This window comes from Ensifer sp. 2TAB8, assembly GCF_052115125.1.
Taxonomy (GTDB): Bacteria; Pseudomonadota; Alphaproteobacteria; order Rhizobiales; family Rhizobiaceae; genus Ensifer.
Window position 1 is genome coordinate 1 of the sequence record NZ_JBFRGB010000003.1, and the last position, 114,612, is coordinate 114,612.

A 114,612-nucleotide genomic window follows, 5' to 3' on the forward strand; every position below is an offset into this window, starting at 1 on the left:
TGGGTGTCGATGCCGCGCTTCTGGCCGTTGCCGAGATCGATGATCTCCTTCGGTTCGCCGAAATAGACGCCACCGGTCAGTTCGCGCACGATCAGGATGTCGAGGCCCTCGACCAGTTCCGGTTTCAGCGAGGAAGCGGCGGCCAGCGCTGGGTAGCAGATCGCCGGGCGCAGGTTGGCGAAGAGTTCGAGATCCTTGCGCAGACGCAGCAGACCGGCTTCCGGGCGAACCTCATAAGGCACCGCATCCCACTTCGGACCACCGACAGCGCCGAACAGCACCGCATCGGCGGCCAGCGCCTTCTTCATGTCCTCTTCCGAGATCGCCTGGCCGTGGGCGTCATAGGCCGAACCGCCGACCAGGCCCTCGTCCGTCACGAAGCCGGCTGAAAGCTCGGCATTCATATAGGCGATGATTTTGCGGACTTCCGCCATGGCTTCCGGGCCGATGCCGTCGCCGGGCAGAAGGAAGAGGTTGCGCACAGTCATGGATAGTCCTTCTCGCGGGGAAAACCGGCTGCATGTCTCCTGAAATCGCAGTCGATTTAAGGAAACATGCAGCCCTTTGAACTTCTGCAGCGGCCCTGATGCGTCTGAACAGGCGCACGGGCGCTGCCGGGCGCGTTCTTAGCGCAACTTCGTGTCGAGGGAAATCATTCCGACGAAAGATTTGTGCGTCCGCGTTGGCCGTGCGTTCCCGGAGAAACAGGCGGTTGCGCGGGCAGATGGAATGCTGCCGGTGCGAGCGTGCCCGAGGGCAGGCTCACCCACCGGGAGAGGAGCGCAATCATGCGGAAATTCATCCGCGCCGTAACGGCGATAATGCAGGCGACCATCGATGCCCTGACCTTTGTCGGCCGCGGTCGCGGACGGTGACCGCCTAGCGGTCGGCAGCGCAAGGAGGATGCAAGGAATGGGGCGAGCCACCGCCCCATTCCGCCAGTGCCACGGCCGGCATCGAAAGCCTTGCTTTTCTCTTGACGGAATCGGTGCTGCGGGATCGAATGCCGACGATACAATCAGGAATATGCCATGTCCGAGACGCTGCTGATCGGAGCCTTTCTCGCCGCCCTCTCCTACACGCTCATTCCGGGCCCCGCCTTCCTGGCCCTGCTCGGTATCGGCGCCGGCCAGGGGCGCAAGGCGGGCGCCTTGTTCATGGGCGGACATCTTGCCGGTGACATTCTCTGGTCGACGCTGGCGCTGGTCGCGATTGTCGGCGCGCGTTCGGTCGGTAGCACGATCTTTGATATTCTCGGCCTCTTCTGCGGTGTCTATCTCGGCTGGATCGGCTGGACGGCGCTGCGGGCACGGCCCGCCGGCGAGAACCGGGCGTTGCTGACGGTCGAGCGCCCCTTGCGGCGTGGGCTGATCTTCGGGCTCACCAATCCCAAAGGCTATCCGGTCGCGCTCGCCACCTTTACGGCGCTGCTTGCCGGTTCCGCCAACGCGCTCGATTTCGATGCGCTTCCGGCGCTGCTTGGCGTTTCGCTCATCGGCTTTCTCGTCGCCGACCTGATCCTCATCGTCATCATCGGCGCTTCGGTGGTGCGGCGCTTCTATCGCCGCCACGAACTGGCGATCGTCAGGCTCTCCGGTCTCCTTTTCATGGGCTTCGCCCTCCAGGCCATCTGGCACGCCGCCCCTGGCCTTCTCGGTCTGCGTAAACCTTGACGGTAATCCCGCCGACAACCACCTTCATTTTCGCCGCTTCCTGATGTCATGGGTCGGCGGCCCCCTCCCCGGTCATAAGCCGGATCGCATGCGAAAGGATTTCAGATGACCACCAGCACCCCGCTCAATCCCGCGCTCACGTCATGGACCGGCCATGAGGGCCTGCCGCGCTTCGATCTGGTCAAGGACGAGGATTTCGCCCCGGCTTTCGAAGCCGCTTTCAGGGAACATGAAGCGGAGATCGACGCGATTGCCGGAAACCCTGCGGCGCCCACCTTCGAGAATACCATCGTTGCGCTGGAAATCGCCGGCGACGGACTTTCGCGCGTATCCTCGATCTTCTGGAACAAGGCCGGCGCCGACACCAACGAGACAATCCAGGCGCTGGAACGCGACATCGCCCCGAAGATGTCGCGGCACTACTCGAAGATCGGCATGAACGCAGCGCTGTTCAAGCGCATCGACACGCTGTGGGAAGGGCGCGCAGGGCTTGGCCTCGATCTTGAAGCGACGCGCGTGCTCGAACGGCATTGGAAGGGTTTCGTCAAGTCCGGCGCGAAGCTCGCAAAGCCCGAGCAGGAGCGGCTGGCAGCGATCAACGAGAAACTCGCCGGTATCGGCGCCAGGTTCGGCCAGAACGTGCTGGCCGACGAGAAGAACTGGGTCCTGTTCCTCGAGAGCGAGGATCAGCTCGCCGGCGTGCCGGACTTCCTGCGCGACGCCATGGCGGCGGTCGCCGAAGATCGCGGACAGAAGGGGAAATACGCGGTCACCTTGTCGCGCTCGATCATCGAGCCGTTCCTGACCTTCTCCGACAATCGCGAGCTTCGTGAGCAAGCCTTCCGCGCCTGGATCGCGCGCGGTGAAAACGGCGGCGACACCGACAATCGCGGGCTGATCGCCGAGATGCTGGCGCTGCGGGCCGAAAAGGCGAAGCTGCTCGGTTATGAAAACTTCGCATCGCTGAAGCTCGACGACACCATGGCGAAGACACCCGCCGCCGTGAACGGCCTCTTGATGCAGGTCTGGGAAAAGGCCGTTGCCCGCGCTCGCGAGGAAGAGGCTGAGCTCGCCCGGCTCGTTGCCGACGAAGGGCGCAATCACGACGTCATGCCGTGGGACTGGCGCCACTACGCCGAGAAGCTCCGGGCCGAGAAGTTCAATTTCTCCGAAGGCGAACTCAAGCCCTATCTGCAGCTGGAAAAGATCATCGAGGCCTGCTTCGACGTTGCCACACGCCTGTTCGGCATTACAGCCACGGAGAAGAAGGGCATTGCCGCCTACCATCCCGACGTGCGTGTCTTCGAGATCAAGGACGCATCCGGCAAGCTGGTGGCACTGTTTCTCGGCGACTATTTCGCCCGGTCATCGAAGCGTTCCGGCGCCTGGATGAGTTCGTTCCAGTCCCAGCACAAGCTCAAGCTGAAGAACGGCGCGGAAGGCGAGCTGCCGATCATCTACAACGTCTGCAATTTCGCCAAGCCCGCCGAAGGCAAGCCGGCGCTGTTGTCGCTCGATGATGCCCGCACGCTCTTCCACGAGTTCGGACACGCATTGCATGGCATGCTATCCAACGTCACCTATCCTTCGGTTTCCGGCACGGGCGTCTCGCGCGACTTCGTCGAGCTGCCGTCGCAGCTTTACGAACACTGGCTGACGGTGCCGGAGATCCTCAAGCGTTACGCGGTGCATTACCAGACCGGTGAGCCGATGCCGCAGACGCTGCTCGACAAGGTGTTGGCGGCACGAACCTTCAACTCCGGCTTTGCAACGGTCGAGTTCACCTCGTCCGCGCTGGTCGACATGGCCTATCACACGGCTGAAGTGACGACGGAACCGATGGCGCTCGAAGCCAAGAAGCTCGACGAGATCGGCATGCCGAAATCCATCGTCATGCGTCACCGCAGCCCACACTTCCTGCACGTCTTCTCGGGCGACGGCTACTCGGCCGGCTACTATTCCTACATGTGGTCGGAAGTGCTCGACGCCGACGCCTTCGCGGCCTTCGAGGAAACCGGCAACGCCTTCGATCCGGCCGTGGCCGCTCGCCTCAAAGACAACATCTATTCGGTCGGCGGCTCGATCGATCCGGAAGATGCCTACAAGGCCTTCCGCGGCAAGCTGCCGAGCCCGGATGCGATGYTGGCCAAGAAAGGTCTGGCCGCCTGAGCGGCGCCAATCTCCGATCACGCCATCCGGCGTGATCGGTTGTTCCAAAGTCCCCGCGCCGTCTCGCAAGCTGCCTCGAAGTCGTCATGATTGCGGAGACTGATGAGGGCGGCAGCCGCCGTTGTGATGATGATCGTTTCGGCGCGTTCGTCGCGGGCAGCACCGGTCCAGACTGCCTGCCAGTATTCGCGACTGCTGAGACCCGTGCGCGGCTCGGCCCGCGGTGCAATCCCCGCCGGAATGATGAGGTCGGAGACTTCTCCGCCGACAAGGCGGAATAGCGGCGTCTGGCGATAGGGCGTGAACTCGGCGTGGTCGCGGGTGTTACCGAGGATCGTCAGCTCTCTCGTGCCGAGCAGCATGGCGATGTCGCGGCTAAGCGTGCGGCTCGAGGGATTGGCGACGCCGAGCAGGCTTGCCCGCCCGCCCATCGGATTGATGAGGTGAATGGCGGCGTTCAACGGCATGCGCATCTCCATCAGCCGATAGAGCCCCAGCAAGCGATAGATTTGCGGCGCAAACGCAGACAGCGGCAGATAGGCGATACCTGTCGATGCAAGCGCTGACTTTGTCGCCGCGATCGATGCGCAGATCGGGATTCCGGCCGCGGAAGCGGCGATCTCGAGCTTGTGCCGTTCCTCGTTGTCCTCACCATAGTTCCCGTGCAGCACGATGCGATGACCGGCTTCAGCGACAAGGCGCGCCGCATGCAGGAACCAGGGTGCAGTCTTTAGTTTCGGCGAGAGGTAGCAGGGCCAGTCGAGATCGGCGACGCCGCTACCCGGCTCGATCGCGCCGATATGGTGGCGCATGGCGCGCACGAAACCAGCCACTTCGACCGCTGTCGGCCCGCGATAGTGCAGTACCGTCATCAGCGCGCCGATCTGTACCGGGTCCGCCTCGCCGGCAAGGATGACCGCCAGCGCATCTTCAGCTTCACTTTCACTTAGCGGCCGGCTGCGGCCTGCGCCGGTTCCGACGGTCGCTATGCAGCGGGCAAGGCGCCGCTCAGGGGTGGCGTCATCGCCAATCTCCGCTAGTTTTGCGGCGAATTGTTCAGGCGCTGGCTCACCCTCAAGCAGACGGCTCGGACGGACGGCCAGTGGAGGCGCATCGGTTAGGGCCCGCCGTCCCCAGCCGGTATGGCTCGTCTGTACCGGGGCGGATGCGGCGTCATCGGGCTGGGCGGCAAGCAGGGCTTCGGCTTCTGCGGCAAGAGCGCGCACGCGCAGCCGCAGCGACTCGGCAAGCGGTGTCGGGCGCAGGCCATGACCGGTGCGCAGGAACAGAGGATCGGCATAGTCCTCACGCAATTGACCGAGCAAGCGGCTCATTGCCGAGGGCTGAAGACCGACGCTTGAAGCGGCACGGCTGACGCTGTTTTCCCGAAGCAGCGCATCGAGCGCCACGAGCAGCCGCAGCTTGCCCAGATCGGTCTGGCGTTCGTTCGGGGCCGACCCGCCTCCTGTCACGCTTGCTGCTGCTTTCGCCATGGTTCCGTCCTGCCTTTCAGTCCCATCCGGCATATTCGCGGGCGCTGTTTTGCGTCGTTTCGTATTTGGAACGGTTCCAAAACAGCGTCATTGACCGTCTGCTTCGCCAATAACTAAGTGGAGTGTATTACTCAAGATATATGTGGGGCGAAGATGATGAAGCGGATGGGGCTTGCAACGGAAACTGATCGTCGGGGACGAGGAACCCGCCGGAACCGGTGCGGCTCGGCCGGATGGTCACGTCGCTTCGTCGGCGCCTGCCTTGCCGGCACGGCGCTGACGATGCCGGTGGAGGCGCTGGCGCAGAAGGCCAAGGAAAAGGACAGGGAGAAGGCGACCGAGCTCGAGCAGATCGTCGTTACAGCGACCGGGTTCGAGCAGAACGTCAAGGATGCACCTGCGAGTATCACGGTGATCACGGGCGAGGACTTACAGAAGCGGTCGTTCCGCGATCTCACCGATGCGCTTCGCGACGCGCAAGGGGTGGCGGTGACAGGTGTCGCCAACGAGCGCGACATCTTCATCCGCGGCCTGCCCGGCTCCTACACGCTGATTCTCGTCGACGGAAAGCGCCAGAGCACACGCGACGCCCGCACCAACGGCAATTCCGGTTTCGAGCAGAGCTTCATCCCGCCGGCCGCCGCCATCGAGCGCATCGAGATCGTCCGTGGCCCGATGTCGTCGCTCTATGGTTCCGATGCCATGGGCGGGGTCATCAACGTCATCACCCGCAAGGTCTCGGATAGCTGGACCGGCTCGGTCACCACCGACGGCACGATGCAGCAGCACAGGCAGTTCGGCAATTCGGGGCAACTGTCGTTCTATACCAGCGGTCCGATCCTGAAAGACACACTCGGCGTGCAGATCTGGGGCCGCGGCCTGAAGCGCAGCGAGGACAGGTTCCTTTCCGGCATTACCGGGTCGAAGGAGCACGACCTGACGGCCCGGCTTGCCTACACGCCGAACGAGGACCACGACTTCTTCCTCGAAGGTGGGACAGCGCGGCTTCGCCGCGATGCGAATATCGGCAGGACGATCGAGCCCGGACCGCGCGCGGTCAGCACCTACAACGACAACGACCGCGATCACTGGTCGTTCTCCCACATCGGACGTTGGGGCCCGACGACGTCTGACTTCTCGATCCTTCAGGAATGGGCGGAGCGGCGGAACTATAACTACAGCCAGGCGGATGGCCGTTTCGTCAAGCAGCCACGCGCGCCCGAAGTGCGCAACACCGTCGTCGACGGCAAGTTTACAACCCCCTTCGATCTCGGCGGCAGCCACACGCTGGTGACCGGCGGGCAATATTTCGAGGCGCGGCTCTCCGACCAGAACCCGGGCCGGCGAACMGGACTGAACGAGACTTTCTCGGCGACGCAATGGGCGCTTTTTGCCGAGGATGAATGGCGCATGGTCGATAATTTTGCGCTGACCACGGGCCTGCGTCTCGATCACCATCAGGAGTATGGCTACCACCTCAGCCCGCGCATTTACGGCGTCTGGAACGCGACCGACATGCTGACGGTGAAGGGCGGCGTCTCCACCGGCTTCCGCGCGCCCGATATCCGCAGCATCGCCCCGGGCTATGCCTACACCACCGGCGGTGGCGGTTGCTCCTACGGTCCGACCGGCACCTGCGGCGTGATCATCGCCGACCCGAACCTCAAGGCCGAATCGAGCACCAGCTATGAAATCGGCGCCGTGTGGGACAATGGCGACGTCATCCTCGGCGGCACCTACTTCTACACGGATTTCAGGGACAAGATTTCCAACTCGATGGTGCTGGATTCGGCCGGAAATCCGGTGCGCTGGAGCGAGGATCCGAACTACCGCCTCTGGTACAACTACAACATCGACGATGCGATCATTCAGGGCGTGGAACTGACGGCGACCTGGAATGCGACGGCCGATCTGACGCTACGCGCCAGCTACACCTATACGCAGTCGGAACAAAAGACCGGCACCTTTGCCGGCTTCCCGCTGGCGCGCACACCGGAGCACATGGCCAATCTCAGGGCCGATTGGTACACGCCGGTGGAGGGGCTCGAAGCCTGGGCCTCGGTCAACTATCACGGCGAGGAGATCGCCGCCGGCCCGCGCATCGGCACCAACGGCAAGCCGGTAACCATCAACGGCCAGCAGGGGCGCAGATACGACGCCTACACGACCGTCGATATCGGTACGAAATACGATGTCGGCGAGGGCCTGACGCTGAACGCCGCCGTCTACAATCTCTTCGACAAGGAGGTCGAGGAGACCGACTTCAACACGGTCATGGAAGGCCGTCGCTTCTGGATGAGCCTGACGGCGACATTCTGATCCGGTGGCCGGTCCCTGCCGGCTTCCGATCGAGAACAGACGGCGCCTTCCCGGGCGCCGTCCGTCTATTCTCAAGCGCCCCTCTCTCTCAAGCGCTTTGGTCCACGCCGAGGGTCGATAGCAGGCTTTTCATTCTCTCTGCCGCCAGTTCCGGCCGGTCGAGCACATTGGCTCGGTCGGCGAGGCGGAAGATGTCCGAGTAGTGCAGCACCCCGCGTGCGGACTGCATGCCCGCGGGCATGGTGAAGTGGCGCTGGTGGCCGTTCAGCCAGGCCAGCAAAACGACGCCGGCCTTGTAATACTGTGTCGGCGCCTCGAAGATCTTGCGGGACAGAGGCACGGTCGGCTCGATCACGCCGCGGAAGGTCGCGAGATCACCCTTGGCCAGCGCCGCCAAGGCCTTGGAGGCAGATGGCGCCACCGCATCGAAGATGCCGAGCAGCGCGTGGCTATACTTCGTGCCGTCGCCTTCGATCAGTTCGGCATAGTTGAAGTCGTCGCCGGTGAAGCAGAGCACCCCTTCGGGCAGGCGATTGCGCAGTGCCACTTCCTTGGTGTTGTCGAGCAGCGAGATCTTGATGCCCTCAACCTTGTCGCGGTTGACCTCGATGATCGACAGCACCGTATCGAGCGCCTGGTCGAAATTCTCCGAACCCCAGTAGCCCCGAAGCTGCGGATCGAACATGTCGCCGAGCCAGTGCAGCACCACCTTGTGCCTGGTCTGGCCGAGGATGCGGCCATAGACATGGCGATAGTCGTCGGCGGAACGGGCGACGCGGGCCAGCGCCCGGCTTGCCATCATGATCGCCCTGCCCCCCTCGTCTTCGACGAAACCGACCTGTTCCTCGTAGGCGGCGATCACGTCGTCCAGCGATCGTGCATCGGTCGGGGCCAGATGATCGGTGCCGGCGCCGCAGGCAAGATCGGCGCCCGGCACCTGCCGCGCTTCGGTAAGAGAGCGGCGGATCAACTGCTGCGCGCCTGCCCAGGGCAGCCCCATGCCGCGCTGGGCAGTGTCCATCGCCTCGGCGATCTTGAAGCCCAGGCCCCAGAGGTGATGGCGAAACGCCATGGTCGCGTCCCAGTCGATCGCCGGATTGCCCCAGGGATCAAGATCCCGGAGCGGATCCGAGACCACATGGGCGGCCGCATAGGCGATGCGGTTGAAGGTCGGTGGAGTCCCGGGCCGCTCGATCGGCGTTCCGGTCAGGCGATACTGTTCAAGCGAGCCGTCTTGGCGCGGCAGCGTCAGGCTTGTCATTGGGGTCGGTTCCTCCGCGGAAGTTTGCCTTGAAATACTTTGGATCGTTCCAAATGGCAAGCGGCAATGTTTTTCGGATGAGGCGGCGTGCTTCTTCGGCGATCGGTATTACGACGTTATAATATTGTTTTTAATATTATTTATTGACGAAGACGCTCAAGGAAACGTCGCCTCTGGGCGTCATGGCTTCGCGATCTTCGTCCCCGGGAGAGAAAAAAGTGATCGGCCAACTCTTGACTGAATTGGAACGTTCCAATTATGAAAGAGGAAAGCAGGCAAGAGAATTCGGGAGGATGCTGTGGTTAAGGAGAGGGTAACGGTCATCGATATTGCGCGCGCCGCCGGCGTGTCGAAGTCGACCGTGTCGCTCGTTCTCCAGGGCAGTTCGCTCGTCAACGAGGCGACGCGCGCCAAGGTGAATGCCGCCATCCGTGATCTCGGCTATGTCTATAACCGCAGCGCCGCCAATCTTCGCCAGGCGAAGTCCAAGATCATCGGCATCGTCGTCAACGACCTGACCAACAGCTTCTTTGCGGAATTGGCTGTCGGCGTCGATACCGTCGTGCAATCGGCCGGCTTCGTTCAGTTCCTCGCCAACACGGGTGAAAAGATCGAGCGGCAGCGCGAAGTGGTGGCCTCGATGCGCGAACACGGCGTTTCCGGGCTAATCGTCTCGCCGGCGCGCGGCACGGAAGCGGCCGACCTTGCGCCGCTGGTTGCGAGCGGCATGCCGGTCGTGCTGGTCGTTCGCGACATTGCCGGCGCCCAAGTTTCTTCACTGACTTCCGACAATCACGCCGGCGCCATGGCTGCCGTCAGGCATTTGATCGAACGCGGCCACCAGCGCATCGCCTTCCTCGGCGGTTTTCCGGATACCGCCGTCTTCGAGGCGCGCATGCGCGGCTATCGCGACGCCCTTATCGAGGCCGGCATTGCGGTTTCCGACGCGCTGATCATCGGTTCGGCGCCGTCGCGTGCCGGCGGTGTGACGGCGGTGGAGCAGGCGATGATGCTCGCCGACCGGCCGACGGCCGCACTTTGCTTCAATGATGCGGTCGCTTTCGGCGTCTGTGATGGCCTGAGGGCCCGGCGCCTAGAGCCGGGTGCCGATTTCGCCGTCATCGGCTTCGACGACGTGATTGAGGCGAAAACCGCCGTGCCGGCACTGACGACGGTTTCCGTCGACCCGCAAGGCATGGGCCAGCGCGCTGCCGAATTGCTTTTGAAGCAGATCAAGGCCGGGAAGGCCGAGCCCGAGGCAATCGTCGGTTCTGTCCGTCTCGTCGTCCGCCAGAGCTGCGGTGCTGCGGTTGAAAGAAAAAGGGAGGCATTGGCATGACGCGGTGGGGTCTGATCGGCGCAAGCACGATTGCGCGTGAATGGGTGATCGGCGCAATCCGCGCCGCTGGAGGCGAGGTTGTCTCCGTCATGAGCACCAGCACCGAGCGCGGTGTGGCTTACGCCGAAGAGAACGGCATCGCCAAGTCGGTGACCTTGGTCGCCGATCTGGTCGGCGATCCCGACGTCGATGCCGTCTATGTCTCGACCACCAACGAGTTGCATCGCGAGCAGACGCTGGCGGCGATTGCCGCCGGCAAGCATGTGCTCTGCGAAAAGCCGCTGGCGATGACGCTCGAGGATGCGCGCGAGATGGTGACGGCGGCGCAGGAGGCGGGCGTCGTGCTTGCCACCAATCACCACCTGCGCAACGCCGCCACCCATCGCGCCATGCGTGATGCGATCGCCGAGGGCAAAATTGGGCGGCCGATTGCCGCGCGCGTTTTCCACGCGGTCTATCTGCCGCCGCATCTGCAGGGCTGGCGACTGGAGCGGCCGGATGCCGGCGGCGGCGTCATCCTCGACATCACAGTGCACGATGCCGATACGCTGCGCTTCATTCTCAATGATGACCCGATCGAAGCGGTTGCCATCAGCCACAGCGCCGGCATGGGCAAGGAAGGCCTGGAAGACGGGGTCATGGGCGTGCTCCACTTCCGCTCTGGCGTCATCGCCCAGTTCCACGATGCCTTTACCGTGCGCTTTGCTGATACGGGTCTCGAAGTGCATGGCACCGAGGGGTCGCTGATCGGCCGCAAGGTCATGACCCAGCGGCCGGTCGGAACCGTGACGCTGCGCAATGCCGATGGCGAGACCGAGCTGTCGCTCGACCATCGCAATCTCTACGAAACCGCGCTTTCCGCCTTCCATGCCGCCGTCAGAGGCGAAGGCCGTCCTTCGGCGACAGGCGAAGACGGCGTCTGGTCGTTGGCAACGGGTCTTGCGGTCGTCAAGGCCGCTGCTACCGGCCAGGCCGTGGCGATCGAAACGGGACTTTGAACTGATGTCGATGAACAAGCATATCTCGCCGGCCGAAGCGGCGGCCCTGATCCCGGATGGCGCGGTGGTTTCGGTCTCCTCGTCCAGTGGCCTCGGCTGCCCCGACCTGATGCTGAAGGCGATCGGCGAGCGCTTCGAGACGACCGGCCATCCGCGCGATCTGACGACGCTGCACCCGATTGCCGCCGGCGACATGAGCGGCATCAGGGGCGTTGACTACATCGCCAGGAAAGGCCTGCTGAAAAAAATCATCGGCGGTTCCTATCCTTCCGGCCCGTCGAGTGCAGAGCCGCCGCTGATCTGGCAGATGATCGGCGCTGACGAAGTGGCTGCCTACAACGTGCCCTCCGGCATCCTGTTCGACATGCACCGCGAGGCCGCAGCCAAGCGGCCGGGGGTGATGACCAAGGTCGGTCTCGACACCTTCGTCGATCCGTCGCGTGAAGGCTGCGCCATGAATGCTTCGGCTGCGGCCGAACCCGTGGTGAAGAAGGTCTCGTTCGAGGGTGAGGACTGGCTCTACTTCAAGGCGATTGCGCCGCAGGTGGCAATCATCCGCGCGACGACCGCGGACGAGCGCGGCAACCTCACCTATGAGCACGAGGGCGCCTATCTCGGCGGCCTCGACCAGGCGCTCGCGGCCCGCAACAATGGCGGCATCGTCATTGCCCAGGTCAAGCGCATCACCAAGGAAGGTTCGCTGAAGCCGCACGACGTGCGGGTGCCGGGCGTGCTGGTGGATTACGTCGTCGTCGATCCCGACCAGAAGCAGACAACCCAGACGCTCTATGATCCGGCGATTTCAGGCGAGATCTTCCGACCGCTCGAGAGCTTCCGCGTGCCGGAATTCAACATCCAGAAGGTCATTGCCCGTCGTGTGGCGCAGGAACTCGAGGCCGGCAGCGCGGTCAATCTCGGTTTCGGCATTTCGGCCAATGTGCCACGTATCCTGCTCGAAGAAGGCCTGCACGGTGCCGTTACCTGGGTGATAGAGCAGGGTGCCGTCGGCGGCGTGCCGTTGCTCGATTTCGCCTTCGGCTGCGCTTCCAACGCCGATGCCTTCATGCCCTCGCCCTACCAGTTCACCTATTTCCAGGGCGCTGGCTTCGATGCCTCGCTGCTTTCCTTCCTCGAGATCGACCGCAGCGGCTCGGTCAACGTGTCAAAACTCTCCTTCCGTCCGCATGTGACGGCCGGCGCCGGCGGTTTCGTCGACATCACCGCGCGGGCAAAGAAGATCGTCTTCTCCGGCATGTTCAATGCCGGTGCCAAGCTTTCGATCGCCTATGGCAAGCTGGTGATCGAGAAGGAAGGCAAGCTCAAGAAGCTGGTCAACGAAGTCGAGCACGTCACCTTCTCGGGCCGTCGCGGCATCGAGCAGGGCCAGGACATCACGTATGTGACCGAACGCTGCGTGATGAAGCTGACGCCTGAGGGCGTCATGCTCACGGAGATCGCGCCCGGCGTCGATCTTCAGGCCCATGTTCTCGACCAGTCGGAATTCCCGCTGATCGTTTCCGACAGGCTGAAGACCATGGACGCGACGCTTTTTGCGGAAGCGCTGATCGGATTGGAACTGCCGAAGAAGCCGGCGCGCCGGATTGGGGGAGGCGACCGTGGCTGAAGGCCGTATCCGCATCGAGGTCGATGGATCGATCGCGACCATGACGGTTGCCCGTTCGGACAAGCTCAATGCCTTTGACATCGACATGCTGAAGGCGCTGGCATCCGCTTGCGATGCGGTCGAGGCCGATCGCAATATACGCGTTGTCATCCTGACCGGCGAGGGCAAGGCGTTTTCGGCCGGCGGCGACATCAAGGCCTGGGGCGGCATGGATCCGCCTGCCTTCGGGCATGACTGGGTGCGCTTCGGTCATCGTGTGTTCGAGCGCCTGGCGACGCTGCGAATGCCTGTCATCGCGGCCCTCAACGGCCACGCGCTTGGCGGCGGGCTGGAGCTAGCGGCGGCCGCCGATATCCGTTTGGCGGAAGTGCAGATCAAGATCGGCCTGCCGGAGACGAGCCTCGGCATGGTGCCCGGCTGGTCGGGCACGCAGCGTCTCGTCTCTCGCTTTGGCGCCCAGATTATCAGGCGCATGGTGCTTGGCGGCGAGATGTTCACCGCCGAGGCGGCTCTCAGGGAAGGCCTGGTCGATGCCGTCGTCGAGACCGGCACGGTGCTGACCGCTGCCCGTGACTATGCGGCGCGCGTCGCCAAGCGCGGACCTGCGGCGCTCGAAATTTCGAAACTGATGCTCGCTTCGGCAAATGGCGAAGACAACGGATCCGCGGTCGAAGCGCTCGGCTCGATCCTCGTCGCCAAGACCGGTGACCTCAAGGAAGGTGTCGCCGCGTTCTCGCAGAAGCGTGAAGCCCAATTCAAGGGAGAATGGTAATGACCGTGCTCGTGAAACCCAAGGCGCTCGGCGATCATAAGGTCCGCGCCTTCCAGATGCTGATCGACGGCAAATGGGTGGACAGTGCCGAAGGGCGCACGATCGAGCGTGTGGCGCCCGGTCATGGCGTCGTCGTCAGCCGCTATCAGGCGGGCACCAAGGCCGACGCCAAAAAGGCGATTGCTGCGGCCCGCCGCGCTTTCGATGAAGGCACCTGGCCGCGCATGACCGCATCGCAGCGCTCGCTGGTGCTGCTGCGCGCCGCTGACATCATTGCCGAGCGTGCTGATGAACTCGCCTATCTCGATGCGATCGAATCCGGCAAGCCGATCAGCCAAGCCAAGGGCGAACTCGGCGGTGCCGCCGATATCTGGCGTTACGCCGCAGCTCTCGCCCGCGATCTGCATGGCGAAAGCTACAACACGCTCGGTGACGGCACGCTTGGCGTCGTGCTGCGCGAGGCGATCGGTGTCGTCTCGATCATCACGCCCTGGAACTTCCCGTTCCTGATCGTCAGCCAGAAGTTTCCTTTTGCGCTTGCGGCGGGCTGCACCACTGTCGTCAAGCCGTCGGAACTGACCTCGGCCTCGACTCTGCTGCTCGGTGAAATCCTGGAAGCAGCCGGTGTGCCCGCCGGTGTCGTCAACATCATCACCGGCACGGGGCCGGAGGTCGGTGCGCCGATGACGACGCATCCGGATGTCGACATGGTGTCCTTTACCGGCTCGACCGGCGTCGGCCGCCTGACCATGGCCAATGCCGCCCAAACCCTGAAGAAGGTGTCGCTCGAACTCGGCGGCAAGAACCCGCAGATCGTCTTCCCGGACGCCAATCTCGACGAATTCATCGATGCCGCCGTGTTTGGCGCCTATTTCAATGCCGGCGAATGCTGCAATGCCGGCTCGCGGCTGATCCTGCATCGCGATATCGCCGACGAGGTCACGCGCCGCATCGCCGAGCTCTCGGCCAAGGTGAAGGTCGGCGATCCGCTCGACCCGGAAACACAGGTCGGCGCGATCATCACGCCGCAGCATCTGGAAAAGATCGCCGGCTATGTTTCTGCCGCTTCCAAGGACGGTGCAGCGGTCGCCCATGGCGGCACGGCGCTCGATCTGGGCATGGGCCAGTTCATGGAGCCGACGATCCTTTCGGCCGTGCGACCGGACATGGCGGTGGCGCGCGAGGAAGTCTTTGGTCCGGTTCTTTCGGTGTTGACCTTCGAAACGACCGAGGAGGCGATCCGCATCGCCAATGCGATCGACTACGGCCTTTCGGCCGGCGTCTGGAGCCGCGACTTCGACACCTGCCTGACGATCGGCCGCCGTGTGCGCGCCGGGACCATCTGGATGAACACCTTCATGGACGGTGCGTCCGAACTGCCCTTCGGCGGTTATCGCCAGTCCGGCCTCGGCCGTGAACTCGGCCGGCATTCGGTCGAGGATTACACCGAGACCAAGACGCTCAACATGCATATGGGGCCGCGCACCGGCTGGTGGATGCCGCGCCAAGGCTGAAACAGGGGAGGAGAGGACATGCGGACGATGGGGGGAGCAATAGGGCAGGAGGCAGCGTCACGCGACGCCGCCTTGCGTGCCGTGTTCGCCCGCTCAGCCGGCCGTGCCGAAGCTCGATGGGATTTGCGGACAGAGAAGCAGTTGCAGCTTGCTGACGTCGCTCTCGCCGCCGATCTTCTGCAGGAGCACCCGGCCCATGTCTTCGCCGGTCACCGTCAGGTCTTCGTAGATCGTCTCGACCTGCGGCTGAATGGCGCTCAACAGATGCGAGGTCTGTTTGGCGATGATGTCGTACTCACGTCCGAGTGTCAGCCCGCAGTCACTCATGCCGGTGATGGTCGCCAGCGCGCAGACTTCGCCGCCGCACATGAAACTGTCAGGCGGATCGGGCTCGGCATAGCGCTGGCGGATACGGTCGCGGATAGCGCCGGCGGGGCTGTCGAGGTCGATGCCGGTGAGGATCTCGTAGGCGCAGCCGGCCTCGCGCACGGCGGTCATGAAGCCGTGCTGCAGATGGCCGGCAAAGGTGAAATCGGTGGGGCCGCTGATCAGCGCGGGCTTGCGCCTGCCCTTGGCGATCAGGCGCTTCGTCGCCTGGTAGGAGAAGGTGAAGTTGTCGTAGTCGACATAGGGATGTGGGGTGGAAAGCTCCGTGCGCCCATGCGTGACGAAGGGAAAGCCGAGATCGGACAGCAGCCGGACGCGGGGGTCGAGCGGTTCCGTGCGCGAGAAGATCAGCCCATCGGCCATCGCGTTGCGGGTGATGTAATTGACCGCTTCGACATTGGTCGAGTTCAGGAAGTTCGGCATGACGATCAGGTGGTAGGCGGTGCCCTGCAGCGCTTTGGCGATGCCGCTCATGATCGACGTGCCGTAGCCGAGGATTTCTTCGTGCGGATCGAGCAACACACCGATGACATTGGTGCGGCCGGTCTTCAGGCGCTGGGCGGCTCGGTCGGGCGAATAGCCGATCTCGTCGGCGACCTCACGCACCCGCTTGCGGGTTTCGATGGAGATCTGCGGCGCTTCGGAGAGCGCGCGCGAAACGGTGGTGACCGCAAGGCCGGTGATTTCCGCGATCGTGCGAAGGGTCGGCTTGCCGCGCTTGGCGGTGGAGCCACCGTCTTCGTGGTGGGCGGGCTTGGAGGGATCGGCCAATGCTAGTCATCCTGAGAGCGGGTGAGAGCGGGTTTTGTAACGTGGTGCGAACGCTTAGGCAATCGAATCATGAAAACGTTTTAAATCTCGCATTGCGGCATGATTTGCTGCACTGCAAAAGCTAACGTGTGCTATATAATTCAGTAAATTCAAACGGTTCCGAAGGTGCTAAAATACAAAATGGCGGAATGCTTGACTTGCTGAATTTATAACGTTTTAAATGGCCAGCCGCTGGCTAGAGCGGCGCGAATTCCGGGGTGGAAGGAGGTTCCACTTCGAAAACTTGCAAACGGGAGGATAACGATGCGCAAGTTGATGACGACGACGGCCGTTGTGGCGCTGATGATGGCGGCCACCGCCGCGCGCGCAGCCGAAAACGTGGAAGTTCTGCACTGGTGGACGTCCGGTGGCGAAGCAGCCGCGCTCGACGTTCTGAAGAAGGACCTGGAAAGCAAGGGCATCACCTGGACCGACATGCCGGTCGCCGGCGGTGGCGGTACGGAAGCCATGACCGTGCTTCGCGCTCGCGTCACCGCGGGTAACGCTCCGACCGCCGTGCAGATGCTCGGCTTCGACATTCTCGACTGGGCCAAGGAAGGCGCACTCGGCAACCTCGACGAGACCGCTTCCAAGGAGGGCTGGGACAAGGTGATCCCGACGGCCCTGCAGCAGTTCTCGAAGTATGACGGCCACTGGATCGCAGCGCCGGTCAACGTGCACTCGACCAACTGGGTCTGGATCAACAAGGCAGCGCTCGACAAGGCTGGCGGCAAGGAGCCGACCAACTGGGACGAACTGGTTGCCCTGCTCGATAACTTCAAGGCTCAAGGGATCACCCCGATCGCCCATGGCGGCCAGCCGTGGCAGGATGCGACGATCTTCGACGCTGTGGTGCTTTCGCTCGGCACGGACTTCTACAAGCAGGCATTCATCGACCTCGACCCGGCAGCGCTCGGTGGCGACAAGATGAAGGAAGCCTTCGATCGCATGACGAAGCTGCGCTCCTATGTCGACGACAACTTCTCCGGTCGTGACTGGAACCTCGCTTCCGCCATGGTCATCGAGAACAAGGCCGGCCTGCAGTTCATGGGCGACTGGGCGAAGGGCGAATTCCTGAAGGCCAAGAAGGTGCCGGGCACCGACTTCGTCTGCATGCGCTTCCCGGGCACGCAAGGGTCCGTCACCTTCAACTCCGACCAGTTTGCGATGTTCAAGGTCGCCGACGACAAGGTTCCGGCCCAGCTCGCCATGGCTTCGGCGATCGAAAGCCCGACGTTCCAGTCGGCATTCAACGTCGTCAAGGGCTCGGTCCCGGCCCGCACCGACGTTCCTGACACGGCCTTCGACGCTTGCGGCAAGAAGGGCATCAAGGACTTGGCCGAAGCCAACAGCAACGGCAAACTCTTCGGCTCCATGGCCCATGGCCATGCAAACCCGGCTGCCGTCAAGAACGCGATCTACGACGTCGTGACGCGTGAGTTCAACGGCGAACTGACGTCCGAAGAGGCCGTCAAGGAACTGGTCTCGGCCGTCGAGGCCGCGAAGTAACGGGCCCGTTCCGGGGCGCGTACTGCATAATTCCTTAAATCCGCATTGGATTTGAGGACAAAATTATGCAGCAACTTAAGTGTTGCAGCGACCTTAGCGCGTCTTGAGAGACGCGTGGCGCTGCCAGGCGCCCCGGACACCCATTCCGACATGCAAGCGCCGTCGAACCACCGTGGCCAATGGGACGCGGGGAAGGGCGCTTTGATACCCAGAACCTCGCGCGAATGCCGATATCAGGGATTTCCCGACGGCCGCGCCAGAAGTGGTGAACGTTCATGGATAGCCGCAGTCGCCTGCAGGACCTGATACCGAAGCTGGTGCTTGCCCCGAGCTTCCTCATCGTCCTGATCTTTGTCTATGGCTTTATTGCCTATACCGGCTTTCTGTCGATGACGGACAGCAAGATGCTGCCGTCCTACAATTTCGTCGGGTTAAGCAATTATTCGAAGCTGTGGGCGCTGCCGCACTGGTGGCGGGCGGTGAGCAACCTGGCGATCTTCGCCGCGCTCTATATCGCCATCTGCTCCGTGCTCGGCCTTGGGCTGGCAATCCTGCTCGACCAGAAGATCCGCGCGGAAGGTTTCCTGCGGCCGATCTATCTCTATCCGATGGCGCTTTCCTTCATCGTTACGGGTACGGCCTGGAAATGGTTCCTCGATCCCGGCATCGGGCTTGAGAACACCATGCACCTCTGGGGCTGGGAGAGCTTCTCGTTCAACTGGATCAAGGACCGCAACTACGCGATCTATTGCGTCGTCATCGCCGCCGTCTGGCAATCGACCGGCTTCATCATGGCGATGTTCCTGGCCGGCCTTCGCGGTGTCGACAACGAGATCATCAAGGCAGCCCAGATCGACGGCGCCAAGACCTCGACGATTTATCGCCGGATCATCATTCCCTTGATGCGACCGGTGTTCCTATCGGCCTTCGTGGTGCTCGCGCATCTGGCGATCAAGGCCTACGACCTGATCATCGCGCTGACGGGGGGCGGACCGGGGCAGGCGACCGAGCTGCCAGCGACCTTCATGTATTCCTACACCTTCACCCGCAACCAGATGGGCATCGGCGCGTCCTCGGCGATCATCATGCTGGTGATGATCTTCTCGATCATCGTTCCCTATCTCTATTCCGAAATCCGGGGAGCAAAACGCTGATGAGCGCTCCGAGCCCAGACAACATCATCTCGCACAACCGCCTCACCCGCGCGTTGATCTATACCGCGCTGATCCTCTTTGCGCTCTATTCGCTGCTGCCGCTCTACGTGATGCTGGTGAACTCGGTGAAGCCGCTCGACGAGATCCGCCAGGGGGGCATGCTCAACCTGCCGCAGACCTTTACGCTCGAACCGTGGCTTCAGGCCTGGTCGACGGCACAGATCGGCGTGCAGCCGACGGGCCTGAAACCCTTCTTCATCAACTCGATCCTGATGGTCGTGCCCGCCGTGGCGATCTCGACGATCATCGGTGCGCTGAACGGCTACGTGCTGACGAAGTGGCGCTTTCCCGGTGCCAACATCTTCTTCGCCATGCTGCTTTTGTCCTGCTTCATCCCGTTCCAGATCGTGCTGATCCCGATGGCGCGCATCCTCGGCATCCTGGGGCTTGCCGGTTCAATCTGGGGCCTGATCTTTGTCCATGTGATCTACGGCCTTGGCTTTACGACGCTCTATTTCCGCAACTACTACGAGGCTTTCCCGACCGAATTGGTGCGTGCGGCGCAGATCGACGGCGCCAGCTTCTTCCAGATCTTCTGGCGCATCCTTCTGCCGTCCTCCGGCCCGATCATAGTCGTCTCGGTCATCTGGCAGTTCACCAATATCTGGAACGACTTCCTGTTCGGTGCGTCCTTCTCCGGCCCCTATTCGACGCCGATGACGGTCGCGCTCAACAACCTCGTTTCGTCCTCGACAGGCGTCAAGGAATACAACGTTCACTTCGCGGGCGCGATCCTCGCCGCCCTGCCAACGCTCATCGTCTACATCGTGTCCGGCCGCTACTTCGTTCGCGGGCTGATGTCGGGCGCCGTGAAAGGATAAGCTCATGTCTTTCTTGAAAATCAGCAACCTGCGCAAATCCTATGGCTCGCTCGAGATCCTGAAGGACATCAACCTGGAGATCGAAAAGGGCGGCTTCCTGGTTCTCGTCGGCCCGTCCGGTTGCGGCAAGTCCACGCTTCTGAACACGATAGCCGGGCTTGAGCCGATCACTTCGGGCGAGATCGCCATCAACGGCCGCTCGGTTGCCGATCTGCATCCGTCGAAGCGCGACATCGCCATGGTGTTCCAATCCTATGCGCTCTATCCCAACATGACGGTTGCCGGAAACATCGCCTTCGGCATGGAAATCCGCGGCGTGCCGAAGGAAGAGCGCGAGAAGGCGATCAAGCAAGTGGCGGACATGCTGCAGATCGGCCACCTGCTCGACCGCAAGCCGAGCCAGCTCTCCGGCGGCCAGCGCCAGCGTGTCGCCATGGGCCGCGCACTGGTGCGCAACCCGCAGGTCTTCCTGTTCGACGAGCCGCTTTCCAACCTCGATGCCAAGCTGCGCGTCGACATGCGCACCGAGATCAAGCGGCTGCACAACCGCATGAAGACGACGATCGTCTACGTCACCCACGACCAGATCGAGGCGATGACGCTGGCGACCAAGATCGCCGTCCTGAAGGATGGCGTGCTGCAGCAGTTCGGAACACCTGCCGAGATCTACAACAACCCAGCCAACATGTTCGTCGCCGACTTCATGGGATCGCCGGCCATGAACCTTCTGACTGCACGGATCGAAAAGAGTGGCGCTGACATTGCCGTCACGCTGGCACGCCCCAATTCCGAACCGCTGAAGCTTGCGGTGCCGCAGGCCAATGGCGCGCTTTCGGCCTATGCCGGCAAGGACGTGATCTTCGGCATCCGTCCGGAAGCGCTGACCGATCCTGACGGCGCCGACCGCAATGCGAAGGTGGTCGCCGAGGGCGAATGCCTGATCGAGGTGGTGGAGCCGGCAGGTTCCGACACCTTCGCAGTCACCCGTCTCGGCGGCAAGGAAATCGTTGCCCGGCTCAGGGCCGATGCCCGTATCTCAGCCGGCCAGACGTCGCGGCTTGCCTTCAACCTCGACAAGGCGGTGTTCTTCGACCCGCAGAGCCAGCAGCGGATCGCGTAGCTAATCATGCAGGAGCAGCCGGACATCGTCATCATCGGGTCGGGGATCGGCGGCTCCACGCTTGCGGCGGGGCTCGCCGGCTCCGGTGCCCGCATCGCCATCCTTGAGCGCGGCGAGCGCCTGCCCGATACGCCGGAGGCGCGCAGCTACAGTTCGATCTTCGTCAAGGGCCATTTCCGGCCGAGGGAGATGTGGCGCGAGCCTGACGGGACCGAGTTCAACCCGGGAAACTTCTATTTCGTCGGCGGCAATTCCAAGCTCTTCGGTGCGGTGCTCCTGCGCTACCGTGCCGAGGACTTCACCGAGATGCAGCATCTCGGCGGCGTTTCACCGGCGTGGCCTTTCCCTTACGAAGAGCTGGAGCCATGGTACGGCAAGGCCGAGCAGCTGTTCGAGGTGCGCGGCGAGCTGGGCGACGACCCGACCGAGCCGTTCCACAGCTCGCCCTATTCTTACGGCCCGGTGCCGGACGAGCCGGCGATTGCGCGAGCCCGTGCAGAGCTGAAGGCGCAGGGGCTCAATCCGGCAACGCTTCCGCTCGGCGTCGACATCGACACCTGGCTTGCCGGCGGGCGCACGCCCTGGGACGGGTTTCCGAATACCGGCAACGGCAAGAGGGATGCCGAGACCGCATCGCTCGCTTCCGCGCTGACGGACCCCAATATCGAGCTCATCACCTCGGCGCATGTCGACACGCTGGAGGCGGGACCCGGCGGCCGGATCGAGGCGATCCACTACACCCACAGGGGCGAGAAGAAGAAGCTGTCGCCGAAGCTGGTGATCCTGTCGGCGGGCGCGATCAACTCGGCCGCGATCCTTTTGCGCTCCGGTGACGGCAAGGGGCTTGCCAACGCCTCCGACCAGGTCGGTCGCAACTTCATGAACCACAATTGCAGTGCAATGCTGGCGATCAATCCGTTCAAGCGCAATGACAGCGTCTACCAGAAGACGCTGATGCTGAACGATTATTACCTGACCGGCGGCCGGGACGGCCTGCCGCTCGGCAATGTGCAACTGCTCGGCAAGATCAATGCTGACATTCTGAAGGCCAATGCTCCTGTCTGGGCGCCACGCTTAGCCTTCGACTTCATGGCCGGTCATGCGGTCGACTGGTACATGATGACGGAGGACCTGCCCAACCCGGAAAGCCGCATCATGGTCGACGGCAAGGGCATCATCATGCAGTGGCGGCGCTCCAACATGGAGGCGCTATCCGGGCTCGAAGCGAAAATGCGCGCGCATTTCAAGGCTGCCGGCTACCCGATCGTGCTCTCTCAGCCCTTCGATAAGCGCACGCCGTCACACCAGTGCGGAACCGTGCGGATGGGCAAAGACCCGAAGGACGCGCCGCTCGATGTTTACTGCCGCGCCTTCGACCACCCGAACCTTTTCGTCGTCGACGCCGGCTTCCTGCCGACATCCGCCGCCGTCAATCCGGCGCTGACAATCGCCGCCCAGGCGCTCAGGGTCGCCGATCATATCGCCACTGGGGAGTTCCGATCATGACGCCATCGAAGCGTCCCGTCGCCATCGTCACCGGCGGCCGCCGCGGCATCGGCCTCGGCGTTGCCCGCGCGCTCGCCCGTGAAGGCTTCGACATCGCGATCACCGGCCTCGGGACGGCAGATGCGACGACCACCCAGACGCTATCGGAACTTTCCGGCGACCACGGACGGGTTATCTACATCGAGGCGAATCTGGCCGATGTCAGCGGCCATGCGGCGACCGTCGAGCGTGTCCGCGCCGAGCTCGGCCCAATCCGCTGCCTTGTCAATAACGCCGGCATCGCCTCGGTGGTGCGGGGCGATTTCCTCGACCTGCTGCCGGAGAATTTCGACACGATCGTCGCCACCAACCTGCGCGGCACGGTGTTCTTTACCCAGGCCGTACTCGTCTCGATGCTGACCGATCCGGCCGATGCGGCGCCGCGGTCGATCATCAACATCACCTCGGTTTCTGCGACGATGACCTCGCCCGAGCGTCTCGACTATTGCATGACCAAGGCCGGCCTTGCCGCCTTCAGCCAGGGGCTCGCGCTGCGGCTCGCCAATACCGGCATTTCGGTGTTCGAGATCCGGCCGGGCATCATCCGTTCCGACATGACCGCCGGCGTCTCGGCGAAATACGATGCTTTGATCGATGGCGGGCTGGTGCCGATGCGACGCTGGGGCGAGCCTGAGGATATCGGCAACATGGTGGCCGGTCTCGCCGGTGGCAAATTCGGTTTTGCGACGGGCTCGGTCATCCAGGCGGATGGCGGCCTTTCGATCGGCCGGCTCTAGGAATACCGCGAAGGAAATTACGGCGCGCCGAAACGAGCAAGTTTGAATTGAACACGTCGAAAATTTGGAACGTTCCAAATGGCGGCGGCGGAGGAAAGACAGGGAATGAGCTACGACTACATCATCACCGGCGCCGGCCCGGCCGGCTGCGTTCTCGCCAATCGCCTCTCCGAGGATTCATCGGTTCGCGTCCTGTTGCTGGAAGCCGGCGGCGGCGACTGGAACCCGCTGTTTCACATGCCGGCGGGCTTTGCCAAGATGACCAAGGGTGTCGCAAGCTGGGGCTGGCACACGGTGCCGCAGAAGCACATGAAGGGCAGGGTGCTGCGCTATACCCAGGCCAAGGTGATCGGCGGCGGCTCGTCGATCAATGCGCAGCTCTATACCCGCGGCAATGCTGCCGACTACGACCTCTGGGCTTCCGAGGATGGCTGCAGCGGTTGGGACTATCGCAGTGTGCTTCCCTATTTCAAACGCTCGGAAGACAACCAGCGCTTTGCCGATGACTACCACGCCTATGGCGGGCCGCTCGGCGTCTCGATGCCCACGGCGGCGCTGCCGATCTGCGACGCCTATATCCGCGCGGGGCAGGAGCTTGGCATTCCATACAACCACGATTTCAACGGCCGCCAGCAGGCGGGCGTCGGCTTCTACCAGTTGACCCAGCGCAACCGCCGACGGTCGAGCGCGTCGCTTGCCTATCTCTCGCCGATCAAGGACCGCCGTAATCTGACGGTTCGCACCGGCGCGCGTGTGGCGCGGATCGTGCTTGAGGGCACGCGCGCCGTCGGCGTCGAAGTCGTCACGGCCACGGGCAGCGAGATCATCCGGGCGGATCGCGAAGTGCTCGTAACCTCGGGCGCCATCGGTTCGCCGAAGCTGCTTTTGCAATCCGGCATCGGCCCTGCCGATCACCTGAAATCGGTGGGCGTTTCGGTGAAACACGACTTGCCCGGCGTCGGTGGCAATTTGCAGGATCATCTCGACCTCTTCGTCATTTCCGAATGCACCGGCGACCACACCTATGACGGTGTGGCGAAACTTCATCGTACGCTATGGGCCGGCCTGCAATATGTGCTCTTCCGCTCGGGCCCGGTGGCGTCGTCACTGTTTGAGACCGGCGGCTTCTGGTATGCCGATCCGAACGCCCGCTCGCCGGATATCCAGTTCCATCTCGGTCTCGGCTCCGGCATCGAGGCGGGTGTCGAAAAGCTGAAAAATGCCGGCGTGACGCTGAATTCCGCCTATCTGCACCCCCGCTCGCGCGGAACCGTGCGGCTTTCCTCGTCCGATCCGGCGGCGGCGCCGCTGATCGACCCGAACTACTGGGACGATCCGCACGACCGCACGATGTCGATCGAGGGCTTGAAGATCGCCCGCGAGATCATGCAGCAGGCCGCACTCAAGCCTTTCGTGATGGCCGAACGTTTGCCAGGCAATTCGGTCATGAGCGACGAGCAGTTCTTCGAATACGGCTGCGCCAACGCCAAGACCGATCATCACCCTGTCGGTACCTGCAAGATGGGCACGGATTCCGCGGCGGTCGTTGGCCTCGATCTCAAGGTGCACGGCCTCGAAGGCCTGCGCGTCTGCGACAGCTCGGTGATGCCACGTGTTCCCTCTTGCAACACCAATGGGCCGACGATCATGATGGGGGAAAAGGGCGCCGACATCATCCGCGGGCTGCAACCGCTGCCGCCGGCGATCTTCGCCCACGAACGTAACGACAGCCGCCCGCGCGCCCGCGCCGATATCCGTTGAGGTTCCCCATGATCCGCCATTGCGTCTTCATCCGCTTCCGCCCCGAAGTCTCCAGCGAGGAGAAGGCGGTAATCTTCGGGGAGATTGCCGCGCTGAAGTCCCGGCTGCCGGGATTCCTTGCCGCCCATATCGGCGCCAATGTCAGCCCGGAGGAGGGCATGGACAAGGGGTTTGCCGAAGGCTTCATCGTCGACTTCACCGACGCGGCGGCGCGCGACGCCTATCTGGAGGACGAGGAGCATCGCAAGACTGGCGCCAAGATCGTCGCGGCAGCCGAAGGCGGCATCGCTGGCATTTTCGTCTACGACATCGAAATTGCTGGCTGAGTGGCAGTGATGATCGAAGCGCACCCCTTCCTGACAGAGCTCTTCGCGGCTGCCGTGCGGGCGGCCGATCCCTATGAGGCGATCAAGGCGCATCTGCCCGAGCCGCCGAAGGGGCGGACCGTGGTTGTCGGCGCCGGCAAGGCGGCAAGCCAGATGGCGGTCGCCTTCGAGCAGCTCTGGAAGCATCCCTTCAGCGGTACGGTCGTGGCCCGGCACGGACCGGTCGAACAGTGTGAGACAATCACTGTGCTGCAATCGGCCCATCCGGTTCCGGATGAAGCGGGACTTGCCGCATCGGATGCCTTGCTGAAGGCCGTGGCCGATTTGACGGCGGACGATCTGATCATCGCGCTGATTTCCGGTGGCGGCTCGGCCCTGCTGCCCGCACCGCCCGAGGGCCTGACGCTCGCCGACGAGATCGCCGTCAACAGGGCGCTGCTTGCCTCGGGCGCGCCGATCTCGGCAATGAACGTCATTCGCAAGCACGTGTCGCGGATCAAGGGTGGGCGGCTCGCTGCAGCGGCTGCACCAGCCCGCGTCGTCAGCCTCGTGGTGTCCGACGTGCCGGGTGACAATCCCGCCTTCGTCGCCTCCGGGCCGACCGTTCCGGATCGCAGTACGGCGGCGGAGGCGCTCGAAATTGTCGATCGCTACCGCATGGAATTGCCGGATGGTGTGATTGCCCATCTACGCTCGGAGGCGGCTGCGGCACCTGCTCCAGACGATCCTCGATTTGCCGGGCATGAGTGCCACGTCATTGCATCGGCCAGCGTCTCATTGGAGGCTGCCGCGGCCAAGGCGCGGGAACTGGGCATCGAGGCGCGCATCCTCTCGGATGCGATCGAAGGCGAGGCGCGCGACATCGGCCGCATGCATGCGGCGTTGGCGCGCGAAGTGGCACTCAAGAACCGGCCCTTCGGCAAGCCGGTGGTGCTGCTTTCCGGCGGCGAGACGACCGTGACGATCTCCGGCAAGGACTATGGCAAGGGCGGGCGCAACAGCGAATTCCTGTTGTCGCTGGCACTCGACATCGATGGCGTTGCGGGTATCGATGCTCTTGCCGCCGATACGGATGGCATCGATGGTTCGGAAGACAATGCGGGGGCCTTTGCCGATGGCGAGAGCATTGCCCGCATCCGGGCGGCTGGTATCGATCCGCGTTTGCATCTCGCCCGTCACGATGCCTGGACGGCCTTTGACGCGAGCGGGGATCTCTTCGTGCCGGGTCCAACCGGAACCAACGTCAATGATTTCCGGGCGCTGCTGATCCGTTAGCACGCCGGTTGCCCTCGCAGGGACCTTAGCCGGATTCGGCTCCGCGCTCGACATGCAATCGCCGCCGCCGAGATCTTCGGCGACGGCGTCGTTTTTGACAGTGTCTCTTGGACCTACTTGGCGCGCTTCAGTGCGTCGCCGAGGATCGAGACGATCTCGCCGAAATGCTTCTCTTCGGCGATCAGCGGCGGCGAGAAGGCGATGATGTCGCCGGTGACGCGGATCAGCAGGCCCTTCTCGAAGCAATCGACGAAGACGTCATAGGCGCGGGCGCCGATTGCGCCGTCGCGCGACTGCAGCTCGATGCCGGCGATCAGGCCGATCGTGCGGATGTCGATGACGTTGGGCAGGCCCTTCAGCGAATGCATGGCGTCGTGCCAGGCATCCTGCAGTTCGACGGCGCGGGTCATCAGGCCCTCATCGCGGTAGATGTCGAGCGTCGCGATACCGGCGGCGCAGGCGGCCGGGTGGCCGGAATAGGTGTAGCCGTGGAAGAGCTCGATGGCGTTTTCGGGCCCATGCATCAGAGCATCGTGGACCTTGCGGCTGGCAAAGACCGCGCCCATCGGGATGGCACCGTTGGTCAGGCCCTTGGCGGTCGTGACCAGGTCCGGCGTAACGCCGAAGAAGTCGGTGGCGAAGGCCGCGCCCAGACGGCCGAAGCCGGTGATGACTTCATCGAAGATCAGCAGAATGCCGTGCTTGTCGCAGATGGCGCGCAGGCGCTCCAGATATCCCTTCGGCGGAATCAGCACACCGGTCGAGCCGGCGACCGGCTCGACGATGCAGGCGGCAATGGTTTCGGCGCCATGCAGCGCCACCAGCCGCTCGAGATCGTCGGCAAGCTCGGCACCGTGCTCCGGCTGGCCCTTGACGAAGGCGTTCTTGGCGGGGTCGTGCGTGTGGCGCAGATGGTCGGAGCCGGGAAGCTGCGGGAAGACGCGGCGGTTGTTGAGGATGCCGCCGACCGAAATGCCGCCGAAGCCGACGCCGTGATAGCCGCGCTCGCGGCCGATGAGGCGCGTGCGGGTGCCCTGGCCGATCGCGCGCTGATAGGCGATAGCCATTTTCAGGGCGGTGTCGACCGATTCCGAGCCGGAGCCGGTGAAGAAGACGCGGTCGAGCTTCTGTCCCTCCGGGCCTGGCGCGATTTCGGCGAGGCGTTCGGCGAAGTCGAAGGCGATCGGATGGCCCATCTGGAAGGAGGGGGCGAAATCCATCGTCGAAAGCTGGCGCTCGACGGCGGCCGCGATCTGGCGGCGGCCATGGCCGGCGTTTACGCACCAGAGCCCGGCGGTGCCGTCGAGGATCGTGCGGCCATCGGTGCTCGTGTAGTGCATACCCTCGGCCGAGGCGAGCAGGCGCGGCGCCTGCTTGAACTGCCGGTTGGCGGTAAACGGCATCCAATAGCTATCGAGAACGGGGGCGTTGGGTTTGGTGTGCTGGTTCATGGCATCCTCCTGAGTTCGGCGATTGACGCCATGATTTGATTTGCCAAACAAGTCCTTTTCTGCTGTCAGTTAAGCCATTGAAATTTATTGTACCGTTGTAGCGTGTTTGCGCTATTTCGAACAACCTGAACACCAAGGTTCGGATCACATGACCGTCGATATCGGAAACCGGCTTCGTCATCTCCGCCTGATGCACAATCTGTCGCAACGGGAACTCGCCAAGCGCGCCGGCGTCACCAATTCGACGATCTCGCTGATCGAGTCGAACGCCTCCAATCCTTCCGTCGGTGCGCTGAAGCGTATTCTCGACGGCATTCCGATCGGGCTTGCGGAATTCTTCTCCTTCGAGCCGGAACGACCGCGCAAGGCGTTCTATGCGGCGGAGGAGCTGGTGGAGATCGGCAAGGGGCCGATTTCCTATCGCCAGATCGGCGAAAACCTCTTCGGCCGCAGCCTGCAGATCCTCAAGGAATGTTACCAGCCGGGTGCCGACACAGGGAAGGTACCGCTGGTGCATGACGGCGAGGAGGGCGGCATCGTGTTGTCGGGCCGTATCGAGGTGACCGTTGACGATGAGCGTCGCATTCTCGGGCCGGGGGATGCCTATTATTTCGAAAGCCGTAGGCCGCATCGCTTCCGATGTGTGGGGCCGGTGCCTTGCGAAGTGATCAGCGCCTGTACACCGCCGACGTTTTGAGAGCGCGGAGTTCCGGGCTGCCCCTCGTCCCGCTGCCGCGACCTTCTCCCGCAGGCGGGGCGAAGGGACGACATGCGGCCCGCTCCTCAATTCCTCTCAAGACCTGAGGGGATGCTGAGCTGCGCCGTTTCGTCCGAGGGCTCGGTCAGAAGACTTCTCTTTGAAGATGGAAAAGGGGTCTCTGCGTCGATCTCGACGGCGTCCCCTCTCCCCGCAAGCGGGGAGAGGGCTAGGGTGAAGGGCACTTCCGAGTTCAGAGTGCCCGACAACTACTTGATTACGAAAGCCGCGCGCAGGCGTCGGCGATGCGCGTGAGCGCTTCCTTCAGTTCCGATTCCGACGTTGCGTAGGAGATGCGGAAGAACGGCGAGAGACCGAAAGCCGAGCCCGGAACGACGGCGACATGGGCGTCGTCGAGCAGGTAGGCGCAGAAGTCCGTGTCTGTCTCGATCCTCTTGCCCGAAGGCGTGACCTTGCCGAGCATGCCGGCGCAACCGGAGAAGGTGTAGAAAGCGCCTTCCGGGACGCGGCAATCGAGACCGTCGATGGCGTTGAGACCATTGACGACGAGATCGCGGCGGCGCTGGAAGCTGGCGGTCCGTTCCTTCAGGAATTCCTGCGGGCCGGTCAGCGCGGCGACCGAAGCGGCCTGGCTGACGGAGGACGGGCAGGAGGTTGCCTGGCTCTGGACGACGGCCATCGCCTTGATCAGATCCCGCGGGCCGCCGGCATAGCCGATGCGCCAGCCGGTCATGGCATAGGCCTTGGAGACGCCGTTGACCGTCAGCGTACGATCCTTGAGGCGGGGCTCGAGCTGGGCCGGGGTGACGAAGCGGAAGCCGTCATAGACGATGTGCTCGTACATGTCGTCGACCAGCAGCCACACATGCGGATGCTTGAGGAGCACGTCAAGCAGCGGCCGGTAGTCGGCAGCGCTGTAGGCGGCACCCGAAGGGTTCGACGGCGAGTTCAAGAGCACCCAGCGCGTCTTCGGTGTGATCGCCGCCTCGAGCTTGTCGGCGGTCAGCCGGAAGCCGGAGGATGCATCGCAAGGGATCAGGACCGGCTTGCCTTCGCAGATCTGGACGATATCCGAATAGGAGGTCCAGTAGGGCGTCGGGATGACCACTTCGTCGCCGGGGTTGATCGACGCCATCATGGCGTTGAACAGGATCTGCTTGGCGCCGGTCGAAACCGTGATCTCGTCCTGCTCGTAGGCGAGGCCGTTTTCGCGCTGGAACTTTTCGCGGATCGCCTTCTTGAGCTCCGGCGTGCCGTCGAGGGCGGTGTACTTTGTGTCACCGCGCTTGATCGCCTCGCAGGCGGCGTCCTTGACGAAGTCGGGCGTGTCGAAATCCGGCTCGCCCGCACCGAGGATGATCACCGGCTTGCCTTCGCGCTTCATGGCTTGCGCGCGGGCGCCGATCTTCAGGATTTCGGACACCCCGATCGAGGAGATCCGCGAGGCGGGCTCAAAGCCCGCCTCCTTGACCGTTGCGTTGATGGTCATGGTCTCTACCTACCTGGTGCGCCGATTATTCGATGTCGAACGACACGCCCTGCGCCAGCGGCAGAGCCTTCGAATAGTTCACCGTGTTGGTGGCACGGCGCATGTAGGCCTTCCACGAGTCCGAACCGGATTCGCGACCGCCGCCGGTTTCCTTTTCGCCACCGAAGGCGCCACCGATTTCGGCGCCCGAGGTGCCGATGTTGACGTTGGCGATACCGCAATCCGAACCGTCGACGGCGAGGAAGCGTTCGGATTCCTGCATGTCGCGGGTGAAGATCGACGACGACAGGCCGGCTGCGACCGCATTGTGATCGGCAACGACGGCGTCGAAGTCACTGTACTTCATGACGTAGAGGATCGGCGCGAAGGTTTCTTCGAGAACCGGGCCGGCCTGGACAGGCATTTCGACGAGAGCCGGCTTGGCGTAGTAGCCGTTGTCGTAGCCGAGCTCGACGCGCTCGCCACCGGTGACGGTGCCGCCATGCGACTTGGCTTCAGCGATTGCCTTCTGCATGCCGTCGAAGGCAGCCTTATCGACGAGCGGGCCGACGAGGGCCGTCGTTTCCAGCGGGTTGCCGACCGAGACCGAGCCGTAGGCCTTCTTCAGGCGCGGAACGAGCTGGTCGTAGACGCTTTCATGCACGAACAGGCGGCGCATGGTGGTGCAACGCTGGCCGGCGGTGCCCATGGCGCCGAAGGCGATAGCGCGCAGGGCCATGTCGAGATCGGCCGACGGGCAGACGATGCCGGCATTGTTGCCGCCGAGTTCGAGGATGGCACGGGCAAAGCGCTTGGCAAGGCGCGGGCCGACGTCGCGACCCATGCGGGTCGAGCCGGTGGCCGAAACAAGCGGAACCTTGGGGTTGTCGACGAGGACTTCACCGACGGTGCGGTCACCGATCAGGACCTGCGACAGGCCTTCCGGGGCATCGCCGAAGCGGGCGAGCGCGCGCTCGAAGATCGCCTGCGAGGCAAGCGCCGTAAGCGGGGTCTTTTCCGACGGCTTCCAGACGACGGAGTTGCCGCAGACGAGCGCCAGTGCCGTGTTCCACGACCAGACGGCGACCGGGAAGTTGAAGGCGGAGATGACGCCGACGACGCCGAGCGGATGCCAGGTTTCCATCATGCGGTGGCCGGGACGCTCGGTGGCGATCGTCAGGCCGTAGAGCTGGCGGGAAAGGCCGACGGCGAAATCGCAGATGTCGATCATTTCCTGGACTTCGCCGAGGCCTTCGGAAGTGATCTTGCCGGCTTCGATCGAAACCAGACGGCCGAGGTCGGCCTTGAAGGCGCGCAGTTCTTCGCCGAGCAGGCGGATCAGTTCGCCGCGCTTAGGAGCCGGAACCAGGCGCCAGGCCTTGAAGGCTTCATGAGCCTGGTCGATCTTGGCGGCGGCTTCAGCGGCCGAAACCGTCTTGAGGGCCGCGATCTTCTCGCCGGTGACCGGGCTGAAGGACGGCATGTCGCCGCCGGTGTAGAGTTCCTTGGCGACGCCCATCTTTTCGAGAAGCGCTGCGGCTTCCTTGGTCACGTCGACTTTCTTGGTTGCGATGTTCATGGTCTGACTCCCGTTTTCCTGGCTTGACCTATCCGAAGCGCACGCTGCCGAGCTTTCCCGGCGAGGTGAGCGTCTTCAGGCCCGCGGCCATGTCCTTGAGTTTGTCTGGTGTATAAAAGTCGTAATAGGCCTGGTTGCGGCGGCCGATCGCATGTTCCGCGCTGAAGCTGCCGTGATACTCCTCTACGGCGACGGCGAAAACCCATTCGCGAAGCCGGGGTTCGAAGGTCTCGTCCTTGAGAAGGTCGCTGTCCTTCGGAACGACGAGGTTGAAGTGCACGCCACCGTCGCCGATATGGCCGAAATCGCAGACGGTCACATCAGGGAATTTCGCCGGCATTTCGGCCTTCATATGGCCGCAGAACGCCATGATGTCACCCCTGCGGAAGGAGACGTCGAAGGCGATCAGCTTGCCGAGATGCTTGACGCCCTCGGAGAGTGCGTGGCGCAGCGCCCAGATTTCGTGCGGCGGACCGACGAAGGCGTCGGCGAGCGGGGCCGATTCCATCTCCCAGATCTCGGCCAGCGCCGATTCCAGTACGGCGTCGAGCGACTGTTCGCCTTCGCGTGGTGCCCAGGTGCGGCTGATCTCGGCGAGGATGACATAGTCAGGGACTTGGCCAGCTTGGAAGGGGTTCTTCAGCGACGGCACATGGGCGAAGGCGGCCTTCACGGCATTGCTCGACATGCCCTCGAAGGCCGAGAGATAGGCGCCGAGGCGCTCTTCCATGGCGCGCAGCAGCGGCATCACGGCAGCGCCGCTGGCGGGAACCAGCAGTGCCGTTGCCGTCTGCTGCGGCAGGCGTTCGAGGTTCAGGACGCATTCGGTGACGATGCCGAAGGCGCCCGAAGTGCCGAAGAAGATCTGTTTCCAGTCGATGCCGGTGTTGTTTTTGCGCAGGTCGCATTGCAGGTCGAGAACGGTGCCGTCCTCATCCGCCAGCACGACCTTGAGGCCGAGCGTGTTGCGGCGCACGTCGCCGTACTTCAGGAAGCGCGATCCGCCGGTGTTGGTGGCGATCATGCCGCCGATGCGCGGATCGGCGCCGAGATCGATCGGGAAGAACAGGCCGTGCTCTTCCAGTCGCCGGTTGAGATCGGACAGCCTGAAACCGGCGTCGAGCCGAACCGAGCGGTTGTCGAGGTCGAGCTCGAAGCGCTTGGTCAGTCGGTCGAGGCTGAGAATGGCTTCGTCACCCGATTGATCCGGCGTCGAGCCGGAGACAAGGCCGGTATTGCCGGATTGCGGGATCAGCGCGATGCCGTTCGCAACACAATAGGCGACAGCCGCCGAGACCTCCTCGGTCGTCGCTGGGCGCAGAACGAGCGAGGTCCGGCCGCGATCGTAGCGCGCGCCGGTCTCGTAGGCTTCCAGGTCTTCTGGACGCGTCACGACACCCTTGTCTCCAAGGATGTTGTTGAGTGCGTCTATGTGCCGTTTGTCGATCATCGGACCAGTATCATTCCGCAGCGATCGCGCCGGTCAAGGCCCTGATGCAGCTTTCGATCGATGCCTGCTCGATACCGGCATAGTGGTCGAACTCGTTGAGCACGGTCGCGCCGAGATCGCTCTCGAAGCGCTTCTGGTTCGGGCTCGCGACGAAATCCTGCTGGGCGCCGTCTCCGAGGTTCGACTGGAAGATGCCCGCGGCGCTGACCGGCAGGAAGTCTTCGTAGACGATGGCATCGAACTGGACGAGGCCGGCGGCGATCAGCGCTTCGATGTCACGCGCCGGGGAAACGCCTGCCTTGCGGCCCTTCTCCGTCAGCGAGTAGCTGAAATAGCCGAGGCCCGCCTCGCGGATGCCTGCCCAGGTGTCAGGGAAGGGCCCGAAAGCCTTGGCAAGTGCCGCTTCGTATTCGCGAGCGTTGGAGCCATCGGCCGCCGGGCGGACGATTTTGCGTGAGGCGTCGAGCAGTTCGTCATAGAGAGCGCGACCCTTCGGCGTCAGCGCGATGCCGCGCTGCTCGATCTCGCCGAAGCGGGCCGTGTGCGAGCCGGCCTTCCAGGTGCCGTCGGCATCCTGGAAGGAAACCGGCTCTTCGAGCGCCTTGAACGAGGTCTGGCGCAAAAGGATCGGGCACTTGCGCGTCGGCGGACCCTCGACGACGGCCTTCGGCGCGATCGCATATTCCGGCATCTGCGCCTGCACCTTGTCGATGTCGAGCGTGCGCGGGGTCAGGTGGTTGATGTGCGGGCCCTTGAAGGAAACGACGTCTGCGATCAGGCGATGGGCGTCATGCAGGCGCTTGTACATGTCGGCGCTGACATTGGCCTTGTCGTGCCAACGAAAGGTTTCGAGCACTTCTGAGACGAAGCGCTTGGCGTCGGCCTTGTCGAGGCCGCCTTCGCGCTCGGCCTTTTCCGTGAGCTCCACGGCGCCGGCGGTGAAGATCTGGCGTGCGGCCAGAATGACTTCGGCTTCGGCGCGTAGCGCTTCATCGGCGATGAGGTCGAGACGCAGCAGCGAGGTGAAGACGCGGAACGGGTTGCGCTTCAGCGCCGTTTCGCCGACCGGGCGGAAGGCGGTCGAATGAACGGGGACGCCTGCCGTCGACAGGTCGTAGTAGCCGACCGGGTACATGCCCATGACGGCAAAGACGCGGCGCATCATTGCGAGTTCGGCCGGGGTGCCGAGCCGGATCGCGCCGTGGCGCTCCTCGGAGATGCGGTCGAGCGAATCCGTGGCGTCAAGGCGCTCCTTGAGAAGCGGGTCGGCGGCGAGCGTGTCGTCGTTGACCTTGGCGACCAGTTCCATCAGCGTGCCGTAGGCGGGCACCTCTTCGCGGTACATGACCGACATGGCTGCGGAAAAGGCCGAACGAATGTCGTCGGCCGATACGAAACTATTCTCTTTCACTGGGGCTCGCCTCGCGCTATGGGTGAAGGACAAGGTCATTCTCATTTCGGATCATATCCGATCGAACTGGCCATTGATCGCGTTGCTTCTGACTATGTTGATGCGAGGCTGGAATGAAGTTAAGCCGCAGGCTGGTTCCCGACGTGACGACGCTGCAGGCGTTCGAATGCGCGGCGCGACACGGCAGCTTCACGCAGGCCGCTGCGGAGCTGAACCTTACGCAAAGCGCCGTCAGCCGTCAGATCAAAGACCTCGAAAATCAGCTCGGCGTGCTCCTGTTCGAGCGCGTCCGCCAGCGGGTGATCCTGTCAGACGCCGGCCAGAAGTTCCTGCCGGAGGTTCGCCGACTTCTCAATCAGACCGAGGAGCTGATGGTGCGGGCGATGGCCTCGGCCCGGGCGGACTCGACGCTCTCGATCGCTTCGCTCCCGACCTTCGGCAGCCGTTGGCTCGTGCCGCGCCTTCCCGACTTCCTCAAGCGCCATCCAGACACGGTGCTGAACATCGCCTCGCGTTCGGCTCCCTTCGATTTCGACGAGCAGAACTTCGATCTCGCCATTCATTACGGCCAGCCCGTATGGGCGCGTGCCACCTGCAGCTATCTCTGCAGCGAGATCATCGTGCCGGCTGCGAGCCCTTCGCTGTTGGCAAACCACCCGATCGAGACGCCCGAGGATCTGGTCGCCGGCCCGTTGCTGCACCTCGCCACACGGCCTAAGCTCTGGGCGCAATGGTTCGAGGCGAACGATATGGACGGTCGCGGCGCCTATCGCGGCAATCGTTTCGACCAATTCTCCATGGTGATCGAGGCGGCAACGGCCGGGCTCGGCTTCGCGCTGCTGCCACGTTATCTGATCGAGCAGGAAATTGCCGCCGGCACGCTGCGCATCGTGCTCGACCGGCCGATGCAGACCGAAAACAGCTATTATCTCGCCGTACCCGAGGGCAAGCTCGAAAACCCCATCAGCCTGGCTTTCCGCGAGTGGATCACCGAGCAGGTAGGCTGACGATCGAGGCTTTTCTTCAAATCGAGGGAACCTTCCTCGCCGCTTCACGTTTCGCCTCGTCTGCCATCCGCGATGAAGCTTGAGAAGAGGGCATTTGAGAGAGCTGTATCGAAGTGCCATTGGGGGCGCGCGCAGCGGCCGGTTTCGGCCTGAATCGTCTGTGCGCAATTCGTCCAATCTTGTATGAGCAATCCTTGCAAGCTGTTGGCACCACGGCTAAAAAATGCCATTTTCATGCATCACGCGGCCTTGAAAACCAATGCGCCGCCGGCTTTGCGATCTCCGATGCCCAGTCGAGGGCGGTGCCTGTTACCGCCAGTTCCCCACATGTGGGAATTGACGGTGGATGGGAGGACACATGACCGTGTCTAGCAATGCGCCGGCTCAGCCTGAGTTCTCAGGACCGCAGCCAACCCGGAACCCCCACGAGGACCGGGCCGATCAACCCCGGTTGGATTCAGAACCCGCACCCATGCAGCTTCAAACTACGCCGCCCACCTCTCCGCGCGAACCGGAAGCAAAGCAGATCGATTACAACGATTCGATCCGCGCCACCTTCTTCTCGATGGACGACCTCCGGCAATGCGGCGAGGACCTCGCATTGAAGGGGGTTTCCTCGCTGCCGGGTTTCTTTCCGTTCGAGTTCCGTCCGCGGCATCGTGAAAACGAGAACGAGATCCTGCGCGTCTACCGGGCGACGGCTGCAGACGTGGAAGCCGGGGCGACGATCACGCCGGCCGCCGAATGGTTGCTCGACAACCATCACGTGGTCGAAGAGGCGATCCAGGAAGTCCGGCGCGACTTCCCGCGCCGATTCTATCGCCAGCTGCCGACGCTTTCTGTTTCGGGCACGGTGATCCCGCGCACCATGGCGCTGGCCTGGCTCTATGTGGCCCACACCCACAGCACGGTGACGCGCGAAAGCATCACGGCGATGGTCGAGGGCTTCCAGAAGCACGAGACCTTCAAGATCGGCGAACTCTGGGCGCTGCCGTCGATCCTGCGCTTTGCGCTGATCGAGAACCTGCGCCGGATCGCCATCCGCGTCGAACGCTCGCGCGGCATGCGCCGCAAGGCAAACGATATCGCCGACCAGATCATCCGTCTGAATGACCCGGAGAAATGTCGGGCGCTGCTTGCGGAGTCGGAGACGCTGGCTGCCGACAACACCTTCGTCGCGCAACTGCTCTACCGCATGCGCGATGGCTCGCAGACATCGGGTGCCGTCATCGGCTGGATCGAGGAACAGCTCGAGAAGCGTGGCAGCGACGTCGAAAATGCGCTGGTCGCCGAGCAGAACCGCCTGTCGTCCGGCAACGCGACGATGAGCAACATCATCCGCAGCCTGCGCGAAATCGACGACACCGACTGGGCCGTCTGGTTCGAAAGCGTCAGCAAGATCGACGCTGCTCTTCGTGACGGCTCCGACTATGCGGCGCTCGATTTCGGCTCGCGCAACAAGTATCGCGATACGATCGAAAAGCTGGCGCGTCGCTCCGGCCACAGCGAATACGAGGTAACGCAGATCGCCATCGAGATGGTGCGCGAGGCGGAAACCGCAGCTGAGACCGAAGCGCCGCTGCAGCAGCCGAACGTCGGATCGTTCCTCGTCGGCAAGCAGCGCAAGATGCTCGAAAAGAAGATCGGCTACCGGCCGTCGCTGCTGCAGACCATTATCCGCATCGGGCGCAAGCTCGACTGGTTTGCAATCGCCGGACCGAACATTCTTTTGACGATCCTGGCGATGATCGCCGTCTACTCCTTCGTCAGCCCGATGGACATCCCGAACGGCGCGAAGCTGATCATGCTGCTCCTCTTCGCGTTGCCGGCTTCCGAAGGCGCGATGGGTCTGTTCAACACGCTGGTGACGCTGTTCGTCAAACCGTCGCGTCTGGTCGGCTATGAGTTCCTCGACGGGATTCCGGAGGACGCCCGAACGCTGGTCGCGGTGCCGTGCCTGATTTCCAAGCGCGACCATGTCGATGAGCTCGTGCGCAATCTCGAGGTGCACTATCTCGCCAATCCGCGCGGCGAAATCTACTTCGCGCTGGTCAGCGACTGGGCCGACAGCAAGGACGAGGAATCGAGTTCCGACGCCGACGTGCTCGATTATGCCAAGCGCGAGATCGCCCAGCTTTCGGCGCGCTATGCCTATGACGGAAAGACCCGCTTCTACCTGCTGCACCGCCGCCGCCTGTTCAACGAACAGGAAGGCGTGTGGATGGGCTGGGAGCGCAAGCGCGGCAAGCTGCACGAGCTGAACATGCTGCTCCGCGGCGACCGCGACACCTCGTTCCTGCAGGGTGCCAACACGGTGCCGGACAATGTGCAGTACGTGATGACGCTCGATTCCGACACGCGCCTGATGCGCGATGCGGTAACGAAGCTCGTCGGCAAGATGTACCATCCGATCAACCGCCCGGTGGTCGATCCCAAGACGCAGAATGTGATCGCCGGTTACAGCCTGCTGCAGCCGCGGGTAACGCCGTCGCTGACGACGGGAAGCGACGCCTCTGCCTTCCAGCGCATCTTCTCGTCCAACCGCGGTATCGACCCCTATGTCTTCACCGTGTCCGACGTCTACCAGGACATCGCCGGCGAAGGCAGCTTCACCGGCAAGGGCCTCTACCATGTCGACGCCTTCGAGGCGGCGCTCAAGGGACGAATCCAGGAAAACGCCGTTCTCAGCCACGATCTGCTCGAAGGTTCCTATGTGCGCTGCGCGCTGGTGACCGACGTCGAGCTCGTGGAGGACTTCCCGACCCGCTACGAGGTCGAGATGTCGCGCCAGCATCGCTGGGCGCGGGGCGATTGGCAGCTTCTGCCCTACATCTTCAACTTCTCGAACGGGCTGCCGATGCTCGGGCGCTGGAAGATGTACGACAATCTGCGTCGTTCGCTGATTCCGCTTGCCTGGCTCGTCGCCTCGGTCATGGGCTGGTACTACATGGAGCCGACCGAAGCGCTGATCTGGCAGATCGTGCTGATCTTCAGCTTGTTCGTGGCGCCGACCCTGTCGCTGATCAACGGCCTCCTGCCGCGTCGCAACGACATTGTCGCGCGCGCTCACCTTCACGCGGTGCTTACCGAAGTCCGCGCCGCCAATGCGCAAGTTGCGCTCCGCATCGTCTTCATCGCCCATAATGCGGCGATGATGGGCGACGCGATCGTGCGCTCGCTCTACCGCACCTTCGTGAGCGGCAAGCTGATGCTGGAATGGCGCACGGCCGCGCAGGTGCAGAGTGCCGGCCACGGCTCGATCGGCGATTACTATCGGGCCATGTGGATCGCACCGGCGCTTTCGGCGATTTCGCTGGCGCTTGCAGCGATTTCCGACACCGGTCTGCCGTTCATCGGCATTCCCTTTGCGCTGCTCTGGGCGCTGTCGCCTGCCGTCGCCTGGTTCGTCAGCCAGTCGGCCGAAACCGAGGACCAGCTCGTCGTCTCCGACGAGGCGATCGACGAGATGCGTCTGATCGCCCGCCGCACCTGGCGCTATTTCGAGACGTTCGTGACCGCCGAGCAGCACTTCCTGCCGCCGGACAACTTCCAGGAAACGCCGCAGCCGGTTCTGGCCGAGCGGACCTCGCCGACCAATATCGGCGTCTACCTGTTGTCGGTCATGTCGGCGCGAGATTTCGGCTGGATCGGCTTCGAAGAGACGATTACCCGCCTGGAGCAGACGATCGCCACCGTCGACCGCCTGCCGAAGTATCGCGGCCACCTGTTCAACTGGTATCGGACCAACACGCTCGACACCATGGAACCGCGCTACATCTCGTCGGTCGACAGCGGCAACCTTGCCGGCCACCTGATCGCCGTATCGTCGATGTGCCGTGACTGGGCCGAGGCGCCGTCGGCGCACGTCCAGGGCAGTCTGGACGGCATCGGCGACGTCGTGGCGATCCTTCAGGAGGTGCTGCGTGACCTGCCCGACGACCGCAAGACGGTCCGGCCACTGCGTCGTCTGATCGAGGAACGCATCGTCGGCTTCCAGAACGCGCTTGCCGCGGTCAAGCGTGAGCGCGAGTTCGCGTCGATCCGCGTGATCAACCTCGCGGTTCTGGCGCGCGACATGCACAAGCTCACCGTCAACCTCGACCACGAGGTGCGCACGCCGCAAAGCAATGAGGTGACGAAGTGGGCGAACACGCTCGTCAGCACCTGTGAAGCCCATATCGCCGATGGTGTCTTCGATCTCGGCGCCATCGAATCCCTGCGCCAGCGTCTGCTGGTGCTGAAGGACCGTGCGCGCGACATCGCCTTCTCGATGGATTTCGGCTTCCTGTTCCGGCCGGAACGGCGCCTGCTGTCGATCGGCTTCCGGGTCAACGCCAACGAGCTCGACGAGGCCTGCTACGACCTTCTGGCCTCGGAAGCGCGTCTCACCAGCTTGTTTGCCATCGCCAAGGGCGATCTGCCGACGGAACATTGGTACAAGCTCGGCCGTCCGATCGTGCCGATCGGTGCACGCGGTGCGCTGATCTCCTGGTCGGGCTCGATGTTCGAATATCTGATGCCGCCGCTGGTCATGCAGGAGCGGCAGGGCGGTATCCTCAACCAGACCAACAACCTGGTGGTGAAGGAGCAGATCAACCACGGCCGCCGCCTGGGCACGCCGTGGGGCATTTCCGAAGCCGCCTTCAATGCGCGCGACCACGAACTCACCTACCAGTACACCAACTTCGGTGTGCCGACGCTCGGGCTCAAGCGCGGTCTCGGCCAGAACGCGGTCATTGCGCCCTACGCCTCGATCCTCGCCTGCATGTACGACCCGAAGTCGGCGCTCGCCAACCTGGCGCGCCTTCGCGAGGTCGGCGCGCTCGGCGCGTATGGCTACCACGATGCCGTCGACTTCACGCCGACGCGCGTGCCTGAGGGCCAGAAGTGCGCGGTCGTGCGCAACTACTATGCGCACCACCATGGCATGTCGATTGCGGCTGTCGCCAACGTCGTCTTCAACGGCCGCCTGCGCGAGTGGTTCCACGCCGATCCGGTGATCGAAGCTGCCGAACTGCTGCTGCAGGAAAAGGCGCCGCGCGACATTCCGATCATGAATGCCAAGCGCGAGCCGGAATCGGTCGGCAAGGGCCAGGACGACCTGCTGCGCCCTGAGGTCCGCATCATCGAGAACCCGCTTTCGCAGGACCGCGAGACCGTGTTTCTCTCCAACGGCCACTACTCGGTGATGCTGACGGCCAACGGCGCCGGTTACGCCCGCTGGAACGGCCAGTCCGTCACCCGCTGGAAGCCGGATCCGGTGGAGGACCGCAGCGGTACCTTCATCTTCCTGCGCGACACGACGACCGGCGACTGGTGGTCGGCGACCGCGGAGCCGCGGCGCGCCGCGGGTGAAAAGATGCTGACCCGCTTCGGCGACGACAAGGCGGAATTCGTCAAGACCGTCGGCGATCTCACCAGCGAGGTCGAGTGCATCGTCGCCACCGAACACGATGCCGAAGGCCGTCGTGTCATCCTGCTCAATACCGGCACGCAGGATCGCTTCATCGAAGTGACCTCCTATGCCGAGCCTGTGCTTTCGACCGATGAGGCCGACAGCGCCCACCCGGCCTTCTCGAAGATGTTCGTGCGCACGGAAATCAGCCGCCGCGGCGACGTCATCCGCGTCAGCCGCAACAAGCGCAGTTCCAGCGATCCGGACATGGAAGTGGCGCATCTCGTTACCGACAATGCCGGCAGCGACCGCCACACGGAGGCGGAGACGGATCGTCGCCGCTTCATCGGCCCGGGCCGGACGCTTGCCGAAGCGGCCGCCTTCGACACGGATGCGGTGCTTTCGGGAACCGATGGGTTCACGCTCGATCCGATCATGTCGCTGCGCCGCGTCGTGCGCGTGCCCGCCGGCAAGAAGGTTAGTGTCGTCTTCTGGACGATCGCCGCGCCGAGCCGCGAGGAGGTCGATCGGGCGATCGACCGCTATCGCCATCCGGAGACCTTCAACCAGGAGCTCATCCACGCCTGGACCCGCAGCCAGGTGCAGATGCGCCACGTCGGCGTCACGTCGCAGGAGGCTGCGAGCTTCCAGATGCTTGGCCGTTACCTCGTCTATCCGGACATGCACCTGCGTGCCGATACGGCGACGGTGCAGGCCGGCCTCGACTCCCAGTCGAAGCTCTGGCCGCTGGCGATCTCGGGCGACTACCCGATCTTCTGCCTGCGCATCAACGACGACGGTGATCTCGGCATTGCCCGCGAAGCGCTGCGCGCCCAGGAATACCTGCGCGCCCGTGGCATCACCGCCGATCTCGTGATCATCAACGAACGGGCCTCGTCCTATGCGCAGGACATGCAGCATGCGCTCGATTCCATGTGCGAGAACCTGAGGCTTCGCGGCCTTTCGGATGGTCCGCGTCAGCACATCTTCTCGGTGCGGCGTGACCTGATGGAGGCGGAAACGTGGTCGACCCTGCTGTCGGCCTCGCGCGCCGTCTTCCATGCCCGCAACGGCACGATCTCCGACCAGATCGCCCGCGCCAACTCGCTCTATTCGCCGGCACCGGTGAAGGGGGCCGAGAAGAGCGGTGAGTTTGTCGGGCCGCTGCTGGCGGCGCCGCAGGAGAAGGCGGACGTTGCCCCGGCGGAAATCAAGGGTGATGGCCTGTCATTCTGGAACGGCTTCGGCGGCTTTGCCGAAGGCGGCCGCGAATATGTCGTGCGCCTGCGTGGCGGCGAAGCGACGCCGCAGCCCTGGATCAACGTCATCTCCAACGAGCAGTTCGGCTTCCACGTTTCGGCGGAAGGTGCTGCGTTCTCCTGGAGCCGCAACTCGCGTGATTACCAGCTGACGCCGTGGACCAACGACACGGTCATCAACCGTCCGGGCGAGGCGATCTTCATCCGCGACATGGAGAGCGGTTCTGTGTCGACGCCCTATGCGTCGCTCTCGCGTCGCCGCTCGGTCGTGTTCGAAACGGCGCACGGGCTCGGCTATTCGAGCTTCCGCAGCACCCAGGACGATCTCGAGATCGAGGCGACCCATACGGTGCACCGGAGCCTGCCGGCAAAGCTTATCCGCGTCTCGATCCGCAACCGTGCGGCGACGGCGCGGCGGCTGAGGCTCTACGGCTACAACGAGTGGGTGCTCGGCAACAACCGCGCCCGCTCGGCGCCTTTCATCCTCTCGAAGTGGGATGAGGAGACAACGGCGCTGGTTGCGACCAACCCCTACAGCATCGACTATGCCGGCCGCTCGGCGTTCTTCACGGTCGATGGTGGACAGGCTGCCGGCTACACTGCGAGCCGGCGGGAATTCCTGGGCTCACTTGGCGGCATCCTCGTGCCGCAGGCGGTGCTATCGGGCACCGAACTCTCGGGCTCCGTCGAGGTCGACGGTGATCCCTGCGCCGTCATCGCGTCCGATCTGACCATCGAACCCGGTGCCGAGCAGCAGATCGTCTTCATTCTCGGTGATGCCGACAATGAAGATCAGCTTCGTGCCGTGATCGGCGAACTGCGCGAGACCGCATTCGACACGGTCCTTCAGTCCGCAAAGACGTTCTGGCGCGATTTCACCAATATCGTGAAGGTGGAAACGCCGGATCCGGCCTTCGACGCCATGATCAACAACTGGCTGCCCTACCAGAGCCTCGGTTGCCGTATCATGGCGCGCTCCGCCTTCTATCAGGCAAGTGGTGCCTTCGGCTTCCGTGACCAGCTGCAGGACACGCTGGCCTTCCTGATCCACCGGCCGGAGCTTGCCCGAGCGCAGATCCTGAACGCCGCGGCCCGCCAGTTCGTCGAGGGTGACGTACAGCATTGGTGGCTGCCGGGAACCGGCGCCGGCGTGCGCACGATGATCTCCGACGACGTCGTCTGGCTCGCCCATGCCGTAACGCATTACTGCTCGGTGACCGGGACCTCCGACATCCTGGGTGAGCAGATCGCTTTCATCAGCGGTCCGGCGCTCGAAGAGGGCCAGCACGATGCCTTCTACAAGCCGGAAATCTCCGAGGAGGTCGCCGACGTCTACGAGCATTGCACTCGCGCGCTCGATCTCGCGATCAAGCGGACCGGCGAGAACGGCCTGCCGCTGATCCTCGGCGGTGACTGGAACGATGGCATGAACCGTGTCGGTGCTGCCGGCAAGGGCACCAGCACCTGGCTTGGCTGGTTCCTTGCGGGCACCCTGCGAGGCTTCCTGCCCTACGCTCGCGAGCGTAAGGACCAGTCCCGCGTCACCCGCTGGGAGGCTCATCTCGAAGCCCTGAAGAAGGCGCTCGACACCGCAGGCTGGGACGGCGACTACTACCGCCGTGGCTACTACGACGACGGCACGCCGCTCGGCACGAGCGAGGCGCTGGAGTGCCGGATCGATTCGATCGGCCAGTCCTGGAGCGTCTTGTCAGGTGAAGGCGACGAGCAGCGCTCGTTGAAGGCTATGGACGCAGTGATGGCCGAACTGGTCGATCCGGACCAGCACATCGTGCGGCTGTTCACGCCGCCGCTCGAACGGACGTCGCAGGATCCGGGCTACATCAAGGCCTATCCGCCGGGCGTGCGCGAGAATGGCGGGCAATATACCCATGCGGCCACCTGGGTGGCGCTGGCCTTTGCCGAACAGGGCAGGGCAGAAGAGGCCTGGCGCGTTTTCCAGATGCTGAACCCCGTCTCGCATGCCGAAAGCCGCGAGGCGGCGGAGCACTACCGCGTCGAGCCCTATGTCGTCGCCGCCGATATCTACGGCGAAGGCGATCTGTCGGGACGCGGTGGCTGGACCTGGTACACCGGTTCGGCTGGCTGGCTCTACCGCGTCGGCGTCGAAGGCATTCTCGGAATCCGCAGACAGGGCGACAAGCTGGTCATCCGGCCGGTCCTGCCGGCGGCCTGGGATGGCTATTCTGCCGAAGTGACCCTCAACGGCGCGCGGCACAAGATTTCGGTGAAGCGCGACCAGAAAAGTGGCGAGCCGATCGTCAGCATAAACAATAGTGTCACAAAAAACGCGCATGAAGGCATTTTGCTGTAACGGCCGGCATTGAAGACAGGATGAAACCGGCTTTGTTCCCGCAAGGGCAAAGCCGGTTTTTCTTTGCGGAGACGCCGGCGGCACGACCTCGACGGCTGAGCGTCGTGTCTCGGAGTGCCGTGTGCTCAGATCTGCGCACCAGCTGCTCTAACACTTTGAAGCCAGAGCATCTTATCCGCTTCCAGTGACTTCACTTGAAGGCGGGGTGCTCTAAATCACCGGAGCGGGATGCGGGCGGAGAGCCGCAACATATTCCTCATCCCACTTCAGTTCATGGTGCCGGCTATCCCGCGTTTGAAAGACTGTGCGGGTTGTCGATGCCCGTTTCAACAGGGATGGGGCAGGGGCGCCAAATCCTGGAAAACGGACCGCATGCTGCAAAAGACTTTTCAGGGTGGTGTCAACCCGACGTCCGCTCGAATGGTTCCCAAGGAGCGTGACACACGCCTGGACGTGTTCAGGGCGCTGTGTCTGTTGACGATCTTCGTCAACCACGTTCCGGGACAATATCTCGAATATCTGACGCACAAGAACTTCGGCTTCTCCGATTCCGCAGAAGCCTTCGTGCTGATTTCCGGCCTCTCGGTCGGGATTGCCTATGGCGGCAAGTTCGCTGCCGGCGGACGGCTGGCGATGACGCTGAAGATCTGGCGCCGGGCGCTGGCGCTCTATATCGCCCACATCATGACCAGCATCGTGACGCTGGCGATCTTTGCGGCCGGTGCGATCTATTTCGGCCGGCAGGATCTGATCAGCGAGATCAACATTCGTCCGATGGTGGAACGAACGGAACAGGGCATCGTCGCCATGGTGCTGCTCGGGCATCAGCTCGGCTATAACAACATCCTGTCGATGTATGCGGCGCTGTTCCTGATGTTGCCGGGCATTCTCTGGCTGAACGGCGTCAGCAAGAAATTGCTGCTCTTGCTCTCGGCCGCGCTGTGGCTGACCGCAGGCATCTTCAAATTCGTGCCGTCGAACTTCCTCGACGAGGGCTATTGGTTCCTCAATCCCTGGTCCTGGCAGTTTCTGTTCGTCATCGGCATCGTCCTGATGACCTATGTTCGCAATGGCGGACAGCTGCCACGATGGCCCTGGCTGATCGTCCTGTCGGGCGCCTATCTCGCGGTTTCCGCCGTCTGGGTGCTCTTCTCCCTCTGGAGCATCGACCTCTCCTTCGGTCTTCCAGCGGTCCTGACCGGCTTCGACAAGACCTTCCTGTCGGGGCCCCGGCTGCTGCACGTGCTGGCGCTCGCCTATATCATTTCAGTGACGCCCCGGCTCAGCAACCTCGCCAAACTCGACAGCGATCATCCGCTCTCCGTCGTCGGGCGTCACTCCCTGCCGATCTTCATATTCGGCACGATCCTGGCGATGTCCGGCCAGGTATTGCTGTTCGTCACCGGGCGAAATCCGATCTTCGGCAGCCTCTTCGTGCTCGCCGGCATAGGACTGCATTTCGCCTACGCCTATTATCTCGAATGGCTGCGCGGCATCGCTACGGCAAAGCCACTGCGGGCGGCGTAAGAATACGCCGCCCTTGCCGGTCCTCTAGTTCCTGGCGCCAAGGGCAAGCCGGCAGGCAAGCGCCGTGAATACGGTGGCGAGAAGGTATTGCGGCAGCTTCGGGAAACGCCGGAAGCCAGAAAGCCGCGCGCGCAGATGACTGCCGACCAGGATCACCGAGCCGTTCACCAGGAGGCCGATCCCGTTCAACACGGTCGCCAGCAGAAGCATCTGCGCGGCCATCGACACACTCTTCGGGTCCACGAACTGTGGGAACAGCGCCAATACGAAGAGCGCCATCTTCGGATTGAGCAGGTTGGTCATCAACCCCTCCCCGAAGATCCGCCTGTTGGAAAGCCGCTTGAGCGTCGAAAGCGGTGATGCGCTCGACGCATCCGACCGGATGGTCTTGTAGGCGAGATAGAGCAAATAGGCGCAGCCCGCCCAGCGCACGATCTCATAGGCAACAGGCACGGTTACGAAAAGCTGGGAAAGGCCGAGTGCTGCGGCCAGCGCGTGGCAATAGGTGCCCGCTGCGATACCTGCATAGGTCAGGAACCCGGCTGCACGCCCCTGGCTCACGCTGCGAGAAGCGATGAGCAGCATGTCGGGGCCGGGCGTGGCGGTCAGCACGAGGCTTGCCGCGGCGAAAACTGCGAGAGTGGAGATATCCGGCATGATGATTCCTTTGGAATTGAAGCCGGAATTCCCGTCTATCAGCAATCCTCAGAATGACAAGCCCACCTGATGGGACGTTGTCGGAATGCCGAAAACAAAAACCACCCGCAGTTGGCTGCGGGTGGTCTGAAGCTCGTTCGCTTGGCTTGACGCGAGCGTCTTAAGCTGCCGTGTGGCTCGCGCGGACGTCCTCGTCCGTCAGGATGCCGCTGGCACGGAGCAGGGCTGCGAAGCGGCCGTTGCTCTGGCTGAGTTCGTTGAAGCCGCCCATTTCGACGACCCGGCCCTGATCCATGAAGATCACCAGGTCGGCCTCGCGCACCGTCGACAGGCGGTGGGCGATGATGAAGGTCGTGCGGTTCTTGCGCAGCGCGTCGATCGCATCCTTCACGCGGGCCTCGGTTTCGACGTCGAGCGCGCTGGTCGCCTCGTCGAGCACCAGGATCGGTGCGTTCTTGAGGATGGCGCGGGCGATGGCCACACGCTGGCGTTCGCCGCCCGACAGGCGGTTGCCGCGTTCCCCGACCACAGTGTCGTAACCGGTCGTGCGGCCCTCGATGAAGTCGCAGGCGGCGGCAGCTTCCGCGGCGGCCATGACTTCCTCGATCGTCGCATCGTCACGGCCGAGGCGGATGTTGTCCGAGATCGAGCGGTTCATCAGGCCCGCATCCTGGAAGACGGTGGCGATCGAGCGGCGCAGCGACTTGCGCGTCACCTTCGCGATATCGTTGCCGTCGATCAGGATCTGGCCGTCACGCGGGTCGTGGACGCGCTGCAGCAGGTTGACGAGCGTCGTCTTGCCGGCACCCGTCGGGCCGACGATGGCGATCGTCTGGCCGGCCTTTGCCGTGAACGAGACGTTGTGCACGCCCTGGTTCGTGTTGGCAAAGTCGAAGGAGACATTGCGGAACTCGACTTCGCCGGCAACGGTCGGCAGTTCGGTCGCACCTGCCGGCTCATCCCGCTCGCGGACGGCATCCTCGAGCTGGAAGAAGTCCTCAAGCTTGGCACGGGCTTCGAAGATCTGCGTCACGAAGGCCTTCATCTGGTCGAGGCGGCCGATCAACAGGTTGGCAAAACCGATGAAGGCGATGACTTCGCCGACGCCGAGTTCGCCGCGCTGTACCAGTACGGTGCCGATGACGAGGATCGCCATCATCGAAATGGTGGAGGCGACGCGGTTCAGCCCGCTTGCCAGCGCCCACCAGTCGAGTACCGGGAACTGGGCGGAGATCAGGCGTTCGGTGAACTTCTTCAGCTCGCGGGTTTCAGCCTCGATGCGGTTGTAGCTGTGCACCACCGAAACGTTGCTGATGGCGTCGGAAACGTGCGAGAAAACCGTGTGGTAGTGGTTCTCGACCGAAGCCTGCCCTTCCTTGGTGCGGCTCATCACCACCTTGCTGATCAGCACATAGAGCGCGCCGAGCACGACGAGAACGAGCGACAGGCGCACATCCATGGCGAAGGCGGTTGGCACGAGCAGCATGAGGGCGACGGCCGTCGCCAGGTGCTGACGCATGAATTCGAGCCAGAGGCCGAAGAGAGTTTCGCAGGCGCGCAGCAGCGTGTGCAGCGCGTTCGACGTGCCGCGCTGGCTATGCCAGGCGAGCGGCATGGAAACGATACGGCCGAAGGCTTCCGTCAGGAGCGTTGCGCGGCGGCCATGCGCCAGCCTGTCCGCCTCGCGGGCGACAAGCACGAAAGCGACGGTGTTGAAGACGCCGAGGCCGGCCCACATGAGCAGCATCGGCGTGACTTCGCCCTTCGACGAAATGGCGTCGATGATGCGACCGAACAGGATCGGTTCGGCAATCGTGATGGCTGCCAGAACGACGTTGGCAAGAACGATCGCCGAGACACGGAACTTGTGAACCGCAAGATACTGGAGCGCTCTTGCATACACCTGGAACAATGACACTGTCTCACCCCTTCCGGGTATCGGATTTGACGCGCCACAGACCTTCTGCGGCGGATGCACCCGCGACCTCGAAACCTGTTTTGGCGGGCAATAAGCTCCGCTCTTCAGGCTACGCAGCCGCGCTGAGACGGTCTTTGGCGGCACAGGGAAGCCGTAGCCGGACGCATGGACAGCCACTCTCGTTTTCCCGTTTCGCTCGAGAGTGAGCTTGGCGAGAAACTCCATAGTCTGCTATCTGTCGTGCCAACTCCGATTTCTTGCATATTTCGCATAAGACCGGGCGTGGTATGACGGATTATCGCGGGTGCAACATGAATGGTCGCTGAACGGTGCCTTTATGTCCGGATTCGGAAATGCGACCATATGCATCTACCTGGAAGGTGATCCATGAACATTACGCTGCTCGTACAGTTTCTCGCGCTTCTGGAGGAGATGAAGACCCGCGAGGAAATCATCCCGGAGTTCGAGCGCCTGCTTGATCGCTGCGGCTTCGATTTCTACGGCGTCGTTCGCCAGCCCAAGCCGCATGACAATCCGCTCAGGCTGCTTCTCGCCGGTCGCTGGCCGGAAGGCTGGCCGCAGATCTACATCCGCAAGAAGTTCGTGGTGATCGACCCGACCATCCGCTACCTCGGCCATGCGCAGCGCGGCTTCCGCTGGCGCGACACACTCTTTGCCTTCCGCTCCGATCCGCATCGCAAGCGCATGGAAAGCATGATGATCGAGGCCCGCAATCACGGTCTCTACGACGGCTACATCTTCCCGGTTCACGGCCGGCGCGGCCTGCTCGGCAACCTTACGGTCGGCGGCCGCGTCGTCGATCTCAGCCCGGTCGAGATCAGCCTCTTTGACGCCATCGCCAAGCGGTTGTTCTGGAAGCTCCTGGACCTGACCGATCCCGAGGTTTCGGCCGAGCTCGGCTCGCGCGTCGAGGTGCAGATGACGCGGCGCGAAATGGAGGCGCTCAACTATCTGGCCGACGGCATGACGTCCAACGACATCGGCAAGGTGCTCGATATTTCGAGCCACACGGTCGACTGGTACATGAACGGCATCCAAGAGAAGCTGAAGGGCAAGAACCGCCATCACGTCGTAGCGATTGCCTTCCGGCTCGGGCTCATCTCCTAGGAGTCAAAGGCTTTCGGTTTCCTGTCGCATCTGAAATTGCGCTCCGCTCAGTGACCCGCTAATACTTTATTTCGCGGGTGCAGCATTTCCCGCAATTTCAAGTCATTGAGGAGACCGACTTGCCTATCTCGAAGATCCTTGTTGCCAACCGTTCTGAAATTGCCATCCGCGTTTTCCGCGCTGCAAACGAACTCGGTCTGAAAACGGTCGCGATATGGGCGGAAGAAGATAAACTGGCGCTGCACCGCTTCAAGGCGGACGAAAGTTATCAGATCGGCCGCGGGCCGCACCTTGGCCGCGACCTCGGCCCGATCGAAAGCTATCTGTCGATCGACGAGGTGATCCGCGTCGCCAAGCTCTCGGGCGCCGACGCCATCCATCCGGGTTACGGCCTGCTTTCGGAAAGCCCCGAATTCGTCGATGCCTGTGACGCCGCCGGCATCATCTTCATCGGTCCGCGCCCGGCGACCATGCGCCAGCTCGGCAACAAGGTCGCGGCGCGCAACCTCGCCATTTCCGTCGGCGTGCCGGTCGTGCCGGCCACCGATCCGCTGCCGGAAGACGAAAAGGAAATCCATCGCCTTGCCGCCGAGATCGGCTATCCGGTCATGCTCAAGGCCTCCTGGGGCGGCGGCGGACGCGGCATGCGCGCCATTCGCGACCCGAAGGACCTGATCCGCGAGGTGACCGAAGCCAAGCGCGAGGCCAAGGCCGCCTTCGGCAAGGACGAGGTCTATCTCGAAAAGCTGGTCGAACGCGCCCGCCACGTCGAAAGCCAGATCCTCGGCGATACCCACGGCAATGTCGTGCACCTCTTCGAGCGTGATTGCTCGATCCAGCGCCGCAACCAGAAGGTCGTCGAGCGCGCGCCGGCGCCCTATCTCTCGGATGCGCAGCGCCAGGAACTGGCCGACTATTCGCTGAAGATCGCCAAGGCGACCAACTATGTCGGCGCCGGCACGGTCGAGTATCTGATGGACGTCAGTACCGGCAAATTCTACTTCATCGAAGTAAACCCGCGCATCCAGGTCGAGCACACCGTTACCGAAGTGGTGACCGGCATCGACATCGTCAAGGCGCAGATCCACATTCTCGACGGCGAGGCGATCGGCACGCCGGAATCGGGTGTGCCTGACCAGGCGAACATCCGCCTAAACGGCCACGCGCTGCAGTGCCGCATCACCACCGAGGATCCGGAACAGAACTTCATTCCCGACTACGGCCGTATCACCGGCTATCGCTCGGCGGCCGGTTTCGGCATCCGTCTCGACGGCGGCACGGCCTACACCGGCGCCTACATCACCCGCTACTACGATCCGCTGCTGGTCAAGGTCACGGCTTCAGGCAGCACGCCTCAGGAAGCGATCAGCCGCATGGATCGTGCGCTGCGCGAATTCCGCATCCGCGGCGTCGCCACCAACCTCACCTTCCTCGAGGCGATCATCGGCCACGAGCAGTTCCGCAACAACACCTACACCACCCGCTTCATCGACACGACGCCGGAGCTTTTCCAGCAGGTCAGGCGCCAGGACCGTGCGACGAAGCTCTTGACATACCTCGCCGACGTCACCGTCAACGGTCATCCGGAAGCAAAAGGGCGCCCGAAGCCGCCGGCGGATGCAGCCAAGCCCGTCGTGCCGTTCATTCAAGGGGACATTCCGGCCGGCACCAAGCAGAAGCTCGACGAACTCGGCCCGAAGAAATTTGCCGAGTGGGTGCGCGGCGAAAAGCAGGTTTTCCTAACCGATACGACGATGCGCGACGGCCATCAGTCGCTGTTGGCGACCCGCATGCGCACGCATGACATCGCCCGTGTCGCCGGCACCTATGCCCGTGCCTTGCCGCAGCTCTTCTCGCTCGAATGCTGGGGTGGTGCGACCTTCGACGTCTCCATGCGGTTCCTGACTGAAGATCCGTGGGATCGCCTCGCCCGCATCCGCGAGGATGCGCCGAACCTGTTGCTGCAGATGCTTCTGCGCGGTGCCAACGGCGTCGGCTACAAGAACTATCCTGACAATGTCGTCAAATACTTCGTCCGCCAGGCGGCGAAGGGCGGCATCGACGTTTTCCGCGTCTTTGACTGCCTCAACTGGGTCGACAACATGCGCGTGTCGATGGAGGCTGTTGCCGAGGAGAACCGCATCTGCGAGGCGGCGATCTGCTATACCGGCGACATCCTCAACTCGGCCCGTCCGAAGTACGATCTCAAGTACTACACGGCCCTTGCCGCTGAGCTCGAAAAGGCCGGCGCGCACATGATCGCCGTCAAGGACATGGCGGGCCTGTTGAAGCCGGCGGCCGCGCGCGTGCTCTTCAAGGCGCTGCGCGAAGCGACGGATCTGCCGATCCATTTCCACACGCACGACACCTCGGGCATCGCGGCTGCGACCGTGCTTGCTGCCGTCGATAGCGGCGTCGATGTGGTCGATGCGGCAATGGACGCGCTCTCCGGCAACACCTCGCAGCCCTGCCTCGGTTCGATCGTCGAGGCGCTGCGCGGCTCGGAGCGTGATCCGGGCCTCGACCCCGAATGGATCCGCCGCATCTCCTTCTATTGGGAAGCGGTGCGTTACCAGTACGCCGCCTTCGAAAGCGATCTCAAGGGACCGGCGTCGGAAGTCTACCTGCACGAAATGCCGGGCGGCCAGTTCACCAACCTCAAGGAACAGGCGCGTTCGCTCGGGCTTGAGACCAAGTGGCACCGCGTCGCCCAGGCCTATGCCGATGCCAACCAGATGTTCGGCGATATCGTCAAGGTGACGCCGTCTTCGAAGGTCGTCGGCGACATGGCGCTGATGATGGTCTCCCAGGACCTGACGGTTGCCGACGTCGAGAACCCGGCGAAGGACATCGCCTTCCCGGATTCGGTCGTATCGATGCTGAAGGGCGACCTCGGTCAGCCCCCGGGCGGCTGGCCGGAAGCGCTGCAGAAGAAGGCGCTGAAGGGCGAGAAGGCCTACACCGCCGTTCCGGGCTCGCTGTTGCCGCCGGCCGATCTCGATGCGGAACGTAAAAGCATCGAGGACAAGCTCGAGCGCAAGGTCGACGACTTCGAGTTCGCCTCCTACCTGATGTACCCGAAGGTCTTCACCGACTATGCGATCGCGGCCGACACCTATGGTCCGGTCAGCGTGCTGCCGACGCCGGCTTACTTCTACGGGCTGGCACCAGGCGAGGAGCTGCAACCGGAAATCGAGAGAGGCAAGTCGCTGGTGATCCTGCACCAGGCCAAGAGCGAGCCGGACGAGAAGGGCATGGTCAAGGTGTTCTTCGAACTCAACGGCCAGCCGCGCCTCATCAAGGTTCCGGATCGTAACCGCAGCGCTGCCAGCGCCGTGCGCCGCAAGGCCGAAGGCGGCAATGCCGCCCAGCTCGGCGCGCCGATGCCGGGCGTCATCTCGACCGTCGCCGTCAGCGCCGGTCAGGCGGTCAAGGCCGGCGACGTGCTGCTTTCGATCGAGGCGATGAAGATGGAAACGGCACTGCACGCGGAGAAGGATGGCACGGTCACCGAGGTGCTGGTGCGCGCCGGCGACCAGATCGACGCCAAGGACCTGCTGATCGTCTTCGAAGCCTAAGGTTCCGTTCAGACATAGAGAAACGGCCGGATGCGAATCCGGCCGTTTCCATTTGTGCTTTTCGTTGTCTCAGATCTCGTAGTCGTGCGGGGCGCTGAGTGAAGCGATGAACTTCTTGGTTCGTTCGCGTTCGGGCGCCGAGAAGATCGTCTTCGGGGCACCGCTTTCGACGATGACGCCGCCGTCGAGGAAGATCACCTTGTCGGCAACGCGAGAGGCAAGGCGGAGATCATGCGTCGCCATGACCATCGTCGTGCCTTCGCGCGCGAGCCGGCTCAGGACTTCGACCACTTCTTCCGCCAGTTCCGGGTCGAGCGCCGAGGTCGGCTCATCACAGAGAAGCACGCGCGGCGACGGGGCAAGCGCACGGGCAATCGCCACGCGCTGTTGCTGGCCGCCGGAAAGGGTGGCCGGCCAGGCATCGGCCTTGTGCGCCATGCCGACCTTTTCGAGAAGCTCCATTGCCCGGGATTTCGCCCTGTCGGCCGGCCATTTCAGCACGGTGACGAGGCCTTCCATGACGTTGCCGAGTGCTGTCTGGTGCGGGAAGAGCTGGAAGTTCTGGAACACCATGCCGGTCTGCCGGCGCAGCCGCTGGATCGCGGCCCAACCGACCTTGCGGCCAGGGGCAAATTCGAGCCTCTCGTCACCGAGCTTGATCGATCCGGAGGTTGGGATCTCCAACAGGTTGATGCAGCGCAGCAGCGTGCTCTTGCCGCCGCCGGACGGGCCGACCAGCGCGGTCACCGTACCCTCGGCGAGCGCGACCGAGATATCCTTCAGCACGAGATTGTCGCCGAAGCGCTTTTCGATGTGGGAGAGCTCGATCATGTGCGTGCCTCCAGGAAACCGCCATAGCGGGCGAAGCGTCGTTCCAGCCTGACCTGCAGGGCGGAAAGCACGGAGCTCATGGCGAGATAGATCAGCGCCGCCTCGATGTAGAGGATCAGCGGCTCGTAGGTGGTGGCGACGATGCGTTGCGCCGTCTGGAACATCTCGGGCACGGTGATGGCGGCGGCAAGCGAGGTGTCCTTCACTAGCGAGATGAAGGTGTTCGACAGCGGCGGCACGGCGACGCGCGTCGCCTGTGGCAGGATGGTGCGGCGCATCGCCTGGCTCCAGCTCATGCCGATGGAATAGGCCGCCTCCCATTGCCCGCGCGGAACCGAGGAAATCACGGCGCGAATGATCTCGGACGTGTAGGCGCCGACATTCAGCGAGAAGCCGATGAGGGCAGCGGTGAAGGCATCGAGCAGGATGCCGGCGCTCGGCAGGCCGTAGAAGATCACGAAGAGCTGCACGAGCAGCGGCGTGCCGCGGATCACCCACACGTAGAAGCGCGCGATCAAGGCGACCGGTGCCGGTCCGAAGAGCCGGGCAACGGCGGTGACGAGACCGAGGATCAGACCGAAAACGAAGGAAAGCAGCGTCAGCGGGATGGTGAATGTCAGGCCGGCCCACAGCAGGGACGGCAGGGATTCCAGCATCAGTGGGAGCCAGGTGGTCAAGGGCGGGCCTTTCAAAAAGCGCGATCCGCCCCGGAGGCCGGAACGGATCGCTTTTCATAGCCGAGATTGGCCGGCTGAGAAACCGGCGGCAATGTCGGTCGGGGGTTACTTCGAGACGTCGGCGCCGAAGTACTTCTGCGAGATCTTGTCGTAGGTACCGTCGGCCCTGATATCGACCAGCGCCTTGTTGATCGCTTCCAGCAGTTCCGGCTCGCCCTTGCGGATGATGATGCCGGAGAAGTCGGCGTCGGCCTGCTCGGCGGCGATCTTCACCGGGGCGTCGGGCTTCTTCTTCTTGAAGTCGAGGAAGGAGAGGCTGTCGTTGATCGTCGCATCGGCGCGGCCGGTCAAGACGAGCTGGATCGACTGGTCGAAGCCGTCGGTGCCGACGAGTTCGGCGCCGGACGCGGTTGCGATCTTGCCGAAGTTGCTGGTCAGCGACTGGGCCGACTTCTTGCCCTTGAGGTTATCGAAGCCCTTGATCTCCTCGTTGTCCGACTTGACGATCAGCACGGCCTTGGAGGCGATGTAGGGCTCGGAGAAGTCGTACTTCTTCTTGCGCTCTTCGGTGATGCCGACCTGGTTGATGACCGTGTCGTAACGGTTGGCGTCGAGGCCGGCGATCAGGCCGTCCCACTTGCCTTCGAGGAATTCGGCCTTCACGCCGAGCTTCTCGGCGACCGCCTGGCCGATCTCGACGTCGAAGCCGACGAGCGCGCCGGAGGCGTCGTGGTAGGTGAAGGGCGCATAGGTGCCCTCGGTGCCGATTTTCAGCACACCGGCAGATTTGATCGCGTTGAGGTTCTCGCCGGCTTCAGCGGAGCCAAGCGCGGCAACCTGCATCAGAGCAGCGGCAAACAGCGTGGGGAGGAGTTTCATCGTGATTTTCCATCTTCTTTCTGGCCCGGCCCGTCGTCCGGATTGAGCGGACAATCGCATAAAAGATCGGCGATCTGAGCGTATAAAACACCAATTCCCGAGCGTTTTGATGAAGAATTTTCTTCGAAATGGTGCCGTTTGTGCGCAATGAGCTCGGTTTGCGGATTTTCAGGTCCTTCGCGATTTGGCTGGTTTTCGCGACTTGAAATCGGTTTCAAAATTGGATATGCACATTTGTAGCGATTCATGCACGTTTTTACACGATCGGTGAAAATGTCGGGCGAACTCCTTCTTCGCGAGCGAAAGACGCTGATCCAGGAGCGGCTGAAGGCCAATGGCCGGGTGCTGGCTGTCGATCTTGCCGCTGAGCTCAATGTCTCCGAAGACACCATTCGCCGTGACCTCCGGGAAATGGCGGCGGCCGGTCTCTGCGAGCGCGTTTACGGTGGCGCGCTCCCGGTCGTTCCGGCGGCGCACAGCACTTTGAGGGAGCGGGTGGCGATGGCGCCGGAGCGCAAGGCCGCCCTTGCCCGTGCGGCCGCCGGGCTGATCAAGCCGGGCATGACCGTGTTTCTCGACGCCGGTTCGACCAATCTTGCGATCGCGCAACTGATCGAGCCGGACCTGCAGGTGACCGTCGTTACCAATACGCCGCTGATTGCCGCGGCCCTCATGGAAAAGCCAGGGGTGGATCTCATCCTGCTCGGTGGACCGCTCAACCGGGCAGTTGGGGCGGCGATCAGTGCGCGGGCGCAACGCGATGCGGAATTGCTCCGGCCCGACCTCTGCTATCTCGGCACCTGCGGCGCCGACGCTGTCGCCGGCCTGACGGCAATCTATTTCGAGGATGCGGAGTTCAAGCGGCTCGTCGCCCAGCGCAGCCGGCGTCTCGTCGTCGCCATCACCAGCGACAAACTCGGGACCGCAGCCCCCCACACCATCGCCAGCATCGACGAGAGGGCGACGTTGGTGCTGGAAGAGGATGCTCCGGCTGAGCATTGTGCGGCGTTCAAGGCGACGGGCGCAGATATTCTGATGGCGGGAGGGCCTGAGCAATGACGATTACCCATGTGGCGCTGTGGACCCGCGACCTCGAGGGCATTGCCGGTTTCTGGTCGTCCTTCTTCGGCGCCTCCGTCGGCGAAATCTACGAGAGCCGGCGCCGTCCGGGCTTCCGTTCGCGTTTCCTGAGGCTCGCCGATGGGCCCGCAGTCGAGATCATGGAAGGCCCTTGGGTTACGCCGGGCGATCCCGCGCAGGAGCGTACCGGCCTTGCCCATGTGGCACTGTCGCTCGGCAGCGAGCAGGCGGTTGACGCGATGGCGGCGCGTGCCGAGGCCGAGGGCATACTGGTTGCGAAGCCGCGCTTTACCGGTGACGGCTTCTATGAGGCGGTCCTGCGCGACCCCGACGGAAATCTGATCGAAATCACAGTTTGAGCCGGACGATCCGGCACAGAGGCAAGACCATGGACCAACGTTCTCCCACCGCGCCCATCCGCCAGGGCTACATGACCCGCAACCGGCTGGCCGTCTCATTGCTCTTCCTATTGAACGGCTTCGTCATCGGCAGTTGGGCGCCGAAGATCCCTGAATTCAAGGACCGGCTCGGCATCAGCGAAAGCGTGCTCGGCCTGTTGATCCTGATGTTCGGTATCGGCTCGCTGGTGCTGATGCCGATTGCCGGCGGCTACATCGCCCGTGTGGGGTCTCAGAAGGTGGTCAAGGTCACCGCCATCATCCTGTCGCCGTTGCTTCTGCTCTTGACTCTAGTCCCCGATGTCTGGACGGCCGCCGTCGCCATGTTCCTGCTTGGTGGCTTTGCTGGCGCCATGGACGTCGCGATGAATGCCAATGCGGTCGAGGTCGAAAAATCCATGCGCCGGGCGATCATGTCGTCCTGTCATGCCTATTGGAGCCTCGGCGGTCTGATCGGTGCCGGTATCGGCGGCTTCCTCATGGCCCGCTTCGGCGTGCTGCCGCATGTCCTCGTCGTCACTGCGATCTGCCTGGCACTGATCGTCGCCGCCTGGCCGATGATCCTGGCCGACAAGCCGCATCCGGGTGCTGCCAAGGAAAAACTGCGCCTGCCAATGACGCCGCTTCCCTGGCTGATCGGCATCATGGCGCTGTTCTCGATGGTACCGGAGGGCACGGTGCTCGATTGGGGTGCGCTTTACCTGCGCAACGAACTTGGCGCTTCGGTGGAGCTTTCCGGCTTCGGCTTTGCCGCCTTCTCCGCCACCATGGCGACCATGCGTTTTGCCGGCGATTTCGTCCGGGACCGCTTCGGCGCCAAGCGCACCTTGCGCATCTGCACGGTGACGGCCCTCGTCGGCATGGTCATCGCGGGCACCGCACCCAATGCCTATGTCGCCATCCTCGGCTTTGCCATCGCCGGCATCGGCATTTCCAACATGGTGCCGATCGCGTTCTCGGCCGCCGGCAACATGCCGGGTCTGCAGCCGGGCATCGGCCTCTCGGTCGCGACCTTCATGGGTTATTCCGGCATGCTGTTCGCGCCGTCGCTGATCGGCTTCGTCGCCGAGCATACGGGCTTTGCCATCATCTTCGCATCGGTGCCGCTGCTCTTCATCGTGGTGCTTTTGCTGTCGCACCATGCGGTGCATGCCGATCACGCCAAGGGGCACGAATGATCTATTGGGCCGCGGACGTGCTTGTTCTGCGCGGGTCGCAAGCGCGCCTCCAGCGCAAGGCCGCCATCAAATCGCCGTCAGGGCATGATGTCGCCGTTGACAATCAGGCTTTCCTCATCCACCTGAAAGGCAAATAGCCAGGGCGGGTTGAGGAAAGTCCATGTGGGTTGTACCCGCATCCGCGCCCGGCTTAGTGACCTACGAAGAGGCCTTCATGTCTTCCGCCTTCGATTACGACCCGCAGCCCCGCCGCGCCTCCGTTGCCGTCGACGTCGGTGGTGTCATCGTCGGGGGCGGGGCGCCGGTCGTGGTCCAGTCGATGACCAACACCGACACGGCCGATATCGATGCGACCGTGGCCCAGGTGGCCGCGCTCCACAAGGCCGGCTCGGAACTGGTGCGCATCACCGTCGACCGTGACGAAAGCGCTGCCGCCGTGCCGAAGATCCGCGAGCGGCTCGAGCGCCTCGGCCTGGATGTCCCGCTCGTCGGCGATTTCCACTATATCGGCCACAAGCTGCTTTCCGACCATCCGGCCTGCGCCGAGGCGCTGGCGAAATACCGCATCAATCCGGGCAATGTCGGCTTCAAGGACAAGAAGGACAAGCAGTTCGCCGAGATCGTCGAGATGGCGATCCGCTACGACAAGCCGGTGCGCATCGGCGTCAATTGGGGTTCGCTCGATCAGGAGCTGCTGACGCGGCTGATGGACGAGAACAAGGCCAACGGCTTTCCGCTGACCGCCCAAGAAGTGACGCGCGAAACGATCGTGCAATCGGCGTTGCTGTCGGCGGAACTTGCCGAAGAGATCGGCTTGCCGCGCAACCGCATCATCCTCTCGGCCAAGGTCTCGGGCGTTCAGGACCTGATCGCCGTCTACGCCATGCTGTCGGCCCGTTCAGACCATGCGCTGCATCTCGGGCTTACCGAAGCCGGTATGGGCACCAAGGGCATCGTCGCTTCGTCGGCCTCGCTCGGCATCCTGATGCAGCAGGGCATCGGTGACACGATCCGCATCTCTCTGACGCCGGAGCCCGGCGGCGACCGCACCCGCGAGGTGCAGGTGGCGCAGGAACTGCTGCAGGTCATGGGCTTCCGCCAGTTCATTCCCGTCGTTGCCGCCTGTCCCGGTTGCGGCCGCACCACGTCCACGGTGTTTCAGGAGCTTGCCCAGAAGATCCAGGACGACATCCGCCGCAACATGCCGGTCTGGCGCGAGAAGTATCCCGGCGTCGAGGGGCTGAAGGTCGCGGTCATGGGCTGCATCGTCAACGGCCCGGGTGAAAGCAAGCATGCCGATATCGGCATCTCGCTGCCCGGAACCGGCGAAATGCCGGCAGCTCCGGTCTTCATCGACGGCGAGAAGGCGATGACGCTTCGTGGTCCCAACATCGCCGGTGACTTCGAGACGCTCGTGTCCGACTATATCGAGAAGCGCTACGGCCGTGGCCAGGCGGCTGCTGAGTAAACGGGTGCAGTCCGAGACTGGACGGCCTCAGACCTAAAGCCGCGACGTCAGCAACTTCAGCCCCGCAAAGGCGAAGAAGCCGGCCATCAGGCTCTCGATCACCCGCTTGGACCTGAGATAGGCACGGTGGACCGGTGACAGCGAGAAGACGATCGCAAAGCCGCAGAAGGTCATCAAGCCCAGAACCATACAGCCGCCGATGAAGGTGGCAGTGACGCCGACGGGCGCACCTTCGGGCATGCCGAGCGAAACCAGCATGATCCAGGAGAAGATCGCCTTGGGGTTCGTGAGGTGGATGCCGAGCCCCTTGAGATAGAGCCGCTTCAGCGATGTCTGCGCCTTCGCCACCGGCACGATCGTGCTTCTGTCGGTGCGCATGGCGGCGCGCAGCGCGTTATAGGCAAGCCAGAAGAGATAACAGGCGCCGGCGATCTTGAGCACGACGATCGCATGGCCATAGGCGCGGATGAGAGCCGAGAGGCCTGACGCCGTGAGCATCGCCCAGGTGTAGCTTCCGGTGAGTACGCCGAGGGCAAGCGCCAGGCCCGCTTTCCGTCCCTGGCTGACCGACGTGGTGATGATCGCGAGGATCGCGGGCCCCGGCGAAGCGGTCGCGATCAGATACGCAGTCCAGGCGATGAGAAGCTGTGGCAGATAGGGCGTCGGGTCGAACATGTGACAAGCTCCGGCTCGGTTGCCGGAGGCTAGATCAGTTCATCACCGGTTTGAAACAGCGAAATGTCACCGAGACAAGATGTCAGACGATCTCGTCGAGCGCCTCGATCAGACGGGCGCATTCCTGATCGGTGCCGATGGTGATGCGCAGGAAATCGCCGATGCGCGGCTTGGCGAAATGGCGCACCAGCACGGCACGCTCGCGCAGCGCCTTCATCAGCGGTTCACCGCTATGGTCGGGATGGCGGGCGAAAACGAAGTTTGCCGACGAGGGCAGAACCTCGAAGCCGCGCGTCGTCAGATCGGCCGCAAGGCGCTCGCGCGACGCGATGATCTTGGCGCGGGTTTCCTCGAACCAGGCGTCGTCCTCGATCGCGGCGACGGCTCCGGCCTGGGCCGGACGGCCGAGCGGATAGGAATTGAAGCTGTCCTTCACCCGCTCCAACGCCTCGATCAGCGGGCGCTGACCGATGGCGAAGCCGACGCGCAGGCCCGCAAGCGCACGCGACTTGGAGAAGGTCTGAACGACCAGCAGATTCTTGTATTTCGAAACCAGCGTTGCGGCGGTCTCTCCGCCGAAGTCGACATAGGCTTCGTCGATGACGACGGGCTGATCCGGGTGCGCCGCGACGAGCCGCTCGATCTCGGCGAGCGGCAGGGCAATGCCGGTCGGCGCATTGGGGTTCGGCAGGATGATCGCGCCGCAGGGCCGGTCATAGTCGGCAATATCGATCGCGAAGCGATCACTGAGCGGGATCTCGACCGCGTCGATCTCGAAGAGCCGCGCATAGGTCGAATAGAAGCTGTAGGAAATATCCGGGTAGAGCAGCGGTGCGTCATGCTTGAGCAGGCCGGCGAAAATGTGCGCCAATACCTCGTCCGAGCCGTTGCCGACAAAGACTTCGTCCGCCGTCACGCCATAGCGCGTGGCAATCGCCTGGCGCAGCTTCAGCGCCAGCGGGTCGGGATAAAGGCGGAGGTCGCTGCTCGCTGCAGCGCCGATCGCGTCGAGCACCTTCCCAGAGGGGCCATAGGGGCATTCGTTGGTGTTGAGCTTCACCAGATTGGCGATGCGCGGCTGTTCGCCAGGCACATAGGGCTTCAGCTTGGAGACGATCGGCGACCAGTACTTGCTCATGGAGCTAGCTCCTGCGGTTGGCGATGAAGCGGGCGGTTTCGACGAGAATGGCCGAGCGCTCGCCATAGGGCTCAAGCAGGGCTTCGGCCTCTGTGACCAGTTGCTCCAGCCGGTCTTCCGCCCAGGCCTGGCCGTGCAGCGCAACCAGCGTGCCCTTGCCACGGGCAGCATCCTTGCCGGTTGCCTTGCCCATAGTCTCTGCATCGGCGGTAAGGTCGAGCAGGTCGTCGGCAAGCTGGAAAGCAAGGCCGATCTTTTCGCCGAAGGCACGGAGCTGGGCGCGGTCGTTTTTCGACGCTCCGGCGACGATGGCGCCGGCCTCGCAGGCAAAGCGGATGAGGGCGCCCGTCTTCATTGCCTGCAGCGTGACGATGCCGGCCTCGTCAGGCGGCGACTTTTCCGCGGCCAGGTCGAGCGCCTGTCCGCCAGCCATGCCGCCGTGTCCGGCGGCGCGTCCGAGCGCCAGAACCAGTTCCACCTTCTGCGCATCCGAAAGCGATGTCTCGGGTGCTGCGATGATGTCGAAGGCGAAAGTCAGCAGGCTGTCGCCGGCAAGGATCGCCGTCGCCTCGTCGTAGGCCTTGTGCACGGTCGGCTGACCGCGGCGCATGTCGTCGTCGTCCATCGCCGGCAGGTCGTCATGGACGAGGGAATAGCAGTGCACACATTCGAGTGCTGCACCGACGCGCACGGACACATCGGCATTGCCACCCAGGAGATCGGCGCATTCGATCACCAGGAAGGGGCGAAGCCGCTTTCCGCCGTTCAGCACCCCGTGGCGCATGGCGGCGAGCAGGTTGGCCGGTCGCGTGATCTCGTCCGCCTCCGTCGTCGGGCCGAGCAGGCGCTCGAGCAGAGCTTCGACAGCGCGGGCATTGCCGGCGAGACGGAGGATGAAAGGCGATGTTTCCTGGCTCATGCGCGCTCTTTGGCACGGGCGAAGAGGGCTTTCAACGGGGATTCGTGTCGCAGCCGCGCGCTTTCCCTGGGACAGTTGTGTGGGCGCCTTGCCTTTTGCCATAAAGCCCGTTCAACTCTGCCGGCGCATGCACTAAGAGAAGCGGATGGACAGCGAGGTGAACAGTCAGGCCGTGAACGTCGTTCCGGAAGCGCGCGAGGAGGGCGAAGTGCCTTCCAGTCGCTGGTCTTCGCTTCGCCGCACGTTACGCACGAGACGCCGCCAGATCATCCTGGCCGTCCTTGGCTTTGTCGCCTTGCCCTATGTGCTGATCATTCTCTACCTTGTCGAGTTCATCCACCCGGTTTCGACGCTGATGCTGCGCGATCTCGTCCTGCTTCGCGGCTACGATCGTCAATGGGTCGAATTCGACAACATCGCCCCGGTGTTGGTGCAATCGGTGATGATGTCGGAGGACGGCCAGTTCTGCGCCCATGACGGCGTCGACTGGGGCCAGATGCGCGGCGTGGTCCAAGATGCGCTCGAAGGGGAATCGACCCGCGGCGCCAGCACCATCCCGATGCAGACGGTCAAGAACCTCTACCTCTGGAACGGTCGCTCCTTCCTGCGCAAAGGCATGGAATTGCCGCTGGCTGTCGCCGCCGATTTCGTCTGGAGCAAGCGGCGGATGATGGAGATCTACCTGAACATCGCCGAATGGGGCGACGGGATCTACGGTATCGAGGCTGCGGCTCGCCACCATTTCGGGGTTTCCGCGTCGAAGCTTTCGCGCCGGCAGGCAGCGCTGCTCGCGGTTTCGCTGCCCAACCCGAAGGAGCGCAACGCCGGCAAGCCGGGCCGCGGGCTCAAGCGTCTGGCGAACCTGATCGAGCGCCGCGCCAGCCGCTCCGGCGGCTACATCACCTGCCTTTATGATTAGGATCAGACCTTTTCATTGGATGCCGTCGCCGGCCGATGTCATCCTCGCGTAGTAGAGTTCTGCCATCTGGGCCTCTCTCCGTTTGAAAGGCCTCGTTTCTCCCATGATTTCGATCTCTCCTTCGCTTCTCGCCTTCGGCCGCAGCGCCAATGATGCTCCGCCGAAACATCTTGGAACCCGCTACGGCACCGACGGCTGTTTCCTGCGCGAGCCGGGCAACACGGTTGTCTCCCACGTCACCGCCGGATCGCCGTCAGAGCTTGCCGTGCTCGCAGTGCGCGATCGTCTGTTGGCGATGCCCGAGGCGAAGCAGTTCGCCTTCACCCATCCGTCGAGCCTGCATATGACGATCTTCCAGGGCATCATCGAATATCGCCGCAGGCTGCCCTATTGGCCCGTTGACATGCTCTTCGACACGTCGATCGATGCGATGACGGAGCACTACTGCGCACGGCTCAAGAATTTTGCGCCGCAGCAGCCCTTCCGGGCGCGGGTGACGGATGTGACGCCGACCGGTCTCGCGCTCGAGGGAGACAGCGCTGCCGATCGCGCTTGCCTCAAGGCTTGGCGCGATGCTTTCGCCGCAGTCTTCGGCTATCGGCATCCGGATCATGACGACTACGCGTTTCACATCACCTTCGCCTATGTCATCGACTGGCTCGATGACGCGGCACTGCCGCGCTGGCAGGAGATGTTGAGCGACCAGCTTGCCTATCTCAGGGAACGGGTGCCGGTGATCGAGCTCGATCCGCCGGCTTTCTGCTCCTTCGAGGACATGAACCATTTCGAGGAACTGATCGTTTTCTCGGACAGACCTTAGCCAAGGAACAGAAATGACCGGACTTATCCTTTACGTCGGCAACAAGAACTATTCATCCTGGTCGATGCGGCCCTGGATGGCGATGAGCGCCGCGGGCATCGATTTCGAGGACGTGGTCATTCCCTTCGACTTTGCGGCGGGCAATCCCGAAATCCGTGCGGTCTCGCCGACGGGGCGTGTGCCGTTGCTACGGCATGGCGAACTGCTCGTCTGGGAATCGCTGGCGATCATCGAATACGTCGCCGAGCTCTTTCCCAATGCCGGGCTCTGGCCCGCGGATCGCGAGGCCCGCGCCCGGGCGCGCAGCTATTCCATGGAGATGCTCTCCGGTTTCCGGGCGTTGCGCGGTGCCTGCCCGATGAATGTCCGCCGGGAGAAGCAGGCTCTCGAGGTGGATGCCGACGTTCGCGCCGATGTCGCCCGCATCGAGCAAATCTGGAAGCAAGCGCTTGCCCGATCCGGCGGCCCGTTCCTCTTCGGCGCCTTCGGTGCAGCAGACGCGATGTACGCTCCTGTGGTTAGCCGTTTCGACGTCTATGATCTCGTTGCGGATCAGGAATCGCTCGGATACATGCAACGGATGAAGGCGCATCCCGCCTACCGAAAGTGGGAAGAGGCGGCCCGCGCCGAGCCGTGGGTCGTTCCCGAAGACGAGGTCTGAATCGGTTCCGCCAGATCTTGAGTCGAAAAATTGCGGCTGGGGACTGGTCAAGCGGGAGTTGGCCATGTATAAGCGCGCCAAATTTCCGTGATTGACATCTGTTTAACACGGCCATTTCGGCTGCTGAACAGTGTTTGCCCGATAAGTGGAGAATGAAATGGCTGTACCTAAAAGAAAAACGAGCCCGTCCAAGCGTGGCATGCGCCGTTCCGCTGACGCCCTCAAGGCTCCGACCTACGTCGAAGACAAGAACTCGGGCGAACTGCGCCGTCCGCACCACATCGACCTGAAGACCGGCATGTACCGTGGCCGTCAGGTTCTGACCCCGAAGGAAAGCGCATAAGCGTTTCCGTTCGTGGAATGGTTCAAAGGGCTGGCTCTGCCGGCCCTTTTGTTTTGCGTCTGACATTTTCTCGCTTGGACCCTGTGCTATCCGCAGGAGCTGGAGCATCACGCTGCAAGTGAAGTCACTGGAAGCGGAGAGGTGCTCTACACCCTAAGTGCTAGAGCGTCCCTGGTGCGTTCATACGACCGCACAGCGCCCTAGGCCTGAAGACGCCGCAAGACGCGGCAAAGGAGTTCGTGCCCGATGCTCGCTGCCGTGCCGCTGCTGATCCTGCCTTTCGTTATCTACAATCTCGCGATGATCGGAATGTTCGGCGGTATTGCCGGGCTGAATGCCGAGATGCTGTCGCTGTCCATGCTGTCGGGCGCGACCTGGACGATGCGCTTCGGCGACCTCCTGATCGTCGTTGCACTGCTGTTGCTCTTCGTCGAATTGCTGAAGGCGACCCGCACGAGCACGCGTGCGCTGATGGATCACCTGTTGTCGATGATCCTGTTCATCGTCTTTTTGATCGAATTCCTGTTGCTGGCGCCGGCGGCCACCCAGCTCTTCTTCATCCTGATGACGATAAGCTTCATCGATGTCATCGCCGGTTTTGCCGTCTCGATGCGTTCGGCCGGCCGCGACGTGTCGATCGGCCTTTAGGAGCCGGCCTTATCCTGGGTATAACCCAGTCCAGAGGACGTACGAGCGCAAGGGAATGAGGCGGGTGGTTCACCCGCCTTTGCGAAAAGGGCGTGCTAGCCGAGATTGTCGAGCTTGGTCTGGAGCGCGCGAAGCTGCTCCTTGAGCTCGTCGATATCCTTGGCCTCGGCCTTCTTGGTTTCCTTCACCGGCGGGGCGGTGATGAAGGGCGAGAACATCTGCATCGCCTGATGAAACATCTCGGTATTGCGGCGGACCTGCTCTTCGACAAGTTGCAGCGGAGCCTGCAGGTTCTTTCCGAGCGGCGTGTCGCCGAAGGCCTTGTTGATCTGCTCGCGCATCTGCGACTGCTGTTCGGTGAAAGCCTGCATCGAGTGCTCGAGATAGCTCGGTACCACCATCTGCATCTGGTCGCCGTAGAACGAGATCAACTGGCGCAGGAACGAGATCGGCAAAAGCGTATTGCCGGTCTTGGATTCCTGCTCGAAGATGATCTGCGTCAGCACGGAATGGGTGATGTCCTCTCCGGACTTCGCGTCCTGGACGATGAAATCTTCGCCCTTCTTCACCATGACAGCCAGGTCGTCGAGCGTGACATAGGTGCTGGTCCCGGTGTTGTAGAGCCGCCGGTTCGCATATTTTTTTATAACGATCTGGCCTTCGTGCTTCGCCATCAGGGTCTCCTCTCACCCATCATCCCGTCTTTATTGCGTTTTTCAGAGTATCCGCAAAAGAGCGCCGCTGACAATGTCTTTGTGCGTTGCGACGACGCAAGTGCGAAATCTTGCGGCTGCGTCTTGAGTGGCGGTTTTGTGGCACTGCATCAAGGCGTTTGACTTGCGTCGCGCGCTTTGCCAGTCTGCTTTCATTAGGCAAGAAAGATCTGAGGAAACGTCCCATGAGCAATCCCTCCATCGTGATCGCCAGCGCCGGCCGCACCGCGGTCGGATCCTTCAACGGAGCGTTCGGCAACACCCCGGCACATGAGCTTGGCGCCGCCGTCATCAAGGGCGTGCTCGAGCGCGCAGGTGTCGAAGCGGGCGAAGTCGACGAAGTGATCCTCGGCCAGGTTCTGCAGGCCGGCGAGGGCCAGAACCCGGCGCGCCAGGCAGCGATGAAGGCGGGTGTCCCACAGGAAAAGACCGCCTGGGGCATGAACCAGCTCTGCGGTTCCGGCCTTCGTGCCGTCGCACTCGGCATGCAGCAGATTGCAACCGGTGATGCGGATATCATCGTCGCAGGCGGCATGGAGTCGATGTCGATGGCGCCGCATTGCTCGCATCTTCGCGGCGGCGTGAAGATGGGCGACTTCAAGATGATCGACACGATGATCAAGGACGGCCTGACCGACGCCTTCTACGGCTATCACATGGGTATCACCGCCGAGAACGTCGCCCGCCAGTGGCAGCTCAGCCGTGAAGAGCAGGACACCTTTGCGCTCGCTTCACAGAACAAGGCAGAAGCCGCCCAGAAGGCCGGGCGCTTTGCCGACGAGATCATTCCGTTCATCGTCAAGGGCCGCAAGGGCGACGTCACCGTCGACCAGGACGAATACATCCGCCACGGTGCAACGCTCGACCAGATGACGAAGCTTCGTCCGGCGTTCGACAAGGAAGGCACGGTCACCGCGGGCAACGCCTCCGGCCTCAATGACGGCGCCGCTGCCACGCTTCTGATGACCGAAGCGCAGGCTTCCAAGCGCGGCATCCAGCCGCTTGCCCGCATCGTTTCCTGGGCAACGGCCGGCGTCGATCCGCAGGTCATGGGCACCGGCCCGATCCCGGCTTCGCGCAAAGCGCTGGCTAAAGCCGGCTGGGCGATCGGCGATGTCGAGCTGGTCGAGGCCAACGAGGCCTTCGCCGCCCAGGCCTGCGCGGTCAACAAGGACCTCGGCTGGGATCCGTCGATCGTCAACGTCAACGGCGGCGCGATCGCCATCGGCCATCCGATCGGTGCGTCCGGTGCGCGCGTGCTCAACACGCTGCTCTTCGAAATGAAGCGCCGTGGCGTTTCCAAGGGGCTTGCAACGCTCTGCATCGGCGGCGGCATGGGCGTCGCCATGTGCGTCGAAYGGCTCTAGTCGGTTTGGCGGCATGAACAGCGCCAGGTGGGTTCCGTTTTCCCTCTTGCTGGCCGGTTCGCCGATCGTTTCTGCACATGCCAATCCCGCGCCTCTCGACGAGGCGCGGTTGGTTCAGTGCATGCTGGAACATACGACTTCTGACGAGGAGGGCGTGTTCAAGGACGTGATGGTTGCCGCCTTGAACGATGACAGTGGTGCGCTGAAGGCGTCGCTGGAACAACTCAGTACACTGATGATGGAACTCGCGCTCACCAAGTGCGAGGTGGGAATGCCTATGCTCGCGACGCCGCAGTTTCAGGCGGCCGCCGGGCTCTACGGGCAACAGATCGGCGAAAAGCTGATGAAGAAGGCCTTTGAGAAACTGAACTGATCAAGTGGGAGGCGTGCATGAGCAGGGTAGCATTGGTCACGGGTGGGTCGCGCGGCATTGGTGCTGCAATTTCCATCGCACTCAAGAATGCCGGCTACAAGGTGGCTGCCAACTATGCCGGCAATGAAGAGAAGGCCCAGGCCTTCAAGCAAGAAACCGGCATCCCGGTCTACAAGTGGGACGTTTCCAGTTATCAGGCCTGCGCCGAGGGGATCGCCAAGGTCGAGGCCGATCTCGGCCCGGTCGAGGTGCTGGTCAACAATGCGGGCATCACCCGCGACGCGATGTTCCACAAGATGACGCCCGAGCAATGGGGCGAGGTGATCGGCACCAACCTTACCGGTCTCTTCAACATGACGCACCCGCTCTGGTCCGCCATGCGCGACCGCGGTTTCGGCCGCGTCATCAACATCTCGTCGATCAACGGCCAGAAGGGCCAGATGGGCCAGGCCAACTATTCGGCCGCCAAGGCTGGCGATCTCGGCTTCACGAAGTCGCTCGCCCAGGAAGGGGCCGCCAAGGGCATCACCGTCAACGCCATCTGCCCGGGCTATATCGGCACGGAAATGGTGCGGGCGGTGCCGGAGAAGGTGCTGAACGAGCGGATCATTCCGCAGATCCCCGTCGGTCGCCTCGGCGAACCGGAAGAAATCGCCCGCTGCGTGGTGTTCCTGGCCTCCGACGATGCCGGCTTCATCACCGGCTCGACGATTTCGGCGAATGGCGGACAGTTTGTCGTCTGATCTTCCCATCTCTCTAGCGTTTTCAAGCGGCGCCCTTCGGGGCGCCGTTCTTACGCGGGGTGGAGGAAGCAGGCGCCTGTTCACCTGAGGGCTTGAATCGCGAAGTTGCGCCCCGATCGTGTTGCCGGCGCACGGCGCAGACACTATATCTTGTGGAGAACAAAAGCGGAATGATGCGCGGATCACGAGTCGCCATCAGATACGCTCGCATTGGTCGAGGATGCGGAGTGCGATTCTCATTCCCCTCATCAGGTGAATCTCAGACGAATTTCGTGAAAAATTTTCCAGGCTTTCCAGAGTCTTGGATTCGGAATCCTTGGACCTGTCTGGCAATGGCACAGCCCGGATTGAGGCGAGTCGTGAGCCTCATGGCGTGGAATCAGCACCAGATTCAGCATGTGGTGCAACGTTGGGTGTTGAAATCTATATGTAGTCGTGAACATACAGTGAATCGCGATGAGTCTTCGATTCGTCGCCGATTCGTTCCATGGCTGTTCCGATTCTCGATTGCGCCAACCACAACAGGTGGTGCAATGGGCTGAGAGCATAGAACGATGGTTTTAGTTGTCGGCGCCCCTTGCGTTTGGCTCGGTGCGTGGGCATGTGTTTGCCGCCAGCGTGAAAAGGCGCTGCCGTAATTTCTGAATGCCCGGGATCGATGACGTGTCCGTTCACCCCATGATCCTGAGCGGCCGCGGCGTAACCGCGGTGCTCGGGCCAACCAATACCGGCAAGACGCACTACGCGATCGAGCGCATGATCGCGCATGAGAGCGGCGTCATAGGCCTGCCGCTGCGCCTCTTGGCGCGCGAGGTCTATACGCGCCTTGTCGAGAGGGTCGGCCACCACAATGTCGCGCTGATCACGGGCGAGGAAAAGGTCACGCCACATCGCGCCCGCTTTTCGGTCTGCACCGTCGAAGCGATGCCGCGCGAGACCACGGCGTCCTTCGTCGCAATCGACGAGGTGCAGCTTGCTGGCGACCTCGAGCGCGGCCACATCTTCACCGATCGGATCCTGCATCTGCGAGGACGCGGCGAGACGCTGCTCCTGGGCGCCGGAACGATGCGGCCGATCCTCGAGCAGCTGCTGCCCGGCATCACTGTCGTCGAGCGGCCGCGCATGTCGCAGCTTCTCTATGCCGGCTCGAAGAAAATCACCCGCCTGCCGCATCGCTCGGCGATCGTCGCCTTCTCGGCCGACGAGGTCTATGCGATCGCCGAGCTGATCCGCCGTCAGCGCGGCGGTGCCGCGGTGGTTCTCGGCGCGCTATCGCCGCGCACCCGCAATGCCCAGGTGGCGCTCTATCAGGAAGGCGATGTCGAATACCTGGTCGCGACCGACGCGATCGGCATGGGGCTCAACCTCGACGTCGATCACGTCGCCTTCGCACAGGACCGCAAATTCGACGGATACCAGTTCCGCAATTTGAATCCGGCCGAGCTTGCGCAGATCGCCGGCCGCGCCGGTCGGCACTTGCGCGATGGCACGTTCGGAGTGACGGGTCGCGTCGATCCTTTCGACAACGAACTGGTCCATCGCATCGAAGCGCACGAGTTCGATCCGGTGAAGGTGCTGCAGTGGCGCTCGAAGGCGTTCGACTATTCGTCGCTTCCCGCCCTGAAGAAGAGCCTCGAAGCAGCGCCGACGGTTCCTGGCCTTGCCCGGGCGCTACCTGCGGTAGACCAGCAAGCGTTCGAACATTTGACCCGCTACCCGGAGGTCGTCGATATCACGACCAATGCCGAGCGCGTGGAAAAACTATGGGAAGCCTGCGCGCTGCCGGACTATCGGCGCATCACGCCCGCGCAGCACGCCGATCTGATCTCGACGATCTACGCAGATCTCGTTCGCCGGGGTGCGGTGAACGAAGATTTCATTGCCGAACAGGTCAGGCGTGCCGATCATACCGACGGCGAGATCGACACACTTTCGGCGCGAATCGCGCAGATCAGAACCTGGACCTATGTGTCGAACCGACCGGGATGGCTGGCCGATCCGACACACTGGCAAGAAAAGACGCGGGAAATTGAAGATCGATTATCCGACGCACTACATGAACGGTTGACGAAACGCTTTGTTGATCGCAGGACATCTGTGCTCATGAAGCGCCTGAGAGAGAATGCTATGCTGGAAGCTGAAATCAGTGTGAATGGTGATGTCTTCGTCGAAGGACACCACGTAGGACAACTAACCGGTTTCCGGTTTACGCTGGCGACCGGCGGAGACGGCCCGGATGCCAAGGCCGTGCAGGGGGCTGCCCAGAAGGCGCTGGCACTCGAGTTCGAGGCGCGGGCTGCGCGTCTGCACGCCTCGGGCAACAACGACCTGGCGCTTTCGTCGGAGGGCCTGGTGCGCTGGCTCGGCGACCCCGTCGCCCGTCTCGCGGCGAGCGACCACGTCATGCGCCCGCGCGTCATCCTGCTTGCCGACGATCAGCTCCAGGCGAATGCCCGCGAGCACGTCCTGGCGCGCATCGAGCGTTTCGTGAACCATCACATCGGTACGGTGCTGAAGCCGCTCGACGATATCTCGCGTGCAGAGGATCTCGAGGGCCTGGCTAAGGGCCTCGCGTTCCAGCTCGTCGAAAACCTCGGCGTGCTCTTCCGCCGCGATGTCGCCGATGACGTCAAGTCGCTGGACCAGGACGGTCGCGCTTCGATCCGCAAGTACGGCGTTCGCTTCGGCGCCTACCACATCTTCCTTCCGGCGCTCCTCAAGCCGGCTCCGGCCGAGCTCATCACGCTGCTCTGGGCACTGAAGAACGACGGCCTCGACAAGCCGGGCTACGGCGACCTCATCCCGATGCTCGCCGCGGGTCGCACGTCCGTCGTCACCGATCCGTCCTTCGAGCGGACCTTCTACAAGCTCGCCGGTTTCCGTTTCCTCGGAAAGCGCGCCGTCCGCATCGACATCCTTGAGCGCCTGGCCGATCTCATCCGGCCGTTGCTGCAGTGGAAGCCCGGCGCGCAGCCGCGTCCGGAAGGTGCCTATGACGGCCGCCGCTTCACTGCGACCACGTCGATGCTCTCGATCCTCGGCGCGACGCCCGACGATATGGAAGAGATTCTGAAGGGCCTCGGCTATCGCGCCGACAGCGTCAAGGCCGAGGAGGCTGCGGCCTTCCTCGCCAGCCATGACGGTGCACCGGCTGCAACGGCTGCCGCTTCCGAGCCGGTCGCCGTCGTCGATGATGCTGACGCTGGTGACAGCGCGGTTGAAGTCGAGGCTGCTGCCGTAGAGGCACCTGCCGCCGAGGCTGAAACGGCTGAAGGCGAAGTCGCTACGAGCGAGGCGCAGCCTGCCGAAGGTCAACTCACCGAGACCGGGGAACCGGTTGAAGCCAAGCCGGTTCTGCTCTGGCGTCCGGGCACCCGCCAGGACAACCAGCGCCAGGGCGGCGGCCGCCACCAGGGCGACCAGCGTCGCGGCGGTCAGCGCCACGGGCACGGCCAGGGTCAGGGCGAAGGACGTGAAGGCGGGCGCAAGGGCGGCCAGCCGGCGCGCGGCAAGCGTCATGAAGGCGGCAAGTCGGAAGGCGGACCACGCCAGGACCGCGGCGACCGTCATGATCGCCACGACCGCGGTGGCAAGCCGGGCCAGGGCAAGTTCGAGGCGCGTCCGCCGCGTCGCGAGAAGCCGGTGGATCCGGATTCGCCCTTCGCCAAGCTCGCTGCGCTCAAGGAGCAGATGAAGAAGTAAGGCAGGTCATGGAAAAACAGCCCGCGTCCAACCCGGCATCGCGCCAGCGTCTCGACAAGTGGCTGTTTTTTACGCGGCTGATCAAATCTCGATCGCTTGCGCAAAAGGCGATCGAGGATGGCCGCGTGGCCGTCAACGACCAACGCGTGACGCAGTCGTCGTTTCAGGTCAAGGCGGACGACATGCTCGAGCTCGCTCTCGACCGGCGCAATCTGATCGTGCGCGTTCTTGCGCCGGGGGAACGGCGCGGCCCTTACGAGGAAGCGCGGCTTCTTTACGACGATCTCACGCCCGAGCAGCCGAAGGAGAAGCTCTCGGCTTTCGATCTCGCTACGCGCGACCGAGGGGCGGGGCGTCCGACGAAGAAGGAGCGGCGGGAAACCGATCGGCTGAAACTCGATTTCGATCCACGCGACGATTGACGTCCGTCGCGATCTTTCAGACCCGCTCCCTGCGCTTCACGTTCTGATTTTTCGCAGATCGCACCGCAAAAACCACGGCGCACTTTTGCGCGACATGCTTTAGAAAACTCTGCCTTTGACGCGGCGTTTCGCGCATTGAATATTCTTGCAAAGGGCCCATAAAGCCTTTACCTGACAGACCCACGTAGGGTGCATCGGGTTTGCTTCGGCAGCTATGCGCGCCGGACATTCCTAGCATGCGCGGACGACGAGCATCACCATTGATTGCCGTCTGCCATCAAACGTGAGCATTGGCTGGAGTACCTCATGACGTATGTCGTGACCGACAATTGCATTCGCTGCAAGTATACCGACTGTGTCGAAGTCTGCCCCGTGGATTGCTTCTATGAGGGCGAGAATTTCCTCGTCATTCATCCCGACGAGTGCATCGACTGTGGCGTTTGCGAGCCGGAATGTCCTGCCGAGGCGATCAAGCCGGACACCGAGCCGGGCCTTGATATGTGGTTGAAATTGAACGCTGATTTTGCCAGCAAGTGGCCGAACATCACGGTCAAGCGCGACCCGATGCCGGAAGCCAAGGAGATGGACGGCGTCGAAGGCAAATACGACAAGTTCTTCTCGGCCGAGCCGGGTCAGGGCGACTGAGACGGACGATTTCCATCGTTCGTCGAGGCTGACAAAGCGAGAGCGGCCCCGCGCGCCAAACCTGGGGAAAACACGCACTGCGCTCGCAGTTGCGAGAATGGTGGCTTGATGGCTGCCATGCAGCAAATTATTGATTTCGGCACTTTTTTGTGATAGGTTCCTTCTACTGATCCACAGAGGGTGTTTTTGCGCGCCCGAAAACCATCACGAAAGCAAACGATCTCCAAAACGCGGTCTCCCTTTTTACGCAACATGGCTTTGCTCTGTTGTGACCGCATTTCATGAGGCTGTTTGCGTTCCTTGGACGGACCAGGATGTACCCACCCGGCGGTATCCCCGTCTATCCCGGGCCTCACTGACCCGGCCCCGGCCAGAATGGCCGGGTGCGAAACAGGGAGTTTTTGAAACGAATGACGACCCAGCAGAAAAAATCTTCGACACGCCAGGGCTTCAAGACCGGTGAATCGATCGTCTATCCGGCCCACGGTGTTGGCCAGATCGTCGCGATCGAAGAGCAGGAAGTCGCCGGCATGAAGCTTGAGCTTTTTGTCATCGATTTCGAGAAGGACAAGATGCGTCTGAAGGTGCCGGTAGCCAAGGCTGTCAGCATTGGCATGCGTAAGCTGTCCGAAACCGATTTCGTCGATCGCGCGTTGAAGGTTGTGCAGGGCAAGGCTCGCGTGAAGCGCACCATGTGGTCGCGCCGCGCCCAGGAATACGATGCCAAGATCAATTCCGGCGACCTGATTTCCATCGCTGAGGTCGTCCGCGATCTCTATCGCGCCGAAAACCAGCCGGAACAGTCCTATTCCGAACGCCAGCTCTATGAAGCTGCCCTCGACCGCATGGCGCGCGAAATCGCTGCCGTCAACAAGATGTCGGAGACCGAAGCCGTTCGCCTCGTCGAGGCTAACCTCAGCAAGGGTCCGAAGCGTGGCAAGTCGATCGAAGAAGACGACGCCCAGGACGAAGCCGCTTAAGCGCGTTTCGCCCGAAATCAGTACCTGCAAAAAGCCCGGCCGTCGTGCCGGGCTTTTTCTTTGACCGAATGGAACCTTTCGCGCCAACGCGCATTTATATTAGCCGGCAGAAATGCGCCGCTTTCGCGCCGGGCGATCTTGGTTCTGTGATCCATCACCGTTCAGGTTCGTGACTTGGAAGTTAGGGCGCCGCGTCGTTTCTTCAAGTTTCGACGTCGCGGCGCGAGACGCCCCTGCTGCCGGACGCCTCATCCGTCTGGCCTTTTGGACTTCACGCGCAATGGCGCCCGGCGCCAGTCACGGAGTGATCGATGAAGACTCTCACTGCAGACCGGCGGATGATCAAGATCGCAATGGAAGCGCCCTATCTTGAGCGCGACGAGGAGCACGCGCTGGCACAGGCGTGGCGAAACGACCATGATCAGGAAGCCCGCAACAAGATCGCCATGTCGCACATGCGGCTGGTGATTTCGATGGCCGCGAAATTCCGCAACTTCGGCCTGCCGATGGGCGACCTGGTCCAGGAAGGTCATATCGGCTTGCTGGAAGCGGCCGCCCGCTTCGAGCCGAGCCGCGAAGTGCGTTTCTCGACCTACGCGACCTGGTGGATCCGGGCATCGATGCAGGACTATGTCCTGCGCAATTGGTCGATCGTGCGGGGCGGAACGAGTTCGGCCCAGAAGGCCCTGTTCTTCAATCTGCGGCGCTTGCGCGCGCGTCTGGCCCAGGGCGACCGGCAGCTTACATCGCAGGCGATGCATGAAGAGATCGCGGCGGCCCTGGGTGTGAGCATCGCCGATGTGCAGACTATGGATGCCCGGCTTTCCGGTAGCGACACCTCGTTGCAAGCGCCCGTCGGCGGCGCCGATTCCGACGGCGGCGAGCGGCTGGATTTCCTCGCCAGCGATGCGCCGCTGCCGGATGAACAGGTCAGCGACATGATCGACGGAGAGCGTGCCCGCGTGTGGCTGCGCGATGCGTTGGGTGCCTTGACCGAAAGGGAAATGCGGATCATCCGCGCACGGCGACTGTCAGAGGATGGTGCGACGCTCGAAGAGCTCGGCCTCGATCTTGGCATTTCCAAGGAACGGGTGCGGCAGATCGAAACCCGGGCACTCGAAAAGCTGAGGGCAGCACTTGCGACCAAGGCGCCTGCCCTGACCGCTGGCATCCACTAAAGCGCGTCGCGATCTTTTGTCGCAACCCGCGCTTTTCCTATTTGATTGCTCACGTGTCGCAACGCGAGCCGCCCGCATTCCTGCGCTGCATGAGTGGTAGCGTCCTGCCTCGCCGCAAATCGGCCTGTGATGCGTTCGCGGGGCGCGGCCCTGCACAAACTCGGCGCACGCGGTGGCCTGTTGTGAGGCCGCCTGGCCTACTCTCACGACCACTTGCTTATTCAGAAACGATCTTGACCTTGTCGCCCGGCTTCACCGTCAAGGTGACCTGCATCGCGTTGATCACCCGGAACAGGTCGAGCTTGCGATCCGTGCCCATCATGCGGGCGGAAAGCGTCGCGATCGTTTCGCCAGGTCTTACCGTCACGACGCGGATGCGCAGTGGCTTCAAGGACTGGGCCTCTCCCTGCGTCATGCGACGGAACGAGCTGCGCAGCTGGTTCGCGGTCGGCTCCAGCGCATTCGAACCCTTGGGAACCGCGGTCAGGAAGCGGTAGATGCGGCTATCGATCCGGATGACCGTGACGTCGAAGTCCCAGCGATCTGCGGACGCGCGTGCGGTCGCGGCTTCGAGACCGTTGACGCTGATCGGTCTGATCGTGTCTGGCTGCAGGCCGGTGACCCAGCCGCTGGCGATGTAGTCCGTCAGGCTGCGCCCTCCGGTGTCCGCCACGCCGTCGAAACGCACGGCGATATCGCCGGGTCCGGTCGCCAGAACCGCTTCCGCCTTGTTGTCGATCTGGAAGCCGGTCGGGACGTCGAAGCGGATGCCGAGCTGGCCATGCAGGAAGGTCTGGCCGCGGACATAGCCTTCCTGCGGGCTGTCGCCGTAGAGCAGGCCGTCGATGCCGGCGAGGTAATAGTCGCGACCGCGATCGCCGCTGGTGCCTTCCGGGCCGAAGGCACGGGCGTGGCGGCGTGCGAGATCGACGCGCTGCGGCGCGTTCGGATGGCTCGACAGGAAGTCGAGGCTCTGGTCGGATTCCGGGTCGACGGCCGTAAAGCGGCTATAGGCGGCCATCGAATCCAGGAAGCGTGCGGCCGCGTAGGGATCGTAGCCGGCTTCGCCGAGCATGCGTACGCCGATGACGTCAGCCTGGAGCTCCTGGTTGCGCGAGAAGGCTGCGAGCCTCAGCTTGCCGCGGGCGAGCGCCTGCTTGCCGGCGAGATCGGACGACAGCACTTCGGAGACCACGCGGCTGGCGATGACTTCCGCTTCTTCGCGCTGCTGGCGCTCGATGCCATGGTTGGCGGTGACGTGCGCCATCTCGTGCGAAAGGACGGCGGCGACCTCGGAGGCATCGTTGGCAAGCGCGAGCAGGCCGCGGGTCACGTAGAGATATCCACCCGGCAGCGCAAAGGCGTTGATTGCCGGCGAATTCAAGATGGTGATGCGATAGGACTGCTGCGGGTTTTCCGAGACGGCCGTCAGCGCGCCGGCGATGCGGGCGACCAGCCGTTCCGTCTTTGCATCCTTGTATTCGCCGCCATAGCTTGCAACGATGCGCGGATGTTCACGTGCGCCCATCTTGGCGCGGGGATCGTTCTTCTGGACCTCGTCGACAATCTGCGGATTGGACGAGGGCGAAACCGTCGGCTCGTAGGATTGCTCGATCACAGACTGGCATGCGGAGAGAAGCGTGGTCGCAAGCAATGCAACCACGACGCGTGCACGCAGCCGTCCGCGCTTCGGCGGGAACCGGTCGTGTGTGACTGTATGCCTCTCCATGCCTCAGCCCGTTTCCCGTCTGCCGCTCCGCCCGCATACGGCGGGCCGATGGAGCGACAGCGTTGAAAGTCCTACTTTTTCAGTCCGGCAGCGTTGCTTCGCCGCGACTGTTCAGCCCTGGTCTTGCTGTATCTGATTTCAGCGCCACCTGCCTAGTTTGTCTCGGTAGAAATAGTTGCCCCGTGGTATCACGGCAACGGATGCGCGAATATTCACGCCTTCGCCGGATAATTCGCGCGTCGCATGGCGCCGCGGTCAAATTGTGGCAATCGGCTGGGGCCGACGAGAAACCAGGCCCCCCTTCAGGCGTTGCCAAGAAAGCGGTCGATCGCCGCATTGTCACGCCGCTCCAGGAAGCGGTCGAGTGTATCGTGTGCAATGATACGCCCCTGGTCGAGAAAAAGCACGCTATCGGCCAGCGCCTTCACGTCTTCGGGATGGTGTGTGATCATCAGGATGGTGTTGCCTTCTTCCGCATGCAACTCGCTGAGCAGCGTGCGCATGCCGGCGCGCATGCCGGGGTCGAGTGCGGCGAAAGGTTCGTCCAGCAGCAGCAGAGGGCGATGCCGCACGAGCGCGCGGGCGAGTGCGACACGCTGGCGCTCGCCGCCGGAAAGCGTGGGCGGCAGCCGGCGTGTGAAGCCTTCAAGCCCAACGCGCCGAAGTGCGTCCTCAATCGTCGTTCGATCTTCGTCCGTCAGGGCAAGCGCCGGGTTGATGCCCAGACCGACATTGGTCGCGATATCGAGATGGGCGAAGAGATTGTTGTCCTGGAAGATCATCGAGATCGGCCGTTCCGAGGGCGGCTTGCTGGCAGCCTCTTCGCCCAGGATGCGGATCTCGCCGCGGTCAGGGTCTTCAAAGCCTGCGATCAGGTGGAAGAGCGTCGACTTGCCGGAACCGGAGGCGCCGGCGACGGCGACGATGCCGCCGGTGGCGATGGTGCAATCGAAGTGCAGCGCGGCCGTTTCGAAACGAACCTCGACATTGCGCAGTTCTATGGCGGCGGTGGGTTCGGTCATGCTGTACGTCCTTCCCGCCGGCTGTCATTTGCCGTACCGAGAATGGTGAAGATCAGGCAGAGAAGCCCGAGGAAGAGGGCGAGGCCGGCCGCATCGGCGGTGCGGTAGCTGCCCATGCGGCTATAGAGCAGCCAGGGAAGCGTCACCATGTCCTGGGAGCCGAAGAGGGCCACCGCGCCGAGATCGCCGAGCGATAGCGCCATGGCAAAGGAGAGCGCCATCAGCAATGGTTTGCGAAGGACGGGAAGATCGATCCATCGCAGGCGATGAAAGCCGCGGATGCCAAGGCTTGCGGTCAGCCGTTCGGAGCGCGCCGCGTGCGTGGCCATGGCCGGCGCGAGAATCCGGTGGACGAAGGGAAGGGCCATCAGGGCATTGATCGCCACGACGATGACAGGCGCAAAGCGCGCGACATCGCCGAAGGGGCGGAGGAGCAGGAACCAGCCGGCGCCGAGCACAACTGGCGGCACCAGCAGGATCAGCGAGGTGCTGGCGCCGATCGTACCGGCAAAGCCGCGTGCCAACGCGCCTGTATGGCGTGGGGCGGTAACCGTGGCCGCAGCACGGATCATCACGGCTGCCATGGCGACGGAGGCGAGCGCCGAGGCAAGCGCGATCGAAGCGCTCGTCACCAGTGCCCGATGCACGTTCGGATCGCGCGCAAGCTTCAGGATATCGGCCTGCAGGCCCGAGACGACGACCGCGATCAGCGGGGCAATGAGGAAGAGCAATGCGAGAATGATACAGGCGCTATCGTTAAGCCGTGCGACGGGCCTTGCGCCATCGAAGCGGCGAACCGTGCGACCGCCGGTCATGCCCTCTTCCGGCTCTGTTGCCAGACGTCGAAGAATGAGCAGCAGGGCGCCGGTCATGGCGATCTGCAGGCCGGATAGCGCGATCGCGCGCGGCGGGTCGAAATCGAAGCGCAGGGCCTGATAGATCGCGACCTCGATGGTGCTGGCCGCGGGACCGCCGCCAAGCGTCAGCACGAGCGTGAAGCTGGTGGCGCAGAGCATGAAGACGAGGCCGGCCGCGCCCGGCAGCAAGCCACGCAGGACAGGCCATTCGATGAACCGGAAAAGCGCGCGGGACGGCATGCCGAGATTGGCGGCGCTACGCCAGTATTCGGCGGGAATGCGTTCAAGCCCGGCCAGCAACAGGCGTGCTGCCAGCGGCATGTTGAAGAAGACATGCGCGAGCAGGATGCCGAACAGGCCATAGATGCTGATCGGCTGCTCGAGGCCGAGCCAGCGCAGGCCGGAGTTGAGGAAGCCCTGGCGTCCCCAGATCTCGATCAGACCGAGCGCGCCGACGAGAACGGGCAGGCCGAGCGGCAGCGCCATCAGCCGCAACAGCCAGATGCGACCGAAGAACCGAGGCCGCCGCGCCAGTGCCCGCGCCACGGGAATGGCGAACAGCACCGACAGCAGCGTCGAGAGGGTTGCCTGCAGCAGCGTGAAGCGGGTGACGCGCCAGATATAGGCGTCGAACAGGTTGCCTTCGTTCGTGCCGGCGGTCTGGGCGAGCAAGGCTGCTATCGCCAGGCCGACGAAGAGCAGGAAGGCGCCGAGGCAGAGCGCCCCGGCGACAACAGTCATGCGGTTTTCGCGCAGTGCGAACAATCCGGCCTCAGTTCTTGCTCATGGCGGCAAGCCATTCGTCGATCCAGGCCTTGCGGTTCTTCGCGACTTCTTCCGACGGCAGCAGGAAGGTCTTCTCCGGATTGACCAGCTTGTTGAAGGCATCCGGCAGCGGCTCGCTGGTGACGCCGACCGGCATCATCCAGTTGGTCGTCGGGATGATCGACTGGAACTCCGGTCCGGTCATGAAGCTTAGGAACTGTTTTGCCAGGTCCGGCTCCATGGCATGCTTGGTCATGCCGGCGACTTCGATCTGGATGTAGTGGCCTTCGGAGAAGGCCGCCGCCTGGTAGCGCTCGGTGTTTTCCGCGACCATGTGATAGGCCGGCGAGGTGGTGTAGGAGAGCACCATCGGTGCTTCGCCCTTGGTGAAGAGGCCGTACGCTTCCGACCAGCCGGGAGTGACGGTCAGAACGCGGTCCTTGAGCTTAGCCCAGGCAGCGCCGGCCTCGTCGCCATAGACGGCCTTGACCCAGAGCAGCAGGCCGAGGCCCGGCGTCGAGGTGCGCGGGTCCTCGATGACGATCTTCTGTGACGGGTCGCCTTCGACGAGCTCCTTCAGACTCTTCGGTGGCGTCTTCAACGTTTCGGTATCGTAGACGACGGCGAAGTGGCCGTAATCATAGGGAAGGAAGGTATCGTCGGAGAAGCCGCCCGGAACCTTCAGCTCCTTGGCATCGACGCCGTGCGGCGCGAAGAAGCCGGTCGCCTTGGCTTCCGCCACGAGGTTGGTATCGAGGCCGAGCACGATGTCGGCCTTCGAGGCGTCGCCTTCGAGCTTCAGGCGGGTGAGCAATTCGACACCATCGGCGACGCCGACATAATTGACCTTGCACTCGCAGGTCTTTTCGAAGGCTTCCGCCACCTTGGCGCCCGGGCCCCATTCGGTGATGAAGCTCTCATAGGTATAGACCGTCAGCGTTTTGTCGGCTGCCGTTGCATGGTGGGCGAAGACGAGACTTGCGGTAGCAGCCAGAGCTAGCCGGCTAAACAGTTTGTGTTGCGATGAATTGGACATGGCAGGCACCTCTCCCAAAGTTCGTTGTTGCATGGGAAAAGGGCGTATCGATCCGATCGCGTCTAATCCCTCCGCCGGTATGAGCCGGATCAGGTTCCGCGGGTTGGCGTTGCACGCCTCTCAGCCTCCGGCCGCTATGCGGTCGGGAGGCACCCCGTTAGAGCGGCAAAAGATTTACCGCCACGCTGGTTCCATGGCAAGCGATGTTTGGGGGAAGCCGAAAGTGGCGCCTTGGAGCGGGGCATTGGCTCGTATTTGCGTAAGCCGCCAACTGCGCTACACCACTGCAGCGAGGAGGAAACGCCATGCCAGATATGCTCGTTCGACTTTACGCCCTGCCGTCTCAGCCTCAGTCGAGGCTTGGAGCGGGTATCAGCATTCGCCGTGCCATGGCGCCGGAGCGCCGCCTGGTCGTCTCCTGGATCGAGAAGACCTTTGGTGCCGGCTGGGCGGGCGAGGCGGAAGCGGCCTTCTCTTCCACCCCGACGCGCATGCATGTCGCGGTGCACGAGGAAAAGATCGTCGGCTTTGCCTGCCACGATGTGACCGCGCTCGGCTTCTTCGGTCCGACGGGCGTCGATGAAGGCATGCGCGGCCAGGGGATTGGCGAGGCGCTGCTGATCGCCAGCCTGACGGCGATGCGCGAGGCCGGCTATGGCTATGCAGTCATCGGCGGCGTCGGACCGGCGAAGTTCTACGAGCGGGTAGCCGGTGCGTTCGAGATTCCGGATTCGACCCCGGGCATCTATGCCGGCATGCTGTTTCCAGATCCGGTGCCGGAAGGGCACTGACGGCTTCAGCAAAATTTCGAGAACCGGTCGTCCAACGGTTTTCTTCGTTTTCCTTCCGCGGTCCTTTGCGCTATGGGCTTTGCCATGGCTCGATCGACCTTCACCATTCTGCTTGGCGGCGCCCTTTCGCTGACCGACCGGCTGACACGACAGCTGAGCGGAAGCCGCTTCGTTGCAGCTGACGGCGGCATGCGCCATGCCCGTTTGCTCGGCGTCGTACCCGATGTCTGGGTCGGCGATTTCGATTCGACCGAAGACGCGTTGCTTTCCGAGTTCGCCTCCGTTCCACGCGAGCCCTATCCGGCGGCAAAGGCGGCGACGGATGGCGAGATCGCGGTTGAGGCAGCGCTATCGCGCGGCGCCGATCGGCTGATTTTCGCGGGCGCGCTCGGCGGCACCCGCAGCGACCACGCCTTCATGCATCTGCTGCATGCTGTCGCCCTTGCCGAGCGTGGGCTTCCGGTGCTGATGACCTCGGGCGAGGAAGAGGCCTATCCGCTGCTTGCCGGTCCGCTCGAGCTCGACCTGCCGAAGGGTTGCCTCTTCTCGGTGCTAGGTCTGACCGAACTTACCGGCCTTTCGATCGTCAATGCGCGCTATCCGCTCGACGATTTCACCCTGCCGTTCGGCTCATCCCGAACCGTTTCCAACGTTGCGGAGGGTCCCCTTCGCTTCACTCTCAAGAGCGGTCGCGCCATCGTGCTTGCCCGCCCCTATGATCTTTCCGGAGCCTGAGCCTTGGCGCCTCCCATTCTGAAACTCGACGATATCTTCCTTACCTTTGGCGGCACGCCGCTTCTGGCCGGCGCGAACCTGCAAGTGGAGCCGGGTGACCGCATCTGCCTGGTCGGGCGCAACGGCTCGGGCAAGTCGACGCTGATGAAGATCGCCGCCGGGCTTGCAGAGGCGCAGTCGGGCGAGGTGTTCCGTCATCCGTCGGCGACCATCCGCTATCTGCACCAGGCGCCGGATTTCGACGGCTACGACACGGTGCAGGCCTATGCCGAGGCGGGCCTGGGGCCGAGCGACGACCCGTATCGCGTCGCCTATCTGCTGCAGCACCTGGGGCTGACAGGCGACGAGGATCCGAAGCAGCTCTCGGGCGGCGAGGCGCGCAGGGCAGCGCTCGCTCGCGTCATGGCGCCGGAGCCGGATATCCTGCTGCTCGACGAGCCGACCAACCATCTCGATCTGCCGACGATCGAATGGCTGGAAGACGAACTGACCCGCAGCCGGTCGGCGCTCGTCTTGATCTCGCACGACCGGCGCTTCCTCGAGAAGGTGTCGACCGCCACCGTGTGGCTCGATCGCGGCCAGTCGCGCCGGCTCGATCGCGGTTTTGGCCATTTCGAGGCGTGGCGCGACGAGGTGCTTGAGGCCGAAGAGCTGGAACAGCACAAGCTCGGCAAGGCGATCGAGCGTGAGGAGCACTGGCTACGCTACGGCGTGACGGCCCGGCGCAAGCGCAACATGCGCCGCCTCGGCGAGCTGCAGAACATGCGGGCCGTCTATCGCGGCCACAAGGGGCCGCAAGGGACGGTGCAGGCGACGGCCGCCGATGCCAAGGAATCGGGTAAGCTGGTGATCGAGGCCGAGAAGATCAGCAAGGCCTATGGGGACCGCACCATCGTTGCGCCCTTTTCGATCCGCGTGCATCGCGGCGACCGCATCGGTCTCGTCGGCCCGAACGGTGCCGGCAAGACGACGCTCCTGAAAATGCTGACCGGTCAGATCGAGCCGGATACGGGCACGGTCAAGCTCGGCACCAATCTCGAAATGGCGACACTCGACCAGAAGCGCGAAGATCTCAATCTGGACGACACGCTGGCGCATTACCTGACGGACGGGCGCGGCGAGAGCCTGCTGGTCAATGGCGAACAGCGCCACGTCACCGGCTACATGAAGGATTTCCTGTTCCAGCCGGAGCAGGCGCGCACGCCGATCCGCGAACTCTCGGGCGGCGAGCGGGCAAGGCTGATGCTGGCGCGTATCCTGGCGCGGGCGACCAACCTTCTGATCCTCGACGAACCGACCAACGACCTCGATATCGAAACGCTCGACCTCCTGCAGGAGATTGTCGCCGGTTTTGCCGGAACGGTCATCCTCGTCAGCCACGACCGTGACTTTCTCGACCGCACCGTCACCTCGACGATCGCGCCGGCGAACCCGGATGCACCAGACGGACGCTGGATCGAATATGCCGGCGGCTACTCCGACATGATGACGCAGCGCAAGGGTGCGATCGAGGAGAAGCGCAGGGCCGAAAAGGTGGAAAAGGCCAAGGCCGATGCAGCTGCGCCTGCCGCCGAAGCGCCGAAGGCGGCCAAGGGCAAGCTTTCCTACAAGCAGAAATTCGTGCTTGAAAATCTGCCGAAGGAAATTGCCAAGGCGGAGGCCGAGGCCGCCAAGCGCGAAGAAAAGATGGCCGATCCCAATCTTTTCACAAAAGATCCAAATGCTTTTGCGAAGCTCGCGCAGGAACTGGAGAAACTTCGTGCGGATCTTGCCCGCATGGAAGAGGAATGGCTGGAACTCGAAATGCTGCGCGAGGAGCTCGAGGGCTAAGCCACAGCCACTGGTGCGTTGAATGGCGTCGAATGATATGGTAAGTAAAGCTTATTATATCATTTGTGAACGATGCTGATGCCATTCAAACTCGAATCCGAAACCATTGGAATGCTTCTGACGGATGTCTCGCGCCTGTTGCGCGGGGCGTTCGACCGCAAGGTCAATGCCATGGATCTGGGCATCACGCCCGGCGAGGCGCGCACGCTGATCCAGGTGGCGCTCACCGAAGGCATCAAGCAGGCCGAGATCGCCACACGCATGGGCATCGAGCCGATGACGCTGTCGGCCTATCTCGACCGACTGGAGGCGACCGGGCTTGTCGCGCGTGTTCCGGATCCTGCGGACCGCCGCGCCAAGAACGTCGTCATCACCGAAAAGGCCGGCCCGCTGCTTTCCGAGCTGATGACGGGGCTGCGGGAGATGATGAACGCCTATACGGCGGGACTCGACGAGGAAACGCGCGCGTTTCTCTGTTCCAACCTGCGTATCCTGCGCGACAACCTGCGCCAGCTCGATCCCTGCCTTGCAGGCAAGGAGATGGTGGAAAAATCCGAAGACCGGGCCGGAGCCTTGCGATGACGCGTCGCATGAGCGAACGGCGCACGAGCATCATCGGCGCCTTCCTGGTCGCGCTCGGGCCCGTTTCCATGGCGCTCTACACCCCGGCCATGCCGGAACTGGTGCGCGCCTTCTCGTCCAGCGAGGCGGCGATCAAGATGACGCTGTCGCTTTACTTTGCTGGATTCGCCTTCGCCCAGCTTGTGTCGGGCACGCTTTCCGATGTCATCGGTCGGCGCCGTGCCACGTTGATCTTCATGGCAATCTATCTGGTCGGCAGCCTGATGGCGGCCTTGGCGCCCTCGATCGTAGTGCTTCTGGCCGGGCGCCTGGTGCAGGGCATCGGCGCTTCCGTCGGCATGACGGTGGCGCGTGCGATCGTGCGCGACCAGTTCACCGGGACCGAAGCGGCGCGCATCATGAACATGATCGGCATGATGCTGGCACTCGGTCCTGCGGTCTCACCGACGCTCGGCGGCCTGGCGCTCGGCCTCTTCGGCTGGCAGTCGATCTTCTTCCTGATGGTCGGCTTCGCTGCCATGGCCTGCATCACGGTGCAATTCTTCATGGCGGAGACGGTAACGCCGGACCCGAGCAAGGGGCACTTGAAGCCGATCGTCGCGGCCTATCGCACATTGGTCAGCGACAGCCGCTTCATGTCCTCGACGCTCGTCATCGGCGGCGCGGTCGGTGCGCTCTATGCCTGGGCGACGATGCTTCCCTTCGTGCTGATCAACGAGGTGGGCCTGACACCAACCGAGTTTGGCGTCGGCATGTTGATGCAGTCGGGCCTGTTCTTTTCAGGTACGGTGGTGGTGCGCCTGCTGATGCGCGTTTTCACGCCGCAGGCGCTGGTGCCGGCCGGTCTCGTCTTCATCGGTGCGGCGAGCCTGATCCTCGCCTACACCATGCACATGCTCTCGCCGAGCTTCCTTTCGGTCATGTTGCCGATCGGTATCTATGCCTTCGGCATTGCCTTCGTGATGCCCTATATGATGACCGCGGCGATGGCGCCCTTTCCGCATATCGCCGGCACGGCCTCGGCGATGATGGGCTTCATCCAGATGGGATCGGGGCTTCTCGGCGGCGCGCTGGCTGCCGCGGTCGGTGTTCCGGCGCTGGCGCTCGGTACGATCATTCCCAGCTTCGGCCTCGTCTGCATTCTCAGCTATGTCTGGTATCGCCGCACGGTTCGGTTACGGCCGCTGGTCGCGCCGGTCGAGCGCGAGGAACCGTTGCGCCAAGCGGCGGAGTAAGGACACGAAAAAGCCTCCGCGACGGGGTCGCGGAGGCTTCTTTTTTCAATGGGTATCGGCTTAGCGGTTGCGCGCAGCGAGCGTGCGCAGGCGCAGCGCGTTGAGCTTGATGAAGCCGGCGGCGTCCTTCTGGTCGTAGGCGCCCTGGTCGTCTTCGAAGGTGACCAGCTTGTCGGAGTAGAGCGACTTGTCGCTCTCACGGCCGGTGACCATGACGTTGCCCTTGTAGAGCTTCAGCGTCACTTCGCCTTCGACATGTTCCTGGCTCTTGTCAATTGCTGCCTGCAGCATCTCGCGCTCCGGCGAGAACCAGAAGCCGTAGTAGATCAGCTCGGCGTAGCGCGGCATCAGCTCGTCCTTGAGGTGAGCAGCGCCGCGGTCGAGCGTGATGCTCTCGATCGCGCGGTGAGCGGAAAGCAGGATGGTGCCGCCGGGGGTCTCGTAGACGCCGCGCGACTTCATGCCGACGAAGCGGTTCTCGACGAGGTCGAGGCGGCCGATGCCGTTGTCGCGGCCGTATTCGTTGAGCTTGGCAAGAAGGCTTGCCGGCGACAGGCGCACGCCGTTGATCGAAACGGCGTCACCACGCTCGAAACCGATCTTGATGACGGTTGCCTTGTCGGGAGCGGCTTCCGGCGAAATCGTGCGCATGTGCACGTATTCCGGTGCTTCCTGGGCCGGATCTTCGAGAACCTTGCCCTCGGACGAGGAGTGCAGCAGGTTGGCGTCGACGGAGAACGGCGCTTCGCCCTTCTTGTCCTTGGCAACAGGAATCTGGTGCTTCTCGGCGAATTCGAGCAGGTCGGTGCGGCTCTTGAACGACCAGTCGCGCCAGGGGGCGATGATCTTGATGTCGGGGTTCAGAGCATAGGCCGAAAGCTCGAAGCGGACCTGGTCGTTGCCCTTGCCTGTGGCGCCATGGGCGATCGCGTCGGCGCCGGTCTTCTTGGCGATGTCGATCAGGTGCTTGGAAATCAGCGGGCGGGCGATCGAGGTGCCGAGCAGGTAGACGCCTTCATAGACGGCGTTGGCGCGAAACATCGGGAAGACGAAATCCTTGACGAACTCCTCGCGGACGTCCTCGATATAGATCTCCTTGATGCCGAGCATCTCGGCCTTCTTGCGGGCCGGCTCGAGCTCTTCGCCCTGGCCGAGGTCGGCGGTGAAGGTGACGACTTCCGCGCCGAGTTCGGTCTGCAGCCACTTCAGGATGATCGAGGTGTCGAGACCGCCCGAATAGGCGAGAACGACCTTTTTCACGTCTTTATGCGATGCCATGGTTTCCGTCCGTCTGGTCTTGGGGAGGGCGGCGATGCCGCGTGCAAATCTGCGGCACTTTAGCCAGAACCTGCGGCGATACAAGCGCTAGAACGCCCGACGGAGCGAATCCGCTGGCAAAAGCGCAGGCGCGGGATTACTGGAGGCGACCCCCGCGCCGAGGAAACGATGATGGACTTCATTCCCAGCCTGCCGACCCTCATGACCTTCGCGGCCGCAACGCTGCTTCTGGCGGCCACACCCGGCCCGGACATGACGCTTTCGATCAGCCGCGCGCTTGCCCAGGGCAAGAGGGCAGCGCTCTTCGTCGTGCTCGGCACCAGCTTCGGCATCGTCGTGCACACGCTTCTCGTCGCCTTCGGCATCTCGGCGCTGATCACCGCTTCGCCGACCGCCTTTACCATCCTCAAGACCGGCGGCGCCGCCTATCTGCTGTGGCTTGCGATCCAGGCGATCCGCTTCGGCTCCAGCATCTCGGTGCAGAAGGTAGAAGTGACGGAAGGCAAGGCTCTTGCCAACATCTCGGCGGGCTTCTGGGTGAACCTCTTGAACCCCAAGGTCATCATCTTCTTCATGACCTTTCTGCCGCAGTTCGTCAGCGCCGACGATCCATCGGTCACCGGCAAGCTTCTGTTCCTCGGCCTGTTCTTCATCACCATCGGAATGCCGGTGAACATGCTGGTCGTCTTCACCGCCGACTGGCTCGCCTCCTGGCTGCAGCGCAACAAGGGTGCGATGCGGGCGCTCGACTTCAGCTTCGCCGGCGTCTTCTCGGTGTTCGCGGTGAAGATCTTCATGACGACGGCTCGATAGACAAAAAAGCCCGGACATCGTGGATGTCCGGGCCTTGTTTTGAAGTGGCCATCTGTACTCAGCCGATCAGCAGCGCGTCGTCGTCGAGCGTCTGGCCGCGGATGCGGCGGAACATGGCGATGAGGTCCTCGACCTGCAGTTCCTTGCGGCTGTCGCCGGCAACATCGAGCACGATCTCGCCGCCGTGGAGCATGACGGTGCGGTGGCCGTAGTCGAGCGCCTGGCGCATCGAATGGGTGACCATCATCGTCGTCAGCTTGCGCTCGGAGACGATCTTCTGCGTGAGGTTCATCACGAACTCGGCCATGCCCGGATCGAGCGCGGCCGTATGCTCGTCGAGCAGCAGCACTTCGGAGCCTGCGAGCGTCGCCATGACCAGCGAAACCGCTTGGCGCTGGCCGCCCGACAGCAGATCCATGCGGTCGCCCATGCGGTTTTCGAGGCCGAGATTGAGCTCGGCGATGCGCTCGCGGAAATGCTCGCGACGCTTCGGCCCGAGGGCGGCGGCGAGGCCGCGTGCCTCGCCACGCTTGGCGGCGAGCGCCAGGTTTTCCTCGATCGAGAGTGCGCCGCAGCTCCCGGTCAGCGGATCCTGGAAGACGCGCGCGACGAGGCCAGCGCGGGCGGCGGTGCCTTTGCGGCTGACGTCGGTCTTGCCGATCATCACCTGGCCGGCGCTCGGAAGCACGTCGCCGGCGAGCACGCCGAGAAGCGTCGACTTGCCGGCACCGTTGGAGCCGATGACGGTGACGAAGGAACCCTGTTCGATCGTCAGGCTGACGCCGTTCAGCGCCTGCTTCTGCAGCGGGGTGCCCTTGCCGAAGATGACCTGGATGTTGTTGACGCTGATCATGCCGCACCTCCACGACGCAGGCGGGGAAGGACCAGGGCGAAGGTGACGAGCGCCGCGGTGACGAAATTGAGGTCGGAAGCCTGCAGCCCCAGCATGTCCGTCGACAGCGCCAGCTGGATGGCGATGCGGTAGAGGATCGAACCGAGCACGCAGCCGATCAGCGCGATCAGGATGCCGCGAGCACCGAGCAGCGTCTCGCCGATGATGACGGCCGCGAGGCCGACGACGATGGTGCCGACGCCCGAGGTGACGTCGGCGAAGCCGTTGGTCTGGGCGAAGAGCGCGCCACCGAAGGCGACGAGCGCGTTGGAGATCGCCATGCCGAGATAGATCTGGCGGTTGGTGTCGACGCCTTGGGCGCGGGCCATGCGGGCATTGGCGCCGGTGGCGCGCATCGCAAGGCCGGCATCGCTCTCAAGGAAGCGCCAGACGACGATGACGGCGACGATCACGAGCACGCCGATGAACAGCGGCCGGACGTAGAAATCGCGTAGGCCCAGGCCGTAGAAGGGCGACAGCATCGTGTCGGCATTGATCAGCGCGACATTCGGCTTGCCCATGACGCGCAGGTTCACCGAGAACAGCGCGATCATCGTCAGGATCGAAGCGAGCAGATTGAGGATCTTGAAGCGCACGTTGAGCATCGCCGTGACGATACCGGCTGCGGCACCCGCCACCATGGCGACGCAGGCAGCAAGCCAAGGGTTGACGCCGGCGATGATCAGAACGGCGGTGACGGCAGCCCCCAGCGGAAAGGATCCGTCGACGGTCAGGTCGGGGAAATCGAGCACCCGGAATGCGAGAAAGACGCCAAGGGCGACGAAGGCGTAGACCAGCCCCAGTTCCACGGCTCCCCAGAAAGCGATTAGACTCAACCCCAGACCCTCTTTTCTACCCGTCGCGCGTGGTTGTCGTTATGTGCGCGACGCTCCCGCTTGGCACATGGGGCGCGATGGCCGGCGCATGTGCGGCTCTGAACTTTGGAGCGGCCCTGGCAATCAAGGATGCGGGCCCCTCATAGCGAACCGCCCCCGTATGGAACGGAGGCGGGCAAAACGCAACAAACTTGAACCTGAAAAGGTCGAAAGCGTTATTCAACGACGCGGGTTGCGCGCTTTACGACACTTTCAGGAAGGGTGACGCCCATCTTTTCGGCGGCCTTCTTGTTGATCACCAGGTCGGAACCGGCGGCGACCTTCACGGCGATGTCACCCGGGTTTTCGCCCTTGAGGATGCGAACGACGATTTCGCCGGTCTGCTTGCCGACGTCGTAGTAGTTGAAGCCGAGGGCTGCGAGCGAGCCGCGAGCAACCGAGTCCGTGTCGGCAGTGAAGAGCGGCAGCTTGGCTTCCTCGGCGACGGCGACGGCACCTTCGAGCGCGGAGATGATCGTGTTGTCGGTCGGGACGTAGATCGCATCGGCGCGGCCGACGAGCGCGCGGGCCGCACCCTGGACTTCAGCCGACTTGGTTGCGGCCGACTCGACGACGGTCAGGCCAGCCTTTTCGGCTTCGGTCTTCAGCACCGCGAGCAGCGAAACGGAGTTGGCTTCACCGGAGTTGTAGAGGTAGCCGATCGACTTGGCGTTCGGCAGGATTTCCTTGATCAGGGCGACGTGCTCGGCAACCGGCGACATGTCCGAGAGGCCGGTGACATTGCCGCCGGGCTTGTCCATGTCCTCGACGAGCTGGGCGCCGACCGGATCGGAGACGGCGGTGAAGACAACCGGGATATCGCGGGTCGAGGAAACGACCGCCTGGGCCGACGGCGTCGAGATCGGAACGATCACGTTCGGGGCTTCGCCGGCGAACTGGCGGGCGATCTGGGCTGCGGTTGCCGGGTTGCCCTGGGCCGATTCGTAGAGGAATTTGAGGTTTTCGCCTTCCTTGTAACCGGCGGCGGCCAGCGCATCCTTCACGCCATCGCGAGCGGCATCGAGCGCCGGATGCTCGACGATCGCGGTCACGGCAACGGTCACCTCATCGGCACGGGCGGGCAGGGTGAATGCCACCGTGGCGGCAAGGGCGATGAGAAGTGAGCGCATGGGTTGTCCTCCTGAATTGATTTCCGCCTTCTTAGGAAACCGGTCACATGAAATCAATCGATAGGATCTGCATCATCCATCAAAGTTCTTCATTGATCACGCGGCGGCGGACCGAGGAGCCCGTGGATTTCAGACTGGCGCTCCGTCTCAGTCCTCGCCGTGATTGGCGATCATCATCGCTTCGAAGGCGAGACGGTCGACCTTGCGCATGCGCTCGGATTCCGATTTCAGCTGGCCGCAGGCGGCGAGGATGTCGCGGCCGCGGGGCGTGCGGATCGGCGAAGCATAGCCGGCCTGATTGATGAAGTCGGCGAACTTCTCGATCTGCTCCCAGTCGGAACACTGGTAGTTGGTGCCCGGCCAGGGGTTGAAGGGGATGAGGTTGATCTTCGCCGGCACGCCCTTGAGCAGCTTCACCAGTTCCTTGGCGTCTTCCAGGCTGTCGTTGACGTCCTTCAGCATCACATACTCGAAGGTGATGCGGCGGGCGTTGGAAAGACCCGGATAGGCACGGCAGGCGTCCATCAGTTCCTTCAGCGGATACTTCTTGTTGATCGGCACGAGCAGGTCGCGCAGGTCGTCGCGCACCGCATGCAGCGAGATCGCCAGCATGACGCCGATTTCCTCGCCGGTGCGATAAATCTCGGGCACGATGCCTGAGGTCGACAGCGTGATGCGGCGCTTGGAGAGCGACAGGCCCTCGCCATCGGACGCGATCAGGAGCGCGGTCTTAACCTGCTCGAAATTGTAGAGCGGCTCGCCCATGCCCATCATGACGACGTTGGTGATCTTGCGGCCCTCGGCCGGCACGATCGCGCCCTGCGGGGTGTCGCGCTCGGGGAAATCGCCCAGGCGGTCGCGGGCGAGAAGCAGCTGCGCCAGGATTTCCTCGGCCGTCAGGTTGCGCACCAGCTTCTGGGTGCCGGTGTGACAGAAGGAGCAGGTGAGCGTACAGCCGACCTGGCTCGAAATGCAGAGCGTGCCGCGGCCTTCCTCGGGGATGTAGACGGTCTCGATTTCGACCGGGCGGCCGGCGCCGCGTGCCGGGAAACGCAGCAGCCATTTGCGGGTGCCGTCGCCGGAGATCTGTTCCTCGACGATTTCAGGACGGGCGATCGTGAAATGCTGCTTCAGCATCTCGCGCATGTCCTTCGACACGTTCGTCATATGGTCGAAGTCGGAGACGCCGCGCACATAGAGCCAATGCCAGAGTTGGCTGACGCGCATCTTGACCTGACGCTCCGGCACGCCCTTTTCGACAAGGGCCTTGGCCATGTCCTCGCGCAGCAGTCCGATCAGCGACGGCTTCTCCGTCTGCGCGGCCGTGCGCACCTGCGGCGCCTTGGCGATTTCCACGCGGTTCAGAATTTCAGTGGCTGCCATGCTCATGATGTCCTGTCATACGGCTAGAGGCCGTCCGGAGAGCGGGTCCGGAAATCGTCCTGATGCGCGAATTGAAATCGGTCGAGCCATCGAAAGCGGCCAATCGTGGCGCGGAGGCTCTCAAGTTGGCCGCGCTTTAGCATTGTTTTGGCCGGGAGTCACGAGGCAGGCTTCCTGAACGCAAAAGGCCGGCTTTGCAGCCGGCCCTTTGCACGTGACGTGTCGTCTCGTGATTACTTGCAGGCCTCGATCTGCTTCAGTGCAGCGGAGATGCCCGAGAGCGAGTAGGAGTAGGAGGTCGCCGTGCCCTTGCGCGACTTGGCGTTGACCGACATGGCCTTGCCGTTCTTCATCGCGGCAACGAGCGCCGGCTCTTCGGCGGCGTTCTCGACCCAGGCGGAATTGCCCTTGGTGAACATCACGAAGGTGCGGCCGTCGATGACGACGTTGACCTTGGAGTTCTCCTGGAGGGGATAGCCCATCATGGCCTGCGGCTCATAGCTGATGTTCTGGCCAGGGCGCTGGGAAACCAGGAAGAAGATGTCGCCGTGGTCGACGCCGGCCGGGCTCTTGTCCTTGGGAACCGAGAGCACGTAGCAGACCTTGCCGCCGCCGGCGTTGTAGGAATAGGCGCCCCAGGCGTTGAACTGCTGGATGCGCGTCGGAGACTGGGCGGCAGCCATGCTGGCGGTCGCCAGAACGAGTGCGATTGCGGTTGCGATCTTTCTTACAAACATGAGGTCCTGCCGCTTTTTTTGCTCTTCGATCACCCGAACAGGTCAGACGGGCGACGCGTAGTCATCATTTGAATTTGTTTTGACTTAATTCAGGTTACCAAACCGTCAACGATGGCCGAAAACCGCCGGTTTAGCCCCGAAACGGAGCGGTTCGCTCCATTGCCCGGCGCCTTTCGACCGGTGATTCGCACTATCGTCGAACCGAGGCCGATGCCGGATGCGCCGCGCTTCGGAATGCTGCTCCAGAAGGATTCCTGCCCCAAGCCATTGAATGACGTCGGACTCACCAAAGCGCGCGAACGCCGTCATTCGCATGTCTATGCCACAAAGAATCGGGCAAGAGTTTGACTTTCGGGCGGGAATGGGGCGCCACAACCCGGAAGGCCGGTCTCTGTTCAGTCTTGCGGAGCGTCGGCAAGGGTCTCGTCGGCCTTGGTGTAATGGGTTTCCTTGATCTGGCCGCTGATGGCGGCGAAGGCCGCAGTCAGCACCGCGACGTCGTCGGAAAAGCCGACCACGGCCAGCATGTCAGGGATGATGTCGATCGGCAGCACGAAATAGGCGAGCGCGGCGAGCAGGATGCCGCGGGTGCGCGTCGGCGTTTGCGGGTCGATGGCGCAATAATAGGCGGCGACGAGATCGCGGCTGAAGGGGATCTGGCGTGCGGCACGGCGGAAGGTCGGCCAGAAGCGGCGCTTTACGCGCTTTTCCCTGCGCTCCTGCTCGGATTCTTCGCCAGGCAAGAGAATTTCGCCAATCTTGATGTCGTCCATCGTCCCGCTTTCGCTGTTACAGCGTTCCTAAAGCGCCGAGATCTTTCAGATTCGCTCCTTGCGCTTTAAGCATTTGATTTTTCGCATATCGTTACCGCAAAACCGCTACGCACTTTTGCGCGACATGCTTTGATATGGTGATCGGCCCCTCTATTTCAAATGATCGGGCATGCGGCCGGCTGCTGCCTTGTCCATGCGGGCTGCCAGCTTGAAGTCGAGCTCCGTGAGCCCGCTGGCGTCGTGGGTGGTCAGCGTCACGTCGACACGATTGTAGACGTTGAACCATTCGGGGTGATGGTTGAGCTTCTCCGCGACGATCGCGCACTCGGTCATGAAACCGAAGGCCTCGACGAAGTTCTTGAAGCGGAACGCCTTCCAGATCGAGTTGCCGTCTTCGGCCCGCACCCAGCCTTCCATCTTGTGCAGGTTTTCGGCAATCGTCGCCTCGTCGAGTTTCTCCGCTGTCATCGTTTCTCTCCCTCGTATCAGCCTGTTCGAAGGCCGAACTGCCGCGTATAAACGTGCCTCATCTCCACAGCGCCGCGCGTCTTTCAATACACGCGATGGTCGCCGCAATACCTTGGACTACTGAATAGCATGAAACCGGTCAGAGTTCTTTTCGTTTGTCTCGGCAACATCTGCCGGTCGCCGCTCGCCGAGGGTGTGTTGCGCGCCTTGGCGGAGAAAAAGGGGCTGGCACCGGCACTAGAGGTGGATTCGGCAGGAACCGGTGCCTGGCATATCGGCGATCCGCCAGACCGCCGCTCGATAGAAGCTGCGCGACGGCACGGCATCGATATCTCGGAGCTTCGCGGGCGTCAGGTTCGCCCGGAAGATTTCCGGAATTTCGATCTGATCCTCGGCATGGACGAGAACAATGTGCGCACGCTCAAGCGGCTGGCGCCCGAAGGTGCGGCAGAAAAGGTGCGTCTCTTCCTAGACTATGCCTCAGGCCGCAGCGAGGACGTGCCGGATCCCTATTACGAAGGGCCGGAAGCCTTCGAGGCGCTCTACCAGATGCTCGACGCCGGATGCTCGTCGTTGCTCGTAAGGTTCGGCGAACGCGCCTCGTGAAGCGGGAAGACTTCTTCCGTCAGGTAAGGTCCACCGCCGACCGAATCGCGCGATGACAGAAGCACGAAACGGGAGACGTTGAAGGGCGAGGTCATGAAGTTTCCGCGCCCGGAAAGGTATTCGACGACATCCTCGACGCGGCTGGAACGCAGCCGGGCGAGCGTTACATGCGGGGTGAACTTGCGTGGATCCGGCTGCAATCCGAGCCGCTGGCAGATGCGCTCGATCTCGGCCTGCAGCGCATACATTTCCGGCTGGTTGGTGACGCCGGCCCAGACCGAATGCGGTTTCTTGGAGCCGAAGGCGCCGGTGCCGGTCAATTGAAGCGGAAATTCCGGTCTTTCGATCCGATCGAGCTTGTCGATGATCTCGTCGGCGGTGCGCCAGTCGACGTCACCGATGAAGCGCAAGGTGATATGGTAGTTCTCCACATCTATCCAGCGAGCTCCGGGAAGTCCTCCGCGCAGCAACGAAAGACTCATTGCTGCATTGCGCGGAATTTCGAGGGCGGTGAATAGTCTCGGCATGGCGAGCTCCCCGAATCTCTTGCAGATGTCTCAGCGAATCACGCATCGAGTCTGCAGGCAACTACTATTTGACGCTTATGAATATTAACGTTCTCTTAACTGTGGATGGTGTCATCACTCCGTCTTATTCAGTGTTGCCAGGAAGCGCTCGACGACAGGCACTGCCTTCTCGACCATGACACCGACGCCATCGCCATTGGGATGCATGCCGTCCTCAAGCTTGAGCTTGGTCTCGGTCACTACGCCGTCGAGGAAGAACGGATAGAGCTCCAGCCCATATTTCTGAGCGAGTTCGGGGTAGATCGGGTTGAAGCGGGCGGCATAGTCGGCGCCCATGTTCGGCGGCGCCATCATGCCGGCCAGCAGCACCGCGATGCCGCGGTCCTTGAGGCGGGTGATCATCGCCTCGATGTTCTTGCGGGTCTCTTCCGGCGGGATACCGCGCAGCGCGTCATTGGCGCCGAGTTCAAGGATCACGCCCTTCGTGCCGTCAGGCACGGACCAATCGATGCGGGCAAGGCCGCCGGATGAAGTGTCGCCGGAAACGCCGGCGTTCGTGATCGTCACGTCCAGGCCCTTTTCCTTCAGCGCCTTTTCGAGCCGAGCGGGGAAAGCGTCCTCCGGCGGGAGCTGGTAGCCCGCCATCAGGCTGTCGCCGAACCCCACGAGGCTGATCGTCTCGGCGCGAGCTGTCGATGATAACGCAAATGTCATCATGAGTGCCAAGAAAACCCGTTGAAATCCTTTTAATGCCATGGGCCTGTTCCTAAATCCCGAATGCCGTTTCTGTTCCCCACTTCGTTCATATAGGGTTGTTTCGCTTGGCCAGCACCATCATCGAACTCAAAAACGCGGATCTGACCCTTGGGGAGGCGGCGGCCTCGGTGCATGTGCTGAAGGGCATGAACCTGACGATCGATGCCGGCCAGTCCGTGGGCATCGTCGGTCCGTCGGGTTCGGGCAAGTCGACCTTGCTGATGGTGCTTGCCGGGCTCGAGCGGCTGGATAGCGGCGAGATCGTCATCGACGGCACGCCGTTGCATCGGTTGAACGAGGACCGGGTGGCGGACTTTCGCGGGCGCAACATCGGCATCGTCTTCCAGTCCTTCCACCTCATCCCCAACATGACCGCGCTCGAGAACGTCGCCGTGCCGCTCGAACTCGCCAATGTCTCGGGCGCCTTCGAAATTGCGCGCAAGGAACTCGTCGCCGTCGGTCTCGGCGAGCGGCTCAGCCACTATCCCGGCCAGCTCTCCGGTGGCGAGCAGCAGCGCGTGGCGATCGCTCGCGCCTTGGCGCCTTCGCCGAAACTGCTGATCGCCGACGAGCCGACCGGCAACCTCGACGCCGAAACCGGACGCCAGATCGCCGATCTGCTTTTCGCCGAACAGCGTGACCGCGGCATGACACTCGTTCTCGTGACGCATGATTCTGCCCTTGCCGCACGTTGCGTGCGGCAAGTGCGGGTGCGCTCCGGCGAGATCGTCGCGGGTGGCGAGGCGGGGCCGGTTGCGGTGGCGCCACGCCAGGAGGCGGCCTCGGCATGAGCGGCGCTTCATCGGTTCGGCTGCGGCCGCTGCTTGCCCTTCGCCTGGCGCTGCGCGAAATGCGCGGCGGGCTCAGGGGCTTCTATATTTTTCTCGCCTGTATCGCGCTCGGTACGGCAGCGATTGCCGGCGTCAATTCGCTGTCGCAATCGATCACTGTGACGATCGCCACGCAGGGGCAGGAACTGCTCGCCGGCGATATCCGCTTCGAGCTCAACAATCGCGTGGCGACGACCGAGGAGCGAGCCTATCTCGACAGTCTCGGGACCGTTGCAGAGTCCGCCGGCCTGCGCTCGATGGCGCGGCTGCCCGACGGTTCCAACCAGGCGCTGGTGGAGCTGAAGGCGGTCGATGCCGCCTACCCGCTTTATGGTGCACTCGAAAGCGAACCGAACCGCCCGCTGCATGAGTTGCTGGCGCGCGATGGCGAGACCTTCGGCGCCGTCGTGGCGCCGCTGCTGCTCGACCGCCTGGGCGTGCAGATCGGCGCTGAAGTTCTGCTCGGTAACGCCAGGATCCGGATCGCGGGCACGATCGTACGCGAGCCGGACGCCTTGTCCGACGGCTTCGGCTTCGCACCGCGCCTGATGGTTTCGGCCGAGGCGCTGGCCGCCAGTGGCCTGGTGCAGACCGGAAGCCTGGTCGAGCATAGTTACAAGGTTAAGGTCGCCGACCCGGCGCAGCTTGCGACCATTAGCACCGATGCCGAGAAGCGCTTTCCGTCGGCCGGCTGGTCGATCCGCACCAGCGCCAACGCCGCGCCGTCGCTGACGGCCAACATCACCCGCTTCTCGCAATTCCTGACGCTTGTCGGCCTGACGGCGCTGATCGTCGGCGGTGTCGGTGTCGCCAACGCGGTGCGCTCCTATCTCGATCAGAAGCGCAGCGTGATTGCGACCTTTAAATGCCTGGGGGCGCCGGCGTCGCTGGTCGCGATGATCTATCTGGCACAGATCCTGATGATCGCCCTCATCGGTATCGTCATCGGCCTGACCCTCGGCATGCTGATCCCCTTCATCGCGGCGCAGTTCCTCGCCGACCTGCTGCCAATCTCGACCGAATTCCATGTCTATCCGGGCGCGCTCGGCCTCGCAGCGCTCTTCGGCGTGCTGACGGCGCTGACCTTCGCCATCCTGCCGCTCGGCCGGGCGCGGGCCATTCCGGCAACCGCACTCTTCCGCCAACAGGGCTTCGATCCCGCCGGCTTTCCGGCATGGCCCTATCTGCTCGGTGCCGTTGCCTGCCTTGCCGCACTGGCGGGGCTGGCGATCTGGGCGGCCTATGACCGCTATATTTCGCTTGTGTTCCTGGGGGCGATCGCCTTTGCCTTCATTGTCCTGCGTGTCGTCGCGCTCGCGATAGCCTGGCTTGCGCGCCGCAGCCCGCGGGTCAGCTCGCCGGCTCTCAGGCTGGCGATCGGCAACATCCATCGTCCCGGTGCGCTGACGTCCTCGGTCGTGCTGTCGCTCGGCCTGGGGCTCGCCCTGCTCGTGACGCTGGCGCTGATCGACGGCAATCTGCGCCGCGAACTCACCGGAAGCATGGCCGAGCGAGCGCCGAACTTCTTCTTCGTCGATATCCAGGGTAGCGAGATCGAAGGTTTCCGCTCGGTGCTGAACCAGGCGATCCCGAAGGGCAAGGTCATCGAGGTACCGATGCTGCGCGGCCGGATCGTCGCCTTCAACGGCGAGGACGTGAACAGTCGCAACGTGCCGCCTGGCGGCCAATGGGTGCTGCGCGGTGACCGCGGCATCACCTATGCCAAGAACAAGCCGGAGAACTCGACGCTTTCCGAAGGCACGTGGTGGCCGGCCGACTATAGTGGCGAGCCGCTCGTCTCGTTCTCGGCAGAAGAGGCGGGTGAGCTCGGCCTGAAGATCGGCGACACCGTGACCGTCAACGTGCTTGGCCGAAACATCACCGCCAAGATCGCCAATTTCCGCAACGTCGAGTGGGAATCGCTTTCGATCAACTTCGTCATGGTGTTTTCGCCGAACACCTTTGCCGGTGCGCCGCATGCGTGGCTGGCGACGGTCATCGATCCGGCAGCGACGCCGGAAGAAGAGGCGGCGGTGCTGAAAGCCGTCACCAATGCCTATCCGACGATCACCAGTGTGCGTGTGAAGGATGCTCTCGACATCGTGAACGGCCTGCTTGGGCAGTTGGCAACCGCCATCCGGGCTGCGGCCGCGGTGGCGCTCGTTGCGTCCGTCCTGGTGCTTGCCGGTGCGCTTGCCGCCGGCAACCGGGCCCGTGTTCACGACGCCGTCGTGCTCAAAACGCTGGGTGCGACGCGCGCGACGCTCATTCGGGCGTTCAGCTACGAATATGCCATTCTCGGCCTCGCAACCGCGGTTTTCGCGCTGTTCGCCGGTGGCGTTGCCGCCTGGTTCGTGGTCAGCCGTATCATGAAGCTGCCGTCAAGTTTCCTGCCGGACGTCGCCATCCTGACGGTCGTCGGGGCACTGGTGATGACCGTCGGCATCGGTCTTGCCGGCACGTGGCGTATTCTCGGACAGAAGGCGGCGCCGGTGCTGCGGGAGCTCTGAGGCGGTCAAGTTAACCGTAAATCCCTGTCGCCCTTGCCGGAAACGGCCGGATGCGTTCGAATCCAGGGGGTGCGGGTCTTGTACGGAAAAGGTTTCGGCATCATATTTATCCACAGGCATGCTGGAGCTCCGCAGCGGCGCCTGGGCGTGGAAGCTTGCCTTCCAAAGCGAGACCGTTCGCCGCCCGACACCGTAACTTCCACCGGAGCTTAAATGAGGAAACAATGGCTGATCTGAGAAACTACCAAACCCGAATGTCGCCCGCCGGCGCTCAGGCGGGTGCCGTGATCGATGAGGGCCTTCGCGCGTATATGCTGAAGGTCTACAACCTGATGGCTTTTGGCCTCGCGATCACTGGCGTGGCAGCTTACGGAACCTATGCGCTTGCCGCCTCCAATCCGGCATTCGCCCAGCTCATCTACGCTTCGCCCCTGAAGTGGGTCGTGATGCTGGCGCCGCTGGCGATGGTCTTCTTCATGAGCTTCCGCATTAACTCGATGAGCGTCTCCGCAGCGCAGACGACGTTCTGGATCTACGCGGCCTTGATGGGCCTGTCCCTGTCGTCGATCTTCCTGGTCTTCACCGGCCAGAGCATCGTGCAGACGTTCTTCGTAACGGCCGCTTCGTTCGGCGCTCTGTCGCTTTACGGCTACACGACCAAGAAGGACCTGTCCGGCTTCGGCACGTTCCTGATCATGGGCCTCTTCGGCCTGATCATCGCGTCGATCGTCAACATCTTCCTTGCTTCGTCGGCCCTCGGCTTTGCGATCTCCGTGATCGGTGTTCTGGTCTTCGCTGGCCTCACCGCCTACGACACGCAGAAGATCAAGGAAATGTACTACGAAGCCGATGACAGCACCGTTGCCGGCCGCAAGGCGATCATGGGCGCGCTGACGCTCTACCTCGACTTCATCAACCTGTTCATGTTCCTGCTCCAGTTCATGGGCAACCGGAACAACTAAGGTTGGAACGAATGACGGAAAAGGCGGCCTCGGCCGCCTTTTTTGTTGCCGGAGAAATGTTGATCGCGTCCGGGCTCCGTGGGAGTGAAGGACACCGAAACCTCGAGCTACAGTCTACCGCTATGTCCCTGAGCCTGCGTGACGCCACCTTGGCCGACCTTCCCGTCATCACCGCGATCTATCGCGAATCCGTGTTGAATGGCGTCGCGACCTACGAGATCAACCCGCCTTCCGAAACGGAGATGCGGGCGCGGTTCGAGACGATCATCGGCAATGGATATCCCTACATGGTTGCCGTCGACGATGGCGGAACGATCGTCGGCTATGCCTATGCTTCCGGTTTTCGCACGCGCACGGCCTATCGCTTCCTGGTCGAGGATTCCATCTATCTGGCGCCGGAAGCGCGCGGCAAGGGAGCCGGCAAGGCGTTGCTCGCCGAACTGATCCGGCGTTGCACGGAGCTTGGCTTTCGGCAGATGGTGGCGGTGATCGGCGGCGCCCATCCGGCTTCGATCGCGGTGCACCGCTCCCTCGGCTTCGAATATCAGGGCACGATGAATGCGACCGGTTTCAAGCATGGCCGCTGGCTCGATACGGCGATCATGCAGCTTGCACTCGGAGAGGGGCAGACGAGCGATCCGCCGGAAGACGTCTATCCGGACACGCTCTATCAGTGATCGTCGAACGTTCGGCGGACGCTCGACATGCGCCGCTTGTGGTCAGCCGTCCCGGGACAGATCAACCCGCTGCGCCGGAGACATCGCCGCGCATCTCACCGCAACGTCGGTGTGAAACAGGCCTCAGGTTTCCACCAGCTTCAGAACCTTGTCGAACACTTTGAGCACCTGGGCGAGCTCGTGCCCGCGCTTCAGGATCGTGCCGTGAATGTTCAGCACGCTGTAAGCACCCTGCTTCGCCGCCAGTTTCGGGTTCTTCTCGATCCGGTAGAGCGGCATTTCGCCCGAACGCTTGAACACCGAGAAAACCGCCCGGTCCCTCAGGTGATCGATGGCGTAGTCCCGCCATTCGCCTTCGCCGACCATGCGACCGTAGACCCAGAGGATCTGGTCCAATTCGCGACGATGGAAAGTGATGGGGGGAGGGTTCTTGGCGTTCTTGTATTCGTGAAGATCGACGACCACTTCGGAAGTGGTCTCGCGCTGATGGCGCGCCTCGCCTTGCGGCAAATCCGGCTCATCGGTCATCGGCAATCCGGCCTTCTGTTGTGACAGAACGATAACAGTGTGCCTGACATGAGCCGAAAAGCAAGCCGGAAGCCGTTGGACGATGAGGGCATTTCTTACGTCTGCCCCAATTCAGTCAAATCGCCGCCCCAATTCACCGCAAAACTCGCGGGCGCTGACGGACAGAGTCGTTGCCACCGTATGTCCGGTCAGGTCGTCATGCTGCGGGAGTTCACCGAACGCAGCCATGGCCGGTTCGGTCCGGTAACTTCGAACCCTCAGCCCCAGCCCCTCGATGCTGCCGGGCCGAACCACCCCTTGCGCGCCTCGCCGGGCTATAACTTGCCCTGCGGGCCGGCGAGCACGGCCGTTGCGCCGACGATCGCGCCCGGCGTTTCCTTGTCCTTCATCGTCTGCAGGAGAACGGCACAGCCGCTGTTGCCGGACCGTTCGGTCAGGACTGTCGCGGGGAGCGTGAAGCTTGCCGGCGTTCCGTCCCACATGCCGATCGTCTGGATGTCACGCACGGCATGCCAATAGGGGACTTCCTTGCCGCTGTTCTCGCCCTTCTCCATCTTGACGATTTTCGCACGGTCGAAATAGACGACGACGACGTTTGCCTTGCCGATGCCGCTGCCAATGTTGATCTGGATCTCCTCGCCCTGGATCTTTGCCTCGACGGGAACGGCAAGTCCCTTGCCTTCCGCCTTCATGGTTTCCAGTCGGGTCTTGATCGCCTCGAGGTTGCCGCCGTTGAGATGATCACGGCCGTTGAGGATCGCCTGGGGCGTATAGACGCCGTTGCGGCCAAGCATCCGGGCATAGGCGTATTGCCGCTCGGTATTTTCCTTGGAGGCGAGCGTGTCGGCCCAGCCGAGATAATTCCAGTAGTCGACGTGATAGGCGAGCGCCACGACATCGCCGTCATCGACCAGTGCCTTCAGCGCGGCGTCGGCTGGCGGGCAGGAGGAACAGCCCTGGCTGGTGAACAATTCCACGACGCCCTTGATCACCTGTCCGTCCTGCGCCCCGGCCGGTGCACCGGTGGCTGCGAACAGCCCGAAAGCCAGTGCAAGAGGACGAATGAAAGAACGGTCTGCGGATGTCATGGCGTCACTTCGTTGGGGCCGTCGGCCTACTCCTTATGGGGGAGTTCTTTACATACGCCGGCCACGCATCAACGGGAAGTCACGTTGGAGTGAGGTGGCGGGTGAGCACGACCTTGTGTTGGACGCGCCGGCATTGGGCGCCCAAAGAAAGAGCCGGGGCGCCTTTCGGCGTCCCGGCTCCAATGTCTTACCGCATGCTTCCTTCAATCATAGCCGACTAAAGGCGTTGCGCGGCGCGTAGACGACCCCGGCCGATCAGGCGGCGAGGTCCCGCAGAACGGTCTGCAGGATGCCGCCGTTGTTGACGTAGGTCACTTCGTCCAGCGTATCGATACGGCAGATCAGCGGAATTTCCTTCACGCTGCCGTCGCCGTAGGTGACCTTGGCGACGCGCTTTTCGCGCGGCTGGACATTGGCGAGGTTGTCGATGGTGACGACTTCATCGCCCTTGAGGCCCAGCGATTCCCAGGTCGTGCCCTCTTCGAAGACGAAGGGGATGACGCCCATGCCGACGAGGTTCGAGCGGTGGATACGCTCGAAGGACTGTGCGACGACAGCCTTGACGCCCAGCAGGTTGGTGCCCTTCGCAGCCCAGTCGCGCGACGAACCGTTGCCGTATTCGACACCGGCGAAGATGACGAGCGGAACGCCCTCTTCCTTGTACTGCATGGCGGCGTCGTAGATCGACATCTCTTCCTTCGACGGATAGTGGATGGTGTAGCCACCTTCCTTGCCGTTCGGGCCGAGCATGTGGTTGCGGATGCGGATGTTGGCAAACGTGCCGCGCATCATCACTTCATGGTTGCCACGGCGCGTGCCGTACTGGTTGAAGTCGGCAACGCCGACGCCATGACCGATAAGGTAGGCACCAGCCGGCGAAGCCGCCTTGATCGAACCCGCCGGCGAGATGTGGTCGGTCGTGATCTTGTCACCGAAGAGACCGAGGACGCGGGCGCCCTTGATGTCGGAGATGCCAGAGCCGGACTTGCCCATGCCGACGAAGTAGGGCGGGTTCTGAACGTAGGTCGACGCATCGTCCCAGGCATAGGTCTGGCCCGGAGGAACCTGAACGGCCTGCCAGTTTTCGTCGCCCTTGAAGACGTCCGCGTACTTGGTCGCATAGAGCTCGCGGGTGACGTACTTGAAGATGAACTCCTGGATTTCCTTCGAGGTCGGCCAGATGTCCTTGAGGAAGACGGGCTTGCCGTCCTTGTCCTCGCCGATCGGCTCCTTGGTCAGGTCCTTCTGGACGGAACCTGCAAGCGCGTAGGCGACGACGAGCGGCGGCGAAGCGAGGTAGTTCGCCTGGACGTCCGGCGAGATGCGGCCTTCGAAGTTGCGGTTGCCCGAAAGAACGCCGGCGGCGATCAGGCCCTTGTCGTTGATCGTCTTCGAGATCGGGCCCGGCAGCGGGCCGGAGTTGCCAATGCAGGTCGTGCAGCCGAAGCCGACAAGGTTGAAGCCGAGCGCGTCGAGGTCCTTCTGCAGGCCGGACTTGGCGAGGTATTCGCCGACGACCTGCGATCCCGGTGCAAGCGAGGTCTTGACCCACGGCTTGGACTTCAGGCCCTTGGCGACCGCGTTGCGGGCGAGCAGGCCGGCAGCGATCAGCACCGACGGGTTGGAGGTGTTGGTGCAGGAGGTGATCGCAGCGATGGCGACGTCGCCATGGCCGAGGTCGAAATCCGTGCCTTCGACGGCATAGCGGTTCGAAAGCTGGCCGGGCTTCTTGTAGTCGTTTTCGAGTGCGGTGGCGAAACCGGACGCGATGTTTTCGAGCGCGATGCGGCCTTCCGGACGCTTCGGACCGGCCATGGCCGGAACGACGTCGCCGAGGTCGAGTTCGAGCGTGTCGGTGAAGACGAGCTCGGAGCCGTCGCCGTCGCGCCACATGCCCTGCGCCTTGGAGTAGGCTTCGACGAGTGCGATGCGTTGCTCTTCACGGCCGGACATGGTGAGGTAGTTGATGGTTTCGCTGTCGACCGGGAAGAAGCCGCAGGTCGCGCCGTATTCCGGGCCCATGTTGCCGATGGTGGCGCGGTCGGCGAGCGTCATGTTGTCGAGGCCCGGGCCGAAGAATTCGACGAACTTCGAGACAACGCCCTTCTTGCGCAGCATCTGCACGACCATCAGCACGAGGTCGGTCGCGGTGACGCCTTCCTTGAGCTTGCCGGTGAGCTTGAAGCCGATGACTTCGGGCAGAAGCATCGAGACCGGCTGGCCGAGCATCGCGGCTTCCGCCTCGATACCGCCAACGCCCCAGCCGAGAACGCCGAGACCGTTGATCATGGTGGTGTGGCTGTCGGTGCCGACACAGGTGTCCGGGTAGGCGGTGATTTCGCCGTCTTCTTCACGGGTCCAGACCGTCTGGCCCAGATATTCCAGATTGACCTGGTGACAGATGCCGGTGCCGGGGGGAACGACGCGGAAGTTCTTGAATGCCTGCTGACCCCACTTCAGGAAGCGGTAGCGCTCGCCGTTGCGCTGGTATTCCAGTTCGACGTTGCGGGCAAAGGCGTTCGGCGTGCCGAATTCGTCGACGATGACCGAGTGGTCGATGACGAGGTCGACGGGAACCAGCGGGTTGATCTTCTCCGGGTCGCCGCCGAGCGCGACCATGGCATCACGCATCGCGGCGAGGTCGACGACGGCGGGAACGCCGGTGAAGTCCTGCATCAGCACACGGGCGGGACGGTAGGCGATTTCGTTTTCAGCCGTGCCCTTGTCGTTGAGCCAGGCGGCAATGTTCTCGATGTCCTTCTTGGTGACAGAACGGCCATCTTCGTTGCGCAGCAGGTTCTCGAGCAGAACCTTCATCGAGTAGGGAAGCTTGGATACGCCGGCGAGACCGTTCGCCTCGGCCTTGGGTAGGCTGTAATAGACGTAGTCCACACCGTTGACGGTGAGCGTGGAGCGACAATTGAAGCTGTCTAGGGACTTGGACACTGGATAATACCCCGTTCCGTCTGATCGCCAAAAACTGACGTACGAACGCCCGAGCGCCTGTGAAGCGCGAATTGGGATGCGGGTGCGGCCATTTCCGCTGTCCGTACGTGGAAATTCATTCCATGTTCGGCGCTAGGATGAAATTCACGCCGACCGCTGGCGTGTTGGCCGCCTTATAGATAATTTCTCCAAAACGTGCCAGAGCAACGAAGGTCCAATCGGAACTTTTTTTGCTCTGCGGAAGACACGCGAAGGGAAGTCTAATATTCATGCGCCTGCTGGCTGAAGGTTTGAGTGCGAAGCGCGGCGAGGATCTGATTTTTAACGATATTTCCTTTGCTCTTGATACCGGCGAAGCCCTTGTGGTGACGGGTCCGAACGGTTCCGGCAAGTCCACCTTGCTGCGGGTTCTGGCCGGGTTGCTGGCCCCCGAAAGCGGGCAGCTGAAACTTGAGAATGGCCCCCCGGAAATAGCCCGTCCAGCAGAGGTCAGCCACTATCTCGGCCACCGCAACGCGATGAAGCGCGAACTGACCGTCGCGGAAAATCTTTCCTTCTGGCAGCGTTTCATGGGCGATTCGCCCGGTGGCCACGGTGCCGCACTCGATGACGCCGTGGAGGCCGTCGGCCTGCCTGATATCGCACATCTGCCCTTCGGCTATCTCTCCGCCGGCCAGCAGCGCCGCATGGCGATGGCGAAACTGCTCGTCGCCTATCGCCCGATCTGGATTCTCGACGAGCCGACAGCGGCGCTCGATGTCAGCGCCGACCGGCTGTTTGCGGATCTGGTCAAGGCACATCTCGGCAAGGGCGGCATCGTGATCGCAGCGACGCACCAGCCGCTCGGGCTCGATCAGACGAAGGAATTGCACATGAAGGGCTTCGAGCATTTGGCGGAAGGGTTCTGGCATGATGCGTAAGGGCACGATGCGCAGAAGCCTGCCCGTGGTCGCGGGCGGGAGAATGCCGGCATGATCGCACTCTTCTTCCGCGATTTGAAACTGTCGATCCGCGCCGGCGGCGGCGCGATGATCGGCGTGCTCTTCTTCATGACGGTGGTCGCGGTCATACCCTTCGGCGTCGGCCCGGATCTGAACCTGCTTTCACGCATCGGCCCGGCGATCCTGTGGATCGGCGCTCTGCTCGCCTCGCTGCTTGGTCTCGATCGCCTGTTCCAGGCGGAGCGGGACGACGGCTCGCTCGACCTGATGCTGATGCAGGAGACGCCGCTTCTTGTCACCGTCTTCATCAAATGTGCGGCCCATTGGGCGGCGACCGGCCTGCCGCTGGTGATTGCTTCGCCGCTGCTCGGCCTCTTCATGAACATGAGCGAGATTGCGATCGGCGCCACGATGCTCACGCTTCTGATCGGCACGCCGGCGATCACCTTCATCGGTGCGGTGGGCGCTGCCGTCGCCGTGTCGCTGCCGCGCGGCGGGCTGCTGGTTTCGATCCTCGTGCTGCCGCTTGCAATCCCGGTGCTGATCTTCGGTGTCAGCGCGGTTTATGCGGCGATCGAGGATCCGGCGCCGTTCCTGCCGCCCCTGATGATCCTTACCGCGATCACCCTGTTCTTTGCCGTCATCGGTCCGGTTGCCGCCGCCGCAGCGCTTCGGCACGCGTCCGATTGACGCAATCGGGTCGCAGCGGCTGAAACTGTTTGCGGTTTTCCGCCGCAGCCGGCGCTAAGTCCTTCAGATCGATGACGTTTACGACGAGCGGACCAAACTGATCGTGATCGGTCGATTGACGGGGATCAATTGCAGCAGGGGGACTTAAGCGCTAAAGAGCCATCATGAGCGAAAACAGCCTGGCCATCCGCAAATTCAGCGACCTCGCCAATCCGACACGGTTCCTGGCGCTGGCCGACCGTCTGCTGCCGTGGCTCGCAGGCCTGACCGCGCTGTTCTTCGTTGCCGGCCTGTGGCTCTCCTTCACGACGGAAGGCGACTACCAGCAAGGCGAGACGGTGCGCATCATGTATGTGCACGTGCCGGCCGCCTGGCTGTCGATGATGTGTTACTCGGTGATGGCATTGGCCGCCCTCGGCACGCTCGTCTGGCGCCATCCGCTGGCTGACGTCTCCTCGCGCGCCGCAGCGCCGATTGGCGCCTGTTTCACCTTCCTGGCGCTCGTCACCGGCTCACTCTGGGGCAAGCCGATGTGGGGCACCTGGTGGGTCTGGGACGCGCGGCTCACTTCGGTCTTCGTGCTCTTCCTCATGTATCTGGGGCTGATGGCGCTCAACCGCGCGATCGACGACCCGGCACGGTCCTCCAAGGTTTCCGCGGTGCTCGTGCTGGTCGGTTTCGTCAATATCCCGATCATCAAGTTCTCGGTCGAATGGTGGAACACGCTGCATCAACCGGCGAGCGTCATGCGGCTCGACGGGCCGACGATCGATCCGGAGTTCCTGTGGCCGCTGATCGTGATGGCGATCGCCTTCACGCTGCTGTTCTTCACGCTGCACATCGCCGCCATGCGCAACGAAATCCTGCGCCGGCGCGTCACTGCGCTGCGCCGACTGGCGGCACGTAGCGCCGGCCGGGGAGCCCGCACGAAATGATGAGCCACGCCGCCTATGTTTTCACGAGCTATGGAATAGCAACGCTGACGGTCCTCGGCCTGATCGGCTGGGTCGTCCTGGATGGGCGCGCCCGCCGGCGGGAACTTGCCGAACTCGAAGCCTCGGGCATTCGCAGGCGCTCGGCCGAAACTGCGGCAGGAGAGACACGATGACCAGCACTCCTGCGCCGGGCAGCGAAGAGCGCAAGCCAGGCCCCTTGCGGTTCGTCTTGGCGGCGCTGCCGCTCATCATTTTCGCCGGGCTCGCGGCGATCTTCTGGAGCCAGCTCAATTCCGGCAAGGATGTGAGCGAAATCCCGTCGGCGCTGATCGGCACCAAGGCGCCGAAGCTCGATCTACCGGCGCTCGAGGGTGCGACCCGCGACGGCCAGCCGATGCCGGCACTGACGGATGCAGCGATTAAGGGCAAGCTGACGCTCGTCAACGTCTGGGCCTCCTGGTGCGTGCCCTGCCGTCAGGAGCATCCCTTCATCCTGGAACTGTCTAAGGACCCGCGGCTCACCGTCGTCGGCATCAATTACAAGGACCAGAACGAAAACGCTCTGCGCTTCCTCGGCGAGCTCGGCAATCCGTTCTCGGCGATCGGCACAGACCCGCGCGGCAAGGCAGCGATCGACTGGGGCGTCTACGGAATCCCGGAATCCTATCTCGTCGGTCCTGACGGTACGATCCTCTACAAACGGGTCGGACCCTTCGACGAAAACAGCGTGAAGACCGGCCTGCTGCCGGCGATCGAGAAGGCGACTGCAGGCTCGTAACTGCTCTCGGCATTAGCTTTTCATTCGGATGAGGGGCTGCGACGGCGAAGCCTGACTAAATGCCCGCCTGCCAGTCCCGGACTGCATCCAGCGGCCAGGCCAGCATCAGCACGTTGAGCGTGAGATTGTCGCGGATCAGCCAGCCGGTGAAGATCTCGAAGACGATGGCGACCGTCACGGTCAGCCAGATGGGCATGCGGGCGGCAAACAGGAAGCCGGCGGCCATGGCCAGGGTGTCCATCGTCGAATTCAGGATGCTGTCGCCGAAATAGTCGAGCGAGATCGTCGCCGAGCGGTAGCGGTTGATCACCATGGGCGTGTTTTCAGCGATCTCCCAGGCGGATTCGATCACCGTCCCGAGGAAGAGCTTGGCCGTCAGCGGCTTGCCGCGCAGGAGCAGATGGCCAAGGCCGTAGAACAGGAAACCGTGGATGACGTGGGAGGGCGTGTACCAGTCGGCGATGTGCTGCGAGTTGCCGCTGGATTTGACGACCGGCTCGAAAAGTTTGACGTAGCCGCATTCGCAGATCCAGAGGCGACCCATCAGATGCTGGGTGACGATCTGGATGATGAGAACCGCGAAACAGGCCGCGAGCCAGAGGAGTGCATGCCGGTTGCGGCTGTCATTCTCCTCGAGCATCGTGCTCACTCGGCGTTCTCCTGGTCAAGCGAGTGCTTCATGATCAGGGGCATCTGGGCGAGCGTGAACAGGATGGTGATCGGCATCGTGCCCCAGACCTTGAAGGCGACCCAGAAATCGGTGGTGAACGACCGCCAGACCACTTCGTTGAGGACGGCGAGGAACAGGAAGAACACGCCCCAGCGCAGCGTCAGCTTGCGCCAGCCGGCTTCGTCGAGCTTGAACGCGGAGTGGAAGACGTAGCCGAGCAGCGACTTGCCGAACAGCAGACCACCGAGCAGGATCGCGCCGAACAGCGTGTTGACGATCGTCGGCTTCATCTTGATGAAGGTGTCGTTCTGCAGCCAGAGCGTCAGCGCGCCGAACACGAAGACGACGATGCCTGATATCAGCGGCATCATCGGCAGGGTGCGGGTCAGCATCCAGGAAACGGCGAGCGCGATCGCGGTTGCGGCCATGAACAGGCCGGTGGCGATGAAGATCGGCCCGCCGAGTTCGGCGAGTGCCGGAAAATGCCCGGCCAGCCATTCGCCGCGCGAATTGGCGAAGAAGAAGACCATCAACGGTCCTAGCTCCAGCACCATCTTGAGCAAGGGGCTGACTTCCTTCTGCGGCTTGGTAGCCTCGATCGACGACATCTGGGGGTCCTGTTTTCGCATGTGCCTGCTGCTCATAACACCAGCTTTGCGGCAAAACCATATCAAGGCAACGGGCCGGCGCAAATGCGCGCGTGCCCGATGGCCTCGTCAGGCGGCAACGCCGGCGATCGCCTCGGCAAAATCCTTGGCTTCGAACGGCTCCAGATCGTCGATGCCTTCACCGACGCCGATGAAATAGACCGGCAGCTTGTGCTTGGCCGAGATGGCAACGAGAATGCCGCCGCGCGCCGTGCCGTCGAGCTTGGTCATGATCAGGCCGCTGACGCCGGCGACGTTGCGGAAAATCTCGACCTGCTGCAGGGCGTTCTGGCCGGTGGTGGCGTCGAGCGTCTGTAGCACGGTGTGCGGCGCATCCGGATCGAGCTTGCCGAGCACGCGCACGATCTTTTCAAGTTCTGCCATCAGTTCCGCCTTGTTCTGCAGGCGGCCGGCGGTGTCGATGATCAGCACGTCGGATTTCTTCTCGCGCGCCTGCTGGAACGCCTCATAGGCAAGGCCGGCGGCATCGGCGCCGAGCTTGGAAGAGACAATGTCGGACTTGGTGCGCTCCGCCCAGATCTTCAGCTGCTCGATCGCCGCGGCACGGAAGGTGTCGCCGGCGGCGAGCATGACCTTGAGGCCCGCGCCCGAAAGCTTGGCGGCGAGCTTTCCGATCGTCGTGGTCTTGCCGGTGCCGTTGACGCCGACCACCAGGATCACGTGCGGCTTGTGGCTGAGGTCGAGTTCCAGCGGCTTGGCGACGGGCGAGAGCACCTTGGTGATCTCGCCGGCCATGATGCGCGAGACGTCCTCGCCCGAGACATCCTTGCCGTAGCGCTCGGAGGCGAGCGTGTCGGTGATGCGCATCGCCGTCTCGACGCCAAGGTCGGCCTGGATCAACAGGTCTTCGAGATCCTGCAGCGTCGCTTCGTCGAGCTTGCGCTTGGTGAAGAGGCTGGCGATCTGGCCGGTCAGCTGCGACGAGGTGCGCGCAAGGCCGCGGCGCAGGCGCTGGTACCAGGTGAGCTTTTCCTTCGGCGCGGCGACGGGTTCTTCCTTGGGCTTGCGCTCGGTGGCGGAGAAGCCCTTGGGCAAAGCGGGGGCGGCAGCGGGCTGGGGCTCGACTGTTTCTGTCGGCGCGACGTCATTCGCTGCTTCTACTGCGTTGGCTTCTGTGGTCTCGGCGGGTTGGCGAAGGGCTGCGGCTTCACCCCCTTCTGCCCTGGCGGGCATATCTCCCACAGGGGGGGAGATTGCGCTGGGCTCGTTCTCGAGCCCAGAAGCGAGTGTTTCGGCTGCCGCAGTCTCTTCTACTTCGGTTTCGTCGCCGTCGACCGTTGGCAATGTTTCCGCCGGGTTTTCGACGGCTGCGGCGTGGGGGGGCTCGAGCGTCTCTTTCCCGATCGCCGGGTGTTGGCTGGCGATTGGTTCCGCAGTCTCGGAAGTTGCGGATTTGTCTTCTGCCGGAGCCTCGACCTCCGTCTGCTCTCCCCCCTTGTGGAGGAGCTGTCCCGAGGGGACGGAGGGGGGGATCGCGACCTCAGCCTCGACTGGTACAGCTTCTGCTTCATCACGCGCCAGTTCTTCGGCGTCGTCCGACGCAGGTCCGCCAGCGGTCTCGATCTCGGCTTCGAGCACCGGATCGTTGTCGGACAGCGGCAAGGTCTCGATATCAGCCGGCGGCTCGAAAGCAGCTTCCGGAGGCTCTTCGACGATCTCTAGCTCGGCGACGGGTGCGGGCGGTTCGGCCGCTTCTGCGCTCGGCTCCGGTTGCGCCTCAACTTCGGGCGAGACGACAACCGCCTCCTCAGGCACGCCTTCCGGCGGCTTCGTTTCCTCCGCGCCCTTGCCGAAGGTGAAGATCCTCTTGATGAAACCCATTGCCATTCAGGAATTCCGCATAAATCAGGCCGCAGCCATCTGTTTTACCTGCATCGTCAGATGCTTGCCATTGTGGCCGGTGATTGAGACCGGGACAAGCGCACGCGGTTTGAGGCCGGCGGCGTCGACGAGCGTGAAGTTTTCAGTGTGTGCGAGCCCGTTGTTCTCGACCAGGATCGTCTGCTTGCTGCCGATCATGCCTTCGAGGTGGCGCGCGTAGAGCGTCGCGCCGACCGCGCGTAGACGCGCGGCGCGATCCTTGACGAGTGGCCGGTCGAGTTGCGGCATCCGTGCTGCCGGCGTGCCGGGGCGCGGGCTGTAGGGGAAGACATGCAGATGCGCAATGTCACATTCCTCGGCGAGTTTTGCGGCGTTCTCGAACATTTCCTCGGTCTCGGTCGGGAAACCGGCAATCATGTCGGCGCCGAGGCTGATCTCCGGGCGAAGGCGGCGGACCTGATCGGCAAAGGCGCGGGCATCGGCGCTCGAATGGCGGCGTTTCATGCGCTTCAGGATCATATCGTCGCCATGCTGCAGCGACAGGTGCAGATGCGGCATGAAGCGCGTCTCGTCGGCGATCAGGTCGAAGAGGTGCCTGTCGGCCTCGATGCCGTCGATCGAGGAGAGACGCAGGCGGCGGATTTCCGGAACCTGCTTCAACAGCGTCTTCGCCAGCAGGCCGAGGGTCGGCGTGCCCGGCAGGTCGCCGCCGTAGCTGGTGGCATCGACACCGGTCAGGACGATCTCGCAATAGCCGGTTTCGACGAGCCTGCGCGCCTGATCGACGACGGCGCCCATCGGTACGGAGCGGGAATTGCCGCGGCCATAGGGGATGATGCAGAAGGTGCAGCGATGGTCGCAGCCGTTTTGCACCTGGATGAAAGCGCGCACGTGGCCGTCGATATGCTTGACCATCTGCGGTGCCGTGGCGCGAACGCTCATGATGTCGTTGACGCGAAGCTTCTCTTCCGCCGAGACGCCGAAATCCGGCAGCGAACGATAGTAAGCGCTTTTCAGCTTTTCCTCGTTGCCGAGCACGGCGTCGACCTCGGCCATCTCGGCAAAGGTTTCCTTCTCCGTCTGGGCGGCGCAGCCGGTGACGATGATGCGGGCATGCGGGTTGTCGCGGCGGGCGCGGCGGATCGCCTGACGTGCCTGGCGCACCGCCTCGCCGGTGACGGCGCAGGTGTTGACGAGAATGGCGTTGTTCAGCCCCGCCTTCTCGGCTTCCGCCCGCATCACTTCGGATTCGTAGGTATTGAGACGGCAGCCGAAAGTTATGACCTCGACGCCGCTCAAAGCGCCCGCGCCCCGCTGGCCTCGGCTTCATCGCGCTGCCAGGCGCCGGTGGTGGGGTTTACCGTGCCCGACCATTCCCATTCGGCCGGACCGGTCATGATCACATGATCGTCGCGCCCGCGCCATTCGATCGTCAGCGGTCCGCCG

General features: G+C 63.1%; 97 protein-coding genes and 1 riboswitch (1 of these 98 only partly in view). Of the genes, 56 read left to right on the forward strand and 41 right to left on the reverse strand.

The annotated features are described in order from the left end of the window. The coding region (locus AB4Z53_RS08070; RefSeq protein ID WP_441595510.1) for an isocitrate/isopropylmalate family dehydrogenase at positions 1-488 on the reverse strand (488 nt) is incomplete at its 3' end. Between the two features lie 543 nt (positions 489-1,031). Here AB4Z53_RS08070 and AB4Z53_RS08075 point away from each other — a divergent pair. Both AB4Z53_RS08075 and AB4Z53_RS08080 read left to right on the forward strand, forming a co-directional pair. Continuing rightward, positions 1,032-1,673, forward strand: coding sequence for a LysE family translocator (locus AB4Z53_RS08075; RefSeq protein ID WP_223725923.1), 642 nt, complete (start codon positions 1,032-1,034; stop codon positions 1,671-1,673). 105 nt (positions 1,674-1,778) lie between these two features. Further along, a complete protein-coding gene (locus tag AB4Z53_RS08080; RefSeq protein ID WP_441595511.1) occupies positions 1,779-3,842 on the forward strand; it encodes a M3 family metallopeptidase in 2,064 nt (687 codons plus the stop codon). A gap of 17 nt (positions 3,843-3,859) precedes the next feature. Here the strand turns inward: AB4Z53_RS08080 and AB4Z53_RS08085 are convergent, their stop codons facing one another. Beyond that, on the reverse strand, positions 3,860-5,335 hold the full coding sequence (locus AB4Z53_RS08085) for a glycosyl transferase family protein (RefSeq protein WP_441595512.1): 1,476 nt from the start codon (positions 5,333-5,335) through the stop codon (positions 3,860-3,862). A 282-nt stretch (positions 5,336-5,617) separates the two neighbouring features. Between AB4Z53_RS08085 and AB4Z53_RS08090 the strand changes: the two genes are divergently transcribed. Continuing rightward, positions 5,618-7,654, forward strand: a complete 2,037-nt coding sequence (locus AB4Z53_RS08090; protein WP_441595641.1) for a TonB-dependent receptor domain-containing protein — start codon at positions 5,618-5,620, stop codon at positions 7,652-7,654. An 88-nt stretch (positions 7,655-7,742) separates the two neighbouring features. Here the strand turns inward: AB4Z53_RS08090 and AB4Z53_RS08095 are convergent, their stop codons facing one another. Continuing rightward, positions 7,743-8,915, reverse strand: a complete 1,173-nt coding sequence (locus AB4Z53_RS08095) for a dihydrodipicolinate synthase family protein (RefSeq protein ID WP_441595513.1) — start codon at positions 8,913-8,915, stop codon at positions 7,743-7,745. A gap of 298 nt (positions 8,916-9,213) precedes the next feature. Between AB4Z53_RS08095 and AB4Z53_RS08100 the strand changes: the two genes are divergently transcribed. From AB4Z53_RS08100 to AB4Z53_RS08120, 5 genes are read left to right on the forward strand one after another with little or no spacing between them, the layout of a single operon-like run. Further along, complete coding sequence (locus AB4Z53_RS08100; RefSeq protein WP_291157105.1) at positions 9,214-10,254, forward strand: LacI family DNA-binding transcriptional regulator; 1,041 nt, start codon at positions 9,214-9,216, stop codon at positions 10,252-10,254. After that, on the forward strand, positions 10,251-11,252 hold the full coding sequence (locus AB4Z53_RS08105) for a Gfo/Idh/MocA family protein (RefSeq protein WP_441595514.1): 1,002 nt from the start codon (positions 10,251-10,253) through the stop codon (positions 11,250-11,252). Before AB4Z53_RS08100 ends, AB4Z53_RS08105 begins: the two co-directional genes overlap by 4 nt. 4 nt (positions 11,253-11,256) lie before the next feature. Then, on the forward strand, positions 11,257-12,876 hold the full coding sequence (locus tag AB4Z53_RS08110; protein ID WP_441595515.1) for an acyl CoA:acetate/3-ketoacid CoA transferase: 1,620 nt from the start codon (positions 11,257-11,259) through the stop codon (positions 12,874-12,876). Beyond that, positions 12,869-13,648, forward strand: coding sequence for an enoyl-CoA hydratase/isomerase family protein (locus AB4Z53_RS08115; protein ID WP_441595516.1), 780 nt, complete (start codon positions 12,869-12,871; stop codon positions 13,646-13,648). Before AB4Z53_RS08110 ends, AB4Z53_RS08115 begins: the two co-directional genes overlap by 8 nt. Continuing rightward, positions 13,648-15,162 (forward strand): aldehyde dehydrogenase family protein, encoded by a 1,515-nt coding sequence (locus AB4Z53_RS08120; protein ID WP_441595517.1) that lies wholly within the window; start codon positions 13,648-13,650, stop codon positions 15,160-15,162. Before AB4Z53_RS08115 ends, AB4Z53_RS08120 begins: the two co-directional genes overlap by 1 nt. 93 nt (positions 15,163-15,255) lie before the next feature. Here the strand turns inward: AB4Z53_RS08120 and AB4Z53_RS08125 are convergent, their stop codons facing one another. After that, on the reverse strand, positions 15,256-16,320 hold the full coding sequence (locus AB4Z53_RS08125; protein ID WP_113535415.1) for a LacI family transcriptional regulator: 1,065 nt from the start codon (positions 16,318-16,320) through the stop codon (positions 15,256-15,258). A 315-nt stretch (positions 16,321-16,635) separates the two neighbouring features. Here AB4Z53_RS08125 and AB4Z53_RS08130 point away from each other — a divergent pair, with 315 nt between their 5' ends. The 9 genes from AB4Z53_RS08130 (at position 16,636) to AB4Z53_RS08170 (ending at position 26,667) form a co-directional block, all read left to right on the forward strand. After that, on the forward strand, positions 16,636-17,868 hold the full coding sequence (locus tag AB4Z53_RS08130) for an ABC transporter substrate-binding protein (RefSeq protein WP_419195831.1): 1,233 nt from the start codon (positions 16,636-16,638) through the stop codon (positions 17,866-17,868). Positions 17,869-18,143: 275 nt separating this feature from the next. Then, positions 18,144-19,022 (forward strand): carbohydrate ABC transporter permease, encoded by an 879-nt coding sequence (locus tag AB4Z53_RS08135; protein ID WP_441595518.1) that lies wholly within the window; start codon positions 18,144-18,146, stop codon positions 19,020-19,022. After that, on the forward strand, positions 19,022-19,903 hold the full coding sequence (locus AB4Z53_RS08140; RefSeq protein WP_043625398.1) for a carbohydrate ABC transporter permease: 882 nt from the start codon (positions 19,022-19,024) through the stop codon (positions 19,901-19,903). Before AB4Z53_RS08135 ends, AB4Z53_RS08140 begins: the two co-directional genes overlap by 1 nt. A gap of 4 nt (positions 19,904-19,907) precedes the next feature. Next, positions 19,908-21,023: an ABC transporter ATP-binding protein gene (locus AB4Z53_RS08145; protein WP_441595519.1), complete on the forward strand. Its 1,116-nt coding sequence runs from the start codon at positions 19,908-19,910 to the stop codon at positions 21,021-21,023. A 6-nt stretch (positions 21,024-21,029) separates the two neighbouring features. Further along, positions 21,030-22,529, forward strand: coding sequence for a GMC oxidoreductase (locus AB4Z53_RS08150; protein WP_441595520.1), 1,500 nt, complete (start codon positions 21,030-21,032; stop codon positions 22,527-22,529). Next, entirely contained in the window at positions 22,526-23,305 is a 780-nt protein-coding gene (locus AB4Z53_RS08155) for a 3-ketoacyl-ACP reductase (protein ID WP_441595521.1), read from the forward strand. The genes AB4Z53_RS08150 and AB4Z53_RS08155 overlap by 4 nt, the downstream gene beginning before the upstream one ends. A gap of 105 nt (positions 23,306-23,410) precedes the next feature. Beyond that, positions 23,411-25,066 (forward strand): GMC family oxidoreductase, encoded by a 1,656-nt coding sequence (locus tag AB4Z53_RS08160; protein WP_441595522.1) that lies wholly within the window; start codon positions 23,411-23,413, stop codon positions 25,064-25,066. Between the two features lie 8 nt (positions 25,067-25,074). Further along, complete coding sequence (locus tag AB4Z53_RS08165; protein WP_441595523.1) at positions 25,075-25,392, forward strand: Dabb family protein; 318 nt, start codon at positions 25,075-25,077, stop codon at positions 25,390-25,392. 9 nt (positions 25,393-25,401) lie between these two features. Beyond that, positions 25,402-26,667, forward strand: a complete 1,266-nt coding sequence (locus AB4Z53_RS08170; RefSeq protein ID WP_441595524.1) for a glycerate kinase type-2 family protein — start codon at positions 25,402-25,404, stop codon at positions 26,665-26,667. A 113-nt stretch (positions 26,668-26,780) separates the two neighbouring features. Here AB4Z53_RS08170 and AB4Z53_RS08175 read toward each other — a convergent pair whose 3' ends face one another. Then, a complete protein-coding gene (locus AB4Z53_RS08175) occupies positions 26,781-28,118 on the reverse strand; it encodes an aspartate aminotransferase family protein (protein ID WP_441595525.1) in 1,338 nt (445 codons plus the stop codon). A 148-nt stretch (positions 28,119-28,266) separates the two neighbouring features. On the opposite strand from AB4Z53_RS08175, the gene AB4Z53_RS08180 reads away from it, so the two are divergent. Continuing rightward, on the forward strand, positions 28,267-28,815 hold the full coding sequence (locus AB4Z53_RS08180) for a cupin domain-containing protein (RefSeq protein WP_053251695.1): 549 nt from the start codon (positions 28,267-28,269) through the stop codon (positions 28,813-28,815). 277 nt (positions 28,816-29,092) lie between these two features. Here AB4Z53_RS08180 and AB4Z53_RS08185 read toward each other — a convergent pair whose 3' ends face one another. From AB4Z53_RS08185 to hglS, 4 genes are read right to left on the reverse strand one after another with little or no spacing between them, the layout of a single operon-like run. Continuing rightward, positions 29,093-30,325, reverse strand: coding sequence for a pyridoxal phosphate-dependent aminotransferase (locus AB4Z53_RS08185; protein ID WP_113535406.1), 1,233 nt, complete (start codon positions 30,323-30,325; stop codon positions 29,093-29,095). Between the two features lie 25 nt (positions 30,326-30,350). Further along, a complete protein-coding gene (gene amaB, locus AB4Z53_RS08190; RefSeq protein ID WP_113535405.1) occupies positions 30,351-31,883 on the reverse strand; it encodes an L-piperidine-6-carboxylate dehydrogenase in 1,533 nt (510 codons plus the stop codon). 28 nt (positions 31,884-31,911) lie between these two features. Continuing rightward, positions 31,912-33,333: an FAD-binding oxidoreductase gene (locus tag AB4Z53_RS08195; protein WP_441595526.1), complete on the reverse strand. Its 1,422-nt coding sequence runs from the start codon at positions 33,331-33,333 to the stop codon at positions 31,912-31,914. 10 nt (positions 33,334-33,343) lie between these two features. After that, entirely contained in the window at positions 33,344-34,744 is a 1,401-nt protein-coding gene (hglS, locus tag AB4Z53_RS08200; RefSeq protein ID WP_441595527.1) for a 2-oxoadipate dioxygenase/decarboxylase HglS, read from the reverse strand. Positions 34,745-34,857: 113 nt separating this feature from the next. Between hglS and AB4Z53_RS08205 the strand changes: the two genes are divergently transcribed. From AB4Z53_RS08205 to AB4Z53_RS08215, 3 genes are all read left to right on the forward strand, one after another. After that, positions 34,858-35,751 (forward strand): LysR family transcriptional regulator, encoded by an 894-nt coding sequence (locus AB4Z53_RS08205; protein ID WP_113535402.1) that lies wholly within the window; start codon positions 34,858-34,860, stop codon positions 35,749-35,751. Positions 35,752-36,109: 358 nt separating this feature from the next. Then, positions 36,110-44,737 carry a cyclic beta-(1,2)-glucan synthase gene (gene ndvB, locus AB4Z53_RS08210; protein ID WP_441595528.1) on the forward strand — a complete coding sequence of 2,876 codons (8,628 nt, stop codon included), beginning with the start codon at positions 36,110-36,112 and terminating at the stop codon, positions 44,735-44,737. Between the two features lie 372 nt (positions 44,738-45,109). Continuing rightward, positions 45,110-46,264, forward strand: a complete 1,155-nt coding sequence (locus tag AB4Z53_RS08215) for an OpgC family protein (RefSeq protein ID WP_441595529.1) — start codon at positions 45,110-45,112, stop codon at positions 46,262-46,264. Positions 46,265-46,288: 24 nt separating this feature from the next. Here the strand turns inward: AB4Z53_RS08215 and AB4Z53_RS08220 are convergent, their stop codons facing one another. Together AB4Z53_RS08220 and AB4Z53_RS08225 are read right to left on the reverse strand one after the other, a co-directional pair. After that, a complete protein-coding gene (locus AB4Z53_RS08220) occupies positions 46,289-46,921 on the reverse strand; it encodes a LysE family translocator (RefSeq protein WP_441595530.1) in 633 nt (210 codons plus the stop codon). 160 nt (positions 46,922-47,081) lie between these two features. Continuing rightward, positions 47,082-48,839, reverse strand: a complete 1,758-nt coding sequence (locus AB4Z53_RS08225; RefSeq protein WP_291148600.1) for a glucan ABC transporter ATP-binding protein/ permease — start codon at positions 48,837-48,839, stop codon at positions 47,082-47,084. A 387-nt stretch (positions 48,840-49,226) separates the two neighbouring features. On the opposite strand from AB4Z53_RS08225, the gene AB4Z53_RS08230 reads away from it, so the two are divergent. Continuing rightward, a complete protein-coding gene (locus AB4Z53_RS08230; RefSeq protein ID WP_113535398.1) occupies positions 49,227-49,967 on the forward strand; it encodes a helix-turn-helix transcriptional regulator in 741 nt (246 codons plus the stop codon). A 119-nt stretch (positions 49,968-50,086) separates the two neighbouring features. Next, positions 50,087-53,545: a pyruvate carboxylase gene (pyc, locus tag AB4Z53_RS08235; protein WP_441595531.1), complete on the forward strand. Its 3,459-nt coding sequence runs from the start codon at positions 50,087-50,089 to the stop codon at positions 53,543-53,545. A gap of 69 nt (positions 53,546-53,614) precedes the next feature. On the opposite strand, the gene AB4Z53_RS08240 is transcribed toward pyc, so the two are convergent. The 4 genes from AB4Z53_RS08240 to AB4Z53_RS08255 all read right to left on the reverse strand — a co-directional run bounded on the left by AB4Z53_RS08240 (position 53,615) and on the right by AB4Z53_RS08255 (position 56,180). After that, on the reverse strand, positions 53,615-54,376 hold the full coding sequence (locus AB4Z53_RS08240; RefSeq protein WP_441595532.1) for an amino acid ABC transporter ATP-binding protein: 762 nt from the start codon (positions 54,374-54,376) through the stop codon (positions 53,615-53,617). After that, entirely contained in the window at positions 54,373-55,053 is a 681-nt protein-coding gene (locus AB4Z53_RS08245; RefSeq protein WP_113535395.1) for an amino acid ABC transporter permease, read from the reverse strand. The genes AB4Z53_RS08240 and AB4Z53_RS08245 overlap by 4 nt, the downstream gene beginning before the upstream one ends. Positions 55,054-55,158: 105 nt before the next feature. Further along, positions 55,159-55,932 carry an amino acid ABC transporter substrate-binding protein gene (locus tag AB4Z53_RS08250; RefSeq protein ID WP_223725895.1) on the reverse strand — a complete coding sequence of 258 codons (774 nt, stop codon included), beginning with the start codon at positions 55,930-55,932 and terminating at the stop codon, positions 55,159-55,161. Further along, complete coding sequence (locus tag AB4Z53_RS08255; RefSeq protein WP_441595533.1) at positions 55,929-56,180, reverse strand: hypothetical protein; 252 nt, start codon at positions 56,178-56,180, stop codon at positions 55,929-55,931. Before AB4Z53_RS08255 ends, AB4Z53_RS08250 begins: the two co-directional genes overlap by 4 nt. Positions 56,181-56,205: 25 nt before the next feature. Here AB4Z53_RS08255 and AB4Z53_RS08260 point away from each other — a divergent pair, with 25 nt between their 5' ends. The 4 genes from AB4Z53_RS08260 (at position 56,206) to ispG (ending at position 60,056) form a co-directional block, all read left to right on the forward strand. After that, on the forward strand, positions 56,206-56,991 hold the full coding sequence (locus AB4Z53_RS08260) for a DeoR/GlpR family DNA-binding transcription regulator (RefSeq protein ID WP_441595534.1): 786 nt from the start codon (positions 56,206-56,208) through the stop codon (positions 56,989-56,991). Continuing rightward, positions 56,988-57,371 (forward strand): VOC family protein, encoded by a 384-nt coding sequence (locus AB4Z53_RS08265; protein ID WP_441595535.1) that lies wholly within the window; start codon positions 56,988-56,990, stop codon positions 57,369-57,371. Before AB4Z53_RS08260 ends, AB4Z53_RS08265 begins: the two co-directional genes overlap by 4 nt. A gap of 29 nt (positions 57,372-57,400) precedes the next feature. Next, positions 57,401-58,588: an MFS transporter gene (locus AB4Z53_RS08270; protein ID WP_441595536.1), complete on the forward strand. Its 1,188-nt coding sequence runs from the start codon at positions 57,401-57,403 to the stop codon at positions 58,586-58,588. A 214-nt stretch (positions 58,589-58,802) separates the two neighbouring features. Continuing rightward, the gene (gene ispG / locus AB4Z53_RS08275) at positions 58,803-60,056 is read left to right on the forward strand and encodes a flavodoxin-dependent (E)-4-hydroxy-3-methylbut-2-enyl-diphosphate synthase (RefSeq protein WP_113535437.1); all 1,254 of its coding nucleotides are present in this window, start codon (positions 58,803-58,805) and stop codon (positions 60,054-60,056) included. 33 nt (positions 60,057-60,089) lie between these two features. Here ispG and AB4Z53_RS08280 read toward each other — a convergent pair whose 3' ends face one another. From AB4Z53_RS08280 to AB4Z53_RS08290, 3 genes are all read right to left on the reverse strand, one after another. Continuing rightward, positions 60,090-60,731 (reverse strand): LysE family translocator, encoded by a 642-nt coding sequence (locus AB4Z53_RS08280; RefSeq protein ID WP_223725890.1) that lies wholly within the window; start codon positions 60,729-60,731, stop codon positions 60,090-60,092. 82 nt (positions 60,732-60,813) lie between these two features. Next, on the reverse strand, positions 60,814-61,869 hold the full coding sequence (hisC, locus tag AB4Z53_RS08285) for a histidinol-phosphate transaminase (protein ID WP_441595537.1): 1,056 nt from the start codon (positions 61,867-61,869) through the stop codon (positions 60,814-60,816). Positions 61,870-61,873: 4 nt separating this feature from the next. Next, positions 61,874-62,788, reverse strand: a complete 915-nt coding sequence (locus AB4Z53_RS08290; RefSeq protein ID WP_291148634.1) for a polyprenyl synthetase family protein — start codon at positions 62,786-62,788, stop codon at positions 61,874-61,876. A 145-nt stretch (positions 62,789-62,933) separates the two neighbouring features. On the opposite strand from AB4Z53_RS08290, the gene mtgA reads away from it, so the two are divergent. The 5 genes from mtgA (at position 62,934) to AB4Z53_RS08315 (ending at position 66,179) form a co-directional block, all read left to right on the forward strand. Next, positions 62,934-63,707 (forward strand): monofunctional biosynthetic peptidoglycan transglycosylase, encoded by a 774-nt coding sequence (gene mtgA / locus AB4Z53_RS08295; protein ID WP_113535388.1) that lies wholly within the window; start codon positions 62,934-62,936, stop codon positions 63,705-63,707. 103 nt (positions 63,708-63,810) lie between these two features. Continuing rightward, positions 63,811-64,527, forward strand: a complete 717-nt coding sequence (locus AB4Z53_RS08300) for a DUF1868 domain-containing protein (RefSeq protein WP_441595538.1) — start codon at positions 63,811-63,813, stop codon at positions 64,525-64,527. Between the two features lie 13 nt (positions 64,528-64,540). Then, the gene (locus tag AB4Z53_RS08305; RefSeq protein ID WP_441595539.1) at positions 64,541-65,188 is read left to right on the forward strand and encodes a glutathione S-transferase family protein; all 648 of its coding nucleotides are present in this window, start codon (positions 64,541-64,543) and stop codon (positions 65,186-65,188) included. Between the two features lie 157 nt (positions 65,189-65,345). After that, on the forward strand, positions 65,346-65,531 hold the full coding sequence (gene rpmF, locus AB4Z53_RS08310) for a 50S ribosomal protein L32 (RefSeq protein ID WP_003543812.1): 186 nt from the start codon (positions 65,346-65,348) through the stop codon (positions 65,529-65,531). 246 nt (positions 65,532-65,777) lie between these two features. Beyond that, a complete protein-coding gene (locus AB4Z53_RS08315) occupies positions 65,778-66,179 on the forward strand; it encodes a hypothetical protein (protein WP_113535385.1) in 402 nt (133 codons plus the stop codon). 95 nt (positions 66,180-66,274) lie between these two features. Here the strand turns inward: AB4Z53_RS08315 and phaR are convergent, their stop codons facing one another. Next, positions 66,275-66,853 carry a polyhydroxyalkanoate synthesis repressor PhaR gene (gene phaR / locus AB4Z53_RS08320; RefSeq protein ID WP_113535384.1) on the reverse strand — a complete coding sequence of 193 codons (579 nt, stop codon included), beginning with the start codon at positions 66,851-66,853 and terminating at the stop codon, positions 66,275-66,277. A 224-nt stretch (positions 66,854-67,077) separates the two neighbouring features. Here phaR and AB4Z53_RS08325 point away from each other — a divergent pair, with 224 nt between their 5' ends. The 8 genes from AB4Z53_RS08325 (at position 67,078) to AB4Z53_RS08360 (ending at position 76,302) form a co-directional block, all read left to right on the forward strand. After that, a complete protein-coding gene (locus AB4Z53_RS08325) occupies positions 67,078-68,259 on the forward strand; it encodes an acetyl-CoA C-acetyltransferase (protein ID WP_441595540.1) in 1,182 nt (393 codons plus the stop codon). A 13-nt stretch (positions 68,260-68,272) separates the two neighbouring features. Further along, a complete protein-coding gene (locus AB4Z53_RS08330; RefSeq protein ID WP_162768589.1) occupies positions 68,273-68,632 on the forward strand; it encodes a hypothetical protein in 360 nt (119 codons plus the stop codon). Between the two features lie 17 nt (positions 68,633-68,649). Further along, entirely contained in the window at positions 68,650-69,375 is a 726-nt protein-coding gene (locus AB4Z53_RS08335; RefSeq protein WP_441595541.1) for a beta-ketoacyl-ACP reductase, read from the forward strand. A 663-nt stretch (positions 69,376-70,038) separates the two neighbouring features. After that, on the forward strand, positions 70,039-73,077 hold the full coding sequence (locus tag AB4Z53_RS08340) for a helicase-related protein (protein WP_441595542.1): 3,039 nt from the start codon (positions 70,039-70,041) through the stop codon (positions 73,075-73,077). An 8-nt stretch (positions 73,078-73,085) separates the two neighbouring features. Beyond that, the gene (locus tag AB4Z53_RS08345) at positions 73,086-73,499 is read left to right on the forward strand and encodes an RNA-binding S4 domain-containing protein (protein ID WP_441595543.1); all 414 of its coding nucleotides are present in this window, start codon (positions 73,086-73,088) and stop codon (positions 73,497-73,499) included. A gap of 306 nt (positions 73,500-73,805) precedes the next feature. Continuing rightward, positions 73,806-74,144, forward strand: coding sequence for a ferredoxin FdxA (gene fdxA, locus AB4Z53_RS08350; RefSeq protein WP_113535379.1), 339 nt, complete (start codon positions 73,806-73,808; stop codon positions 74,142-74,144). A gap of 410 nt (positions 74,145-74,554) precedes the next feature. Beyond that, positions 74,555-75,124, forward strand: a complete 570-nt coding sequence (locus AB4Z53_RS08355; protein WP_113535378.1) for a CarD family transcriptional regulator — start codon at positions 74,555-74,557, stop codon at positions 75,122-75,124. A 311-nt stretch (positions 75,125-75,435) separates the two neighbouring features. After that, positions 75,436-76,302: an RNA polymerase factor sigma-32 gene (locus AB4Z53_RS08360; protein WP_113535377.1), complete on the forward strand. Its 867-nt coding sequence runs from the start codon at positions 75,436-75,438 to the stop codon at positions 76,300-76,302. Positions 76,303-76,519: 217 nt separating this feature from the next. Here the strand turns inward: AB4Z53_RS08360 and AB4Z53_RS08365 are convergent, their stop codons facing one another. The 4 genes from AB4Z53_RS08365 to thiB all read right to left on the reverse strand — a co-directional run bounded on the left by AB4Z53_RS08365 (position 76,520) and on the right by thiB (position 81,711). Continuing rightward, entirely contained in the window at positions 76,520-78,031 is a 1,512-nt protein-coding gene (locus AB4Z53_RS08365) for a M48 family metalloprotease (RefSeq protein ID WP_441595544.1), read from the reverse strand. A gap of 302 nt (positions 78,032-78,333) precedes the next feature. Continuing rightward, complete coding sequence (thiQ, locus tag AB4Z53_RS08370; protein ID WP_441595545.1) at positions 78,334-79,053, reverse strand: thiamine ABC transporter ATP-binding protein; 720 nt, start codon at positions 79,051-79,053, stop codon at positions 78,334-78,336. Further along, positions 79,050-80,675, reverse strand: coding sequence for a thiamine/thiamine pyrophosphate ABC transporter permease ThiP (gene thiP, locus AB4Z53_RS08375; RefSeq protein ID WP_441595546.1), 1,626 nt, complete (start codon positions 80,673-80,675; stop codon positions 79,050-79,052). Before thiP ends, thiQ begins: the two co-directional genes overlap by 4 nt. Before the next feature lie 7 nt (positions 80,676-80,682). Then, complete coding sequence (gene thiB, locus AB4Z53_RS08380) at positions 80,683-81,711, reverse strand: thiamine ABC transporter substrate binding subunit (protein WP_441595547.1); 1,029 nt, start codon at positions 81,709-81,711, stop codon at positions 80,683-80,685. Between the two features lie 49 nt (positions 81,712-81,760). After that, a riboswitch (TPP riboswitch) is annotated at positions 81,761-81,878 on the reverse strand. A 138-nt stretch (positions 81,879-82,016) separates the two neighbouring features. Here thiB and AB4Z53_RS08385 point away from each other — a divergent pair. The 5 genes from AB4Z53_RS08385 to AB4Z53_RS08405 all read left to right on the forward strand — a co-directional run bounded on the left by AB4Z53_RS08385 (position 82,017) and on the right by AB4Z53_RS08405 (position 86,884). Beyond that, entirely contained in the window at positions 82,017-82,502 is a 486-nt protein-coding gene (locus AB4Z53_RS08385; protein WP_113535373.1) for a GNAT family N-acetyltransferase, read from the forward strand. Positions 82,503-82,586: 84 nt separating this feature from the next. Then, entirely contained in the window at positions 82,587-83,237 is a 651-nt protein-coding gene (locus AB4Z53_RS08390; protein WP_113535434.1) for a thiamine diphosphokinase, read from the forward strand. 3 nt (positions 83,238-83,240) lie between these two features. After that, entirely contained in the window at positions 83,241-85,067 is a 1,827-nt protein-coding gene (locus AB4Z53_RS08395) for an ABC-F family ATP-binding cassette domain-containing protein (RefSeq protein ID WP_441595548.1), read from the forward strand. Positions 85,068-85,145: 78 nt separating this feature from the next. Then, the gene (locus AB4Z53_RS08400) at positions 85,146-85,649 is read left to right on the forward strand and encodes a MarR family winged helix-turn-helix transcriptional regulator (RefSeq protein WP_113535433.1); all 504 of its coding nucleotides are present in this window, start codon (positions 85,146-85,148) and stop codon (positions 85,647-85,649) included. Continuing rightward, a complete protein-coding gene (locus AB4Z53_RS08405; protein ID WP_441595549.1) occupies positions 85,646-86,884 on the forward strand; it encodes a multidrug effflux MFS transporter in 1,239 nt (412 codons plus the stop codon). The genes AB4Z53_RS08400 and AB4Z53_RS08405 overlap by 4 nt, the downstream gene beginning before the upstream one ends. Positions 86,885-86,944: 60 nt before the next feature. Here the strand turns inward: AB4Z53_RS08405 and AB4Z53_RS08410 are convergent, their stop codons facing one another. Next, positions 86,945-88,162: an argininosuccinate synthase gene (locus tag AB4Z53_RS08410; RefSeq protein ID WP_113535370.1), complete on the reverse strand. Its 1,218-nt coding sequence runs from the start codon at positions 88,160-88,162 to the stop codon at positions 86,945-86,947. Between the two features lie 171 nt (positions 88,163-88,333). Here AB4Z53_RS08410 and AB4Z53_RS08415 point away from each other — a divergent pair, with 171 nt between their 5' ends. Continuing rightward, positions 88,334-88,975 (forward strand): LysE family translocator, encoded by a 642-nt coding sequence (locus tag AB4Z53_RS08415; RefSeq protein WP_441595550.1) that lies wholly within the window; start codon positions 88,334-88,336, stop codon positions 88,973-88,975. 58 nt (positions 88,976-89,033) lie between these two features. Here the strand turns inward: AB4Z53_RS08415 and AB4Z53_RS08420 are convergent, their stop codons facing one another. From AB4Z53_RS08420 to AB4Z53_RS08450, 7 genes are all read right to left on the reverse strand, one after another. Next, positions 89,034-89,828 (reverse strand): ABC transporter ATP-binding protein, encoded by a 795-nt coding sequence (locus tag AB4Z53_RS08420; RefSeq protein ID WP_113535368.1) that lies wholly within the window; start codon positions 89,826-89,828, stop codon positions 89,034-89,036. After that, positions 89,825-90,703 (reverse strand): ABC transporter permease, encoded by an 879-nt coding sequence (locus AB4Z53_RS08425; RefSeq protein ID WP_113535367.1) that lies wholly within the window; start codon positions 90,701-90,703, stop codon positions 89,825-89,827. Before AB4Z53_RS08425 ends, AB4Z53_RS08420 begins: the two co-directional genes overlap by 4 nt. 215 nt (positions 90,704-90,918) lie before the next feature. Continuing rightward, positions 90,919-91,872: an ABC transporter substrate-binding protein gene (locus AB4Z53_RS08430; RefSeq protein WP_441595551.1), complete on the reverse strand. Its 954-nt coding sequence runs from the start codon at positions 91,870-91,872 to the stop codon at positions 90,919-90,921. Positions 91,873-92,019: 147 nt separating this feature from the next. Then, positions 92,020-93,255, reverse strand: a complete 1,236-nt coding sequence (gene rlmN, locus AB4Z53_RS08435) for a 23S rRNA (adenine(2503)-C(2))-methyltransferase RlmN (protein ID WP_113535365.1) — start codon at positions 93,253-93,255, stop codon at positions 92,020-92,022. Between the two features lie 233 nt (positions 93,256-93,488). Continuing rightward, complete coding sequence (locus AB4Z53_RS08440) at positions 93,489-93,992, reverse strand: invasion associated locus B family protein (RefSeq protein WP_113535432.1); 504 nt, start codon at positions 93,990-93,992, stop codon at positions 93,489-93,491. Between the two features lie 395 nt (positions 93,993-94,387). Continuing rightward, positions 94,388-94,765 (reverse strand): YkvA family protein, encoded by a 378-nt coding sequence (locus tag AB4Z53_RS08445; RefSeq protein ID WP_113535364.1) that lies wholly within the window; start codon positions 94,763-94,765, stop codon positions 94,388-94,390. A 150-nt stretch (positions 94,766-94,915) separates the two neighbouring features. After that, on the reverse strand, positions 94,916-95,233 hold the full coding sequence (locus AB4Z53_RS08450) for a 4a-hydroxytetrahydrobiopterin dehydratase (RefSeq protein WP_441595552.1): 318 nt from the start codon (positions 95,231-95,233) through the stop codon (positions 94,916-94,918). Positions 95,234-95,362: 129 nt separating this feature from the next. On the opposite strand from AB4Z53_RS08450, the gene AB4Z53_RS08455 reads away from it, so the two are divergent. Beyond that, complete coding sequence (locus tag AB4Z53_RS08455) at positions 95,363-95,839, forward strand: low molecular weight protein-tyrosine-phosphatase (protein WP_441595553.1); 477 nt, start codon at positions 95,363-95,365, stop codon at positions 95,837-95,839. On the opposite strand, the gene thpR is transcribed toward AB4Z53_RS08455, so the two are convergent. Together thpR and AB4Z53_RS08465 are read right to left on the reverse strand one after the other, a co-directional pair. Further along, positions 95,776-96,366, reverse strand: coding sequence for an RNA 2',3'-cyclic phosphodiesterase (gene thpR, locus AB4Z53_RS08460; protein WP_113535361.1), 591 nt, complete (start codon positions 96,364-96,366; stop codon positions 95,776-95,778). The two genes, AB4Z53_RS08455 and thpR, sit on opposite strands and share 64 nt — an antisense overlap. Positions 96,367-96,480: 114 nt before the next feature. Then, positions 96,481-97,083: an arylesterase gene (locus AB4Z53_RS08465; RefSeq protein WP_441595642.1), complete on the reverse strand. Its 603-nt coding sequence runs from the start codon at positions 97,081-97,083 to the stop codon at positions 96,481-96,483. Positions 97,084-97,187: 104 nt separating this feature from the next. Between AB4Z53_RS08465 and AB4Z53_RS08470 the strand changes: the two genes are divergently transcribed. The 4 genes from AB4Z53_RS08470 to AB4Z53_RS08485 all read left to right on the forward strand — a co-directional run bounded on the left by AB4Z53_RS08470 (position 97,188) and on the right by AB4Z53_RS08485 (position 102,101). Continuing rightward, complete coding sequence (locus AB4Z53_RS08470) at positions 97,188-97,913, forward strand: ABC transporter ATP-binding protein (protein WP_223725867.1); 726 nt, start codon at positions 97,188-97,190, stop codon at positions 97,911-97,913. Then, positions 97,910-100,462 (forward strand): ABC transporter permease, encoded by a 2,553-nt coding sequence (locus AB4Z53_RS08475; protein ID WP_441595554.1) that lies wholly within the window; start codon positions 97,910-97,912, stop codon positions 100,460-100,462. Before AB4Z53_RS08470 ends, AB4Z53_RS08475 begins: the two co-directional genes overlap by 4 nt. 224 nt (positions 100,463-100,686) lie before the next feature. Beyond that, the gene (locus AB4Z53_RS08480) at positions 100,687-101,424 is read left to right on the forward strand and encodes a Bax inhibitor-1/YccA family protein (protein WP_113535358.1); all 738 of its coding nucleotides are present in this window, start codon (positions 100,687-100,689) and stop codon (positions 101,422-101,424) included. Between the two features lie 122 nt (positions 101,425-101,546). Further along, positions 101,547-102,101 (forward strand): GNAT family N-acetyltransferase, encoded by a 555-nt coding sequence (locus tag AB4Z53_RS08485; RefSeq protein ID WP_291148709.1) that lies wholly within the window; start codon positions 101,547-101,549, stop codon positions 102,099-102,101. 123 nt (positions 102,102-102,224) lie between these two features. On the opposite strand, the gene AB4Z53_RS08490 is transcribed toward AB4Z53_RS08485, so the two are convergent. From AB4Z53_RS08490 to acnA, 3 genes are all read right to left on the reverse strand, one after another. After that, positions 102,225-102,629 (reverse strand): DUF2794 domain-containing protein, encoded by a 405-nt coding sequence (locus tag AB4Z53_RS08490; RefSeq protein WP_291148712.1) that lies wholly within the window; start codon positions 102,627-102,629, stop codon positions 102,225-102,227. 314 nt (positions 102,630-102,943) lie between these two features. Then, positions 102,944-103,717: a DUF1223 domain-containing protein gene (locus AB4Z53_RS08495; RefSeq protein ID WP_113535355.1), complete on the reverse strand. Its 774-nt coding sequence runs from the start codon at positions 103,715-103,717 to the stop codon at positions 102,944-102,946. 255 nt (positions 103,718-103,972) lie between these two features. Next, positions 103,973-106,663 carry an aconitate hydratase AcnA gene (gene acnA, locus AB4Z53_RS08500; protein ID WP_441595555.1) on the reverse strand — a complete coding sequence of 897 codons (2,691 nt, stop codon included), beginning with the start codon at positions 106,661-106,663 and terminating at the stop codon, positions 103,973-103,975. Between the two features lie 269 nt (positions 106,664-106,932). Here acnA and ccmA point away from each other — a divergent pair, with 269 nt between their 5' ends. The 5 genes from ccmA to AB4Z53_RS08525 all read left to right on the forward strand — a co-directional run bounded on the left by ccmA (position 106,933) and on the right by AB4Z53_RS08525 (position 110,007). After that, a complete protein-coding gene (gene ccmA / locus AB4Z53_RS08505; RefSeq protein ID WP_113535353.1) occupies positions 106,933-107,583 on the forward strand; it encodes a heme ABC exporter ATP-binding protein CcmA in 651 nt (216 codons plus the stop codon). A 51-nt stretch (positions 107,584-107,634) separates the two neighbouring features. After that, positions 107,635-108,294, forward strand: a complete 660-nt coding sequence (ccmB, locus tag AB4Z53_RS08510) for a heme exporter protein CcmB (protein WP_113535352.1) — start codon at positions 107,635-107,637, stop codon at positions 108,292-108,294. 164 nt (positions 108,295-108,458) lie between these two features. Beyond that, the gene (locus AB4Z53_RS08515; protein ID WP_223725860.1) at positions 108,459-109,229 is read left to right on the forward strand and encodes a heme ABC transporter permease; all 771 of its coding nucleotides are present in this window, start codon (positions 108,459-108,461) and stop codon (positions 109,227-109,229) included. Further along, positions 109,226-109,402, forward strand: coding sequence for a heme exporter protein CcmD (gene ccmD, locus AB4Z53_RS08520; RefSeq protein WP_162768588.1), 177 nt, complete (start codon positions 109,226-109,228; stop codon positions 109,400-109,402). The genes AB4Z53_RS08515 and ccmD overlap by 4 nt, the downstream gene beginning before the upstream one ends. Continuing rightward, the gene (locus tag AB4Z53_RS08525) at positions 109,399-110,007 is read left to right on the forward strand and encodes a DsbE family thiol:disulfide interchange protein (RefSeq protein WP_113535350.1); all 609 of its coding nucleotides are present in this window, start codon (positions 109,399-109,401) and stop codon (positions 110,005-110,007) included. Before ccmD ends, AB4Z53_RS08525 begins: the two co-directional genes overlap by 4 nt. Positions 110,008-110,062: 55 nt before the next feature. Here the strand turns inward: AB4Z53_RS08525 and AB4Z53_RS08530 are convergent, their stop codons facing one another. The 5 genes from AB4Z53_RS08530 to dapF form a co-directional block, all read right to left on the reverse strand. Then, positions 110,063-110,647: a DUF2585 domain-containing protein gene (locus tag AB4Z53_RS08530; protein ID WP_441595643.1), complete on the reverse strand. Its 585-nt coding sequence runs from the start codon at positions 110,645-110,647 to the stop codon at positions 110,063-110,065. Positions 110,648-110,652: 5 nt separating this feature from the next. After that, complete coding sequence (locus tag AB4Z53_RS08535) at positions 110,653-111,285, reverse strand: septation protein A (protein ID WP_291148726.1); 633 nt, start codon at positions 111,283-111,285, stop codon at positions 110,653-110,655. Between the two features lie 108 nt (positions 111,286-111,393). Further along, the gene (gene ftsY / locus AB4Z53_RS08540; protein ID WP_441595556.1) at positions 111,394-113,172 is read right to left on the reverse strand and encodes a signal recognition particle-docking protein FtsY; all 1,779 of its coding nucleotides are present in this window, start codon (positions 113,170-113,172) and stop codon (positions 111,394-111,396) included. 18 nt (positions 113,173-113,190) lie between these two features. Continuing rightward, on the reverse strand, positions 113,191-114,465 hold the full coding sequence (gene mtaB / locus AB4Z53_RS08545) for a tRNA (N(6)-L-threonylcarbamoyladenosine(37)-C(2))-methylthiotransferase MtaB (RefSeq protein WP_441595557.1): 1,275 nt from the start codon (positions 114,463-114,465) through the stop codon (positions 113,191-113,193). Beyond that, positions 114,462-114,612, reverse strand: the end of a protein-coding gene (dapF, locus tag AB4Z53_RS08550; RefSeq protein ID WP_162768586.1) for a diaminopimelate epimerase. Its footprint extends 749 nt past the window's final position; 151 of the gene's 900 nt are visible here — the last part of the coding sequence; its start codon lies off the right edge, out of view; its stop codon occupies positions 114,462-114,464. The genes mtaB and dapF overlap by 4 nt, the downstream gene beginning before the upstream one ends.

What these genes read in the sequence shown, in the direction of transcription:
- AB4Z53_RS08175 (WP_441595525.1), bottom strand. Translation starts at nt 28,118, where the DNA reads ATGAACCAGCACACCAAACCCAACGCCCCCGTTCTCGATAGCTATTGG.
- AB4Z53_RS08195 (WP_441595526.1), bottom strand. Translation starts at nt 33,333, where the DNA reads ATGATCGACAAACGGCACATAGACGCACTCAACAACATCCTTGGAGAC.
- ccmA (WP_113535353.1), top strand. Translation starts at nt 106,933, where the DNA reads ATGCGCCTGCTGGCTGAAGGTTTGAGTGCGAAGCGCGGCGAGGATCTG.
- AB4Z53_RS08410 (WP_113535370.1), bottom strand. Translation starts at nt 88,162, where the DNA reads ATGGCATCGCATAAAGACGTGAAAAAGGTCGTTCTCGCCTATTCGGGC.
- AB4Z53_RS08215 (WP_441595529.1), top strand. Translation starts at nt 45,110, where the DNA reads ATGCTGCAAAAGACTTTTCAGGGTGGTGTCAACCCGACGTCCGCTCGA.
- AB4Z53_RS08365 (WP_441595544.1), bottom strand. Translation starts at nt 78,031, where the DNA reads ATGGAGAGGCATACAGTCACACACGACCGGTTCCCGCCGAAGCGCGGA.
- thpR (WP_113535361.1), bottom strand. Translation starts at nt 96,366, where the DNA reads ATGCCGAGACTATTCACCGCCCTCGAAATTCCGCGCAATGCAGCAATG.
- AB4Z53_RS08455 (WP_441595553.1), top strand. Translation starts at nt 95,363, where the DNA reads ATGAAACCGGTCAGAGTTCTTTTCGTTTGTCTCGGCAACATCTGCCGG.
- AB4Z53_RS08420 (WP_113535368.1), bottom strand. Translation starts at nt 89,828, where the DNA reads ATGATCAGCGTCAACAACATCCAGGTCATCTTCGGCAAGGGCACCCCG.
- AB4Z53_RS08415 (WP_441595550.1), top strand. Translation starts at nt 88,334, where the DNA reads ATGGACTTCATTCCCAGCCTGCCGACCCTCATGACCTTCGCGGCCGCA.
- AB4Z53_RS08290 (WP_291148634.1), bottom strand. Translation starts at nt 62,788, where the DNA reads ATGAGCCAGGAAACATCGCCTTTCATCCTCCGTCTCGCCGGCAATGCC.
- AB4Z53_RS08445 (WP_113535364.1), bottom strand. Translation starts at nt 94,765, where the DNA reads ATGGACGACATCAAGATTGGCGAAATTCTCTTGCCTGGCGAAGAATCC.
- AB4Z53_RS08265 (WP_441595535.1), top strand. Translation starts at nt 56,988, where the DNA reads ATGACGATTACCCATGTGGCGCTGTGGACCCGCGACCTCGAGGGCATT.
- AB4Z53_RS08280 (WP_223725890.1), bottom strand. Translation starts at nt 60,731, where the DNA reads ATGTTCGACCCGACGCCCTATCTGCCACAGCTTCTCATCGCCTGGACT.
- AB4Z53_RS08315 (WP_113535385.1), top strand. Translation starts at nt 65,778, where the DNA reads ATGCTCGCTGCCGTGCCGCTGCTGATCCTGCCTTTCGTTATCTACAAT.
- AB4Z53_RS08405 (WP_441595549.1), top strand. Translation starts at nt 85,646, where the DNA reads ATGACGCGTCGCATGAGCGAACGGCGCACGAGCATCATCGGCGCCTTC.
- AB4Z53_RS08105 (WP_441595514.1), top strand. Translation starts at nt 10,251, where the DNA reads ATGACGCGGTGGGGTCTGATCGGCGCAAGCACGATTGCGCGTGAATGG.
- AB4Z53_RS08155 (WP_441595521.1), top strand. Translation starts at nt 22,526, where the DNA reads ATGACGCCATCGAAGCGTCCCGTCGCCATCGTCACCGGCGGCCGCCGC.
- AB4Z53_RS08515 (WP_223725860.1), top strand. Translation starts at nt 108,459, where the DNA reads ATGAGCGAAAACAGCCTGGCCATCCGCAAATTCAGCGACCTCGCCAAT.
- AB4Z53_RS08140 (WP_043625398.1), top strand. Translation starts at nt 19,022, where the DNA reads ATGAGCGCTCCGAGCCCAGACAACATCATCTCGCACAACCGCCTCACC.
- AB4Z53_RS08150 (WP_441595520.1), top strand. Translation starts at nt 21,030, where the DNA reads ATGCAGGAGCAGCCGGACATCGTCATCATCGGGTCGGGGATCGGCGGC.
- AB4Z53_RS08385 (WP_113535373.1), top strand. Translation starts at nt 82,017, where the DNA reads ATGCCAGATATGCTCGTTCGACTTTACGCCCTGCCGTCTCAGCCTCAG.
- AB4Z53_RS08085 (WP_441595512.1), bottom strand. Translation starts at nt 5,335, where the DNA reads ATGGCGAAAGCAGCAGCAAGCGTGACAGGAGGCGGGTCGGCCCCGAAC.
- AB4Z53_RS08250 (WP_223725895.1), bottom strand. Translation starts at nt 55,932, where the DNA reads ATGAAACTCCTCCCCACGCTGTTTGCCGCTGCTCTGATGCAGGTTGCC.
- AB4Z53_RS08095 (WP_441595513.1), bottom strand. Translation starts at nt 8,915, where the DNA reads ATGACAAGCCTGACGCTGCCGCGCCAAGACGGCTCGCTTGAACAGTAT.
- AB4Z53_RS08260 (WP_441595534.1), top strand. Translation starts at nt 56,206, where the DNA reads ATGTCGGGCGAACTCCTTCTTCGCGAGCGAAAGACGCTGATCCAGGAG.
- AB4Z53_RS08270 (WP_441595536.1), top strand. Translation starts at nt 57,401, where the DNA reads ATGGACCAACGTTCTCCCACCGCGCCCATCCGCCAGGGCTACATGACC.
- AB4Z53_RS08535 (WP_291148726.1), bottom strand. Translation starts at nt 111,285, where the DNA reads ATGTCGTCGATCGAGGCTACCAAGCCGCAGAAGGAAGTCAGCCCCTTG.
- AB4Z53_RS08400 (WP_113535433.1), top strand. Translation starts at nt 85,146, where the DNA reads ATGCCATTCAAACTCGAATCCGAAACCATTGGAATGCTTCTGACGGAT.
- AB4Z53_RS08480 (WP_113535358.1), top strand. Translation starts at nt 100,687, where the DNA reads ATGGCTGATCTGAGAAACTACCAAACCCGAATGTCGCCCGCCGGCGCT.
- AB4Z53_RS08220 (WP_441595530.1), bottom strand. Translation starts at nt 46,921, where the DNA reads ATGCCGGATATCTCCACTCTCGCAGTTTTCGCCGCGGCAAGCCTCGTG.
- AB4Z53_RS08305 (WP_441595539.1), top strand. Translation starts at nt 64,541, where the DNA reads ATGACCGGACTTATCCTTTACGTCGGCAACAAGAACTATTCATCCTGG.
- AB4Z53_RS08110 (WP_441595515.1), top strand. Translation starts at nt 11,257, where the DNA reads ATGTCGATGAACAAGCATATCTCGCCGGCCGAAGCGGCGGCCCTGATC.
- AB4Z53_RS08490 (WP_291148712.1), bottom strand. Translation starts at nt 102,629, where the DNA reads ATGACCGATGAGCCGGATTTGCCGCAAGGCGAGGCGCGCCATCAGCGC.
- AB4Z53_RS08360 (WP_113535377.1), top strand. Translation starts at nt 75,436, where the DNA reads ATGAAGACTCTCACTGCAGACCGGCGGATGATCAAGATCGCAATGGAA.
- AB4Z53_RS08495 (WP_113535355.1), bottom strand. Translation starts at nt 103,717, where the DNA reads ATGACATCCGCAGACCGTTCTTTCATTCGTCCTCTTGCACTGGCTTTC.
- amaB (WP_113535405.1), bottom strand. Translation starts at nt 31,883, where the DNA reads ATGAACATCGCAACCAAGAAAGTCGACGTGACCAAGGAAGCCGCAGCG.
- AB4Z53_RS08170 (WP_441595524.1), top strand. Translation starts at nt 25,402, where the DNA reads ATGATCGAAGCGCACCCCTTCCTGACAGAGCTCTTCGCGGCTGCCGTG.
- ispG (WP_113535437.1), top strand. Translation starts at nt 58,803, where the DNA reads ATGTCTTCCGCCTTCGATTACGACCCGCAGCCCCGCCGCGCCTCCGTT.
- AB4Z53_RS08450 (WP_441595552.1), bottom strand. Translation starts at nt 95,233, where the DNA reads ATGACAGCGGAGAAACTCGACGAGGCGACGATTGCCGAAAACCTGCAC.
- AB4Z53_RS08330 (WP_162768589.1), top strand. Translation starts at nt 68,273, where the DNA reads ATGAACAGCGCCAGGTGGGTTCCGTTTTCCCTCTTGCTGGCCGGTTCG.
- AB4Z53_RS08240 (WP_441595532.1), bottom strand. Translation starts at nt 54,376, where the DNA reads ATGATCGAGCTCTCCCACATCGAAAAGCGCTTCGGCGACAATCTCGTG.
- ndvB (WP_441595528.1), top strand. Translation starts at nt 36,110, where the DNA reads ATGACCGTGTCTAGCAATGCGCCGGCTCAGCCTGAGTTCTCAGGACCG.
- AB4Z53_RS08465 (WP_441595642.1), bottom strand. Translation starts at nt 97,083, where the DNA reads ATGATGACATTTGCGTTATCATCGACAGCTCGCGCCGAGACGATCAGC.
- rlmN (WP_113535365.1), bottom strand. Translation starts at nt 93,255, where the DNA reads ATGGCAGCCACTGAAATTCTGAACCGCGTGGAAATCGCCAAGGCGCCG.
- hisC (WP_441595537.1), bottom strand. Translation starts at nt 61,869, where the DNA reads ATGAGCAAGTACTGGTCGCCGATCGTCTCCAAGCTGAAGCCCTATGTG.
- AB4Z53_RS08135 (WP_441595518.1), top strand. Translation starts at nt 18,144, where the DNA reads ATGGATAGCCGCAGTCGCCTGCAGGACCTGATACCGAAGCTGGTGCTT.
- AB4Z53_RS08355 (WP_113535378.1), top strand. Translation starts at nt 74,555, where the DNA reads ATGACGACCCAGCAGAAAAAATCTTCGACACGCCAGGGCTTCAAGACC.
- thiB (WP_441595547.1), bottom strand. Translation starts at nt 81,711, where the DNA reads ATGTCCAATTCATCGCAACACAAACTGTTTAGCCGGCTAGCTCTGGCT.
- AB4Z53_RS08180 (WP_053251695.1), top strand. Translation starts at nt 28,267, where the DNA reads ATGACCGTCGATATCGGAAACCGGCTTCGTCATCTCCGCCTGATGCAC.
- AB4Z53_RS08255 (WP_441595533.1), bottom strand. Translation starts at nt 56,180, where the DNA reads ATGAATCGCTACAAATGTGCATATCCAATTTTGAAACCGATTTCAAGT.
- AB4Z53_RS08525 (WP_113535350.1), top strand. Translation starts at nt 109,399, where the DNA reads ATGACCAGCACTCCTGCGCCGGGCAGCGAAGAGCGCAAGCCAGGCCCC.
- fdxA (WP_113535379.1), top strand. Translation starts at nt 73,806, where the DNA reads ATGACGTATGTCGTGACCGACAATTGCATTCGCTGCAAGTATACCGAC.
- AB4Z53_RS08485 (WP_291148709.1), top strand. Translation starts at nt 101,547, where the DNA reads ATGTCCCTGAGCCTGCGTGACGCCACCTTGGCCGACCTTCCCGTCATC.
- AB4Z53_RS08390 (WP_113535434.1), top strand. Translation starts at nt 82,587, where the DNA reads ATGGCTCGATCGACCTTCACCATTCTGCTTGGCGGCGCCCTTTCGCTG.
- AB4Z53_RS08440 (WP_113535432.1), bottom strand. Translation starts at nt 93,992, where the DNA reads ATGTTTGTAAGAAAGATCGCAACCGCAATCGCACTCGTTCTGGCGACC.
- ccmB (WP_113535352.1), top strand. Translation starts at nt 107,635, where the DNA reads ATGATCGCACTCTTCTTCCGCGATTTGAAACTGTCGATCCGCGCCGGC.
- phaR (WP_113535384.1), bottom strand. Translation starts at nt 66,853, where the DNA reads ATGGCGAAGCACGAAGGCCAGATCGTTATAAAAAAATATGCGAACCGG.
- AB4Z53_RS08345 (WP_441595543.1), top strand. Translation starts at nt 73,086, where the DNA reads ATGGAAAAACAGCCCGCGTCCAACCCGGCATCGCGCCAGCGTCTCGAC.
- AB4Z53_RS08165 (WP_441595523.1), top strand. Translation starts at nt 25,075, where the DNA reads ATGATCCGCCATTGCGTCTTCATCCGCTTCCGCCCCGAAGTCTCCAGC.
- mtgA (WP_113535388.1), top strand. Translation starts at nt 62,934, where the DNA reads ATGGACAGCGAGGTGAACAGTCAGGCCGTGAACGTCGTTCCGGAAGCG.
- AB4Z53_RS08160 (WP_441595522.1), top strand. Translation starts at nt 23,411, where the DNA reads ATGAGCTACGACTACATCATCACCGGCGCCGGCCCGGCCGGCTGCGTT.
- AB4Z53_RS08130 (WP_419195831.1), top strand. Translation starts at nt 16,636, where the DNA reads ATGACGACGACGGCCGTTGTGGCGCTGATGATGGCGGCCACCGCCGCG.
- AB4Z53_RS08475 (WP_441595554.1), top strand. Translation starts at nt 97,910, where the DNA reads ATGAGCGGCGCTTCATCGGTTCGGCTGCGGCCGCTGCTTGCCCTTCGC.
- AB4Z53_RS08530 (WP_441595643.1), bottom strand. Translation starts at nt 110,647, where the DNA reads ATGCTCGAGGAGAATGACAGCCGCAACCGGCATGCACTCCTCTGGCTC.
- ccmD (WP_162768588.1), top strand. Translation starts at nt 109,226, where the DNA reads ATGATGAGCCACGCCGCCTATGTTTTCACGAGCTATGGAATAGCAACG.
- AB4Z53_RS08430 (WP_441595551.1), bottom strand. Translation starts at nt 91,872, where the DNA reads ATGCGCTCACTTCTCATCGCCCTTGCCGCCACGGTGGCATTCACCCTG.
- rpmF (WP_003543812.1), top strand. Translation starts at nt 65,346, where the DNA reads ATGGCTGTACCTAAAAGAAAAACGAGCCCGTCCAAGCGTGGCATGCGC.
- AB4Z53_RS08300 (WP_441595538.1), top strand. Translation starts at nt 63,811, where the DNA reads ATGATTTCGATCTCTCCTTCGCTTCTCGCCTTCGGCCGCAGCGCCAAT.
- AB4Z53_RS08075 (WP_223725923.1), top strand. Translation starts at nt 1,032, where the DNA reads ATGTCCGAGACGCTGCTGATCGGAGCCTTTCTCGCCGCCCTCTCCTAC.
- AB4Z53_RS08230 (WP_113535398.1), top strand. Translation starts at nt 49,227, where the DNA reads ATGAACATTACGCTGCTCGTACAGTTTCTCGCGCTTCTGGAGGAGATG.
- ftsY (WP_441595556.1), bottom strand. Translation starts at nt 113,172, where the DNA reads ATGGCAATGGGTTTCATCAAGAGGATCTTCACCTTCGGCAAGGGCGCG.
- AB4Z53_RS08145 (WP_441595519.1), top strand. Translation starts at nt 19,908, where the DNA reads ATGTCTTTCTTGAAAATCAGCAACCTGCGCAAATCCTATGGCTCGCTC.
- AB4Z53_RS08120 (WP_441595517.1), top strand. Translation starts at nt 13,648, where the DNA reads ATGACCGTGCTCGTGAAACCCAAGGCGCTCGGCGATCATAAGGTCCGC.
- AB4Z53_RS08335 (WP_441595541.1), top strand. Translation starts at nt 68,650, where the DNA reads ATGAGCAGGGTAGCATTGGTCACGGGTGGGTCGCGCGGCATTGGTGCT.
- AB4Z53_RS08205 (WP_113535402.1), top strand. Translation starts at nt 34,858, where the DNA reads ATGAAGTTAAGCCGCAGGCTGGTTCCCGACGTGACGACGCTGCAGGCG.
- thiQ (WP_441595545.1), bottom strand. Translation starts at nt 79,053, where the DNA reads ATGACCGAACCCACCGCCGCCATAGAACTGCGCAATGTCGAGGTTCGT.
- AB4Z53_RS08185 (WP_113535406.1), bottom strand. Translation starts at nt 30,325, where the DNA reads ATGACCATCAACGCAACGGTCAAGGAGGCGGGCTTTGAGCCCGCCTCG.